Here is a 103,309-nt window from a genome sequence, read left to right on the forward strand (position 1 = left end):
TATCTTCAAGTGCAGTTGTAAGGGCCCGTTTAAGTGGTCTTACACCAAAGACATCTGAGTAGCCGATTTCAGCAATATGGTCGACAAATGCATCACTTACATCCACCTTGTATTTGTCGCTAACACGAGATTTGATATCTTCGATTTCCAAACGGGCAATTTTTTTAACATTGTCCTTTGAAATCCTATCAAAGACAACTATCTCATCAATTCTATTTAAAAATTCTGGCCTAAAGGTATCTTTTAAAGCCTTGTTAACCTTGCCCTTGATGGATTCAAATTCAGAAGATGACCCTTCCATAAAGCCGATTGAATTTTGTTTTTCAAGTTGGCTGGTGCCTGCATTTGAAGTCATAATTATAACTGTGTTTTTAAAGTTAACTTCCTTACCCTTGCTGTCTGAAAGCCTACCTTCTTCTAAAATTTGCAAGAGGGCGTTAAATACATCTGGGTGAGCCTTTTCAATTTCGTCAAACAAAATAACTTGATAAGGCTTTCTCCTAACATTTTCTGTTAATTGTCCGCCTTCTTCAAAGCCTACATAGCCCGGAGGCGATCCAATTAGCTTGGAAACCGAATGCCTTTCCATATATTCACTCATATCTATAACTGTCATGGCGTTTTCGTCACCAAAGAGTTCGTATGAAACCCTCTTTGCCAAATAAGTTTTACCAACTCCAGTTGGTCCAACAAAAAGCATGGACGCTATTGGACGGTTAGGATTTTTAAGTCCTGCCTTAGACCGTTTTATGGCCTTATCTATTACATCAATTGCTGGATCTTGGCCAATGACTTTTGCCTTTAGATTGTCTTTAAAGGTCCTGAGCTTTTCCAATTCAGTTGAAGTCATATCGCTTACAGGAACCTTTGACCACCTACTTACAATGGTTTCAATCATTGGTGTGTCCACTATATTTTTTGTATTTTCAACTGGCCTTGGACTGTCACCAATCCGCGCCTCGATTATTTTTTCTTCGTCTCTTAGCTTAGCGGCCTTGATAAAATCTTCATCGCCTATAGCCTTCATCTTTTCATCTTGGATCCTCAAGAGATTTTCCTTTAGGATGTCCATATCATCCTTGACCTTGACCTTAGTTCTAGCCTTACTCATGGCCTCGTCCATTACGTCGATGGCCTTGTCTGGCAAAAATCTTTCGCTAAGATATCTCTTGGACAAGGTTACAGATTTTACAAGGGCTTCATCGGTAATTTTTACATTGTGATAGCGTTCAAAATCTTCCTTAATTCCGCGAAGAATTTCAATTGACTCCTCAACGCTTGGCTCTTCAACAACAATTGTTTGCAGCCTGCGCTCAAGGGCTGAATCCTTTTCTATATATTTTTTGTATTCGTCAAAAGTGGTTGCACCTATAATTTGAATATCGCCACGAGCCAAATATGGCTTTAAAATATTTGACGCATCCAAAGAGCCTTCGCTGCCACCAGCGCCTACAATATTGTGAATTTCATCTATAAATAAAATCATGGACTTGTCCTTGGAGGCGCGTTCCAAAAGCTTCTTGATCCTGCTTTCAAAATCGCCTCTGTACTTGGTCCCTGCAACCAGTGAAGTCATATCCACCATGTAGATATTTTTGTCAGATAGATAATAAGGTACTTCACCCTTCTCTATGCGTTCAGCCAGCCCATAAACTATTGCCGTCTTACCAACGCCAGGCTCACCGATTAAAGTTGGATTGTTCTTGGTCCTACGAGATAGAATTTGAATCATCCGTTCGATTTCATCTTCCCTACCAATAACCGGGTCAATCTTGCCCGCCTTGTATCTGTCGTTTAAATTTATCGTATACTCTTCTATTGATTCATCATCCGAAAAATCTTCGTCATCTTCAGAAACAATGGACCTGATAAAGGCATTTTCATCAAAGCCCAAAGTATCAAGGACCATCTCCGTCATATCGTATTTGTCACTTATAGCACAAATGGCAAGGACTTCTGGACTTACATCGTCCAAGGCAAAATATTCTGCCCTTTTCTTGGCTTCAAACATCAAAATATTTCTGGCCCCTTGGGCATAGCCCTCCGGCTTGGTGTAGTCTCCTTGGCCCACCAAGTCATAGAGAGCCTGCCTAAAACGCCTGTAGGTCATCCCGTATTGGGCAAAGGCCTGCTTAACCTCTGAATTATATTTTAAAAGTGCAAGCACAATGTGCTCACTACCCAGGTTTTTTGCCCCCAGGCTCTCCGCTTCCTCGTGGGCAAGCTGGATTATACTTTTGGCATCTTGATCAAAATTTGTTAAATCAAACACTGTCTCACCTTCTTATAATAGTTCAAAAATCTTTTTGTAATAGTATTTTTCTAATTCTTCATTCATAATGCCCTTGGACTTTAAGTGCTCAGGCTGAGTGTTTACAAGGAGAGTATTAATTGTCTCTGCTTCAATTCTCTCGCCAATAGCTTCTTTGTAAATGGTTATGTCATCTACAACCCTCAAGAAGTCTACAAAGCTCACTGCCTCCATAGACTTGTATTTATCAATCCTATCTTTAATATAGGAAATAAATTCTTCATCTCCGGCTAGGTCTTCCCTTTCTGCAGCCTCCATAATGCAAAGTTCTTCTGCAATATTTTTCATAAAATTTAATTCTTTTTCAATATTGCCCTTAGAAATCATCCTCAAGACAAAAAATGCAGATGGCCTTGAACCACTGTTAAATGGGAGAAGCATGGCTCCTGGCATCTTCATTATTTTCTTTATTAGAGTCAAAATCCTGTTCTTGTTCATCATAGCCGGCAGGTGCAAGAGGACATCAAAAACCAAACCATTGCCACAAAGTGGAGTGGTTGCTGTCAGATATCCAAAGTTCCTGTCCTTTTGAAAGGTAAAATTATTTGATAAATCTCTTTCAATAGGCTTTAGCTTCTGATAAGCAGCATCCCAGGAACCTGCCTTGGCGCTCATCAGAATGTGGTCGACATCATTTATAATAATAAAAATATTTTCTTCTTCATTATAGAGAATCGACGGATCGGTTTCGTCTGTAATATTCATGGACAAGAGGTTCATCTCTTGGATAAAATTAATTTCATCCTGCATATTCCTATAAGAAGGAATATATTTTAGGGGAACTTCCACAGCTCCTGCAGCGCTTATAATCTTGTCCCTAAGGTCAGACCGTTCGTTCCAATTCATCTTCTCTACATATTTATAACCCGACACATTGCGAATCAGGTCTATATTGTAACCGCTAATAATCATTCTATATTCTCCATCATGGCCTTAATCTCTTGGGCCCTCTCATAGTCTTCAGTTCTAATCGCTATATCCAATTCCTTCCTCAAGTCATCCATATAAGATTTTTTTGAATTTTCCCTGGTGGTTGGCATTAGATTTTTGATCTTCAACAAGTTTTCAATTTCATTTTTAAAGCAGGAATAGCAAACTTCACAGCCAGCCATTTGCGTAATCTTTAATTCGCTCAGCTTGGTCCCACAATTTGGGCAAGTGATTTCGTTAATATCCTTCTCTTCCATGGAATTTTCCAATTCCTTGATCAGGTTCATAATCTGATTGTTAAAAATAACCTTGACATCAATATTGGAATCGTCACCTATATTAAACATTTCCTTTAACTCTTCAAGAGGAAGCTTTTTAAAATCATCGTATTCAAAATTATTAAAAGAAAAAAAATTATTCATCTTCACTCTCCTTCGCAAGCACCAGCAAGATATTTTTTAAAATCGAAGCCCGCAGCCTATTTTTCTCGCCCGGTCTAACATCCAAGCTCCTGTCGCTTAAGCTGCTAGCTATAAGAGCGGATTCTCTTTTCGTAATAATGCCCGAATCAAAAAGCGAATCCAAAATCAAGTCCACCTCGCTGGCCGTAACTGAATCACCAATTGTATCCACAAGCATGGATTCAAAATCACTTGTAGTCGTTAAATTTATCTTTTCAATTGATATATATCCGCCGCCGCCACGTCTACTTTCAATATAGTAGCCCATTTGCGGCTGAAATCTAGTCTCTAAAACATAATTAATTTGAGATGGCGAGCACTTAAATGAATCTGCCAGAGCATTTCTCCTGACCTCAACGTATCCGCCGCTCTCCTCAAGCATCTCTTTTAAAAATTCTTCTATAATATCGGTAAGCCTTGCCAATTAAATCACTCCTTTGACTTTGACTTTCTTTAACTATTAATACCCAGAGAAATTTTTGTTTAAACAAGGGCCTCTTGCTAAATATAATTTGCAATTTACAAGTCTTTTGGTCTTAAAAAATAAATTTTAATTTGCAATTTTTTTCAAAAGTAAAATACAAATCAGAGCAAAATCAAATCGCAAAAAAATTTCAAATGTAATTTCAAATTAAAATAAATTGCAAATCGCAAAAAAATTTCAAAAATGATTTCAAAGAAAATCAAAATTAAAAATCACAGACAAGTTTCATTACAAAAATCCTTCTTCGAGGCAAGATAATTTTACCAATAAAAAAGCCACCCTTGCGGGTGGCAAAATAAATTTCAATCTTATTTGTTTTCAAATTGGCTTGTAGCTAATTTAACTCCAGGTCCCATTGTTGAGCAAACTGTGAGTGATCTAAGGTACTTACCTTTTGCAGCAGCTGGTTTAGCCTTTACGATAGCTTCCATAATTGCATCTAAGTTTTCCTTAAGTTTTTCTTCACCAAAGCTCTTCTTACCAATAACGGTGTGGATGATGTTTGCCTTATCAAGTCTGTATTCAACTTTACCAGCCTTAACTTCGTTAACAGCCTTTGCAACATCCATTGTAACTGTACCACTCTTTGGGTTTGGCATTAAACCCTTAGGTCCTAGAACCTTACCAAGCCTACCTACAAGACCCATCATATCTGGTGTTGTGATAAGTGTATCGAAATCAAACCAGTTTTCATTTTGGATTTTTTCAATCATATCTTCAGCGCCAACAAAATCTGCTCCAGCTTCTTGAGCTTCTTTTTCCTTGTCGCCCTTTGCAATTACAAGTACGCGAACTTCTTGTCCTGTTCCGTGTGGCAGAACGATAGCACCACGAACTTGTTGGTCAGCGTGTCTGCCGTCAACACCAAGTCTTGCGTGTAATTCAATTGTTTCGTCAAATTTTGCTGTTGAACCCTTTAATACATTTTGTAGAGCTTCATTTGCATCATAAAGCTCAAATCTATCAAATTGCTTAACAGCTTCTTGATATTTTTTTCCTCTTCTCATTATATTAACCCCCTACTATTGTTCTACTTCTACGCCCATGCTTCTTGCAGTACCTGCAACAAGTCTCATAGCTGATTCGATTGATGCAGCATTTAAGTCTGGCATCTTGATTTCAGCGATTTCTTTTAATTGAGCCTTTGTTAGCTTACCAACTTTTTTCTTGTTTGGTTCACCTGATGCAGATTCAAGTTTAAGAGCCTTCTTAATTAGAACTGCTGCTGGTGGGGTCTTTGTAATAAATGTGAATGATCTGTCTTGGTAAACAGTGAGCACAACAGGGATAATTAAACCTGCTTGGTCAGCTGTCTTTGCGTTAAATTCCTTTGTAAATTGCACAATGTTAACACCGTGAGGTCCAAGAGCTGTACCTACTGGTGGTGCAGGAGTTGCCTTACCTGCTGGGATTTGCAATTTAACTAATGCTAAAACTTTCTTAGCCATAATTTCCTCCTTAGTATATTGTGGTCCGATAGGAGAGTATCTGCCACACTTTCAAATTAATTAGATTTTTTCAACTTGGTCATAGTCAATATCAACAATATTTGCTTGACCGAACATGTCTACTAATACTTTTAATATTCTCTCTTCTTTTTTAACTTCTTTAACTTCGACTACCTTATCCTTAAAAGGACCAGTCATAACTAAAACTCTGTCTCCAATTTCAACATCGACCGGCTTTTTAGGAATTTCATCAGTCATACCTAAACTCTTGAGCTCGCGATCAGTCAAAGGAACCGGGTCACCCGAAGGTCCAACAAAGCCGGTAACTCCTCTAGTGTTACGCACTAAAAACCAGCTCTCGGTGTCATTTATCATATTGACAAGCACGTAGCCTGGGAAAGACTTTCTGGTCTTTAATTTGCCAGGATTGTTTTTGTCTTGATAAGATTCCATCGGAACTATTACCTCAAAAATATTATCCTTATAACCTCTGCTTGCAACCATTTGTTCGATAGTCGCCTTAACTTTGTTTTCGTGACCGCTATATGTGTGAACCACATACCATTTAGCGTCTTTTCTTCTCTCTTCGTTATTGCCTAACAACTCAGTCATCCTACTTTAAAATCAAACTGTAGACGTAACCAATTCCAAGGTCAAGTAGATAAACTAAGATACTAAACAAAACGCTAAATACAAGCACTGTAACAGTATAGTTAAAGAGTTCTTTTTTTGTAGGCCATACAACTTTTTTAGTTTCAAGGCGAACGCCTCTTAAATAAGTTGATAACTTGCCCTTCTTGTTTGCATTTTCGTTTGCCATTTTAAAATTCCTTTCTACTTGGTTTCCTTGTGAACGGTGTGCTTTTGACAGAACTTGCAGTATTTCTTGAGCTCAACTCTATCTGTTGTGTGAGTCTTGTTCTTGGAAGTTCTGTAATTTCTTTGTTTGCATTCAGTGCATTCCAAAGTAATCATGTCTCTCATCTTTCCACCTCCCGTTTAATGCCCGCACACTTGGGGGCAAAACAATTACATCTAATTATACATTAAATAATTCCGATTGTCAACGCGGAAAGGCTGTTTTTCAAAAGTTTTTCTTCTTTTATGAAAAATATTTTATGCAATGAAAAATTAAATATAAAAATACAAGTAAAAAAATTTTTTTAAATTATGAACAATGAATAATTACACGTTAAATATTTTTTTGATCGCAGAAAATATATAGAGAGGCAAAGAAAAAACAGCGAGATTTCTCCCGCCGCTTTGTAATAATAAATATTTTTAAATTATCTTAAAGATGGATCGATCCATACTCTTGAGAATTCTCCTTCTGTTGTGTATGGTGTAGCTTCGTCTGCTGGTGATCCCTTTACATAGTTTTTGATTGGATATTCAACGCCTTTGTTTGAGAAGTAAACTACTGGAAGATCTTCGTATAGAATTTCTTGGATTCTTCTGTAGTGAACTGCCCTGTCTTCATATTCTGTTGCAATGTTTGCAAGTTCGAATTCCTTATCGAGTTCTGGGTTTGAATAGTTTCCATAGTTCATTGGGCCGCCTGTTACAAATCTGATTCCCATTGCTGAGATGTCTGGTCCCATGTAGCCGCCTAGAACTGTGAAGTCAAAATCTTTTCTTTCTAGAACTTTTTCATCATAAGTTGGGTCGTCCATTGAGTTGTGGTTTAATTTAATGCCCATTTCCTTGAATTGTTCTGTTAGAACAACTACGAAATCATCCCAACCAGGGAATGTATCGATTGTTGTTTCAAAATAATATCCATCTGCATCTTTTGTGTAACCTGCAGCTTCTATTAATTCTTGAGCTTTTGCAAGGTCTCTTTCAGGGCTCTTTACGTCTTTGTTAATTGCCCAAGCATATTCTGGAGCGATAAAGTATTCTGAAATTGTGCCTTGTTCTTTTAGAACTCTCTTGTAGATGTCTTCACGGTCAATACCATAAAGTACAGCTTCTCTTAAGTTCTTATCTGTGAAAATTCCGCTTTCCATGTTGAAGCAAAGGTATGATTTGTTTGGCCATGATTTTGGAACAAATCTAAATCTGTCGTCTTTTTTGAGATTTTCAATTTCTGTTGCTGGTACACCTGCTAGAGTTTGGTCAATTTCATCGTTTAACCAAGCTTGGTAAGCTGTGTTGTCGTCTGGAATAATCTTGAAGATTAGTTTATCTACATAAGGTCCTTCCCCAAAGAAATCTGGATTTTTTTCTAGAGTGATTGATTCACCTTCAACCATTTCAACAAATTTAAATGGACCAGTTCCAATTGGATTGTAGTTAGCATCATTGGTTAGCCAATCTGTGCCTTCGTAAATGTGCTTAGGCATAATGTATGTTCCCATCCATGCAATGTATCCAAGTAGACCTGAATCTGGTTGGCTTAGGTGGAAAACAACTGTGTCTTTATCTTTAACTTCTACACTTTCAACAGATGAGAGTGAGCTTGATGCGAAACCTTTTTTATCCATGATTTCATCAAAAGTCCACTTTACGTCTTCTGCTGAGAAATCTTCGCCGTCGTGCCACTTAACATCCTTGTGTAGGTGGAAGATCAAAGTCTTGCCTTCGTCTTCATATTCATAAGATTCTGCAAGGTCGTTGATGATTTCCCCATTACCATTAATCTTTAAAAGTTTGTTAAATGTGTTTTGAATAATTTGGTAAGCAGCGTTGTCAGCTGTTGCACATGGGTTGAATTGACTTGGTTCCTTGCCAAGGCTGACAATAAATGTGCCGCCTTCTACTGGACCATCAGTCTTTTCGACCTTGTCGTCTTTCTTGTCTTCCGTTGTTTCTGTCTTTTCTTCTGTCTTTGTTTCTGTTTCTGCTGGTTTTGTTTCATCAGTCTTTGGTGCATCGTTTTTGCAAGCAAATAATGATGTCAAAGTTAGCAGAGCAATAAGTAAAATAATTATTGCTTTTGATTGTCTTTTCATAATTCCTCCTAATTTTAAAAATTATTTATATAAACTGTTTATTGGATTAAAACAGCTAATATAATGATCTTCAGCGATTTTCTTGAGCTCTGGGCTTTGGCAATTGCAAACATCTGTGCGATTGTAGCAGCGTTTTTTAAAGCTGCAGCCTTGGTCAAGATTAATCGGTTTTGGGATTTCTCCCTTTATTTTTATTCTATTTATTTCTATCCGTGGATCTACTGTGCCCACGTGAGATATAAGTGCCTTTGTGTAAGGGTGCTTGGGATTGTTGATAATTTCATCCGTTGGTGCATACTCAACGATTTTGCCCAAGTACATTACAAATACTTTATCTGCAATAAACTGAGTAGTCGGTATGTCGTGACTAATATATAAAAATCCTGTACTATCATTTTTCTTTATGTCCATTAGCATATTTAAAATATCTGCCCTGATGGACGCGTCCAGCATACTGACAGGTTCGTCAGCAATAATTAGCCTAGGATTTAAAAAAAGTGACCTAAGGATCGATATTCTTTGGAGCTGTCCACCAGATAACTCTGCAGGATAGCGGTTTAAATATTCGTCTGCATTTGGAAAACCAATCCCCTTTAAACTCTCTACTATAAATTCATAACGCTCTTCCTTGGTATTTAAAATATTGTGTACATTCAAGGTATTCATTAGGGTTGCTTTTAATTTTTTCTTTGGATTAAAGACATCAAAGGGATTTTGGAAAATCATTTGAGCATTCCGCCTAAATGATAATTTATCCTTCTTTAAAAATTCCTTCTGGTCTCTGCCCAAAAATTTTACCGATCCATCCGTTGGCTCTTCCAGACCGATTACACATTTGGCAAGCGTGCTCTTGCCCGAGCCTGACTCACCGACAATGCCGATGACCTCGGACTCATCCAAGTCAAAGCTCACCCCATCAAGGGCCTTTAAAATCCCATCCTTGGTCTTATAATGTTTTTTTAAATCTCTTACTTCAAGTATGTTCATTCAAAATTCCTCTTGTTAAAGCAAGCCACTTGTCTTGACCCAAATACCTCTACCTTTGGAGTTTCCTTATCGCAAATTTCGCTCCTGTATGGACACCTATCTTTAAAGATGCAACCCATATATTCTTTGGATAAGTCTACAATGGTTCCTGGTATGCTCATTAGCTTCTCCTTGTCCTTATACATATCTGGATAAGAATTTAATAATAATTCCGTGTAAGGGTGCGTTGTCTTTTGATTGGGAACATAATTTATTATCCTCGTCATTCTTGTAGGAGCACAATTTATTAATGTCATTGTCTTTGGCATTTTTTCTTTTATCTTTAAAGTTATTAGAATCTTGACTATCTTGAACTCCTGTTTTGAAATAGAATGTTAAGTCATAAGGATGAACTGTTCCGTCTTTGTCAATTCTTCCCACCACGACTTTATCAACTATGCTTTCAAATACTGTTCTGTTAAATTCCTCTATAATTTCTTTATTCTCTAAGACCTTTTTAAATTGCTTTAATCTTTCTTTAATAGAGTCTTCATCTTTTATCGTTAGTTCCAATGTTTTCTTTTCATCGAGTAATTCTTCTTTTTGCTTTGTAAGTTTTTTATACTTTTTAGCATAAACTTCTTCGTCTATACTATCTTCTAAATGAAGATCAACTAACTTTCTTTCTTGACTAATGATTCTGTTTAATTGGTTTTCTAACTTTTTCAAATCTTTGACTAAAGTATTATCATTTATTTCTTCTTCAACAATTTTTAAAAAGTCATCTATTACTGTTGAATCTGCATGGCATAATTGCCTATAGCTTTCAACAAATGCTTTTTCTATTGCTGCTTCTTGTATTCCCTTTGAATGAGGGCAATATTTTTTACCTTTTTTTGTTGACTTTACACATTGCCAGTTAATTTTTTTATAAATTGAACTTGTATGCCATGTTCTTCTTGAAAGTATCTCTCCACAAAATCCACATTCTAACATACTTGAAAAAGCGTATTGCCTTGATAGTTTTTCTCTCTTCCTATCCTTATTAGCAATGGTGTTTCTATTTTGTGCTCTCCTGAGTCTAATCTCCTGTGCTTTTTCAAAATCTTCTTTTGATATAATTGGCTCGTGATGATTTTCAATGTGGTATTTATCAGATTCACCAAAGTTTGCTAGTCTTCTTTTTGTTATGGGATCAACTGTAAAAGTCTTTCCCATTAGTATGTCGCCAATATACTTTTCATTTTTAATTATTCCTAACACTGTAGTATCAGACCATTTTGTTTTACCTCTCGGGGTGAGATATCCTTGCTCTTCTAGTTCCCTGCCAATGACTGAGCCGCCATTGCCCTCTAAATATCTTTTAAAGATATATCTAACAATTTTAGCTTCTTCTTCATTTATAGAGATACTTTTTGTTATAGGGTCATAATCGTATCCAAGGCAACCTTGAAAGCCAATAAGTTCCCCTTTTTCCATTTTCATTTTCAGTCCTTTTTTTACATGGGCTGAGGTATTTTCTACTTCTTGTTGAGCTACTGAACTTAATATTGTTAATAGTAACTCTCCATCCATTGTCAAAGTATCTATATTTTCTTCTTCAAATACTACACCAACATTGTTTTCCTTTAATAGTCTTACATACTTTAAGGTATCTAATGTATTTCTGGCAAATCTTGATATAGATTTAGTAATTATCATGTCTATATCTCCATTTTGACAATCGCTTATTAGTCTCATGAAATCAGCTCTCTTACTAGCAGTTGTTCCTGTTGTCGCTTCATCTGCATATATGCCAGCTAAAGTCCAGTTTTTATTATTTTTTATTAGATTTGTGTAATAATCAACTTGCGATTTATATGATTCAAGTTGGTCTTTACTATCAGTGCTAACTCGACAATATGCTGCAACTCGTTTTAAATCTAAATGTAGTGCATTTCTATTTCTAGCTCCTGTATTTGAAGCTTTTATTAATTTTACTTTAGTATTCATTTTACCTCCTTCCCATTTTGTATCTTTCTACAGTGTTATTATATCACAAAATTAACTACTTTCTATCTCTCTTCTTATAATCATTTTCTATTCTATTTTTTATTTTTGTGTATTCCTTATCATTAATTAATTTAAGATCATAAAGTCTACATAACATAGCAACTCTCATGCTATAAACTTTTATTGCTTTCATAATAACCTCCTATGTAAATTTAAGTTTTTTGACATTGACAAGTGCCTTGGATTAGCAACATAGGAATCTCACCTCCGCCTCTGTTCAGGATGAGCCGGCTTCAACCTTAGAAGTATCATTATCCTCATTTTCTTCATAGCGAATAGGGTATCCCTCCCTATATTCAAACTCTTACTTATCGCTCCCTTTCTTCTTCCCTTGCTTTTAGCTTAGCAGTACTTGTTTTGCCGAATTATTCAGCAGAAAGATCTTGGCGGATAGGTTATTACGCTCCAAAAATGATTAACGTCTTGTCTTGGTCTATTCAGTTGTTAAGGTTCAAAATTTATCGAGAGTCATTAATCTTTTTTAAATTTGACCATCAGAAAATACTTATCTTGATGAAACAAAATTGTTTAAAATTACCCTCTTATACTTAACAGTGAAAAGAAGTCTTTCTTGGTAACCAATTTTCAAAAATAAATTTGGATAAATAAAAAGGTCCAATTCCCACTGTATAAGTAACAGTGAAAATTAGACCCTCTTAGCAACTGTCATCTAAAAGTTTTCCAACATTTCCTTTAGTTTTTCTAAGACTTTATTACGCCTTTTAATAACGGCTGGATGAGAAATATTCAGTTTAGCAGCTACTTCTCTAATTGTTTCTTCTTTATAAAAAAGACTTTCTACCAAATCCCTTTCAACAGGGTTGAGTTTAGAAATAGCTCTTCTTACTTCTTCAATCATTTCCTTTGTTTCGATAATTTTTTCAACATCAAATTCCAGATCTTCTAAATTTTCTTCAAAATTACCATCATGATCATAGGAACAAAAAAAGAAACAGTTATTTAATCTGTCTCTTCTTATTTGATATTTCTCTTTATTCAATTCACTATGATAGGCAAGATATACTTCCTTGCTAACAACTATTTTCTTTCCTTCTATAAATAAATAATATTCTTTGTCCATTAATTTTTCCTCCTTGTTGACATGAATTTTTTTAGTTTGAAAATAAAATTCACACAAGGAGGACTTCTAATTCTATGCATATATTCTCCTGGGCATAAAAAAAGACCGAAAGAAAATAAATTCTTTCAGCCAATAAATGCCAATATTAAATTTAGGTGCAAATCACCCATCATGGATATTATATATGCACTTAAGTACACATAAAATTCGTATATGGTACTTTTTTCATTCGGAAATAGTACGCAATAAGTTCGTCATAAATTAATTTCTTAGATATTCATTATTTCTTCAATGCTACGACCGTCTTCAAGTTGGCTAATAGCAGTTGGTAAAGTATATCCCCAAATTATTACACCTACCAATGCAATTGCTTCCTTTTTTCTTTGATAATAAACAGTTCTCTCTAAAGATACACTTCTCATACAAGCTTCATCAGTAATCTTTTTTTCAGAAATGTAGTAGTTATAAATAATCTTATGATAGATTTCTCCATATTCTGGATAAACTTTTAGCCTAACACAGGCATCATAAATTATTAAAAGCATAAGCTTACTATCCATTACATTGGAAACTCTATTATTAAACTTTTCTTCAACTCTTTCTGGAGCAAATGTAGAAAGATACAAGTAAGCAGATTCTGAAGTTGATCCATAGTTTTCTTTACTCTCAAACATCATAAAATTTGCCCTGCTATCTACTGCCCAGGTAACTTGTCTATATAAACTTAAAATAAGTTTTGCAGCCGAACTAATTTCTTCAAATTTCAAGTTGCTATCTACATACATGTTCATTATATTCTTTAAAGTTTTACTTATTCTCAATCTAATCACCCCAATACAACTTATTTGCAAACTTGAATGTTTGTGCTATAATATGAATATAAGTTCAGTTTGTATTATATCTTAAACCGAAAAATAATTCAAGCACTATTGTTCGTATTAAAAGTTATAAATGCACATTAGTACAGGAGGTTAAAGTTATGGCTTTTGCGGATAGATTAAAGGAATTTCGTGAAAAAGAAAAGTTAAGTCAAGCAGATTTTGCAAAAATGATAGGAATAAGTACAAGAACTCTTGTACATTATGAAGATGGAGAAAGATACCCAAGAGATGTCGAGGTTTACAAAAAAATAGCTGAAGTTATGAACTGTGATTACAATTATCTTTTAGAAGAAAGTGACGAGTTTTTAAATAGAGTTTATAACATGGGTGGTAAAAGAGAATTAGAAAAAGCTAGAGCATTAACAGAAGGTCTAAGCTCTTTATTTGCTGGTGGAGAAATTTCTGACGAAGATAAAGATGCTGCTTTTGAAGCTATTACTCGTGCTTATTGGGAGGCTAAAAGAGAAAACAAGAAATACGGTCGTAAGAAAAAAGATTAGGTGATTTTATGAGCATGAATCGCTATATATATGATAAGGTTAATCGACTTATAAAAAAATATAAGACACGAAATCCTGTTGAATTAATAGAAGCTTTGAATATTAACCTGGTATATCTATCTGAAACAAAAATACTTTTGGGAATGTACCATTATATTCAAAGGAACAGATTTATTTTTATCAGTAGCAACACAAATTTTAATAGAAAGACTATATTAGCACATGAATTAGGTCACGATCAACTTCACAGAGATTATTGTATGAGTGGCGGAGCTTTTCATGACCAAACAGTGCTAAACCCTACAAATAAATTTGAAACTGAAGCTAATATTTTTGCAGCTCATTTATTAATTAGTGATGAAGATGTCCTAGATAATATCAATGATCAAGTTTGTGATTATGAAATCGCTGGACAATTAGGTGTAGATATAAATTTACTAAATCTAAAAATTTCTGAGTTAGCAAAAATGGGCAAGTTTAATAAACCAATCAATGTTAATATACCTCAGGGAGATTTTCTTAAAAACTATCGCCCTGAACATGATGATTATTATTAGGAGATTCTATGGGAATTTTTATTGCAGGATATTTTTTATTAATCCTTTCTGGAATAGTTTTCTACTATCTCATCACTACCTACTCTGTAAAAATCTCAGCATTTTTGATTGATTTTATAGTTGTAGGTTTAGGATTTTATATATCCATAAAAGATAAACTAGATAACAAATTAGCTATTTCCCTTTCAATTACAGTCGTAATAATTTATGGAATATTGCTAGTCTTAATAAATCGAAAGCTACCAAAGGTTAGCAGGTTTTTAAACTATATAATTGCTTTTATAGGATCATCAGTCGCCCTATGGTTGGCACTTGATTTTATAACAAACACTCTAGTCGCTTTTAAGATAATCGGTCAAACTTATCATCAATTACCAATAACAAAAAATATGATGATAAATTCCTTTATACATTATCTAATTGTATTCTTGATTAGTATTCCAGTGTTTAAAGGTAGAATGAAATTTATACATGGAGGAAATTATGAGTAAAGAAATGGATAAAAATAAAGACGAAAATCATGATAATAAAGAACTTCAAATTAGATCATCCGCTGCTGAATACTTGACTTTTATTGCAGCTAATGGTGATGATCAAGAAGCTATAGAAATTAGATATGAAGATGAAAACATTTGGCTAACACAAAAGATGATGGCAGCTCTTTATGATGTTAGTGTCGCCACAATAAATGAACACCTTAAAAAAATCTATGCCGATAGTGAATTACAAGAAGAAGCAACTATTAGGAAATTCCTAATAGTTCAAAAAGAAGGTTCTAGAAATGTTTCAAGGGAAACAAAACACTATAACCTACAAGCAATTATTGCAGTAGGGTTTAAAGTAAATAATGAACGTGCCGTACAATTTAGAAAGTGGGCAAACCAAATTGTAAAAGATTTTACAATTAAAGGTTGGGCAATGGATGATGAAAGATTAAAAAATTCTGGCACAAAACTTACCAAGGATTATTTTGAAAAATTACTTGTAAAAATTCGTGAGATTAGATTATCTGAGAGAAGATTCTATCAAAAAATCACAGATATTTATGCCACATCTTTAGACTATGACCCATCTGCAAAAGCAACAAAAAGGTTTTTTGCAGCTATTCAAAACAAATTGCACTATGCAATTCATGGGAAAACTGCAGCCGAATTAATTGTAGATAGAGCCAATCACAAAACTAAAAATATGGGACTTACTACTTGGGAAGGATCTCCAGATTCAAAAATTCATAAATATGATGTAGTCGTTGCAAAAAATTATCTAAACGAAGAAGAATTAAATCAAATGCAAAGAATTGTTTCATCTTATTTGGACATGGCAGAACTGCAAGCAGAAAGACATATCCCTATGACTATGGAAGATTGGGAAAAAAGATTAAATGGATTTTTAGAGTTATGGGATAAAGAAATCTTAAACGATGCAGGAAAAGTGTCTGCAGCTCTTGCTAAAAAGCACGCAGAGAGTGAGTTTGAAAAATATAGAATAATACAAGATAGACTCTACAAAAGTGATTTTGATAAGTTCTTAGAACTAGAAGATGATACTAAAAAATTAGAAGAATAACTTAATATACGCTTAACGCTTATAACTTTAATAGCAAGCACAGTAAGTGTACGGACACTTACGAAAAAATTAATGGAGCAGACCTTTAGGGAATGCTCCATTTTTTTAATTTTTACCTTGTTAGGGAGCACCCTAAGACCCCGAAATATATTTTATAAAGGAGAATAAAATGGCAAATAGATTTAGAAATGAAAGGATAGAAATAAAACTAACCAAAGAAGAAAAGGACGTTTTTGAAAAGAAAATGAAACTCGCTAATTGCAAAACAATGTCCCACTTTCTTAGGAAATGTGTATTAGAAAAAGAAATTTATGTTGTAGATTTAGAACCATTTAGAAACTTACAATGGCTACTTTCAAATGCAACAAATAACATAAACCAGATTGCCAAGGCTACTAATACAACTGGTGTTATTTACAAAAATGAAATTGAAGCAATGAATAAAGAAATAGAAAAATTATCAAGAGAAATATGGCAGATCCATTCCCTACTTATAAATAAACCAAAAGAAAGTTCTGGTGATTAGTATGGCAATTACAAAAATACATCCTATAAAATCAACTCTAAACTTGGCAATAGATTATATTACTAAGAGTGAAAAAACTGATGAAAAAATCTTAGTATCTTCATTCAAATGTCATCCATCTACTGCCCATATTCAGTTTATAAAAACACGAGAAGACAATGATACTAAAGGAACAGTCTTAGCTAGACATTTAATTCAATCTTTTCTACCAGGAGAGGTCGATCCTACAAAAGCTCACGAAATTGGAATGGAATTATGTAAGAAAATTTTAAAAGAAGATTATGAATTTGTTCTTGCAACTCATATAGATAGAGGGCATATCCATAACCATATTATTTTTAATAATGTTAATTACAAGACTGGTAAATGCTACCAATCTAACAAAAAATCTTACCACAAAATCAGGTATCAAAGTGACGAATTATGTAAAGAAAATAAACTTTCAGTCATTGATGAATATTATGAAGCTTACAAAAGAAAATATAAAACTGCTGGTAAATCTTGGTACGAATGTGACCAAAACAAGAAAGGAAATTCTTGGAAGACTAAACTGCAATTTGATATAGATAGAATGATTAATAAGTCTAACTCGTGGGAAGAGTTTTTAGAAAATATGAAATCTCTTGATTATGAAATTAAGTTTGGTAAACACATTGCTTTTCGTCATAAAGATAAGCAAAGATTTACAAGAGCAAAGACTATCGGAGAAGATTATACTGAGGAAAAAATCAAAGAAAGAATAGATTTAGCTATTAGAAACAAAGCTAATCCTATTAAAAAACGTGTAGGAAATGTTATTGATATATCTACTAATGAAAAAGCACAATCCTCTAGAGGCTATGAAGTTTGGGTAAGAAAACACAATATCAAAACAATGGCTGATTCAATAATTAAACTTAGAGAGCGAGGAATTAATTCAATTACACAACTTGATGATTTAATCAAAAAATCTGCTGATGATAGACAAGACTTATTAGATGAAATAAAGGAAATTGAAAGTGAAATGAAAAGTTTATCTCAAGATATGGAAAATATAAATACTATAAATAAGTATCGTGAAATCTACAAATACCACAAGAAAAATCCTGAAGATAAACAATTTGCAGAAGAATATTATAGTGAACTTTCTGTCTATAAAATAGCAGCAAAAGAAATCTTAGAAAATTATAATAAGCTACCAAATACAAAAGAAATACTATCCAAGCTCGATAAATTGCAAGAAAAAAAGAGCACCCTTATGCAAGAGTATTCTTTAAATAAAGAACAATTTTCTTACCTAGTTCAATATAGGAAAAACTATGAAAATTATTATGGAAAGGAAGTAGAGAGGTAGGACTGCTTAACTACCTCTTTTACATTTATTACTTTTCCCACTCGAATAAAATATTTAGTTCATTATATTCTTCTGAATATTTTTCTTTGTCTATAATTACTCCTCAATATATTTTATCAATGATTTATTGTCTACAGTTTTAGCTATTACAATCTCAATAATTGCCGCTAATACATGAATTAATATTAGATAAGCCAACACATATATTAAGTTAAAATTATATTCGAACTTCAATACCATATCTCCGATTATATCTATCAATGTTTTCCCTATTATCCCCCCTAGTATAATTGAAATAATATTAGATATTACTATTATTATTTGTGTTTCAAATATTCTTGATAGTATAAAATGTGATTTTTTCATTCCTAGTGCCATCATAGTTCCTATTTGATTTTTTCTTTCAATAAATGTGGTTATGGATAAATTAATGACATTAAACAAAGCAAATATCAAAAAAACACACGTAAATATCAGTGATGCTAACAAAATTGTTTTGTATTGCTTGTTAAGCTCTTTTACATAATCATCAACTTTATTGAATTCAAGTAATTTATTTTCTGACAAGATGTTTCGAACTTTATCCTCTATAATATTCATTTTTTTCTTATTTATAGAGTCCTTTAATTTTAATGAAATAGAATTGTTAATGTTATAGTCGCATAATTCTTCTAATTTTTTTTCTGGAATACCAAATATATATTCTGAACTTGTATCGTTTACAATAGCGGATATAGTAAAATCTTTTTCATCAATATGTCCATCTTTCCCTCTAAATTTTAACCTAATAGTGTCCCCTAACTTTGGACTTAGTTTATACACATCTTCAAAAACATTGTTAGCATTATTAACTATCAAATCATTCTCATCTTTTATATCTCCCAATACTAATTTAGCCTTTAATTTATCAATATCAGTTTCTTTATATCCCACAATAGTTGTAACCTGATTGCGTATATCATTCTTTTCTATATCAAAATTTACCGTAGTAGCTTTTTCAATATTAATACGATCAATCTCATCTATTTCCTTAATTTTTGATATTAATTTTTCATCAATTGGATTGTTTTCGGCTTGTGTAAAAGCTTTTTTATAATTGCTTGCATTTATATCATCTGGTTTATACTCCATAAATTTAAATGTGATATTATATTCACCTAATTTGAATTTAGTATTTTTAGCTATATCTTCAGTCGAAATAGAAGAAAAAACACCTATCATAGCAATAAATATTACACTACATAACGCTAAAGATATTAACGTAAATATAGAACGCTTTTTATTCCTTTTAGCATTTAACATACCTAGATATAAAGGAGTAACTTTTTTAGAGCTATGCCTTGGAGCTATAACATCCGTATAAGAAGTATAACTCATTGCTTCAACTGGAGAAATTTTAGATGCGTAATTTGCAGGTCTTAATGTAGAAATACAAGCAATTGTGAATACAAAGATGACTGTTGCAATAAAAATCAAACCATGTATCTTGAAATCAAAAGTTCCTGGTCTAATCAATATATTTACCAAAATTCCCAATAATCCGCCCACTATTCCTGAAGGAATTGCAATAAACTGAGCCTGTCTTATTATTAATTTTTTTAAATCTTTACGCTTTAAACCTAGCGCTCTTAATTTACCAAGTTCATTGATGCTTCTATTTATAGATATATAATATATTGAATATAAAACTAATGAAGTTGTAATTGAAAGCAATAGCAAAATAAGCATAAGTTCTATACTAGCATCACTAATTTTTTGATTATTGGAATAAGTAAAAAACTCATTATAAATATTAATGTTTTCTTTAGGAATTTCAAACTTATCTCTTATTTCATTAGCTTTACTATAAGCAAACTTCTCTGACTTATCTTTCAAAAATATCATAGAGGAACTTACTTTTACTTTTGAATTCTTAAAATAATTTTCCGATACATATAAATTAGCCTGACTCACTTCCATATCCCTATATGCTATAGATGATATAGTAAATGTTTTTTCTCCAGAATTATCATCGACTTTTATTTCATCTCCGATTTTCAAACCATATTTGTCTGAAATAGATTTTTCTATCATAATTTCATGTGAATCTATTGGCAATTCACCTTTTATTGAATCGAAATAATTATTATTGTCTAAATAAATTACATTAGTTGGAGATCCTTGAAATTTTACTTGATCAATAATATTTAACGTAACAATTTTATCTATGCTTCTATCTGATTTTATATCATTAATTTTATCAGATTTATTTAATACTGTTATTTGAGGCATGTATTTTGTAGTCTTATGTATGCCAATTTGATTTGATGCAGAAAAAGAAAGTGTCAATGACAAAATAAATGCGGAAAAGATTATTGTTAAACCTATAAGGAAATTTTTATTTTCTCCTCTTATATACTTAGTTGCCAATCTACTAATATAATTCATTATTTTGATAACCTCCCATCTTCAAGACGCACTATACTTGCATATTTATTCTCCAATAAATACTCAACTATATTTTGATCATGGGTAATTAAAATAATTGTTTGGTTAAAATTTCTATTAGTTGAAACAAGTAAATCAATAACATTTTTACTATTTTTGCTGTCTAGATTCCCAGTAGGTTCATCTGCCAATAATATACTTGGATTTGTTATTAAAGCTCTTGCAATAGCAACTCTTTGTTGCTGTCCGCCCGAAAGTTCATTTGGCATTTTTTGTAATATATCTTCGATACCTAAAGTATCAACTATTTTATTTAGGTATTTCTCATCTTCTACAAGTCCACTAATATTAAGTGGAAAAAGTATATTTTCTTTTATATTCAATATATTTATCAAATTAAACCTTTGAAAAATAAACCCAATATTTTTACTTCTAAATTCAGTCAATTCATTATCGTCTAAATCCGCCAAATTTATACCATTAATTTTTATACTTCCGCTTGTCGCTCTATCCAGCCCTCCTATTATATTTAGGAGCGTAGATTTACCACTACCAGATGCTCCTTGGATTATTAAAAAATCGCCTTTCCCAACTTCTAAATCAACCCCATCCAAAGCCTTTACTTGATTATTTACTGTTCCATAATATTTTTTTATTGCTTTTATATTTAATATTTCCATATTTATCTCCTTGTATATCTAAATTTAAAGAAACTTTAAGTATGTTTTTTATATTATTAGTACTAATAAACTCACTGTGATATCTATCATGACTTATACTTAAATGTTTTAATCCGCCTTTCTTAAGCTGATAAAGTTTATCGTATGTTGCTTCTTCGTTTACAGCCCAAAATCCATTTGTCGCAATACTAGTATTCTTACCAACTTCTGTTGAAATTTCAACTAATTTTAATAATGTCGGATATTCTAAAAAAACTTCTCCTCCCGTAAAAGCTATTGTTTTTATTTCATTTATTTCTTCTGATTCTTTAATGTATTGTATCACTCTATTGATATCAAGTCTTTGTTGAGATTCAGGAGAACATGAAAAACAACAATATTTCCATTTTGCACTACATATATTAAATAGAGCAAATCCTAATTAATGTATCATGTGCCATAAAACTCTCCATTTCTAAATTAATAAATATCTCTTTTGCTAAGAATCATGGTATTCAATATTATCATAATAACCAAATAAATAATCGATAATAATATCACTCTTAAATAAATAGAATCACTGCTATCAATTGATAATAATACTATGTTTCCTGATATAAGATAATTCATAATTGAAAATGATAAGTTTCCAGATATTTGATGGAATATTGTATCAATTATTTGTAATATTCCAGCTGACTCAAGGAGACCAATAATAAGTGTAACGGCAGAATTTTTTATCAAATATGCTAAAAACATTATTACAATACTATATGTAATATATAATAAATATTCTGTGAGTATATATTTTATGAATATTCCTGTTTCTGTGAATTTCAAATATCCTTCCATAATATAAAATGATAATGACATAATAATAAAACTAGTAATAAATATAGCTAATGTGTATACACATATTATTGCTACTTTTCCTAAAGTTAGCTCTATTTTTTTTGGAAAAACTTGATTAATATTTTTTAGAAAACTAGATTTAAGTTCATCTCCTATATACATCACAATAAAAACTGTTTGGAACATCAATAAAATTTTACTTTGAATATTCCTCATAAATAATTCAGTTATAGGTATATAGCCTAAATCTAACCAATCTGGAATCACACTTCCAACATAAATCCCCCAATTTATCTGTGTGAAATTTATTTTCAAGTTTTCTAGTGCTGCTTTATCATTAATATAGTAATGATAATCAACTTTTGTCATATATACAGATCCAATTATCATAAGGCTACTAAGAATTAAAATTATCCATGGATATTTGTTTCTTCGTAGTCTATATAACTCTAATTTTATTGCTCTACTCATCTTAATATCTCCATATAATAATCTTCAAAGCTCATTTCTTTTACAGAAATTGAACTTATTTCTATACCACAATTTACTAACAAAGAGTTTATTAGACTTATTTTATCAAAGTAATCGTTTAATATAACTTTTCTACTATTTATAATCTCATTTTCATATCCATGTTTATTTAAAATTTTTGATACTTCATTCGCTTTGCTGGTTATTATCTCTATTCTTGATCTACATTTTTTATGCAAATCTTCTATCGTAAACTCAGCTAGTAACTTCCCTTTTGAAATTACTACAAAATCTGTTGCGATTTTAGATAACTCTTCCAATATATGGCTTGATATAATTATGGTAATGCCGTATTTTTTATTAATTTCTTTTAACATATTTCTAATATCGACTATTCCTTGAGGATCAAGTCCATTAATTGGCTCGTCTAAAATAATAATTTCAGGAAATCCTATAAGTGCCATTGCAATACCAAGTCTTTGTTTCATTCCTAAGGAAAAACTCTTAACTTGTTTATTATAGCAATTTTCCAACCCAACTATTTTAAGTATTTCTTTTATATACATTTCATCTTCTATATCATAAGATAAGCATTTTAATTTCAAATTGTCATAAGCTGTTAGTTGCATATATAATGCTGGTGTTTCTATTAAATTGCCTACTTTACTAAAATAACTAGAATTTTTTTTAACATTTTTACCAAATAGCTCTATATTCCCACTACTCTTATTAGATAATCCAGATATCATCCTCATAATAGTTGATTTTCCAGCTCCATTATCTCCTATTAAACCATAAATAGATTGTTTTTTAATTTTTAAATTAACATTATCTATTGCTGTAAAATTTCCAAAATTTTTTACTAAATTTCTAGTTTCTAATATATATTCGCTCATTTGATTATTCCTTTCTATAACTTTATGAGGAATTCTAAATAATGATATTATATCTCCTACTTTTAATATAATTATAAGAGCTTTTATAAGAAGTTTCAGCTAACTTTTGTGAATAAAAAAGCACTAGAATTATAAAATTCTAATGCTTGTCTCTAAAATGAATCTACATAGCCTAGTTCTCTCACCTTATCTATCATTTCTTGATAATTTCTAACGCCTAACTTTTGATATATTCTTGATAAAGATACTGCCAGGCTTCTAACATTTGTATTTAAAGCCTTAGCTAACTCTTACCTTGATAGTCCGTTTAAATATAGTTTAACTATATGAATTTCACTTTTCGTTAATGGATCTAACATATGATTTTCTTCTGGGAAGATTACTTAGCCTTTCAAAGCGATAGATTTTATATCTTCTATTAATTTAGATGTCTCTTCATAATAGATATGATAAAAATTATTGATATTGTTATAAAATAATATATTAAGTATTTTCTTGATAGAGCATATTCCATCAAGAAAATACTGTAATTCGATTTTTTATTTTTCCCCATACTATTTCCTCTTCGTAATCAATATGGTATCAACAATCCTCAAAACAATTCTTCCAATGAAATACATAATAATAGAATACAATATAAATTCTGCAATTGGGAATCTATATTGCAACCCACCAAGAATCGGATCATTATTTGTATAAACGTGAAGACCATACGAAATAATAACTCCACCTATTAAAGTAATTATAAGGATTCTATTCATATAGTAACGATTTTCGTTCATGAGCATACTAATACGTTGAGATTTACTCATACCTACAAGATTTAAGAAAGAAATCTCTTTCTTCCTACTAATAACATTTGTAAAGTAAGTATTTATTAAGTTTCCAACACCCATAATTAAAATTAATATAGTTATTGATAAAAGAAACTTTTTACTAGTTTTTAAAGACACTTTATATTCATCTACCGCATTTAGATAGGTTTCCATTTTTAATGGATGCATATTAATCAATTGTTTTACTTTATTTACAGTACTTTTTTGAGCCTTTAATGTCTTATCTTTTAATTCAAGTCTCAATTCATAATTAAAATTAGTATTAGCATCTCCAAAATAATTCAATGAATTATCTGGAATATAAAAGTATATCCCACTACTTAAAGTATCGGTTATACCAAATACTTTAGCCGTAAAATCTTTGCCATTTTTTTGAAATTTTACTTCGTCACCTATTTGAACATCCCATCCATAATATTTTTTTATTTCTTTTGGCTGATTAACAATAACTCCCTTTTCTTTGGTCAATTTCGAGTATGAGGTATTTCCCTCTATAAGTTTTTTATTAAGAAAGCTTTCTTGTTGATTAGTATATCCTACAATACTCAAAACTTCTGAGTTTCCATTTGGACTTACGAAAGTTGCATTTGTACCTTTTACCACTTCAATTTTTTCTACATTATCAACCTCTTCTAATGAACGAATTAAGTTATTATCTAATGGATTTCTTTTTTCCATATCACCATTAATTTCATCATTAGAACTGCCCAAAATAGAATCTTCATTTGACATAATACTTATTTCATAATTTGTATAACTTTTTCTTGCTAATTGTTCTGGATCAAAGGATTTTAAAAAAGCATAAGATGAAACAAGTAATACTCCTCCAATACTTAGTGATAGAATCATAGTTATTGTCTTTCTATGATCTCTTTTTATATTAAGCCATGCTATAAATTTAGGTGTAACAAAACTATTTTTCTTTCTCTTTACCAGATGGCTTGTAGATTGACCACTCGTAAAAAGTTCTTTAGCAGAAATTCTATTTATATCTTTTCTTATAGATATTGCCGAAGATTTAAGAACCATAAAAATATACAAACTGCTAAGTATTAAAGTGACTATTATATATAATGGATTATGTTCTAATAAAAATATTAGTCCATTTCTGTTATTGATAAAAAATATGCTAAAAGTCCCTAAAATTCCTAAGCAAATTCCTATTAAACCAATATATAATATCCTTTTATTTAGAATAATCATTGACTGTTTTCTACTTGCTCCTATCAATCGCAGAATCGCTATGTTTTTCCTATCTTCTAATGTAAAAACATACAAAATATTATGGATAATGAGATAAGAAACTACCCCTAACAAAACTGCCAATATTAAAAGCATAATATATTGATCTGTATTAACCAACTTCATATAACTAAAGTACATATCAAAAAAATGAACGTTAGATTCATCTACTTTATACTTATATGCTATTGAATTTATCTCATTTTTTAGCATATCTTCAGAGTATGAATTTGGTGATTTCATACTTAGTTGTACTAAGTAATTATCAACTTGACCAAATTTATCAACATAAGATTTAGATACAAATACGGGATAAGTTCCTTCTACACCTTCTTTATATAAAATTCCACTTATTATATATTTTTTTGAACCATTACCTAAATTTAGGTTTATACTTTCTCTAATACCAATTTTTTTGTTAATACGTTTTAAGTAGTTTTCAGACACTATTATCTCATTATCTTTTTGAGGATAAGATCCTTCTATATTATTTACATTCCCTAAGTCACGTAAATCTGAATCCATATATGCAACTCTTAGATTTATATCACCTATACTAACTTCTGGAAAAATATATCCTATTCCCGCTTTTTTTATGCTCTTCTCTGATTTTATCCCTTCAACTTGTTTAGGATTTACTTTAATTAATGATGCTTGATGTCCATTTTCTAGTTTTTCCTGAAACATTAATTTAGCACTTATAGAATACAAACTCATTATGCTAATAAAGACAAAAGATAAAATTATAGTCAGCAATATTGTAGAACTTTTAATTTTATTAACTTTCAAATCTCTTTTGACATATGTTTTCAGGATATTATTTTTCATTTTTTTTATCCTCCACAATTTGACCATCTAATATGCGTATAACTCTATCGCAATACTTTGTTAATTCTAAATTGTGTGTAATCATTATAATTGTCTGATTAAATTTTTTATTCATCTGAACAAATAGCTCCATTATATTTTGACTATTTCTTTGATCCAAATTTCCTGTTGGTTCGTCTGCTAAAATTACTTTTGGTTTAGAAATGAGAGCTCTGGCAATAGCTACTCTTTGTTGTTGTCCTCCTGACAATTGATTTGGGAAAGCAGATATTTTTTGTTTTATTTCTAACAAATCTAAAATTTCATCCAAATAGTCGTTATCGGCTTCTTTGCCATCTAAATTTAAAGGTAAAATTATATTTTCTCGAACATTTAAGATAGGAATTAGATTGTATTCTTGGAATATAAACCCTATATTCTTTCTACGATACTCTGTTAATTCTTCCTCATTTAAATTATTTAATTCCACATCATCAAACATAATTTTCCCCTCTGTTTGATGATCAATACCTCCTATAAGATTTAACAATGTTGTCTTCCCCGAACCACTGTCTCCAATAATAGATAAAAATTCTCCTTCCTTAACAGTAAAACTTACATCATTTACTGCTTTGACTTCTATTTCTCCTTGTTTGTATATTTTTTTCACTTTATCTATAGTTAAAGTCATTAAACATCCTCCTTAAATTTGAAAATCTATTTATCTGTTGATTCACAATTGTATCATCAAAATAATCATACATACTATAAATCGTTTACTATCAACAGCATTGACACAAACTTAACTTCATTAAAATCTAAAGTCTTAAGTTCTTATTCTTTAGTTATTCCTAACTATTTTTTCAGTTTACTAGAATAATTCATTGCTTTACCAACCTTAAATGTTATTCATTTCCACCTTTCCTTAATTTTATATTTTTTTGAATTCTATTTCAGCTAACTTTTGTGAATAAAAAAAGCACTAGAATTACAAAATTCTAATGCTTTTCTCTAAAATGAATCAACATATCCCAATTCACGCACTTTATCGATCATTTCTTGGTAATTTCTAACGCCTAACTTTTGATATATTCTTGATAAGGATACTGCCAGACTTCTTACATTTGTATTTAGTGCCTTAGCTAAGTCTTTCCTTGATAGTCCGTTTGAATATAGTTTAACTATATGAATTTCACTTTTCGTTAATGGCTCTAACATATGATTTTCTTCTGGGAAGATTACTTTACCTTTCAAAGCGATAGATTTTATATCTTCTATTAGTTTAAGTGTATCTTCTTCTTTGGAAATAAATCCTTTACATCCAATTCTTTTTGCTCTTTTAATATAAAAATCTAATTTATACGCTGTTAATATTACTATTTTAAGATCTACATACTTATTAATAAATTCTTCAGCCACATCTAAACCATTTATTGTTCCTTCTATACCTGTTAAATTAATATCTATTAGTAACAAGTCATAGTTAAGGACAGATTCATTTATACTTAGGTTTCTAACATTATTTACTATATCTACAGAAATAGATTCGTCCGTCTCTAAACTCATTTTTAAAGAAGTTGCGACCATTTTATGATCTTCTATTAATAAGATTTTCATTTACTACACCCCTCTCAACTGGAACTTCTATTTTAAATTCTACAAATGATTCATCTAGTTCATTTTGATTATTGGAAAAATTAAAATCAAATTTTCCACCATATTCTCTTAAGTTTAATCTTAAAATATTTAATCCTATATTTCCCTCTACTATTTTTTCTTCATCTTCTAAATAATCCCCATAATTTTTTATGGTAAGATGAATTTTATCTTCTAAAATTATAAGAACAATATCTGTACTATATCCTTTTGAATGTTTTAGTGCATTTATTAATAATTCATTGATACATTTGTAAATCAATTCAGCATAAGGACTGGGTAAATCTATATTTCTATCACATTCAAATTCTATAAGCATTTCATTATCTAAATACATATTTTCTATATCTATGATAAGTCTGTTGTATGCATCATATAGAGAGCTATAATCATTTAGCATTGGATTAAATGAATTTATTTCATGGCGAATCAAATCGTTTAACTTATCCAGGTTTTCTATAATGTATTTTTTTCCAGAGCCTGAAAGATTATCTTCTATCCACCTTCTTATAGCTATTATAATCTGTAGAATGTCATCATGTAAAAATGTCTGTATCTTTAAAGTATTCAGTTTTTCAATTTCTAAATTTCTGTGCTTTTCAGCATAATAGTTATCCAACATCTCCTCAAAAGTTATATAATTGAATTTTTTATGTTTTTCAAACAAGCTAAATTCTACTATAAACATGAAAAAGCTTAAAGAAAATAGTATCACTCCTGAAAAAGATAATAATATAAAATAGAGCATCAAAGACAAAATTATAAATTCAGGAAATATTTTTTTCAAAGAACGGGAGAAAAATAATAAACCGCTTTTGATTTTTGTCTTACTAATCCTATACAGCAATATAGATTCAATGAAGATACATGTAAACAGTTGATACTCACTTATAGAAACAAGACCCTCAGCTTCATACTTCTTGTATAGGAAAAAAGCTATTATAAATAAAGTTTGCAATATTATAATTGTCTTACTTTCATATTTTCGAATGTTTTTATCATTTGAATAAAATATGATTGGAGTCAATAATAAAATAATCACAACATAATTAAATATTGAAGATGCTAAATAAGTATTGAATTTCATCATTATGATTGATATGATAATCCCCATTGTTGTAATTAATGGAATGAACTTAATCCTACTCGATGAGTTTAAAAGATTGAAACTTGCAAATAGTATCAAGCTATAGATTAATAATTCGATATACTTTCCTATCGAAAGATTTCTTAATATTACATCTTGTAAAAAAATGAAAATAATAAATAATTCAACAACTAAGCTATGCATCAGTATATAATTTTTTTCAGTATTTAACACGCATATAATATAGGCTAAAAAGTTTATAACACTTAGTAAAAATAATATTACAATTCCCATATCTAATGAATACTGATATCTTATAAGTGGTGCTATGGGAATAAACAGAACAGCCTGCAGTAATATATGGATAATTAAAATTAAATTTTGTTTTTTCACCCTGCCCTCCTTTTAAAATTTAAACCAGATAATCTTTATCTATATACAGTTTCATTTTCTTAACTCCAAAAAAGATCTATTAAAATTATAAATGAGATTCTGGTATTAATTACAAATTTTAATATATTGTGATATTTTTGTTTTTCTATTTTAACTTCAGCTTTTAATACTATTATAGACGTATTAAGATATAATTACAGCTAACTTTTGTGTATCATACCTACCGTAATTTTATAACGTCATTATACAATCTGTTTCAACATGATAAAAAAATAAAGGCAGTCCGAAGACTGCCGATATTTACCTCTCTGCATCTTTCTTAGTTGACTTAGTTTTGTCATCTGTCTTAAAGCTTTTTATTTGCCCTAATATTGACTTTTTATCTTTATCTTGACTCTTTTACTTGTTCTTTTGCTTTTAAGAGCTTAGAAGACAAAATACGAACATTTTTATGTTCCTTTCCGTTGTTATCAATGCTTATTTTTACTTGACCAAATAATTTAACAAAATCTCCTTGTTTTAGGTTCTCTATATCTTTTGTCTTATCTCCATAGGCTGAACAATTGGTATAAACTTTATTCCCATCGTCATCTTTTGAAACAATTGAAAAGTTGCTTACCTTGAACTTTTCTCCATTTGCATTTTCTCTTTCAAGATTTTCTACTTTGCCAGCTATATTGCCCAATTTCCTCCTTGTACTAAATAAGGAGAGCTTTTCGCCCTCCTCTACCTCTCTTGTCCTTTTTCGTTTTTTTCTTGTTTTTTTTAGTTGCCTTAATCTTTCTACTGTGTCTTCTATTTTATCTTTATTTTCTTTTGACTCTTGTCTTATTTGTTCTAATTTTTTCATACTTATCTCCATTCTTGTATTAAAAAAGACGATGAAGATATCATCTCACCGTCTTTAGTTTTGTTTCTCGACATAAATATTAAATTTAAAATGTTTATATTACCATATCCTAAAATTAGACATAAAGATAGCACTTACTTTTTATTGAGTCACCACACTTTATAAAAGCTTTTCCATTTATTTTTTACTCATACCAACTTACCAATAAGTTTTAAATGTTGCACAATAGCAACCCAATGATCCTATCAATCCATACCAACTGCACAACCTAATCCACCAATTCTAGATAAAATTGCTTCTATTCCATATATCGCATAACATACAGCTCCTCCGCTAGCTCCACATAAAATAGCCATCGCAACTTCACATTCATTTCTAGTTTGAAGTGTACTTTGTTGCATTATATGTTCAACGAATTTTTTATCATTTGAATAAACTACATCATTTGATTCAATAGCTCCAGCTTCACTCACTACAACATCAATTAACATTTCATTATCTTGCTCATATCTTACTTCCTAACTATAAACAAAGTAATTTTACTGATGCGGCTAAATTCTTTACTTTAATTAGTCTCCACTTTTATAATTCAAAACTACAATTCCTTTAATGCTATTTAAGTATAATTTAAGCACCTTATTTTGACTTTATACTTATACATAATGAGTTATATGAAATATGAATGCATATAACTAAAAATATATTATTAGTATAAATATATGTCATCGATAAAATAAGTCCTCCAATAAATGATTCTATTACAGCCTTAGGTTTTAGATGAGATATAGCGAAAATTGTTGTTGATATGATTAATCTATTAAAAATCGACTCATCACTCAAAATATTTCCAATTATGAAAGCTCTAAAAAATAATTCCTCCAATACTGGAGCTAAAACAACATATACATAATATTTACCTATATCACTCTTACATACTTTTAAAATTGATTCAACAACGTCTACATCATTCTTCTCTTTTTCTAGATATATGGATATAACCATCGATATAACTAATAATAATATTGGTAATATTACAATTAATAAAGTATTTTTGCTTATTTTATCGTCGCCTAAAAAAAATAGTAAAGATAATGTAAATATAATATACTGAATAAATATAATATTCTTTTCATTACTGAATTTTCTTAATAAAAAAGCTTGTGTTAATAAGAACACCAATGTACATACTACTGTTATTGTTATAGAATGCAACAAACCTAATCTCATACCTAAATCCTTTTTAGAATATCTTATATATTAATATCCTTTTTTACTATAAATATAGAAACTGCAGTAGTAAAACTACCGCAGTTTATACGCTTAAATACTAACCCATTAACTTGCTAACAATAGCTCCAACAGCACCACCAACAGCTCCACTAATCGCAGCTGTAGCTAACATTGCTGGAATTACAAATTCTTCTGGAGCAATATTACTTACTGTTGGTTTTTCATAATCTTTTGTTTCAAAAAAATTCAAGTTTTCTGCTTCTTTTAATACTTCAGCCATATTTTATACCTCCTTAATTTATTTGATATAATATTAAATATTAATTATATCCTATTATCAATCCCATTGCTTCTAATTTTCTAAGACAGATAGTAACATCTTTTTTTAATTCTAAAACAGGGATACTTTTAAAATGTTCATGTAATAAATTAGCTAACTGATTTATATTTTTCTTTCCGTCACAACTATATAAGATAAAAGATGATGTCTCATTTAACGAAACCAAAACTCCTATATTTGATGGTAACACTATAAAATGATCTCCATCTCTTCTCATTTTATATTTTGCAGGTATCGGCATTCTATCATGAATTAATTCATAAAATTTATCAATCATAATATTCTCCCCTAATTATTTTAAATTCTTTCCAAAAGAATATCTTCATCTAAATTAACCCTAGATTCTATTGTTCTTAAATCTTCCGAAGACTTTATATTATTAATATATTCAACTACTTTAGGATGCTTCCACACATCTCTACCTATATTATCCCAAATAGAATATATATCTTCTTCCAATATATTTCCTATCTTAAAAGGTGCAATACAATCTATTTTCACGTCGCCATTTGGTCTAATTAACATCACTCCATTTACTTCTGTAGCTTTAATCCTTAATCCTAACGGCTCTTCAGCAGAAGCTATAACTTGCATTTGCCCCTTATATTGTTCTGACTTTTTAGCTATTAAATCATATGCCTTTATTTTTTCTTCTTTGCTTAATTCTAATTTTTCTCCATTTATTAATGCTCTTCCTGTATACGTGAAAGGACCTGTCACAATTCTCTTAGCTCCTAATAAATAAGCTAGATCAATCATCTCCTCTAAGTATTCATAGTTTTTACTTACTATAGCATGTGAAATTACTAGTGGAAGACCTGCTCTTTTAACTAAATTAGCTGCTTTTATTGCTTGATCCCAACATTCTATACCTCTTACATAATTATGTAATTCAGGTCTAGAACCATCAATGCTAACTTGAAACCAAGTATACTTAAATTTTGCCAATTTTTTTATTAAATCTTCGTCAATTAACAAACCATTTGTAATGAATATAAATTTGACATTATATCTATCAAGAACTTCCATTATTTCAATTAATCCATCTCCTAATGTAGTTGGTTCTCCGCCTGATATGACACATTGAAAAATTCCTAGTTCTCCTAATCTTTTAGCTATAGTTTTCCACTCCTCAATGGTGAGTTCTTTTTCTTCATGAAAACCTCCAGATTGATTGTAACAATGTATACACCTATGATTACACTTATATGTTAATTCAAGTTGCACACCAGTAGGGTACTTATAATTATCTGGAAATAATTTCTTTTTGATTTGATTTTTCATTCCATTTTCATAATTTTCGAAGTAGTCTTTAGCACAATACTCAATACCGTTCACGTCGCACAAATGATTGTTCAGTGCTTCAAAATTTGTTAAATCAAGTCCATTTCCCATACTTTACCTCCATTTTAATACTAAAATTTAGTTATATTCTAATTTAATAACTTTATTTTTGCCTATAATCCAAGAAATTATAAAAATAACCATACTCACTATTCCTAGTATTATCATAATAATCCCTATATTATCTTTAACAGATACAAAAAAATTAATTCCATACAATAACGCTACTAAAAATAAAGCAACAAAAGTATATGATGATATTTGTCCTATAATGGCACGTTCCTCACTCCATAAAAAATTTATAGGAATAGATATTCCTCCCGATAATAATGAAACTGAAATTGATAGTCCGATTGAAGCCAATAAATCAGATAAGTCAAATCCTCCCTTGATATAGTAACTTATAAAAGTTATAACAATTCCTATTACTATTCCAATAAAAACCATTGCTAAATATAATAAATATTTAGTATTCAATAGTGTATCTTTTGGCAATGGAGTTAAAGCTATAAATTTATCCCATTTAGTATTTTTTTCTTTTGGTATTGTAATAAGTATTACTGATCCTAAAGCGATTGGAAAAATAATAATAAACATTTCAGTATTTATTAAAAATGAAGTTCCTATACCTATAACTACCATAGCAACTATTAGCATTTTTAAACTATTTCCCAAAAAGTATAAATCCTTAGTTATTAGCCCCTTCATAATTACACCTCCTCCCTACTATAGTTAGAACAAATAAGCATTGTTTCATTTAATGTAGCATCATCAACTATTACATCATTAAGTTTTTCTCTAAAATATTCTTTGTCATTAATTAAAATATCATATCCATAAGAGCTTTTTTTATACGCTATTACATACTTTTTTTCTATATTCTCTAATATTTTTTCTTCATCTCTTATTACACCCCATTCATATATTATCTTATCTTTATTTTCTGATAATAAGACTTTTCCATCTTTAATAAATATTATATAATCTGCTATTTTTTCTAAATCATCCATTATATGGGATGAAAATAATATCGAATGAGAAGAATCTTGTACAAAATCTAAAAACATATCTAATATCTGTTCTCTAGCCACAGGATCAAGTCCTGTGGTTGGTTCATCTAAAACTAATAATTGTGGATTATGCGATAAAGCAACTATAAGAGATAATTTCATTTTCATACCTTTAGAATAATCTTTTATCTTTTTACCTCTATCTAAATTAAATTCACTTGCTAACTTATAAAATTTTTCTGTATCCCACTGTCTATATATTTTGCACATTATATTATTTACTTTTACAATATCTAAATTCTCTGGAATTACGTTATCATCAATAACAACTCCTATATTCTCTAAAATAAATCTATTGTCATTGATATTTTTTTCTCCTAAAATTTCAACTTCTCCTTCATCTTTTTCGATTAACCCTAATATAAGCTTTAAAAATGTGCTTTTACCTGCTCCATTTTCGCCTATTAATCCAACTATATTTCCTTCATATACATTAATAGAAACATTCAAATCAAATTCACCATATGTTTTTTTTAAACCCCTGCTTTTAATACTAGACGCCATGCTATTCATCCTCTCTATATATAACTTTTACCAACCTAATAAACTCTTCTTCTCCTAAATCTATTTTCTTTGCACTTTCTATTGCTTTTTTTAAAAGATCTTCTGTCTTTTTTCTTTTTTCTTCTAAAAGTATCTCTACATTTGCTTCCAAAACATAGCAACCCTTACCTGGAGATGTTTCTATGAATCCTTCACTCTGTAACTCATCATATGCTCTTTGAACGGTTATGATACTTACTTTCAATTGCTTCGCAAGCATTCTCATAGAAGTTATTTTGCTTCCAGGTTTTATTTTACCAGTAACTATCATAGTTTTTATCTGGTCATATATTTGTTCATATATAGGAATAGTTCTATTATTACTTATTATTATCTTCAATATTATAGCTCCTTACTCAAAACATTTTAGTTATGTAATGTGCGTACTGTCTATATATATACAGTTTATTACTTTTTTTAAAAAATGTCAATATTATTTTTAAATTATTTTGTCGGTTACACCTGTTATAGTTCCTACCACTGAATCTCACAGCTATGATTCGCTCTACTTGGAAGGCTCATATCATTGCCCACTTCCCCATAGATACATATCCTTAACAGACCGCTTATTTGGTTTTCAAATATCATCTGTAAATAAGATATTGTGTTTTTACCATTCTTCCCATATGTCCTTAATCTTGGAATTAAGCCTTATTTTTTTGCTTTTCCATTATTGTGGAATTGATATGATATAACATTTCTTAAGATATTTTATGTAAAGGAGGTTATCTATCATGAAGTGTAAAATAACCTTACAGGAACGCTTAAAAGATTTAAGATTTGCACATAATTTGAATTTAGAGGAATTAGCTAAGCTAATAGGCATTTCAAAATCTGCTTTAGATTAACTATGAAAACGATAAGTATATGGAAAATAATCATGCTAGTTTAATTAAACTTACTCATTTTTATAAAGTTTCTACTGATTATCTACGTTGTCTTACTTAAAATAAAAATCACTCAAATACAGAGCTTATAAATCTACATTTGAGTGATAATATAATTTATTTTTTAAAATGTGAACTATAAATGACTGATTACTAAATAAAATTACTACACACGACAAGTTTAAGTAACTTATGGCAGATACAGAAATTTTCTTGCTAGTATTAGTACTATACTTTTTTAGGGACTTCTTCTGACTTTATGTTTAGCCCCCATAATTCAATTATTTGAGGCAGAATTTTAAGACTCATTTAGAACTTTGTTAGAATCCGATTTTTCCATCAAAACATTAGTTCTAAAAGTTCTGGAATAAGAGCGATTTATAAGTCTCCGTCATATCCAATATTTTTCTCAGTTAAGACTGTTTCAATTTTACTGAGTGCAATCCTACTTTTATAATCTGTTATCTTATTATTTATACATCAATACTACAATCTCCACATATAACACCATTATACAATCTGTTTCAACATGACAAAAAAATAAAGGCAGTCCGAAGACTGCCGATATTTACCTCTCTGCGCCTTTGCTATGTTCTTTCTTAGTTGACTTAGTTTTGCCATCTGTCTTAAAGCTTTTTATTTGCCCTAATATGGACTTTTTGTCTTTATCTTGACTCTTTACCTGTTCTTTTGCTTTTAAGAGCTTAGAATACAAAATACGAACATTTTCATGTTCCTTTCCGTTGTTGTCAATGCTTGTTTTTACTTGACCAAATATTTTAACAAAATCTCCTTTTTTTAGATTCTCTAAATCTTTTGTCTTATCTCCATAGGCTGAACAATTGGTATATACTTTATTTCCATCGTCATCTTTTGAAACAATTGAAAAATTACTTACTTTAAACTTTTCTCCATTAGCATTTTCTCGTTCAAGATTTTCTACTTGACCTGCTATATTACCCACGAGATTTATAAAATCATCTTTTTCTTCAATTTCGCTGACATTTTCAACAATCTTACCTTGTTCTTTCATATCATCAATCATATAGTCAAAGTCATCACTTAGTAGACCCGTAGTGTCATTGTTCATATATAAAACATAGACTTCTTCAAGTGCTTTTTCATCATTAACACCCTTTTCTATGCTCACAAGTGCTTTTATAAAGTCCTTGTAATTATCATTCATCATTTCTTCTAAATTTTCTCTAATATCTTTGTATTCCATAATTTCCTCCTTTTACTAAATAAGGAGAGCTTTTCGCCCTCCTCTACCTTTCTTGTCCTTTTTCGTTTTTTTCTTGATTTTTATCTTTTTCTTCTTCAGATTTGAATTTTGATATTTGTCCCAATATCGATGGTTTCTCTTCCCTTGCGTGAAGATTATCCTCTACATCATAAGTCGATTCAAAGTAATCACTATCTTTAAAATCATTGTCATACCTATCTGGTATTCCGTCATTGTCAAGATCTTTTGCTAGTGAATCATAGAAGTTTCCGTCATCATCTATTTCTAAGCCTAAGGCTTGTTTTAAATCTTCTTCATCTACTGATACCAAATCATCAAAACTTGACATCTTTATGGCTTCAGTCATATATTTAAGAGCTTGTGAGTTAGATATATCTTCTTCTACAAAAGATTCTGTTCTAATAGCTACATCATCTACATACTGAGTCCATGTTTTTTCTTCCAAATTTACCTCATATTGAATAGAGTGCTTTCCATCTGGTGTTTCTGTATAGGCAAGTCCTATATGACTTAAATCAGGATATAGTTTGTCAAAGTCTTCATAGCTATTAGATTCTGAAAACTCATAGTTAGAATAATCAACTATCGCCCTCTTTAAATCTTCTAATAGTGGTGATTGGTTTTCTAGTTCTTCTACTTCTCCCATATCTAAAAGTTTATTAATTTCAGCTAGTCTTAGTGTCTTATCCCTTAACTCATCTGCTTTTTCAAATGGTTTAGTTAATTCTACTTTGGCATTTTCTAAAGATTTTTTATAATTTTCAAGATTTTGATTTAATCTTTCAAGTCTTGAAGGCATTTTTTCAATGGCATTATCAAGCCTTGTTATATTGCCATCAGTAGAGTTTGAAAACTCTCCAAAGTATTCTGCTTTTCCTAGAAGTTTAAAAGTGTGAGTATTAGTCATAAAGTTATATGAAACTTGTAAGTCTAAATTTCTATATTTACCAATGACCTTGCTATCATTTATCTTTACCTTTTTTATTTCTTCTAACAGCTTCTCTCCAGCCTCTTTCTTATCTAAAATTTTATTTTCACCAAAACTGATTGAAGTGAATTTACTATCTCCTTCTCCTAATTTCTCAACATTTGCAATATCTTCTTTAGCTGCTTTTATTTCCATTTCAGTTTTTAAAATACTTTGAGGATAAATTTTATTTACCTTATCTTCAAGCTTATATTTATTAGATTTATAGTTTGCTTCAAACATTTTTAATTTTGTAACTTCGTTATCTAAATCCATCTTTTCTTTAATTAAAGGATTGCCAGTAGCTAAAGCCTTAATTTCTGAATAAGATAGACTTGCTTCATCAACATCTTCTGCAACTCTTACTGGAGTTTTTGAAGTCATAATTTGAGAAATGAATTTTTGCTTATTTTCTATTGTCTGCCATAAATACGCATCGAAGGTGTTCTCTGTTACATATCTAAATATATTTACCTTATCATTTTCATTACCTTGGCGAACTATTCTACCACTTCTTTGCTCTAGGTCAGACGGTCTCCATGGGACGTCTAAATCGTGCAAGGCTATCAGTTTATTTTGTACATTTGTACCTGCTCCCATTTTTTGAGTAGAGCCTAATAAGACTCTTACTTCTCCTCTTCTTACCTTAGAGAACAATTCATCTTTTTGTTTGTCTGTATCTGCTTCGTGGATAAAGGCTATTTCTTCTTTTGGTATTCCCATATTCACTAGCTTGTTTCTAATATCATCATAGATATTAAATTCTCCATCTCCTTTTGGTGTGGACATATCCGAAAATACTAATTGTGTTGATGAATTTTCTTTTGTCTTATCCCAGATCGAAAAGATATTTTTTACACATACATTAACCTTTGAATTAGGATTATCGGGAAGTAGTGGATTTATTAATCTTTGGTCTAGGGCAAGTTTTTTACCATCATTTGTAATCTTTAACATATTATCTTCTGTTGGCTCTACTTGGTTATTTCTAACCGCATCAGCTCTTTCTGAAATAGCTTCTAATATTTCTTTTTGTTCCTCAGTAGGTTTTGTTTTAATAACTTCAAAATTTGCTTCTGGTACTGGCAAATTTAACATATCTGAAGTCTTTATATCTGCTACTTCTTTAAACATAGACATCAACTCTGGCAAGTTATAAAACTTTGAAAATCTTGTCTTTTGCCTATAACCAGTGCCTTCTGGAGATAATTCAAAGGTATTTTCTGTTTCTCCAAAAGTAGAAGCCCAGGCATCAAAATGTTCTAATCCTCTTGCCTTTAAATCATCATATTGAAGGTATCTTTGCATGGTATAAAGCTCTGTCATTGAATTTGATATTGGTGTACCAGTAGCAAATACAACTCCCTTTCCATCTGTCATTTCATCCATATACCTACATTTCATATACATATCTGAAGACTTAAAGGCTTCACTCTGACCTATCCCAGCAACATTTCTCATCTTGGTATGCAAGAATAAGTTTTTGTAATTATGAGCTTCGTCTATAAATAACTTATCTACTCCTAGTTCTTCAAAGGTTATTACATCATCTTTTTTAAAGTCATCGTTTAGCTTTTCCAGTCTTACCAAGAGTTTTTTCTTTGTCTTTTCTAGTTGTTTTACTGTGAAATTTTCTCCTCTATTTCTTTTGTTCTCGTCAATAAAGGAAACTATATCATCTATTTGGTCTTGTATATGCCTTACCTGGTATTCCTTAGACATTGGTATTTTTTCAAATTGAGAGTGTCCTATGATGACTGCGTCATATTCTCCCGTTGCAATCCTACCAATAAATCTTTTCCTATTTTTGGGTTGGAAGTCTTTTTTATCGGCCACCATAATATTTGCTGACGGATATAATTGCATGAACTCTCTACCAATTTGAGTAGTTAGATGGTTAGGAACTACAAATAATGATTTACTTGCAAGTCCCAACTTTTTAGATTCCATAGCAGAAGCTACCATTTCAAAAGTTTTTCCTGCTCCTACTACATGGGCAAGTAGTGTATTTCCACCATAAAGAGTCCTTGCTATGGCGTTTTTCTGATGTTCTCGAAGTCTGATTTCAGTATTCATTCCATCAAAAGTTAAGTTAGAACCATCAAACTCTCTATTTCTAATTGAATTAAATTTTTCATTATAAATCTTTTCTAGCCTATATCTTCTATCAGGATCTTCAAATATCCAATTCTTAAATTCCTCTTTAATCAATTCCTGCTTTTGACTTGCAAGCATAGTTTCTTTTTTATTCAATACAGAAGTCTTAGACCCATCATCATTTATTACTTGATCAAATACCTTTGTATCTTTTAGGTTAAGGGCATTTTCAATTAGCTTATAGGCATTTACCCTACTTGTACCATAAGTCATGTTAGCAAGGTCATTAGTTGAGTCAACACTTTTACCTTCAATGTTCCATTCACTTGTATGTGGTGAGAACCTAACATTTATATTCCACCTATCATAACCTGGTGTTTTTAAAAGATTAAAAGTAAAGTCTTCTATATCTTTTTGAGGTATCCAAGTTGCTCCTAACCTTACATTTATATCAGAAGCAGTGAGTTCTTCAGGCATAACTTCTTGTAATTTTTCTCTTTGATATTTGAGTTTGCCTAACTCATTTAATAATGTGTCTTTCTTTTCAGAAGGTGCTAAATCTATTACATTTTCAATTTCTCCAATATATGAATTGAGATATCCAATTTTTTCTCTAATATTGCCACTTAAATATTCATCAGCCGATACATATGAAAAATGAAATGGATCGTCATTATTAAAGTTTTCAAAGGGCATTCTATTATTAATTAGGTCTGTGTCCTTAATATCTAGAAATATCTCGCCCTCAAGTTCACCAATTAAGGTGTCCCTATCTTTACTTGTGATAGATTCCATATATTCAAAATCTACATATCCTTTTTGTGAAACAGATAAGACTAAAGCTTCAAGAGATGTATCTACATGGTCTACTACTTTTGCCTTTGTTATTGTTCTTTTTGAAAATATATCACTTTTAGCTTTGAAATTATCCTCATCATCAAGTATTTCTATTGATGATACCAAAGGAAAGTTTGAGTCTTCCTTTAAGGCTCTAGTATTTGATAAGGAGTTAATAAAGCCATGTTTCTTTGAAAAGTTGTCATAAACTTCATTTAACTTTGCTTGTGACTCTTTTATTTCTTCGTCTGAAAAATCATCCTTTTGCTTTTCTATTACATCTTTTAAAGCATTCATTACACCAAGATAATCTTTAATCTTTTCTTTGTTTTTATCTGATATATTCTGCTTAATTAAGACTGAGTTTTCTCTTAGATAGACTTCTTCGTCAATAATGGTGTAAGAAAAGTTCTTAACATCGTCTGTTGCTGGAAGACTTAATTCTTCATCTTCTAATAGTTCGACCTCTTCATATTTTGAATTTGAAGATATTTCCTTACTTGCAAGATCCATTAAATCTTTTAGATTTTCGTCTTCTTTTGCATCACAAGTAATAGTATTGCCAAATCTACCAGATACTTCTTTCATCTCTCCTAATACCATTTGAGGATTATCTACAAAGTATTTATTGTAAGCCAAACCCTTTTTATCAGTTGCTAGGTGTATCCAATCGTCATCTCTTTCTATAACTGAATCTCTCTTCTTTAAGAAAATAATATCTGAAGTAACTTCTGTACCAGCAAGTCCTTTAAATGTTGTATTAGGAAGCCTCATAGCTCCTAAAAACTCACATCTAGCATTAATATATTTTCTAACAGATTCATCTTTTTTATCCATAGTTCCAGATGAGGTTATAAAGGCAATAATTCCTCCATTTCTTACCTTATCTATTGACTTTGCAAAAAAATAATCGTGAATCAGAAAGTTATTTCTGTTATATTCACGATCGTTAACTTTAAAATCGCCAAAGGGAACATTTCCTATAACTAAATCGAAAAAGTTATTTGAGAAGTTTGTTTCTTCAAAACCTTTAATTTGAATATTAGCTTCAGGATAGAGTTCTCTTGCTATTCTTCCACTAAGGCTATCTTTTTCTACTCCATAAACTTTAGAGCTTCGTATTTCACTTGGCATATTACCAATGAAGTTACCAACTCCTGCAGACGGTTCAAGGATATTTCCAGTCTTAAATCCCATATCTGTTAAAGTCTTATATATTCCATCCATTACCTCTCTAGGTGTATAAAAGGATGTTAGAGTAGACTCTTTAGCATTCACATACTCTTCATTTGTTAGATTTTCTTTTAAAATGTTTCTTGCTTCGAGCCATTGACCTCCCTTTTCTTCATCAAAGACATCGGCAAGACCTCCCCAACCTAAATAGTCAGCAAGATAGGCTTGTTCATACTCTCTTGGACTCCTATTTTCATTTTCAAGTCTTTTGAGCATCTTAATAGCTTTGATATTTTTATCTAACTTTTCTGATGGTGTTAGGTATTCCGAGTAGATATGATTTTTCAAGTCATAATTTCTAGCAAAACTTAGCCTTTCCTTATTAGGTTCATAGCCTAGATTTTTTAAATCTTCTTTTCCCCTCAATAAGTTTTCGGCTGCTTGTCTTGGGACATTATACCTATCCATCATTTGGTCAATTTCAGGATTGTAGTTATCAATAAAACTTTCTTGCTCTACTTGTATTTCAATTTGTTTTTCATGCTCAGATAATTTGTATATCTCATAATTTCCACTATCTAAAAGGTCATCAATCTTTCTACTTTCTTCAAATGTTTCACCCTTATATAAAGGAAATTCTTCCCCATTAACTTCTGCTTTTGTTCCAGTTTCAATCAAGTTAATTCCATTAAAGGTATTCTCATCTTCTAAAATAAATTCTTTACCAACTTTTACTGCTAGTTTTTCTGATGTTTGACTTAGATTTTCAAAGATTTCTTCAAGGTATGAATCGTTTCTATATGGAATTACTTCCGAACCCCTAATCATACCTCCCATATACTCCATATTGTCTCTGATAGTGACAGTTTTAAGTCCTCCACTTAGTTCATCAAAATCTGTAATGGTAAATTCTTTATCTTTATATCTAACCTGATCGCCTATCTTAAATTTAGGCTCTATCTTTTCCTTAACTTCTTCATGTAAAGAATTTTCCTCACTTAGTGCAACTTGTTCTTCTAAATATGAAAATTCACGCTCATTTACTTCTTCACCATCACCAAGGTCAATCCTATAATGCTCAACCATTTCGCCATCTACATAATGGTCAAAATAGAATTTGAAATATCCGATATAATCATCAGTCATTTCTCCAAATTCATTTTCTCCAAGAGTTTGATTATGGTCTTTAACATCAATATCCTTTTGTCTTAGGATATTGATTAAGTCTTTAGTTACTATCTGCCCACTATAATCAGGAACTAATTCGTGGTTTTCATTAAATTCTACAATCCAATAATCTTTTCTATTTTCAGTATTTTTGTCATCAAAAAAAGAAGCTTCATCAGCTTCCTTTTCTTGGCTTATTTCATTTTCTAAGCTTCCACGTATTCCTTGATTGCCATTTTCTTCACTGTTGCCATCAAGTTGTTCATCTGTCCTTGGTATTGTTCTGAATCTTCTCTCATCATCTTCTCTGTCAATCCTTGGGCTTTCATCATCTTGACTTTCTCTCTCTTGATAAAGTCCACTGCTTGATTCTGGATTTCCTTCAGATGGTTCAAAAGTGTTTTCTCCTCGTACATTTCCTGAAGTTTCTTCCAGTTCTCCATGTCCTCGCTCCCTACCAGGTAAGACAGTCTTAGAACTGCGTAAGTCGGATTCAGAAATCTCTCCATAAATTCCAGATCTTTCTCCATCATATCCAGGGTTTTCTCTTCGATCTTCATCGCTATTTCTTCTGTCGCTTCCATCTGTGAAAACTCGTCCATCTCTACTTCTTGACCTATCATCTCGTCTATATAAATCATTTTGACCTCCTCTATCTTCGTTTGTATTTTCTATATCTCTATTATAGTCGCCACCGCCCCTTTCTGTCAGCAGCCTAGCACGATCTATTTTCTTAGATTTTTCTATTGTTCTATCTATAATATCTTCACTAACCCTTGATATTACAAGACCTATCTGCTCTAAAGAAATTGTATTAATCCTAGAAAAATTATTTTTTAAATTTTCCATATCCATAGGGTAGACTGTATTAAACCTATTAGCTACCGCATAAGATATTGAGTCTCTCATAAACTTTTCAAAACTCAGTCTGTCCTCTATATCTATTCTCAAATCAGCAAGAGCCAAATTAATGTATTCATCCCCATAAATTCGACTTAAAGAAAATATATTTTCATTAAGTGAATCACTAGCTTCAAATGAAGAATCTCTTATTATTTCTTTTAAAGCCTCTTTATGGTTTTCGTGATCAAACTGCCATAAGCTAACCTCATTAATATTCCTATCCATTGATGTGGTCTGACTAATATCAAAGATATATGAAACTTTTTTGTTTATATCACTTCCAACCAAAATTGGAATACCCTTTTGACCTCTCATAACAACTCTGCCAAAATATTTCTTCCACATATCAAAGGTTGCACAAGCTCTAGCTTCAGGTTCTTTGTTGTATATACTTAGTTGGCTAGAAAAATCATATTTTTGATTGTTACCTATAACTGTTAAGAGTTTTAAATATTCTTTTTCATCTTGCAAAACTTCATACTTTATTGCTTCTTGTATATTCTTAAAATCATTTACTTGCATTTCCTACCTCCATTCTATGAATTTCTTTTATAATAGCCATTAAAACATCAACCACAATAGAATTGCCGGCCTGCTTATATAGCTTGCTTGAAGTACAATTTTTTCTTCTTGGATGTGCTTCTTCTAGTTTGTTAATATCACTGTCATCAAAACCCATGAGTCTTAAACATTCTCTTTCTGTTAAATACCTATATTTACCATTTCCAATATCTATTATTCCAGAATTAGGTACTCTCATTTGTTTTGTAGAAATAGTATAAGAAAAATCTTTAATCACTTTTAGTCGCCCTCTAAAACTATTATCTATGCCTTTATTTAAGAATTTCAGCATATAAGGTTGAGTTATTGTGTAAAGTTCACTTACATCCTTTTCTAAAAATTCACTTAGTGTTCTTGTTTCTTTCCTCTCCAATTTATCAAAAGAAAAGTTATTTGCTCCAAGACATGAAACAACAAATATCCTCTCCCTTTTTTGAGGTATCCCAAAGTCCATTGCATTTAAGATTTCATACTTGCTTTCATATCCAAGGTCTTCTAGTTCTTTTAGATAAATAAAAAAAGAGTCCTTCATATTTCTATCAAGGACTCCCTTTACATTTTCCCAAATTATCCATTTAGGTTTATCTTTCATTTCTTTAATTATTCTAATTGTTTCAAATAGTAAGCTTGATCTAGTTCCTGAATTCTTTACTCCTCCCTGCTTTTTTCCTATTCTTGAAAAGTCTTGGCAAGGACTTCCATGCATAATTAAGTCTATATTTTCATTAGGTGCTTTATATCCTACTACTGATTTTGGCTTATAACTTTCTCCGAAAAGAGCGTTGTATGATTTAACACAAGCCTTATCTATTTCTACATAATCAACTATTTCATAAGGTATCTTTAAATTAATAAAAGCCTTTCTAATAGCACCTATGCCACCGAAAAGCTCTAATATTTTTACCTCATTCATTTAGATTATTCTTGTACCTATCTACAAGCTCCCTTATACTATTTTCTATTTCTCTTAAAAAGTCTTCTTTATCAACTTCGCCAGAGCTAATCTTTGCAAGTTTCATTTCCCATTCAGATGTTGTTTCTGCCGACTTAAACTTATCCTCTACAATTGATACAAGTCTATTGCCTTTTTCTGTTACAAGTAAGTTTTTCTTATCTCTTCTTATAAGGTCCTTATGGATAAGATTTTCAATAATTCCTGCTCTTGTAGCTGGTGTTCCTAAGCCTTTTCTTTCTACTTCTATGTCTTTATCCAAGGATTCTACTCCTGCATTTTCCATAGCCTTTAAAAGTGTATCCTCATTATAATGGCTTGGAGCTTTTGTAAATTTCTCCGATATGTTTTTAGAAGTTAACTTAATTTTATCTCCAGTCTTTACATCTGGTAATTCATTTTCTTGTCTTTCCTTTCCATAAGACTTTAGATACTTGGTATAACCTTCATCGATTATAGTCTTGCCACTTGCATTAAAGTTAAACTTGTCATATTCATATCTGATTTTTCTACTAGATTCCTTTAAGTTATCCGAACATGAAGCAAGTAATTTATTCTTAATTAGATTATAGATTTTGCTTTCTTTATCAGATATATCTTTAGCTTTTCCAATACCTGATATAGTAGGAATAATTGCATAGTGGTCTGTAACCTTAGATGAGTTAAAAATAGACTTAAAGTTTGATTCGTTGATTTTAAAATTTTCTTCAAGTCCTTCTAATAATTCTTTCATAGTATTAACCATGTCATCGGTTAGATACCTGCTATCTGTTCTTGGATATGTGATTAGCTTTTTTTCATACAAACCTTGTGCTAGATTTAAAGTATCATTTGCTGAATATCCAAAATATTTATTTACTTCTCTTTGTAAGGTAGTGAGATCATAAGGCTTATCTGGTTTTGTGCTTACTTCTTTGTCTTCTACCTCTGTAATAACTATTTCATCTTCTAGTAGATTTAATAGTTGTTCTGCAACTTCAATTTTATCAATCCTATCTGATACAAGTTTCAATCCTTTATAGGATAGGTCAACTGTATAATATTTTTGCTTCTTAAATAGGTTTATTTCGCTATCTCTTTTAGCTATTAAATATAGAGTTGGAGTTTGTACTCTACCAACTGAATATGTTTCCTTATAAATGCAGGAATAAAGCCTACTTAAATTCATTCCTACCAGCCAATCGGAGGTGGCTCTTGCACTTGCTGATCTATATAAGTCCTCAAAGTTTGCTCCGTCTCTAAGATTTCTAAATCCATCTTCAATAGCTTTGTTTTCCATTGAAGATATCCAAAGTCTTTTAATATTCTTCTTACATTTAGCTTGATTATATACAAGCCTAAAGATAAGTTCTCCCTCTCTTCCAGCATCACAAGCATTTATTACTGTGTCGATGTTCTTATCGTTTAAAATTTTCTTTAAAATTCCATATTGTTTTTTAGTGCTTTTAGATACTTCATAAATATAGTCCTCTGGGATTATAGGAAGAGTGTCTATTGTCCATTTCTTCCATTTTTCGTCTATCTTATCTGGACTTGCCATTTGAATTAAATGACCGACACACCAAGAAACAATGTATCCATTCCCCTCATAATATCCGTTTTTTCTTGCTCTTGCTCCAATTACTTTTGCAATTGTAACTGCTACACTTGGCTTTTCTGCTATTACTAACTTCATTAATACCTCCATAAATTAAAAAAAGAGCGAAAGATTTCTCTCTCGCTCAAAGTTTTTCTCCCGAATATTGTATTATTTTCGGGATAATTCTATTTACTTATTAATTTCTTTTTCCAGTTCTTGAAGAACTTTTATAATCTCTTCAAAGTTTGGATATTCTCCATAAATCATTTCTGACATAGCCTTATAATCTTTTTCTATTTCATAAAATCGGTACTCTCTTGGGACTAACCTTAATCTACCATGTAATGCTTCTTCATACCTTGCCCACTTCCTAGGATAAAATTTCATCTTAAATTCAATCACTTTCTTTAATAATTCCTTATCCTCTAAGGCTTTGTTTTTAAAATCTGAATTTGCTATTTTATATAAGTCATAAAAGTGTCTTGCATATCTGTGGGGCATAGGAGAAGCTTCTGGTCTATTTGCTTCATGATGAAGTATAGTTGCCTTTTCCCAAAAAGTTCTCTCTGCTGATACTGTTCTTATGCTTGTTTTTTCTTTAAATACATTTGGATAGGCTTCTCCAATTATCGGCAAGATTCCCACTTCAATTGCAGGTGTCCATGCTGCAAGACTTCCTATTTCAAGCCTTATATTTTGTGTCAAATAATTAGATTCAAAGATTTTAGGATATTTACATAGAATTGTTTGTGGATCAAGAGTATCAATCATAAATTCAAAGTCCATGTCCTTGAAATCTTGTTCTAAGACTTTTAATAATTCATCTCTTAAAAAGATTTCAGTCTTTTCATTGACTTCTTTGTTGAATTTATCCTGTTTAGTATTTGACCTTTCTAACCAAGGTTCTTTTTCTTCGTAACCTAATACTCGCCAGTCCAAAATTAAGTCTATATCTTCAGAAAATCTTTCTATAAGTCCAAAACACTTTGAAAGTGAAGTGCCACCCTTAAAGGTAAAATATTCTTTCCATTTATTTTCATTAAATAGATAGTCTAAGATAAAAGTAACCCAATAGTCTTTTTCAATAACTGCCTCAGATATATTTTTCTTTCTTGCAGTGTTTACTATTAAAACCCTTAGATCTTCTTTGTTTTCTACATAAAACTTATTCATTTTGACCCTCACAAATTTCCCTTATTACTTCATATATCCATGCAGGAACTGATTTTGATTCGTTCATTAAATCTATTCTTTCTTTTTCACTTAAGTTTTCTCTTATCTTTTGTATAACTTCGCTGGTTATATCTTCTTTACCTAAAGACTTAATTGCTTGAATAACTGTTGCAGTCTTTAGTGACATATTAGCAATTTCTCCTGGATTTACTTTTTTAAATTCTAAAACTGTATCCCCAAATTTATATTCCTTATATCTTCCACTAGATATATATTTATAGTGAGTTGGAACTTGTGTTGAAAGTCCTAATAAGTTTAAGGCTGTGCTATTATATGGTGCAATATTCCAATTGTATTTTCTTGCTATGGCAAGTGCTAATTCGTGAATTGATACTGCTTCGTACTCTCCAATTAATTCACTGTAACTTGGATTGTAATAAAAGCCATCAATTACACGCTTAATTTTTCTTTCATTAACCATTCTATTCAATGTCTTTCTAACAGTTTCATAAGAAGCAATATCTAAAAAGTCGTTGGCAAAAAATACTTTATTTGAGTCAAAATCATTTATTTTATCTGATATTTTTTCTGTATATGAACTCATTACAATCCTCCTTTGTCCCAAATATCATATCATATCTGGGACAAAAGTTCAATTGTGCTTAATTTTCATATCTTTATAATAGTTCATCGTCATCATCATCTAGTGATTCTTCATTACTTTCTTCATTGTCAGATTCATCTTCTGACTCACTAATATAATCCTCATCATCTTCTTCAAAGTCTTCCAACATTCTATCTTCCTTAGCTTTGACTACCTTAAAATAATATCCCGCTCCTATAACTCCTCCAATTACAAGTGCAACAATTAGAAATGAACCTATTCCGCTTTTCTTTTCTTCTTTTACTTGAACAACAGTGGGTTCTTCTTTTTTTACTTCTTCTTTCTTAGGCTCTTCAACCTTTATAGTGTTTTTATCTTCTGATTCAATCATATTAAGTAGGTCTTGCTCTCCTACTTCTGTTAATAATCTTACATTATCTTGATTTGATGAGTGATCCACTATTAGGTGCATAGTTTTTCCACTTTTAGTTTGAAATGTTAAAAATTGTCTTACATCTACTGGATTTTCTTTATCTTTTTCTATGTTTCCACTTGGTGTAATATCTTTTCCATTCCTATCTACATTTTCAATTACTGAACCTCGTGCCTTATTTTCCCCAGTCGCAAGATTATTTACTGCCTTTGTATTACCACCTTTTACAAGTGATGTTTTCTTAGGAGGGTTATTTGAAGGCTTATTTGCTTCACTTGTATTTCCTGGTATTCTTGGAACATCTTGATAAGGAATTTCTTCTTTTGATGGTGTAAAAACATCATCTTTCAACATTTTTTCAAATTCTTCTTTTTGTGGTTCATAGATTGATTCGTTTTGACTTTCAATCTGTCCTTCATTTGTCATCGCAAATGTAGTTGCTGGTACTGTAAATGTAAAAAGGAGTAACGCTATGGCTACTCCTCGTTTAATGCTCTTATTCATTTTTCTATCCTTTCTTATTTTACATTTTTAAATACATAGACTGCTTTTCTAGCATTGTCCCATTCTATTGTTTGGTTTTTGCCATCTTTAATATCTCCATGACTTGCTCCAAAAGCTTTAGCAATATTTGAAATTGAAGCATGAATTCTTCCATTTATAATTACTGGCTTAACATCTGAATTGTAGACTTTTCCATCTGAATCTTTCATAACACCAGTATCAATATTTAGTCTTAATGTCTTTTTAGCTAGGATATTATTCTCTTTATTTGAGAAAATAGCTTCACGAGTAGAGTTGTCATACTCAACATTAAAACCTAGAGTATAAGCGATATATCTTACTGGAATCATGGTTCTTCCTTGATCCACATAAGTTTTTACATCCATGTAGACCGTTGTCTTACCATCTTTATTGATAATGTTATAAAAGTTTTTGTCTACTTGAAAAACTGCAAATTCTTTTTCATCTTTAACTTGTTTTTTGTCATGTTGTTTCTCTTGCTCTTTCATCTTGTTAAGATCAAATTGATTTAGGATATTCTTGTCATCAGCTTTCAAAATTTCGTCCCACTTCTTATCTTGAGATTTCTTATCTTCTTTCTTCTCTTTATTTTCTTTTTGAAGTTTTAGAAGTTCATCTAATTTCTTAGATAAGTCTTGATTTAGATTTTTATCTTTTTCATCTTTAGCTTGTTTTTCAAGTTCTTCTTTCGATTTTTTATTTGCTTCCTCGATTAACTTCTTTGCTTCTTCGATTTTCTTATCTAAATCTTTTTTTAGCTTTTTAATTTCTTCTTCAGAAGTTTTTTGTTTTTCTTCTAGCTCTTTAATTTTCTCTTCTAATTCTTTTTTTGTATTTTCAGAAGATTCTTTTAAACTATCAATAGCCTTTTGAAGCTCTTCAATTTTCTTGCAACATTCTGACTTAGAATTTTCTGTTTCTTTCTTTTTAGACTCTAAGTCTTTTATCTTAGTATCTTTTTCATCAAGAGCTTTTTCTAAGTCCTTAATTTTATTATCTTTATCCTCAATTTCTTTAGTCTTCTTTGCAAGTTCCCCTTCTAAAGACTCAAGCTTTTCTTGTATTTCTTTGATTTTATTTTCGTTTTTATCAGTCTTTTCTTTCTCAGCTTCTAACTCCCATTTTGTAGATGAATAATCTTCTTTTAGTTTTGCATTTTCATCTTGTAATCTTTTTAATTCATCTTTAAGCTGAGTAATTTCTGCTATTAGTTCATCATTGTTAGAATTTTTAAGTTCCTCAATTTCTTTATTCAATTGAGCAATCTTATTATCTTTATCTCTAATTTCTTCTTCTAGCTTAGCTTTTTCTTGTTTTAGTTTCTCTCCATTATCTTTGCAAGATTCTAACTTTTCCTTTAATTCATTTATCTTTGATTGGTCTTCTTGTTTCTTATCATTTAAGTCTTTGATCTGATTTTCTAAATCACTAATTTTAATAATAGAACTCTCTATCACTTTTTTACTACCATCTGTATCATCAGCTTTAGCTAGTACATTAGTAGTTGAGGTTGATGTTAAAACTAATAAAAGAGCCATAAAAAAGGCTCTTAGTCTGTTCGTATTAAATTTCTTCATTATGAATGTTCTCCTTTTCTTTTAATTTTTCTTCTCTTTTTCTATCATTGATTTTCTCCATTAATTCTTCCAAGCTAATATTGTTCCTCCTAAGAGTTACAATTATTTCTTCATTTTCAACTTGTATTTCTTCATCGCAAATTTCTTTATATTTTGCATTTAAATCTTTCAATTTCTCTTCCATTTTTTTCTTTTTATTCCTAATACTTATAAGTTTTCTGTTCACATAATATCTCCCTTCTATCTTGGTCTTCCAAAACCATAAAAGTGTGATTTCCAATATTTTGAATTTATTGATGTGTATTGAATTGGATCTCCTGCGTGAATCATCATTCCGTTACCTGCGTATATTCCTACGTGAGATATTGGTGTTCCACTGTTATATGTTGAGTGGAAAAATATAATATCTCCAGGTTGAGCTTCACTTGGACTTACTGGATTACAATAGTCTTTATATATTCTCCATGCAGTTGTTCTTGGCATTCTCTTTACACCAGACTTTGTAAATGACCAACATACAAAACCTGAACAGTCAAAGTTAGATGGTCCACTTGCTCCAAACACATATCTTTTACCTATATGTTTTTCTGCTTCATTAAATAAGGCTTTTGCAGTAGCTGAATCAAAAGCAAGACCAGGATTTCCAAAGTTTGGATTGTCTACTATTTCTCCTAAGTCCCCATTACCTAATCCAAAAACATCTCCCATATTCCCCTTAGCTTCAAGAAGAGCTTCATAATGAACTACATTGTCTGGATAATCTTTAAATATTTCCCTAACAACTTCATCCATTTCTTTTTTCTTTAAAGTTACAATTAACCTTTTATATTCGTACTCTTCTTTTTCATAGCTAGTATAAGGATTGCCACGACTATCATATCTTGTTCTTGCTACTGTTCTTGTTCTAATTTCAATTTCTTCTTTAAAGTCAAGCTTATACATCTTGTCGAAAAGTTCTTTTAAAATTCCTTTTACTTCAGATGCTGATTTTACTTCTCCACATCTTGAAGTTATATAGGATAAAAGTTCATGGGTATTATGACCAATTTCTCCTTCTTTGTTTATGATATATTCGTCATATCCAGGATGACTTGTTTTTACACTTTCGATTTGTGATTGTAGGTCATACTCCATTGATGAAAATTCTTGATTTACTTCACTTAGAACTGTGTCTTGTGATAGGTATGTTGTTGTCATTACTGAGTTTACAGAGTTACTTAATCCACTCATACCAACACTTCCGCCACCAATCATAATTGATAGCATAAGACCTAGTCCTATTACTACAAATAAAACCATCTTACTTTTTCTAACAATCAGCTCTTTAGAAGCCTTACCTAAACTTAAAACAGCTTTTTTAACCCTATCTACAAGTCTTGTTTCGTGCTTTTTAGCTATCATGCTCTTCATTTGTTTTCTCTGGTAAAACTTCTTAAATCTATTTTTCTTTATATAGGCATCTGACTTTTTTAAATCTTCCAAGCCACTTTTAAACTCCAACTTGCTTTTTCTCTTTCTTATTTTCTTATCAAGCTTAGAAAGCTTTTTTAAGGACTTTTTCTTTTTATCTAGCTTATACTTCCTTATTCCATGCTGGAGCTTAGAGCTTACATTAGCAGCCTTTTCTCCAGATTCTACACCAGTATTGTCAGATCCTGAGCTTAAATAATCTCTCACTAACTCTGATGACTTAGCTCCAGATAATAAAACCCCAGAAGATAAACCTCCTTTAGTTTTATTCTTTAAGATATTATCCTTTAGCTTACTTTTAGACTTTTCAAGCTCTTCAATCTTTTTATCTGATATAAAGTCTTTAACATCTTGTGCCTTCTTAGAGTCTTTCGTTGCAGCCTTCTTAGATTCATTTTTTAAGTCATCGATTTTCTTTCGAGTGAATTTATCACTTTCATAATTTTTTCTCTTGTAGTAAGTCTTCTTCTTGTTGACTTTCTTTTGTTCTGAAGATTTAAGGCTTGTTTCCTTTTCATCTTTTACATATTCTTGATTATTGTCTTTAACCTTTGAGTTATCAAAAGTCTTATCTGTATCAACTACGCTTAGCTTATTTTCTTTATTTATTTCATTAGAAATTTTTTCCTTATCTCTAAACTTCTTTTCTTGATAAAGCTTCTGCTTTTGCTTTTTATCGATACTAGTATTACTCTCGTTCTTACTTACTTCATCTTTAACAAGCTTATCTTTTCTATATACTCTCTTGCTTTCCCTGGCTTCAATAGGTTTATCTTCACTTGTGTGGATTCGCTTAGACTCTTTCTCGTTGATTTTGTCTTGGAATTTATCCCTACTATGGATAAGTTTATCCTCATAATTTTTAAGAACTTGTCTTTTTCTTGATGCCTTCTTATTGCTTATTGACTGAGATTTAGCTGAAATATCATCTGTTGTTAGTTTATTAGAATTAATATTTCTACTGTTTTCACTATCAAAATTTACCTTTTTGATATCTACATCTAAATCTTCATCAAGTTTAAAGCTTTCATCTGCCCTTATTTCAAAATTAGCTTGTTTTATTTCTTCAGCCTTATCCTTATTATCTAAAACTTCTTTTCTGATTCTTTCCTTGTTTTTAGCCTTCTGAAAATCTTTTAGTTTATCTTGTTTTTGATCTTTAGCTGATACATTCTCATGAATAAGTTTAGATTCTTTTTCTGAAATTTTATCTCCGAACCTATCCTTAGTTTTAATAATCTTATTGGTATAATCATCTGAATGAACAAGTTTACTATCAATATTCTTTTCAGGAGCGTCCCTATTTCTTATAATTTTCTTTTGAAAATCTTTTTTTAGTTTTTTATCCATATCACACCTACTTAGCTTCTTCTGGTTTTGTTGTCATTAGCTTATATAACATGGTGTCTTTAGGAAACTTATCTATAAATGGAACAATAGTATTTCCAAAGAATAATAGTCCCTCACCTGCATTTGAATTAGTAATATAGTTTAACTGATAAGGCGATATTTTTAATTTCTTAGCAAGAATATCTCTATCTCCAGATGCTTGATTTAACATTAGAACAAAGTCTGTATTATCAAAGATATTTTCAATTTCCTGACTTGTTAAAAGGTCTTTTACGTTTTGAGTTATACCTGTTGGAATACCACCCCATTTTCTAAATCTTTTCCAGATTTCTACTGAATATGAAGCAGTTTGTGGGTCTTTTAATAAAAGGTGGAACTCATCTATATAGTATCTAGTAGACTTGCTTCCTCTATTTAGGGAAACCTTGTTCCAAACCTGGTCTTGAATTACAAGCATACCTATTTTTTTAAGTTGTGTTCCTAGCTCTTTTATATCAAAACAGAGTAGTTGTCTATTTAAGTCAACATTTGACCTATTATTAAATACATTAAGACTTCCCTTAACATAAATTTCCATTTCTGTTGCGAGTTTTCTACCGACTCCCTCTTCTTGAGATAGGAGCATATCGTATAAATCTCCTAATATTGGCATATTTTCTGGTTTTGGGTCTTCAAAATATTTTTGGTATATCTTTGGTAAGCACCTATCTATAACTGATTTTTCTGCAGCAGTAAGACCAGATCCTCCTACTACAAGTTCAAGCATAGACATTATGAAGTTTGCCTTATCCTTTAAAGGTGCGTCCCCATCTCCATAGTTCATATTAATATCTAGTGGATTAAGGTAGTCCTTTGATTTTGCTGAAACTTTAATAACTTCTCCATTAAATTGTTTTACAAGGTTTGAATACTCGCCTTCAGGATCACAAATAATTACATCATCGTCTGTTACAAGAATTGCATTTGCCATCTCTCTCTTTGCCGAGAAAGATTTACCAGAACCTGGTGTTCCTAATATTAATCCGTTAGGGTTCTTGAGTTTCTTCCTATCTGCCATAATTAAGTTTTGGCTAAGGGCATTTAAGCCATAGTACAAAGAATTTGCTGAATCAATAAATAGCTCTTCTGTTGTAAAAGGCATAAATACTGCCGTTGATGATGAAGTTAAAAATCTTTTTATCTCGACTTGGTTAACTCCTAGAGGTAAGACAGAAACAAGTCCTTGCTCTTGCTGATGAGATAATCTTTTCACCTGACAATTATGTCTGTTAGCAATTGATGAGATTTGAGCAATAGTATTTTCTAATTTTTGATTAGTCCTAGCAAAATTCATCATTACTATGGTAACTACAAAGAGCCTTTCATCTCTATTTTGTAAGTCAGATAACATGGACTTAACATCCGCACCAAAAGTATTTATATCTGATGGAATAATATCCATATCATATCCTGCTCGAACTGCTTTCTTTTGTTCTTCAATTTTCATTCTATCCAGGTCTGTATTTTTTCTCTTAATGAGTTTAATGGCTTCTGCTTGTTCAACTACATCTATATGAAAAGCTACATAAATATTGTCATCAATATCTAAAAACTCAGATAACATTCTGTCTGATAACTCACTTGCAAGTATTTGAAAATGGCTTACTGCTCCAATGAATTTCCCAAATTTAAAATTATTTGCTGGTGCAAAATTAAAGATATTGGGAGTTATATGTGACTTTGTAGACTCTTTCTTCTTCAAATCTTTATATGAAAAATAAAAGTTTTTGTCTGGATTTAACATATCGTGAACAAGTCTTAGCCTTTCTTCACCATCAAGGCTTTCTGCTCTTACTCCCATAGATTTAAAGTTAGATAAAATATCTACTTCAAGTCTATTTAACTTTGCTCTTGCTTGCTCTAGGTTATCGGCTTCTGTTGTAAAGGTTATATACTTCATCTTTTTAAGTCCGTTATTGCCCTTTGCAAGTTGAAGCTTTAACATCTCCCTAAACTCTTTTCTTACATCGTCATAGAAGTCTCCCTTATCAGCAATTTTAATTGCATCTTGTAGGTCTTTATTTCTTCCTAATTGATTTACATACGAAAGTTCAATGTGGACACTTGGATCAAAAGAATTTAAAAAGTTGGCAAATTGGTTAAAGATTAAATCTCTATCTTCTTCCAATGCCAACTGGTAATTTATATCTTGAAATGAAATTGTCCTTGAATAATTTTTTTCATCTAACTGGCAAATGCCCTCTGGTAACATTCTTATATAGGGAATTGTATCTTCAACAGTAAATCTCTTTTTCTCTTTCTTTAAAAGTACACTTAGAAGACTATTTGTTGGATCTTTCTTTGTTTTTAGCCTTCTTACTTCCTTTCGGTCTTTTTTTAATTGTTTTTCCCTTAGATTTAAGTCGCTGATTTGCTTTTTTCTTTGCTTCAATGTATGCCTCCTTTCTTATTCTCTTAGTTGGTTGATAAAACTTATGAAGATAGAAAAATTTAAAATATTTTTCAAAAGTTAAGGTATCTTTTTCATATAAGGTTATAAAAAAGATTGGCAGGGTTACTATTAGCATTACAATGATTGAAACATCATTAGGTAGATATTTCTTCATAAATAAATAGGTTGGTATGCCAATTAGTCCTGCCACAGAAAAACCTATAAGTTGTCTTTTAGTTAAGTTAAAGGCAACCTTTGTTTTAATCTTGTCCAAATCTTTTGGTATTGGTACATACGCCATTTTAATCTCCCTCTACTTCTTCTTTGGAAAGTTCAAGTATATGGTCATAATTAGATATTGTTTCTTCTTCCAGGTAGCTAATTCTTTCTTCTAATTCTTCTTGTTTTTCTTCATTTCTGTCATTGTATTCTCCTTGATACATAACAAATTCATTATGACATCTTCCGAGTCTGTTTATTCTCCTCTTTAAGTTTCTAATCTCTTCATTTCTTTTTTTCTCTTTTAAGATTTCATAAGTTCCTCCCAATAAAATTCCAAATCCCAATAAAGCATAATTTTTCTTTTTTAACATTTATTCCTCCTAGTGCGTATTCATAATACTTTTTGCAACTGTTCCACTCTTAAACATCATAAGTCCAAGTAGTAGAGCATATCCTAATATACTAAGCAAGCTTGCGTGAATATCTGTAATCTGTACCGTCCTTATTAAAACGGTGTAGATACCTAAACATATCATCAAAAACAAACCTTGTAGTCCCAAGGCAAAAAGTCCCTTGATATAATTTGTTCCAATCTGACCCCATTCTTTATTTCCCATAGTCGCAAATGGTATGGATGATACTGATGAGTAGACATATATTTCAAACATACGCCCATATACTATTAAAGTAATAGTTAAAGATATACATTGAATGGCAATCCTTACAAGGCTTGTTTCAACTAATATCATTATTAATGCACCAACGTCTTTTTCTTTTAATGTATCAACCATTGCAACTATCTGATCTCCTGAAACAGTGGCAGAAGTAGTGATTACCCCTGCCGCTTTGTTTACAAGATTTTGTGCCACATCAAAGACTGCCATTGAAAATTCAAATGCATGGCTTGCAAGGTAGACTGCTATAAACATCTTTATAATGTATTTGAAAAACTCAAAAGTGTCTGTATCATGCATATTATTCTTTTGCATAACCATATTTATGAGTTCAATACATAATACTGCTGTTATGATAAGACCTGCTATTGGAACAATCACATTATCATTAATGTTTTTTATGAAGTTATATACTTCTCCATTCCAACCCATTGGTGTTTTACCAACATCAGTTGCAATAACTCCTACCTTGTCATTTATATCTAAGAACATGGACTCAAGATTTGCTTTGATACCTCCGAGTAGCATATCCTTAAAAAATTCAGTTAGCTTGTCAAAGATACCAAACATAGACTTTCTCCTAATTTAAAGCATTTGCAAGTAGTGGAATTAATTTAATACCGATTAGTACAATTCCTCCACCAGCCATAAGCTGCTTAATACCTTGAGATTTAGCACCTGGGTTATCATTACCATAACCTTCCATTAAGTTAATAACTCCCCATGCTCCTAAACCTGCACCAATTGCAGTTACAAGTGTCTTTAAAACTCCAACTCCAGCTGTAAAAAATTCCATATTATTCCTCCTCGTTTTCTTTCTCTTTATTTTCTATTTTGTTTAGTGATTTAACTATAAAATTCTTGTAGACCTTATCTCCTTTTTTGTTTTCTTTGAAATATCCAAAGACATGGATTAGATCTCCTTTTTCAAATTCTTTTACAATTTCTACCTTTTCTCCATATACTGAGCAATTTGTATATTCTTTGCCCTTTCCATAATTTTTAACAAGAGCAAAATTAGCTACTTGAACATTTTCTCCATCTTTTTCAAATTCTGAAAATTCAGCTTCCTTAACTAAATTTGCATTAATATTTATCATTTCTCTATCCATTAATTTCTTCTCCTTGATTTATAAATTTCAATTAAAAAAGCGACTGAACTTATATTTCAATCGCTAAATGTCTTATATATTAAATTGTTTTAAGTGGGACTTCTTATCCTTACCATATTAACCTCCTAATTTTGAGTATAAAAAAAGACGATAGAGTTTTTAATTTCTATCGCCCAAATAATATTTTTCATTTAAATGTATTCCCATATTTAATTAGTTCATACTTCTCTATTATATCTACTCCGTTATAGAGTTCTGCTAAAATCCCTGGATAAATATATATATTATTATTTATTTCCTCAATTTTTATTTCATGGTTAGATATGTTTGGAAACACATCTTTTCCTTTTAATTCTATTAATTTAATTACTTTATGTTTATCTTTTTTTGAAGATTTACTTTCCTCTAATCGAATCAATCTTCTTATGTTCTCTATGTTTGACACGTATTTTAAATCAATAAAATAGTTGAGATTATCTTTACTCAAAATAAAGTCATGTCTATAATTTGTATTAAAGGAAGTAATTTTATAACCTAGTTTTTCAAACCCAACATGCAAAATTTTTTCTAAAGTAATACCAAAGTGATTAGATGGATCTATATAATTTAATGATTTATATAATTCTGTAGGATATAATTTTATTATTGTATTAATTTTATTATCCCATGGATTTTTGTCATAGCCAATGATCAAACCATTTACAATATTAAAATTTCCATGAGCTAAAATATTCCTCATATGACTTAAAAACTTTACTGGTTTAGAAAGGTTTTTAGTATCTGCTATATAAATTTTTTGACAATTTACACATATATCTTTAAATTTAGGGTTACCTCCCTCATAACTGTCAATATATTCAGAAATAATATCTATTGGTAATTTAGGTTGATCATAAAAAAATATATCATCTGAATTCATTTTTAAACCATTCTGTATAAATTCCATAACAATATCTTCATAAGTTTTATTAAATATTATTGGATTTGATAAACTCTGCCTAGAAGTTTTTACTTCTGGAGAATACCATAACAAGAATGATAACGATAAAAATAGTTCTTGAATATCTTTCATTGGTACAGGTTCGTGTTTAATGCTAATTGAAACCTTTTTAGGACTTTTACAACATCTCATATATTACCTCCTTAGTTATACACATAAAAACTATATCAAAAATTCTTTTGTCTATTATTAATTTATAATCTTGTAATCAAACTGTTGCTATTTAATTTTAGATTATTATTTTTAGTCTTCTAAAATCGATACTTCAAGGTCTATCGCTTTAAATTTAACATTTATTCCTACTTCTTCTTTTACTGTTTTTTCGAATAACTCAGCTATATCATATGGGGACATATCATATATATCTTCATACCATTCATTACTTTCATTGTACATTGTCCCACATATTGCTTCAATATAATTTTTCTTATCCATTGTGAGTTCTGTATCACTTTCTAGAATAAACTGCTCCCCATTTATATTTAATATAATTAAAGATAATTTTCTATTTTCACACATTTTGCTTTCTCCATAAAATCAAATGTTTAACCTATTTATTTTATAACTTGATTTTAACTTTACCTTATCTCTATTTGTTAGATACTCTTCCACATCAAACAAGTTCTTCTTATCATAATCTTCCAACAACTTGTAATTTTTATGCTTTGTAATATCAAACTTATCTGATAAGAAAGGTCTAACTCCTCTTAACTGATAAATACACTTACCACCATCCATTACAGTTATTTCATCTTGGCTCATAAGTTCCTTGCCAGTTTTTTGGTAATTTAGACCAAAAGATTTTTGATTTGATCTTGTTTCTGATGTGTTATATAGGTCTATGGTTTCTTTTCCTAAGGTTTCTGATAATTCTTTTACTGTTGTTTTTTCTTTTCCTCCTAAAAAGAGTGTAGAGTCGCAGTTACCAACTATTGTATCTGCATGGTCTTTATAGATTGCTTTTAACTGAGATTGTGCTTGCAGTATTATACTTGCTGATATTTCTCTTGAACGAATTGTCGCTATTAATTTTTCAAATTTAGGAATCAAACCTATATTTGCAAACTCATCAAGTAGACATCTTACATGAACTGGAAGTCTTCCACCATACACATCATCTGCCTTATCACATAGTAGATTAAATAATTGAGAATACATTATTGAAACTACAAAGTTAAAAGTATCGTCAGTATCTGATATTATTACGAACAAAGCTGTTTTCCTATCTCCAATTTTATCAAGCTCTAATTCATCTTCACTCATTAGCTCTCTAAGCTCTCTTATATCAAAAGGTGCAAGTCTTGCTCCACAAGATATTAGAATTGATTTGGCAGTTTTTCCTGCTGCCAGTTTATATTTCTTGTATTGCTTAACTGCAAAATGACTTGGGTCTTTCTTTTCTAGAGCTTCAAAGAGCCTATCAATTGGGTTCATATAGGTTTCGTCATCTTCTCTAACTTCACTTGCGTCAATCATATCTAAAAGCGTTTTAAAGTTCTTTTCTTCTTCTGGTGCTTCATAATAGATATAACCAATAAGGGCAGTGTAATATAGCTTCTCAGCCTTTACCCAAAAATCTTCTCCTGCCTTTTCTCCATCTCCCTTAGTATTAGCAATTATAGTTTGGACAAGTTTTAAAATATCTTTTTCACTTCTCAAATAGGCAAATGGATTGTATTTCATGGACTTTTTGAAGTTTATTGTATTTAATATTTTTATATCATATCCATTTTCATAGAGCATTTTCCCACACTCTAACACAAGCGTGCCTTTAGGGTCTGTTACTACATAGGAAGAGTGCATTTGCATTAGGTTTGGCTTTACATAAAATCTTGTTTTACCTGATCCAGAACCACCTATTACTAATACATTTTTATTTCTAGCATATTTGGGATTTTTAGGTCTTGAGTTCATTGTAAGTCTTTCAGTATTAGTTATGAGAACATTGTTTTCAAACTTAGGGTCTATATATGGAGCAATATCCTTACTTTCTCCCCATCTTGCAGATCCATATTCTTTGCCTTGCCTATATTTCTTTTTATTTTTTCCTTTGCTATAAACAATTAGCTTAACAAGACCAGCAACTGAAATACCTACTAACAAGTCCCTTGGATTAAGGCTCGGTATATAAGATAAAGTTCCTATATCAGAAATTCCCACCATTAATCTATCAATAATATCTCCTCCTACATAAGAATTGATGTGCTTAGAAAGGATATTTCCAATGTAGAAAAATGATAGATAAGGAATGTTTGATAATATAAATTTCTTTGGGTTGTCTATTTTAATTAAGTTTTTAATATCAGAAAGAATGGCTTCTAATATCTTATTCATCGTAGAAACCTTCGCTATCTAATAAAATTAGTAGGTAGTGTATTCCTTTTGGTGTTATAAATGTTTGTATTCCTACAAGTGTACCTAGTGGATCAACCCATTCCTTTACTTCAAAATATCCCTTGTTCTTATCTGAATATGGTAAGAGTTTCTTTTTCTTATCTCTATAAATTAATCCTTTATCCATTAAAAAACTTATAAATTGATTTTGTGGTATTCCTAACTCTTTGGCAGTATTTCTAAAGTTTGTAAGTAGGTTGTAATCTACTAATTTGTCATAATAATCTGCCTTTGGTTTTAATTCTTCAATCTCTTCTTCTCTTTCGGCAATAATTCTATTGGCTACCAGAATTGCATCTGCAAGTAACTCTTCATTAGTTTTCTTTTCTTGCCCTATTATATATCCTCCATTCTTTCTAATACTTGGTAAGACTTCTCTAGTTACCCAAGCTTTGAATATTTTTGCTTGTGGTAGTTTTGATGAGAGGATAAGTGAATACAATCCTGACTCATTAATTATTGAAATATTCTGTATTCCTCCAGGGGTGTTCCATTTCGTTACACCCTTATCTTCTTCATCTACATGGTCATAAATAGCTTTTCTTGGATTGACATAACCTAACATAGTTGCTACTTCATTTGCTATAAAGAAAAACTCACCGTCTTTTTCTATAACAGTGAGTTTCCCAAAATTCTTATTTTCAAATGTTTTTAAATTACTTATCATAAGCTTTGCTCCTTATGTTTATTTTTAACTTTATCTTTGCTGATGGTGTCCTTAGCCATATTTTTAAACTTATTTATAGACTTCGTTATTGAATCTTTTCTATCGGCCTTTCTTTCAGAAGCCTTAACTGCTTTTTTAAAGGCATGTTCCATTACCTTTATATCCTTAGATTGAAAAAACACAGAGTGGTTGCCAGTTTCCTTATCTTTCATAACAGAAAACTTCACTCCATGTTTATTTAAAATTTTCTTTAATTCTTTTAACTCAGGATCCTTTAGATTAATTTCTTCTAACTGTCCCTTTTTAACCATATCTTTTAGTTTTACTTCTTCTCCATTATTTTTTATTACATTTTTCAAGCCTCCTTGTTCTTCTATTTGCTTGTGTACTTTCTTTAAGGCATCAAGAATTGCTTTACTTGTTGCTTTTGCAAGTCTTACTTCAAGATTAAGACTTGACCTTGATACTTCTTCATTAATCATCTATTCCACCTCCATATAAAAGTAACTCTTTGTATTTTCTTAACTTCTCTTGATGGATTTTTCTTCTAAAATCTTCTCCTGTAACTTTAACTGGAATTGTCATTTCAAGTATTCTTGAATATATCCTCTGATACTCAAGGTCAATATTAGGATTTTGAATAATTTCCAATGATAAGTTTGTAGTAAAAATTGTCGGCTTACCCTTTAAGTATCTTGAGTTTATAATGTTATATACTTGCTCTCTTGCATAAGATGTATCCCTTTCAATTCCAAGGTCATCTAAGATTAACAAAGGAATATTAGAGAGGTTACTTATTATTTCATTTGAATCAACCTTAAATGCAGATTTTTGTATTTGATTTATAACCTGAGATAAATTCATAATCTTAACTTTAACTTGTTCTCTTTCAATTAATTCATTTGCAATAGAACAAGCAAGATAAGTCTTTCCACTGCCAACATCTCCATAAAATAAAAGTCCAACATTGTCTTCCTTCATTTGTTCAAAGCTTTTGGCATAATTATATGCAACCTTATAGGCTTGACCTTTTTCATTTAAGAATCTCTCAAAATTATATTGGTGTTGGATAGGCGATGAGAAGCAATCTCTTTTCAGCGATGATATTTTCATCAGTCTTTCTCTTTCTTCATTTTCCTTATCTCTTTTTATTTCACATTCACATTTAATTCTGGGAATAAACTTTGTAAATCCAAGGTCAAGTAATTCTCCATCGACTCTTTTACCACAGACCTTGCAATAAATATGTCCATTCCTTTCAACATCATTTTCTCTTAATACAAAATCTTTTAAGTTCTTCATAAACTCTCTCCTATATCGTAATTCATTTTCCTTGTTGTATTATCATTAATGTTTTTTGCCTGATCATTAAGATACCAATTGATTATCGTTGCCTTGTGATCTTGATAAACTCTGTTATTTGCTTTCATATATGACGAGAGCCTATCAATGTATTCACTAATTCTGCTCCCCAACTCATTTGTTAAGTCCTTGTATTCTTCATCAGTCAAAAATATATTTTTATATATTCCATAAGGCTTTTGTCCCTTACTAAAATCATTCTTTCTTAACTCATTATTACTAATATTGTTATAGTTACCTTCCGATTTTCGAAAATCTTGACTTTCGATATTCGAATCTCTTGAATTTCGATTATCGAACTTCTGGAATTTTGTTTTTCGAACTTCTTGATTTTTTATTTCCACATTATTAAATATGCTCATAAAGTCTTTAACATAAATTCTGTTAGGCTTTCCCAATCCTTGTCTTTTCTTTTCAATCAGTCCTATTCCTGATTTAATATCAAGTTCAGCTATTAATTTATTCGCTTTTTCACTCGCACAATTAAATTGATCTTTTATGCTTTCAATTGTGTAATAAATAAAGACTTTTCCGTCTTCATCTATCCAGCCATTTTTATATGAAAGACCCATTCGATTAAGCATATATGAATACAAAACTTTAGCTTCAATAGAAATGCTCTCAAAAATCTCATCTTCCATTAATACCATAGGTAACCTAATGAAGTTATACATCTCAGATTGCCTATTATAAAAATAATCAAAATTCATTCTCGCCTCCTTTCTTAGAAATAAAAAAAGAGCAGCCTTATTTAAGCTACTCTTGTAGAAAGTATAAAATGGGTTTTTTCTTATTATATTTTTCTTTGTGTCTCCTCATACCAGTTGCAAAACTACTCTTACGTCCATGTAGTTTTTTTGGGTCTTTTTGACGTATCCTTCTTCATCTTTATCGAAGACAAAATGCTTATAAAACTGCTTAAAATGCAGGATTTCTAAATTTATATCTTTTGTATCAACGCTATAGCTTCCACATGGAAAGGTTTTGTAAATACATCCATCACATCCCCCACTTCCACAATCCTGCCCCCGTACATAACCACAACTCTCTTAACAGAGCTAGCCACCAGGGAAACGTCATGAGTTATCATCAGGCGGGTTATATTTGTCTGAGCTTCCAATTCTAAAATCTCATCCATAATCTGCCTTTCGGTAACAATATCCAAAGCAGTTGTAGCCTCGTCCATAATTACCAGCTCAGGCTTAAGCAAAAATGCAGTGGCAATTGCCACCCTTTGCATCATACCGCCCGAAAGCTCATGCGGATATTTATCATAAATATAATCTGGCAAGTTCACCATATTTAAAGCATCCACGATTACTTTTTTTGCCTCAGACTTTTTGTATGATCCAAAGTTATTTAAAATAGATGTAAGTTGGACTCCAATTTTATGCACAGGACTTAAAAAATCCATAGAAGCTTGGAAGACCATAGCTATTTTTTGCCAACGATATTCTTTAAATTCCTTGGGAGATAATTTTAATAAGTCCACTCCCCTATAAAAAATATTTCCGTCAACTCTTGTACCTTCAGGTAAAATTTGCAAGATAGCGTGAGCCAAAGTCGATTTGCCCGATCCTGATTCGCCAACTATGCCCACAGATTCATTTTCATTTAAAGTCAAATTAGCATCTGTGACTGCGCGAACGATCTTGTCCTTGTTTTTGTAAACAATATTTAAATCTTTAATCTCAATCATCTTATACCTCCATCATGGTCTTGTTAATAGCTTCCGCAATCATGTGGAAGGCGTAGACAATTAGAATTAAAAACAAACCTGCAAAAAGTGAAATCCACCAGCCGGATATCAAAAAGTTTTTCCCGTTGTAAATAATCTTGCCCAGAGAAACTCTTGTTATATCTCCCAGTCCCAAAAATGAAAGACTGGCCTCATATAATATGGCTGATGAAATCGACAGAGTTGCATCTGCAATTATCGAGTTTATACCGTGAGGCAAAATATGATTTGTAATAATATAGGCGTCACTCTCTCCAATAACCTGAGCAGCCTTTACAAAATTTCTTTCCTTAAGGCTCATTGTAGCCCCGCGCATAACACGAGCTGTCCCCATCCATCCAGTCAGTGCGATTACCAAAATAATATTTGTAAAAGACGACCCATAGATAGAGGCAATAATTATAATTAGAAAAAATGTCGGAACCATAAGCATAACATTAATGATTTCCATAACAACCTTGTCCAAGGTTCCACCATAGTAGCCAATCATGGCGCCAATAAAAACACCGATGGTATTAGAAATAAAAGCTGCCAAAATTCCCACAATAAGAGATGTCTTAATCCCATTTGAAACGCTGGCAAAAACATCCCTGCCCAAGTCGTCTGTCCCAAAGATGTGGTCCTTGGATGGCGGCGTGAGCAAATTGTCTGTAAGGTCTGTCGGTGCATAAGAAGTTAGATGAGGACCAACGATTGAGAATATTATTAATAAAATCAAAAGTGTTAATCCAATTTTAAATTCGGTTTTTTCAAAAACTTCTCTCATACTCTAATCCTCGGATCTAAAATACCATAAACAATATCAGTCAATATTGAGAAAAATACAATTGAAACAGAAATTACCAAGTATACTGCATTTAAAACCATGTATTCCCTGGAGTTAATTGATTCGATTATAAGCCTACCCATGCCCGGCCAGCCAAAGACAATTTCTACCAGGGCCGCCCCGCTAATTGCAAAGGCAAAACTCATACCCACAACTGTAACCAGTGGGATCAAAGCATTTTTCAGAATATATTTGTTAAAAATTTCCCTCTCACTAAGGCCAACAGCCCTAAAGGTCTTTATAAAATTTTGATTCATAACATTTACAATTGATGAGCGCACAATTCTATAAAAAATAGGCGTTTGAATCAAAACGATTGTCAAAATCGGCAAAGCCATGTGGTGCATGAGGTCCAAAAACTTTTTAAAGCCAGTGTAAGATTCACGTAAATTGTAAAGTCCTGATGTCGGAAACCACCTCAGTTTGCCCGCAAAAACATATATAAGTATTAAACCCAGCCAGAAGCTCGGCATTGCGTCAAAAAAATAAGAAATATGATTAAACAATTTATCTACGAAACCATTTAAGTTCCGGCTGGCAATTATTCCAAAAAGAATTCCCAGGCCAATGGAAATAAAAGTTGCCATCAAAGTTAGTAATAGAGTTGGCCCAATTCTCCTCTTTATAACTTCAAAAACAGGTAAGTTGCTCTTGTATGAAAAACCAAAATCACCCTTTGCAGCATTTTTTACATAAGTAGTAAATTGAACAGCAACTGGTTTGTCTAAGTTATATTTTTCTTTTAAGTATTCAATTTGCTCAGGATTTGGATTTTCTTTGTTAGCAATGACCATCATAGGTGTGCCAGGTGCCAACCTGATTAAGAAAAATGTCATCACAAAAGAAAAGAAAATAGTCATCAAGCCCAATAATACTTTTTTAAAAACATACTTTCCCATTACAACTCCTCATAAGTAAGTGGCCTTTAATCCTACACCAATGCGCCTATGCATTAATTCGTGTGAGTTCTTATAAGCCCTATAAATTAACTCAATGACAATTATAACATATAAAATTAAAAATATGGCGAAATTTCTATTATTTCATTGTATTGTAACTAGATTTTAACCAGATAAATTATTTCTCAATAAACTCTTTGAAGAACTGCACTTGCCTCTACTTACATAGCATTTTTAAATTAAACTGCCTTTATAATATAAAATTTTCATTCTCAAATTTGAAAAATTATTTTAAAAATCCAATAAAAAAGTTGTGGCCTTTATGTACTGCCACCTTAAGTCCGGACACGGAAATAAGGGGGCAGTACACCTTTACCACAACTTTTTTACAAGCATTTTTATGGAGTTATATTTGTGAAACTTTTATATTTTTGCTTCTATTTTTATTTTAACTATGAGGCATAAATATAAATAAATTTACTTGCCTGCTGCAACTTTTTCCTTGGCTTCTTTCTTGGCCTTTTCCTTGGCCCATAGTTCATCAGCTGTATCCTTCCAATGTTCTGCATACATATCGCACTTGCCGCATAGGTGTTCGACATCTTCGGATTCAATCAAGTCTGTTGACTTGGCTCCGGTTTCCTTGACCATCTTGCGTAAGAGGTCAGGATTTTCTAGCATTGGGCATGGTCTAAAGTGGTTGTCATTGAATGGTTGATTTTCCTTGTAGGCCATAAAGAGTGGTTGAGCCAAAGCGTCTTTGATAGAAACGTCTCTGATATTTGCACTTGAGTAGTGGATAAATACACATGGTTCAACATCGCCGTTTGCGTTAATGTGCATATAATCCTTGCCGCCTGCTATGCATCCGTTGATCAGTCTGCCGTCGTTTTGGAAGTCAAAAGCCAAAATTGCAGGATCTGCATCCTTGCTTCTCAATTGGTCAATTCTTTCGACCATGTATTTTCTTTGTTCAGGATTTGGCATAAGTTCGACAACTGCGTCCTTGCCAACTGGCATATAGTGGAAATACCAAATGAGTTTTGATCCGTTGTCGATAAGTAATTTCAAAAATTCATCGCTTGTAACGGTATCAATGTTTTTGCTGGTATAGCAAACAGCATTTCCAAATAATAATCCTTCCTCTTTCATAATCTTCATGGCGTCGATAACTTTTTTATAAACGCCTTCGCCGCGTCTGAAGTCATTTTCATCTTCGTAACCTTCAAGGCTGACTGCGAAGTTCATATTACCGAGTCTCTTTACTTCCTTGCAAAATTCCCTATCAATCAAAGTTCCGTTGGTGAAAATGTGGAAGCAGCAATCATTGTGCTTTTCGGCAAGCTTGAGCATATCAGCTTTTCTTACCAAAGGTTCGCCGCCTGTTACCAGATAAAAATAAATTCCCAGTTCCTTACCTTGTGTAACAATGCTATCCATTTCTTCAAAAGTCAAGTTGAGCTTGTTACCGTATTCAGCTGCCCAGCAACCAATGCAGTGAAGATTGCAAGCACTGGTCGGGTCAAAGAGGATTGTCCAAGGCAAATTGGTGCCCAATTCTTGTCTGTTCTTTTCTCTGACCTTTGATCCGTAAAGTGAAGCCTCATAACCAAAGTTCATAATGGTCTTGTAGAGAATATTTCTGTCGATATTTTGTGAAATGTCGATTCCATATTTTGTCCAACCGTTGTTTGGATCGTCGGCAACCCTGATTGCCTTGTCAAAAGTTTCGTCTTCAAAAACCTTTAATTTTTTTGCATAGCCCATTAGATTTTTAAAAGTTTCTACTGGTTCCTTCTCTAATTTTTTTAATTGGTGATTTACAAAAGTTTCTACTGCCTTTTTTTCTGCTGCATCTTTTAAATTCATAAAATCCTCCCTTATAATAATTTACTAGTCAATCTATAATTTATGTAAGTGTATTTATAGATGGCTGTAGAGATATATATCTATCTTTGTTTATATGATATCACATTTCTGACCATTGGTCAACTTTTTTCAGTTGATTTTTATTAAATTAATGTTAAAATATTATTAGAGGTAAAAAATGAAAAACAAAATCGAAAGAATTGACAAGAGACAAGAGCTTTTAAAAGCAGGCTATGACTTGTTTACAACAATTGGAATTGAAAATACGACCATACAAAAAATAACCGACACCGCTTCAGTTGGCAAGGGAACTTTTTATTTATATTTTAAAAGCAAACAGGATATCAAAGAAGCCCTGATAGCCGAGAAATCCGCTGAGATTTTAACGCGTGCAGTCGAAAGCCTGGACACCCACATAGAATCAAGCCAGGTCAAGCTCGATTATTCCGAAAGAATTTTGTATATAGTCGATTATATAATTGAAATTTTTATAGAGGATACTGCCCTCTTAAAGTTTATTTCCAAATACTTAAGTTGGGGCTTTATTTCTTCCCATTACTTAGACCAAAACAACATAAACCCACTTAGCCAAATCATAAAACTGATTGAAAAGAAGGAAAACCTTGTTCTCAAGGACAGCCGCCTCCTCCTCTTCACCATATTTGAACTGGTAAATTCCACCTGCTACAATGTAATCCTGGACGGCCTACCGGTTACAATCGAAGAATACAAGCCATATTTATTTAAAAACATAAAGTTATTAGTAGAGAATTCCATAGATATAAAAAAATAAAAAGCTATCACCCAGCGGTCTCATGCGATCACGTGGGGATAGCTTTTTAAATTTGTTTTTATTCAACCAAACCTTTTAAATATCCATAGCCTTCCTTGTCCATATCTTCATAAGGAATAAACTTCAACGAGGCGCTGTTGATGCAATAGCGGAGGCCGCCCTTATCCTTGGGGCCGTCTTCGAAAACGTGACCCAGGTGGGAATCGCCTGACCTGCTTTTTACTTCTGTCCGCCTCATATTAAAAGAAGTATCGGTATTGTATTTTAAAACTTCTTCTGAAATTGGTTTTGAAAATGATGGCCAGCCGCAACCCGAATCAAACTTGTCTGTTGAAGAAAAAAGTGGCTCGCCAGTTACAATGTCGACATAAATTCCCTTTTGGTAATTATCCCAAAATTCATTATTAAATGCCGGCTCAGTTGCACTCTCCTGGGTGACCTTGTACTCCTCATCAGTCAGATTCTTTTTTATTTCATCACTTGACGGCTTCTTGTAATCCTCCTCGTCAATTAAAACTTGGTCAGCCTTTGACAAGTCTATGTGGCAGTAGCCGCCAGGATTTTTGGCCAGATAATCTTGGTGGTAGTCCTCGGCTTCATAAAAATTGTCCAATCTTTCCACCTCGACCACAATCTCCTTATCGTATTTGACTTGTTCTTTCTTTAGTCTGTCTTCAATAATCTGCCTGTCATTATCATCTACATAATAAATCCCAGTCCTATATTGGCTACCAATGTCGTTGCCCTGCTTATCCACAGAGGTCGGATCAATTACCATGAAGAGATAACGAATAAGCTTGTCTAGGGAAATTTTATTGGAATCATAGGAAACTTTTACAGTCTCCGCATGGCCAGTTTCGCCAGTGCACACTTCCTTGTAAGTTGGGTTTGCTGTCTTGCCATTTGCATAGCCGCTCACAGCATCGTAAACGCCATATATCTTTTCCATATAGGCCTCAATCCCCCAGAAACATCCGCCAGCAAAATAAATTGTAGATAGGTCATCTGGACTAATATCCTCTTTTGTATCATTCGATTCTGTTTTTGTATCAGCAATCTTTTCTTGCCTTTCTGTCGGACCTCCCGCACATGAAATAAATAAACTCGCCAGGGCTAAAATTAATATAATAAATTTATTTTTCATAATATTAAATCTCCTTTGCTAATTTATACCCGCAAAACAATATGACCTAATAAAAAATCCCAAATAAAAATGAGGCCGCAGCCCCATAAAAATTTTTATTTAATCAAAGCCTGAGCCTCTTTAAACTTTGGATTTTTTGCATCATGCAATATGTCAAATATAACCAGCTCCAAGTTCACCATCCTGGCCCCCATATATCTTAAAGTCCTCAGGCCACTTTCCTTATTAAAAAGATCTCTGGAAGTAATGGCGTCCTCCATCAAAAATACATTGTAGCCTGCCTCAAGCAAATCACGAGCAGTTTGAAAAACGCAAACGTGAGTCTCTTGACCCAGGATAATAATATTCTTTTTGTTTTTCCCATCAATTGCATTTTTAATATCAGCGTTTGCATAACAAGAAAATTCAGTCTTATCCATTGCCTCATCTGAATAAGCCTTGAAGCCATCAATGAGATCACCCAGCCCCCTCTTGTACTGAGTAGTAAATAAATAATCTATATCCATAAGCTTGCAAAAATCCATAGCCTTGATGGAATTTGAAATCACACGATCACTCTCTGCCATAGCTGGCATTAAACGCTCTTGAAAATCTACAAATAAAAACAAAGAATCCACTGCATTTAAATGAAACATAAAACCCTCCTATCAAAATTACATAAATAAGAACCACAGTCGCTTACTTTAAAAATATTATACCATATAAAAAATAAATATAATAATTGAATCCAGTCCTTTTGAGCCCAATACTTTGTTAAATGATTTTAATTAAAGACGCAAGTTCTAAATGATATATCCAAAATCTATATAATAGTATAGCTTGTAAGAAATATTTCTTACAAGCTATACTATTATATATTTAAATTATATTAGAATGAATTTATTAATTCTAGTTTTTTTAAAGGAGTCATGACTACATCTATAGTATCTCCGTCTTTATCAAAAAATTCAACTTCACAATTTTTTTCATCATAAAGTAAAACAATTGTTCCTTTCGTTCCTTTACTTATTTCTTTGTAATTCTCTTTCAATCTTACAACATCTAATTCTTTCATTATAAGTTTTTAACCCTCTCAGTTTCTCTATCATCAATTTCAAAAGACCCGTCATTTACTTCATTAAGTCTCTTTATAAGTTTACCAAGCAAATCAAGCATTTTGTATTTATCTTTTCTCTCTTGTTCCTTATCAAAATAAACAGGTTCATCATTATAATTTATTTTATAATAGGATGAATATAAATCTTGAATTTCATTATTTATTTTTTGTATATATTCGTCATTGTCAACAACATCTATTCCTGTGAGCAAGCGATCCGATTTTTCGTCGTAATACTTGGTCACTACTGGTCCATCGCCTAGATCTAATATTATTTCTATTTTTTTCATAATTAACTCCTATCTTGGATAAACAGTTACTATAAAACCATTTGTTCCAACCGCACAAAGAACATAATGCTTCCCACCATAGTCATAAATTTTTGTTATTTTCATTCCATTTTTCCTACTTGAAACTAATCTTCCATTATCAATAACTGATTTTATAAAACTAGGTATTTGTTCCTTATCAATACCAAAAGCCTCTTTAAAATTGTTAGAATGTCTCTTTATGATATGTTTTAATCCTACAATTTCATCTCCCTTTTCAAGCCATACAAGCTCGTTCTTCTTTGTTTTTGTAATCATAACTACATCTTCTTCATTGAATTTAACACCACTTCTTCTAAGTTCATCCATTAAATGCTCCGGCTTCAATACTCCCTTAGTGTTTTTATATAAGCCGCTATTACCTGCTCCCATTAGATTACACCTCTATGGATTTTTGAAGTATAGGGTTCAATGGAAATAAGATTAGTTTCATTCCTATAATTACCGAATATTGAATCTGGCATTGAACCATAAACATATATATTTTCTGGATTTAATCTTTTAAAAAATTCTTCTAGCCCTTTTTCGAAATAGTATCTATTGGAGTTTCTTTTTATCTGACCATATGAGCCTATTGCATAAGTCCCTTCCTTTTCTAATCCCTCAAAACAAAATTCATAACTCCTTGAGTCACCCCATCTTACATTTGGTATTACTTTTATACCATTATTTTGATAGTATGCACCCATAACTCTATTCATATAAGTGCTATACATTTGTCTAGTAATAGGCATATCATAGCAAATCGAAAAGTCAGGACTTATAACAGCACCAAACGTTTTCAATTCATCCCTATATTTTTGAGGATTGTTTAATATTTGTTTGAATGCCCCATCATAAATATAAAAATGAACCCCTACATTCTTTCCAATATACAAATTCCTTTTTTCAAAAGGGATAAATTTTTTAATTCCATTTATTTCTTCCTTTTTAATTAAAGGCATATCATATTTACCAACCAAACTTACATTTTCTATTAACTTAGGATTAAATCCACTATTTGCGTATTTATAATTACTCATTATTTACCTCCAGTTTAAAATTCTTGATTTTTAAAACTGGATTTGATATAATTAATTTGGAATTATTAAACAATATCCAGTTTAAAAAACATGCTTTAGATTGCGCCAACAATCTATTAAGTGTGTTTTTTTCTTTTCTACTCATCCTTACCATCCTTCCTCTTTATACTTTTCTAATTGATAGTATGCCATAGAGGGTGTCACTCCACATTTTTCTACAATCTCATCAACCATCATTCCTTCTACTAAATTCTTAGAAACAAATAGTTCGCCCGAAAAACAATTTGCTTGCCACTCTGGATCTTCGTATGCTCTTCTCTTCATTAAGTCTTCTTCTTTTCTACAAAATGATACCGTTTCTTCGCTATGACCTATAAGCCAATGTCCCAGCTCATGAGCACAAGTCGACCTTGAAAACCCGTCACCTTCACATGCCTTATCATAAACATCTTCTCGTAATTTTATTAAATTTTCTGACGGGATAGTTTCCCCATATTTTGTCCCCATTTCATCAATAGTACATATTTCTAAGTTGAACATCCCAATATTTGATAATAACTCCATTACTTTAACTATTGGAAAGTCCAGCTCATTTTCAAGACCAAATATTTCCCGAAATCTAAAGGCCATTCCTCTTATATCCTTTCTAGATAAAGGATCTGCTATATATCCGCCTATATTACTCACTATCCTTATTTAAAAATATTTTCATTTTATCCACCTCTTCTTTATTCAAATTTTCTAATTCTCTTGCAAAAGAAAATGCCAATCTTTTCTTTTCTCTACTCAAATCATTAAGATTGATTTCTACAGATTTTTGAGATTCCTCAATTGCTGTCATCAATTCATCTTGTTTTTCTTTATTCAGATTATATAAATCAATAATCATTTCATACCAAGAATCAGGCATTTTCTTTTTTCCATTTTCAACTGCTGATAAAAAAGATGAGCTGACATCTAGTTTTTCTGCCATTTCTTTCATTATTTCACCAGAGTCTAATCTTAACTTTCTTAAAAAAATTCCAAGTTGTGTAAGCATAATATCCTCCTTTTGAAATTATTATATACCATTTTAAAAAATTTGTCAACCTATTTAAGTTTATTAATTTTTTATTTTTAAATTTATATTCCTTCAAAGCATAACTATTTTTTATACAAGTTAAAAAGTATAAGCAATTGATTTCTAAGTGTGTATAAACTTAATTTAAAAAAATGGTAATAAAAAAAGACCTATCATTTATGGTCTATCCTAAAAAAATTTTATAAAGACTTGAAATATCCATTCTCTTATCTGGCGAAATATATTCTTTACGATAATGTATTTTAATAAACTTTATTTACCTTGATTTTATTGTCCATAGCTGGCATCAAACGTTCTTGAAAATCTACAAATAAAAACAAAGAATCCTCTGCATTTAAATGAAACATAAAAGCCTCCTTTTCACAATCATACAACAAATTTATCCATCCTTCAAGAGCAAATAAAAAAGGCATCATTCGACGCCCTTTCTCCATCTAACTATTCCTATTATGTTGGCTGCTATTAGCAAAATTGCCAAGACAATGCCGGTAGTTTTTATCGAAACATCTCTGCCCAAAACTTCCCGCATGTCATAAATGTAACGAACAAACTTGCCTGCAATCAAGGCAAACATTAAAGCCAGCAACTCACTTATAAAAAATATCCGAGTCGGCTTTAACTTAAAAATATACAAGGCCGCCATGACCACCAGCATTGTAATTATTACCGTCAAATTAGCGTGGATTCTCATATCCAACCAAGTGCTTAAACTACCAATAGCAGAAAGCAACAGGCCTGCTAAGAGGCCTGTCGTTAAATTTAAATATAAATTTGATAACCTATTCAACAATTTCATAAGTTATAACTACAGGTTCACCATCAAGTGGGAAGTTTTCCATATTGCCGTTGAATTCAACTGTCTTAGCCTTTTCAACTGAGCCATATGGATATGAAGCATTACTTGTAATACCAACTAAACATGAGTCTAAGCATGTAATGCAACCTGTTTGTTTTTCGTTAGCGTTGTCAAGGTTACCTGAGAATCTAATTTGAATTGGATTACCATTTGAATCCTTGATAACATCGTTAATATCCTTACCAGATTCTTGGTCCTTCCATGTAAAGGTCAATTTCAAATCTGAACCTTCTGTAAGAGTAGTTTCAGCATTGTCCTTGTTCATATTGTTACCAGCAACAGCACCGATATCAAGCAAAGCTTGGTGGAAATCAGCTGGTTTAACAAATGATCTAAATACAGCCTTGTCAGCGAACTTGCCGCCATCTGAAACAACACCGTGTCTTGTGCTTTCTGTCAAATACTTACCATTTGCTAAAGCAAAAATTTTAATAGTCTTTGCTTCCTTGTCAACAACCATATTGTTGGTCTTTGAAAGACCAAATAATTCAACGTCGTCTTTAACTTCTGTCTTCTTGTTGCAACCTACAAAGGCAAAAGCCATTATAAGGGCAACGATGATTATAAATTTCTTATTCATAATACCTCCTTAAACAAATTTATTTTAGCACTTTGGGTTAATAAATTCAAATGAAAAACGACCTTTTAGAGGCATTATAGAAAAGTTTCATAAGGAAAGAAAAGCTATAGATTAATTTTATAACAAAAAATGAGGCCCAAGCCCCATTTTTTATTTTTTATTAATCCAACTGTTTATTAAAAGATTGTTTTACTAATTCCATTATATAATCCAGATCACTTTCCTCTGTATAATCCAGCTGTACATCGCCATTGCCCCACTTACCAAGGCCAGTTATATCTCTGCAAATATGTCTAGGATCGACGATTTCATCAAATTTCATATTGAGGCTTAAGTTTAATTTTGTTTTATAAACAACTATATCCACAAAATTAGTATCTAACTTATAGGCTATATAATATTTATTATAAACCTTAAATACATCTGGAGATAAATTTAAAATCCTCCTATCTATAAGATCGTACAAGTACTTATCCCTTTCGCTTAAATTATAATTTTCAAGTGAGTATTCTTTTTTATCAGTTTCTTCTTTAACATAAGCCCTCAATTCCTCATCAGTAAGCTCCGGATATGGCCAAACTTTAACTGCTAATTGTGCAAGATTATTGGCACGATTTTTTATAGCCTCTTCATCCCACCTATTCAAAGAAAGTATATCTCTATTAAGCCTAAAGGCACTTTCCTTAAAGCCACCCTTCATTTCCATCTTCCTCTTAAAAGGCAGATCACTCATTTCTGAATTGTAAGCCGTAAGAGTCAAATTGCCAAGAGTATGCAAATAATTTTCTTGAATTATCTTCCAGTTAGGTCCCAGGTCTTCTTTCCATTCTGGAGACAGGTTTTTATTTTGCGGCATAATGTGTTCGATAGTACAATTTTCTATAATAACAGGAGATTTGTTATCATAGTTTTCCAAGCTCCTTAAAATATAATTCCTGTTTCTTGTATTATACAGGTCTTTTGTGGCCAGAGCCTTGGTAAATTCAAGATTTTTTGGAAATTCCTTGTAACTTTCTTGAAGGATAAAAAAGGCTTTAACTGAGTTTAAATAATCATCATGATTAATATAATTGTACATTGTTGCAAAAGTTTTATTTAATGAGTTAGTTGGTATTCCCACAACGCTTCTTCTAAGTACATATGAAATACACAGTCTCAAAATTTCTTTAAATTCATCCTTGCTTATTTTTTGATCTTCCAAATCTTGGTTTATATGCAGTAAAAACGGATAAGAAACTTCCATCCTAAGGTCAACAATGTCCTTATAAAGCCTCTTAATTTCTATATCCTCATGATTTGCAAAAATTATATTCGTATAAAAGCTTGCATGGGTTAAAAGATTTTCAGCTAGCCCTCTAATATCATAAGTTGAGCTCCTATAATAATTTTTAAATTCCTCATAAACATTTCTCTTGCTTGGAATCCTGGATAACTTCATAGTCAGATAATCTCTAAAAAATGAATCCATTAAAGACTCATCAAAATTATCTGCAAACAAATTTTCCAGTGGCCTCCAATAATTTTCGTAAATATAAGTCTGCTCTCTTGTATCTAGGCCCATTAAAATAAAGTTTCTAATGAGGTCTGACTCCGAAAGCTCCTTACCAGTCGAATTAAGACTTTCAAAAATAGCCTGTGCATCGTCATCAATCCTGTCCAAAGTAACATTTACAATCTGCAACTTACCAATGGATTCATAAACCTTATCAAGAGCGAGCTCTTTGGAAGCAATTTTCTTCATAAAGAAATTATAACTGTCTCTAAGCCTGGATCTTTTATTCTTTGATGTTGGTCTAGACTCAATCAAATCTATCAAAATATCCCTATCATTTTCAGTCAAAAGCAATTTATAACGATCAAGCTCCTATTCATATTGATTTTTCAAAAGCATATTTTCAATCTTTATCGGATTTATTGACTCATCATTGTTTTGTATTGCCACATCCCTTAGGGCGATTAACATCAAAATAAGAGTAGTAATCCTCTGCTGGCCATCGATAATCATAAACTTTTGAACGCCAGTAGGCATAGCTTTCTCTGCAATATTAACAATAGAACCAACAAAGTGCCCCTGTTTATTTAGCTTCTCCATGGTCACAATGTCATCCCATAGCCTCTCACATTGAGGCATTCCCCAACTATAAAGCCTTTGATAAACCGGGATAATAAATTGCCTGGTGCCATTTAAAATCTCAAAAATATTACCCTTTTGCGCATCCATAGTCTCCTCCTGTTTTATACACTTATATTATTAGTTATATTATACCATATAAAAAATAAATATTCCCCTCCAATAATCTATGTTGTTATAACAACATAGAAAGAAATTTTACCCATGATTAAAAAATTTCATAGAAAGTCAAAGGCTATAGATTTATTTTTCAACAAAAAATGAGGCCCAAGCCCCATTTTTATAATCTTAATTTACTTATAGTCCCACAAATACATCCACCAGTTCTTGGATTTTCATTAGGACTTCTTCCTTTTTCTTTTCTCGAGCACCCCTTCGCCTAGAAGTTGGAGGTATAATGCCGTCTAATTCTTCTCCTGTACTTTCAGCAAAGCCCCTGGCTATAGATTTACTTATAAATCTTTCTGCATTTTCATTTAAATTTTCTTCTTCGATTAGCTTTGCAATGCTTCTCGATTTTTCCGCCTTGGCGAATGAATAAAAAGCTTCCAAAATATCGTTATTAGTTTGCAAGGAATTTAATTCAGTTGAATTAATAAATCTAATTACGATTTCTTCCTTGCTCCTAGTATCAATACTTGACCTAATGACACGTCTGACTTCAGCCTTGATGCTTTCGATATTTTCATTCTCCTTGGTCTTTTCTAAAATAAGAGCCAAGATATATTCCAGATTTATCTCATCAGTCTTGATTAAATCAATATGGAACTCAACATTTGAAAAATCAACACCTTCATCATCTGAGCCGCCGCCATCTCTTCCACCTCGCCTGCCTTCTCTAATACTCAGGTAGACACTCTTCATATCCTGAACTTCTCTTTCAGTAAAAATCTTGTCAAAGTCTTCGTACTCATCAAAATTTTTCAAAATATTATCAGCGGCCAGGTATTCATTAAAGAGCCTTACAAATTCCTTCTTATCAGCATCAAAAATAATTTCGCTAGGATCTGGGAACTTCTCCTTGATTTCATTACAAATTTCTATATAACCCTTCTTGACTTCGCCAGTTTCTTCGTCTTCAAAACCATGGACATACTCATCAAAACTTTTTTCCAAAATCATATTGACAGAATTTTTGTCGCCAAAAACCCTGATGGCATCCTTAGTCGCTTCTTCCAAATCTCTAAAGCAGACAATATTACCAAAGCTCTTGACCTTGTTTAAAATCCTGTTGGTCCTTGAATAAGCTTGGATAAGTCCATGGTATCTCAAATTTTTATCCACAAACAAAGTATTAAGCCTTGGAGCGTCAAAACCAGTCAAAAACATACCAACTACAATCAGTAAATCAATTTCTCCGTCCTTAACCTTCTTGGATAAATCTCGGTAGTAATCTTCAAACTGTTTGTCATCGGTTGAAAAATTTGAATTAAAAGTTTTGTTGTAATCATCAATTACATAATTCAAAAACTCCTTGGCACTCGACCCCAGAGCAGAAACATTAAACTCTTCATCGGGAATATCACCTAAAGTCGAAGGAGCCTCATTAGGTGAAAAGCTAAAAATAGTTGCCACCCTCAGTCTCTTTTCTTCTGGCAAGTCCTTTTGCTGGCTCTTAAACTCATTATAATAAAGTTTCGCTGCATCTATACTATCCACAGCAAACATGGCGTTAAAACCATTTACTCTTTGCGATGCCAAAGTATTATGTTCATTTCTGTGAGTTTTTTTGTTAAATACCCTCAAAATATACTTGGTGATCTCTGCAATCCTATCATGGTGGAGGAGCATTTTGTTTTTCATCTGGTCAATTTCTTTTTCGTACAAATCTTTTTCTGCATCCTTAAATTCAGGAGAAATATTATTGTAGTCGACCTTGAATTTTAAAACCTTCTCATCCCTAATAGCATCTGTAATTACATAGCTGTGGAGTTGAGCTCCAAAAACATCAGCCGTTGTATCTCCTTTGATAGTATTTTCTGCAAAAATCGGCGTGCCCGTAAAACCAAATTGGTAATATTTTTTAAAACGCCTCCTAATATTCTTTTGAGCGTCACCAAACTGCGACCGGTGGCACTCGTCATAGATCAAAACGCACTGCTTGTCATAAACTGGACTATTTGGATTTCTCTTAACAAACTCATTCATCTTTTGAATAGTCGTAACTATAATCCTCTTGTTATCATTAGCTATGCAATCAGCAAGAGCCTTTGTGTTTTTGCTACCGGAAACACTGTCTGGATCAAAACGCTGGTACTCCTTCATAGTTTGATAGTCCAAGTCCCGTCTGTCGACTATAAAAAACACCTTGTCTATAAATGGAAGATCTGTAGCCAAACGCGCCGCCTTAAAACTTGTCAGAGTTTTCCCAGACCCAGTCGTGTGCCATACAAAACCGCCTGCTTCAGCACGCCCATATTTTTTTGACTCGTAGCTAGATTTTATCTTCCACAAAATTCTCTCAGTCGCTGCAATCTGATAAGGCCTCATTACAAGTAAGGTGTTATTGGTATCAAAGACACAATACTTGGTCAAAATTTCTAATATAACCCGCTTTTCAAAAAAAGTTTTGGTAAAATCTTCCAAGTCCCTGATGGCATTGTTCCTTGCATCCGCCCACTCACAAGTAAACTCATAATTATTCTTGTCCTTGGCAGTTGTATTTGCAAAATACCTGGTAAAGGTTCCGTTTGAAATTACAAAAATCTGCACATACTTGTAGAGGGAATTGTCCGCATTAAAACTATCCGCCACATACCTGTGAATCTGCTCAAAAGCAGTGTACATACTAGTCCCACGTTTTTTTAATTCAACATGGATCAGAGGCAGACCATTTACAAAAATCGTAACATCATAACGATTATTGTGTGGACCAACACCATGGACCTGGTTACCGACCTGGACAATATTGTTGTGGATATTATTCTTGTCTATAATATAAATATTTTTTCTTTCGCCAGAATCAAACAAAAAATCATAAACATGGTCCACCTGAACCTTGCGAGTTTTTTCAATCATTCCATCATTTGGCGAATCAATATATTCCACCAAAAACCTTGCCCATTCATCATCAGTAAAAGTGACCCTATTTAGCCTTTCTATTTGCTTTTTTAAATTTACATACAAGGCCTCATTAGTCCTTGCCTCCAGCCTTTCATAACCTTGATTCATAAGATTTTCAATCAAATTTTCTTCAAGGTCAGATTCAGTTTGGTATGATTGGTCTTTGACGACAGAATTTTTTTCAAACTTAGATAGGATAATCCCATTATTTAATTCAGCAATGGGTGCAACATCATAAGAACTCATGTAGTCGCGAGTATAGTCAGCCATATAAACTCCTTTCATTTATAATAATTAACTAATCTTTATATTAAGAAAATTAATCCTCTTCCCTCTTAAAATCCAGCAAACGCTCACGATAATACTCATATTGCTTTTGCCTTAATTCAATCTCCTTGGGCAAACCCTCGTTAATGTCACTAACAATCTTATTAAAATTATCAAGAATAGAAACAATATACTCTTGGACAGCAATGGGTGGAACTAGTATTTTAATTTTATTTATATCTCTATTATATATTCTTGATATTGTTCCACCTTTTGATACTGGCCACTTTACGATCTGATAAAAATAATATAAATACTTATCTAGAGCCTGACTTTCATCATTATCAATCCATACAATATTAGAATCTTGATAGTATGAGTCTTTACCATCAAAAATAACTGTTCTTCCTATTGTGCCAGAAGCAGAAAATAATATATTGCCTTCTCTGGGATATGAAAATTTATCTTTGTATTCCAAAAATAATTCTTTGCTAATAAATGAATCTGGTGTTTTGCCAAATGTACCAATTTTATAAAATGGTACTTCCCCAATATTTGATGTCTGATTTTTTAATATTCTCTTACACATAGATATTTTTCCAATATCACCTAAGTTTTTCCATTCAACTTTTCCACCAAATTTTTCTGAGAGTTTATTTAAATATTCTTCGCTCAACAATTTATCACGATAATGCTCATATTGTCTATTTCGAGCTTGTAGCTCAGCTTGTAGCTGAGTAAAGTGGTCCACCATTGTATCGAGAATTTTTACAATCCTCTCCTGAGTCTCCAGTGATGGAATTGGAATTTGAAAATTTTTAATAATTCCTAAGTTTAAACTTGTTAGAGCTCCTTGCCCCATATTTTTAATGTTTTCATAGTTATTTGAAATATAATAATATAAAAATTTATAATTTAATAATTCCTCATTATTTTCAATGGCTGCAACTGATTGATTAGATGCAGTTGCAAACTCAACAACTGCACTCCTTCCAACTGTTGCACCGGTCATTGCTAAAACAACACTATTTGGTCTTATCATCTTAGCAGATGACTTATCTAAGCCCTCTTTTGTAATATTTCTTTCCGAAGATCTAATTACGTTAAAATTTATTTCACCAGATCTAATCCATGGAATGTCCCCATCATAATATGAACGTATATTTGTTTTAGGTGTGCCTCCTGCAAAGCATCTTGCTACATCACCCAGTTTCTTCCACTCGACTTTTTCGTTTTTAATCATTTCCAGGATATTATTCATCGCCAAGTTCCTCAACTATTTTATCGATGCTTGCCCTAAGCTGATCAATTTTTTCGACGGTTTCTTTTATTTCTTGGTTCAAGACTTTGATGTCAATCTTTTCCCTTGTGTCTTCCTTTTCAACATAGGTCGATACAGATAAATTGTAATCGTTTTCTACAATCTCTGCCCTATCTACATAGCGGGAAAAATATTCTGTATCAGATCTCTTGTCAAATTCGTCAACAATCTTGTCTATGTTTTCATCTGTGAGGACATTGTTGTTGGTGACCTTTTGAAATTCCTGTGATGCATCTATAAATAAAACCTTGTTTTCAGTTTTATTTTTCGCCATCACAAGTATACAAGTAGCAATAGACGTGCCAAAGAATAAATTTTCTGGCAGTTGGATAATAGCGTCCACAAAGTTGTTGTCAACCAAATATTGCCTAATAGTTTTTTCTGCACCCCTTCTGTAAAAAATTCCTGGGAAGCAAACGATAGCTGCCCTTCCCTTACTGGACAAATGGTTGAGGGCGTGCATAATAAAGGCAAAGTCTGAGTATGACTTTGGTGCCAGCTTGCCAGCAGGTGCAAAACGCTCATCATTTATCAAAGTTACATCTCCGTCGCCTATCCATTTTTTTGAATAAGGTGGATTTGAAACAATAATATCAAAAGGTTTTTCATCCAAGTGCTTAGGATTTAAAAGCGTGTCCCCATATTTTATAGAAAAATTGTTGTAGTTTACATCGTGGAGGAACATATTCATCCTGGACAAGTTAAAATTGGTCAGATTTATCTCCTGACCGTAAAAACCCTCCTCGATAATGTGATCGTCAAATTGCTTTTTCATTTGAAGAACTAAACTTCCGCTCCCGATTGTGGGGTCGTAGACTTTGTTTACCTTGGTTTTATTGTGCATAGCCAGTTTTGCAAGCAGTTTAGAAACTGATTGAGGAGTAAAATATTCTCCACCTGATTTACCTGCATTACTAGCGTAATTTGAAATTAAGTATTCGTAAGCATCTCCAAAGGCGTCGATTTCATTTTCTTGAAAGTTACCAAAGTTGATAGAGTTGATACCCTTTAATATATCTGCTAATCTTTGATTTCTCTCCTTGACCGTTCCGCCAAGTTGATTGCTCCTAGTGTCTATGTTTGAAAAGAGGCCTTTTATTTTTTCTTCTGATGGAAAGCCGACTGCGCTTGCCTCTATGGCATTAAAAATATTGGCCAAGTCTGTATTTAAGTTTTCATTGCTATCAGCTGTCTTTACAACATTTTCAAAGAGTTGGCTGGGCAGGATAAAAAATCCCTTGTCCTCAACAGTTCCAGGTTTAAAATCTTCTTCAGCCTCTTGGTCAGAAATTCTTGCGTAATCAAAATCAGGATCGCCCGCCTCGTGCTCAGCTTTGTTGAAAAATTCTGTCATATTTTCAGAAATAAATCTGTAGAATAAAACTCCCAAAACGTATTGCTTGAAGTCCCATCCATCAACAGCTCCGCGAACATCATCCGCAATCGCCCAAATTCTCCTGTGTAATTCAGCCCTTTGCGCTGATGCATTTAAAATATCAGACATAAAATCCCTCCAAATTGTTTTTGTTTTTCATTTTAATACAATAAAATATCTATAGATTTAATTATATCATAACTGAATAATTTTTTCACATTTATTAAGATTTATTATGCCTTTTTATTACCATGTATAAAAACACCGGACTAGCAAAACATCTCCTCCAAAACTTACGACCTTATGAAACACGAAATCCTCTGCGAAACAGACAAGGAAACTGTCTACGCAGACGCGCTAGAATTCTTGGAAAAATAATATAGTATTAATAAAATTATGTATGAAAAAACTGGACTTATATAAGTCCAGTTTTTTGTTGGATAAAAATTACTTTAAACTAAAATTACTCTTAGCCTCTTCCATTTCCTTGGAAGCTTTTTCTTGAGCGTTCTTTAGAGCTTCTTCAATGCTCATTCCGCCTGTTGTAATTTGTTCAAAAGCTTCTTGCATAGCTGCGTGGATTGAATATCCTCCAAGTCCCTTTGGATCTTGGAAAGCAATTGGGAATTGATTGATAGCCACTTGTTTTGCTTTTCCTTCTCCCTTTAAATATTCTTGGAATTCTTCAGAATTTGCTGCAGCATTTGTTAGTGGTAGGTAGCCTGAGCCCTTGCCCCACATAATTTGTGTTTCTGGTTCATACCAGTATTTGATAAATTCAAAAGCAGCTTTTCTAACTTCTTCACTAACTGTGTTAAAGATTGTAATGTCTGTACCTGAGAAGCTAACAGCTTTTTTCTTGCCTTCAGGTAATTCTGCTACATTCCAGTTAACACCTGTGTCTTTGCAAGCTTCTGCCATATATGGTAGGTTAGATGAAGATGCAAAACCAATGAAAGCTTCTCCCCTTGACATAGGTCCTGTAATGTGTTTATCTTCAACTGCAACTTGTGCAAGTCCATCTTTTACTAAGCCAGTTACAAATTCATATGCTTCTTTATTTTCTGGTGTATCAATTGTAGGAACTTCTTTTTCTTCGTCATAGATGTGTCCACCAGCTTGTTCTGTCCAGAAGCTGAATTCAACACCGACTTCTTTATTAAATACGATACCTGTTTTACCATCTTTGGTGAGTTTTTCAGCAGCAGCTCTCAATTCATCCCATGTTGTAGGAACTTCAATGCCATTTTCTTTAAGAGCGTCTTCATTATAATACATCAAGAAGGCTGATTTGTTAAATGGTAGAGCATATCTTTTTCCATCCCATGTACCAAAATCTCTTAAACCTTGAGGAATGTCATCCCAAATTTCCTTTTTGAATCCAATATTTTCATCAGTAATATAATCATCTAATGGTTGTACCAAGTCATTTTTTACATATGCAGAGAGTCTATTGCCATAAATCATTGTTAGGGCTGGCAATTGATTAGCTTGTGCAGCTGCATTTAATTTTTCAAACAAGTCTTTATATCCGCCTTGGAATGTTGCATTGATAACTATATCATCTCTGCTTTCGTTGAATTTATTGATGATTTTTTCTAATGTTTCACCATTAGGGCCACTCATTGCGTGCCAAAATTCAACTTCAATTTTGTCTTTCTTTTCTTCTTTAGGTTGTTCTTCCTCTTTCTTTTCGACAGTATCTGCTTTTTCACTATCTGTCTTTGGTGCTTGTGCTTGGTCTTTTTTTGTGCAAGCTGATAGACTAAAAATCATTGCTAGAACAAACACGATTGATAAAAATTTAATTTTATTCATCTTTTCCTCCTTTATATATTTAATGACAATGTCATTAAAGCAAATTTAACCCTTTAGTCCCCCTCGACTAAAGCCCTGTATAATATAATTGTGACATAAAATATAAATCAAAATTATTGGTATAACAACAATAGAAGCATAGGCCATCAGTAAGTTATATTTGGTTCCGGCTTCTGTGACAAATGTTGTGAGTCCAACTGGCAAAGTCCTCTTGGTAGTTTCATTGACCATAAGGAGTGGCCACAAGAATTCGTTCCAGCTATTTATTATTCTCAAAAGCCCTATGGTTATAAGGGCTGGCTTTGAATATGGAACAAGGATTCTAAATAGGTAATCCATCTCAGAAGCTCCATCAATTTTCGAAGCCTTGTATAGCTCCTCGGGGACTTGCAAAAAGTATTGTCTTAATAAAAATATTGAAAAGGCACTTGCAATCCAAGGTAAATATAAAGCTGTCATTGTGTTTAGTAGCCCCAATTTTGATATGGTTACAAAATTAGGAGCGATAAGCACTTCACCAGGAACCATCATAGTGGCTACTATTATGGTAAATATAATGTCTTTGCCCTTAAATTCATATCTTGCAAATGCATAACTCGCAAATATTGTGGTGATTAGAGTACCCAATGTTACAAGCAAACTGATTAGAGCACTGTTTATAAAGTATCTAAAAATCGGAACCATTTTGACGACGTCGCTATAGTTTTCAAATCTAGGATTTTTTACAAAAAACTCTGGTGGCATTTGATATATATTTCCTGAACTTTTTACAGAAGTTATTAGCATCCAAACAAATGGAAGTAGGGTGAATATAGCCACCACTATTAAGATAATCCATATAAAAGCATTTAATATTTTTTTACTCATTATGCACTCCTTTAACTATAGTGGACATATTTTTTGGAAACTAAAAATTGAATCAAGGTCACCAACAAAACTATAGCAAACAACACCAGTGAAGCTGCTGCCGCTATTCCATAAGAAAACTTGTTCATCAAATTATCGTATATATAATAAACAATTGTCAAAGATGAATTTAAAGGTCCAGGTGATCTGCCAAATAAGGTGTATACTTCTTGGAAAACTTTAAATGTTCCTATAAGCGATGTTATAGATATAAATAAAACTGTGGGTGAAAGTAGGGGTAAGATTATTCTCTTGAATCTAACGAAAGCATTTGCCCCATCAACCTTAGCAGCTTTTAAATAAACATCGTCAATTTTCCTAAGGCCAGTCACAAAAATTAAAATGTTATAGCCTAGGGTCTTCCATATGCAAAATATTATAGTGGCATAGATAGAGTAATTAGGATCTAAGAGCCAAGCAATGGGCTCAATTCCAATTAATCCCAAAAAATAATTTAAAAGGCCAAACTTAGAATTAAATATCCATCTAAAAACTACAGCTACTGCAGCAGTACTGGTTATAAAAGGAATAAAATATACACCTCTTATAAAGTTTTTTATTTTTGTGTTTTCGTACAATAATGTTGATATAAAAATTGAAATTATAATTGATATTGGAACGACCCAGACAACTATCCTAGCTGTATTTTTTAATGATAATAAAAACAACTCATCATTAAACAAATTTACGAAATTATCAGTGCCCGTTTCAAAAACTATATGCTTAAAATAATTGTACTTAGTGTAAAAAGCCATCAATAAAACTTTTACAGTTGGATAAATACTAAACATAAAAATTATAGCCAAGGCTGGTAGCAGTAGGATATATGGTTTTATTTTCCTAATTAATTTCTTCATAAATCCTCTCACCTGTTTGATCAAATAACATTATTTTAGACGCAGGAACGTTTATATCAAAAAGTTTCCCTTCTATTTCCATGTCTCCTTTATCTAGATAAAACTCTACATCTAAGTCTTCATAACTTGCATATACTAAAATACTTCTACCAGTTATCTGATAGCTTTTTGCCCTAACGGAAATTAATGGATTATCTGTGTTAATCAATACATCTTCTGGTCTAAAGGCCAATGAACACTTTTGATCATTAATCTTTACTCTATAATTAGTTTTTTTCTGATCAATATAAATTATATTGTCTTTAACTTCGGCATCAAAAACATTTAAATTACCATCTCCAAAAAATTTAGCACTAATTAAATTCTTGGGATCATTGTATATTTGTAATGGCTCGCCAGTTTGAATAATATTTCCATCCGACATCAGTACAATCTCATCTGAGATTGACATAGCTTCCTCTTGGTCATGGGTGACAAATATAGTTGTTATATTTAATTGTTTTTGCAAATTTCTAATTTCCATTCTAGTTTCGGTCCGGAGCTTTTTGTCCAAGTTAGAAAACGGCTCGTCCATAAGTAACAAATCTGGCTTTTTTACAATAGCCCTTGCAATTGCAACCCTTTGTTGTTCACCGCCTGATAATTCAGATGGCTTGTTATTTATAAGATGCTTTATCTTTACAAGGTCTGCTGCTTCTTCAACCAAATCTTTTATTTCATTCTTTTTATACTTTTTCATTTTTAGTGGGAAAGCAATATTATCATAGACGCTCATGTGAGGATAGAGGGCATAATTTTGAAATATCATTCCGATGTTTCTTTTTTCAGTTTCTAAATTACTTACATCAATATCATCATAAAAAATTTTACCTGAACTTAAATCTTCAAGGCCAGCAATTAAATTAAGGGTTGTACTTTTACCACAACCACTTGAACCCAATATAGAAATAAGCTTACCATCTTCAAAGTCAACGCTGATGTTATTTACCGCTGTCTTTTCTCCAAATTTTTTTGTCACATTTTTTAAACTTACTTTCAAAATTCCCTCCTAAAAACCATTTGTAAAAAAATCTTAAAGTAAATTTTAGCACATCATTTTTTTAAAATCAAACGTAATTTTTTTCTGGTTTTATGCCTTAAAGCCAGTAATTTCAATGTATATAAGCACTCTATAAATTTTATCTATATCACAGCTCTTGTTATTAAATTTTTTAATAGTAAAAATTTTACCTTATCAAAGTGATATAATATATGTATAAATAAAAGGAGGTCTCATTATGAGCAATAGTAAAAAATTAACCTTTGCCGGTATTTCTATAGGTATCAACATCGTGCTTGGAACAATTGTAGGTTGGATGTCTATTCCTTTATTATTCCTTGATACTGTCGGCACAATCTTATCCGCTGTAGTCCTTGGCCCAGTTTATGGTATGGCTGTTGGCGGTATTACAAACGTTGTGCTTGGATTTATTTACAATCCAAAAGACATTCCATTCGCTTTAGTAAATATTGCTATAGGTTTGGTAGTTGGACTTATTGCCAAAAAATATAAATTTGATATTAAGACTGCAATTATAACTGGATTGATTTTGGCAGTTGTAGCTCCAGCAATAGGTACTCCAATTGCAATTTATGTTTATGGCGGTATTACAGGAGATTTTAACGACGTCTTCTTTACAGCTTTAAAAAATGCAGGCAAGGATATTTTTTCTTCAGCATTTATTCCTAGAATCACAAGCAATATAATTGATAAAGTAATATCATGTGTATTGGTTGCAATTTCTTACAAGAGATTAGAAGGGGTTATCAATGGACGCTAGATCAAAAAGAGTTGTCCTAGTCTCTCATTGTATCTTAAATCAAAACTCAGTTGTAGATAGCTTGGCCCGTGCTGAGGGAGCTTATAGGGGTGTTGTAGAAACAATTATGGATAATAATATTGGTATCCACCAACTTCCATGTCCTGAAATGATTCATCTAGGAATGGAAAGGCCATCAATGACCAGAGACCAATACGACACAGAAGATTATCACAGGCTTTGCCAAAAACTTGCCGATCAAACGATTGCAATAATTAATAACTATTTAAAAAATGATTATGAAATTGTAGGTTTAATTGGAATCAACCATAGCCCCACCTGCTCTATTAGATGTGGCGAAGGCGTTTTTATGGAAGAGCTGCTAAAAAAAATAAGAGATCTAGATTTAGATATACCAACCACTGATATATCAACATCCTATGTTGAAGGCAAAAATAACACAGAAGAAATCAATAAACTAAAAGAGTTTTTAAACAAATAATTTTAAATCTCTCCTGAAAAATTGCAGGAGAGATTTTTTAATTCAAAATTTTCCCAAACAAAAAACTGGATTTATTGAAATCCAGTTTTTTTTATATTTTTATGCAAATTTTGTAATGTCTGCGACATCGAGTCTGACTGATTCGTGGTGGTCGTAGTCGGATTCGCCTATGGCGAGGATCATGACTGGGACGTATCTTTCTGGGTCCAGGTCAAAGGCTGCAGCGAGTTTGTCTTCTTCAAAGCCTCCGATGGCGTTTGTGTCATAGCCGTGGGCGCGGGCGACCAGCATTAGTTGCATGGCCATTAGGCTAGAGTCAATCTTTACTACATCATTCATTTTTTGTTTTGAAAATGACTTGTAGGCTGGAACAAAAAAGTCCAGGGCTTGCTTTTTAATTTCTTCTGGCATGTAACCTTTTTCAACAGCCATGCTATAAATTTCATCTGCCTTTTCATAGCATTTCATATCTCCAAAGATCAAAATCATGGCAGCCGATGTGTCGTTTTGCCTTACGTTAAACTTGATTAGCGGGCGAAGTTTGTCCTTGCCTTCGTCTGATTCAACTATTACAAATCTCCATGGTTGTAAGTTTACTGATGATGGGGCCAGTGTTGCCTCTCTTAAAATTTCCATCATCTCTTCTCTATCAATCTTGGTGTCTTTAAATTCCTTTACCGAGTGCCTGTTAAATACTACGTCTTCAAAATTATTATTTTTCATATACACTTCCCTCCTGCCATCCTTATACCCCAAAGGGATGAAAATATATTTTTTCACAAAATAAATAATCAACTCTTAAGAATTCCTTAATAGTTCAAGAGAAAGCAAGTCTTAGGAAATTCCTAATAGTTGAAAAATCTTGTATTAAATATTTGTTCTTTAAATCAAAAAACAAAATTTCATTTAAGACAAAAAAGCCTAAAAAAAACAGTTATTAAGAAATACTTAATAAGTGAGATGCTGAAAAATTATGCAATTACAGATATAATAAATGCCCCCTTATTTCATCTTCGGATTTAAGGGGGCATTTACATTTCATTCGAAAAAAGAGGGAGAATGAATTTTTTTATATTTAAGGTGAATTATGCTTCTTTAATTACTACTTTATCCTCTTTTAAGGCCTTTGAGAAGGAGACCATTGCAAATACCATTACTATTGCAAATGGGAAGGCGGCAGCTATTGATGCTGTTTGTAATACTTTTAGTCCGCCTGCCAGCATTAATGCAAAAGCAAGTGCTGATTGGATTATGCCCCAGATAATTTTGGTTTGTACGTCTGGGTTTAGGTTTCCTTGTCTACTCATCATAGCCAAAACAAATGTTGCTGAGTCTGCTGATGTAACAAAGAATGTGCATAGGAGCACAACTGCTACACCAGATAAGATTTGTCCAAACATCAACTGACTATTCATAACGAATAGTGCGGTCTCTGTTGTCTTAACAGCTTCCATAGCAACTTCTGGTTCTAGGTTAATTGCTGTTGTACCGAAGATTGCGAACCAAATAAAGGATCCGAGTGCTGGAACTAGTGTTACGCCAGCTACAAATTCTCTGATGGTCCTGCCCTTGGAAATTCTAGCAATAAATACTCCTGTAAATGGTGCCCATGCTATCCACCATGCCCAGTAGAAGATTCTCCATCCACTTAGCCAGCCATTGTCCCCAAAGGCTGAGATTCTAAATGATTCTCCTACTAGGTTTTGAATGTATTGGCCGAGTCCATTTGTAAAAGCGTTTACAATCTTAAGTGATGGTCCAACTATAAAGGTTAATAGCATAAGTATCATAGCTATGGCAACATTTGTGTTGGATAGAATTTTAATTCCCTTATCAAGTCCAGATATTGCAGATGCCATAAACATACATGTTACTGATATAACTATAATCAGTGCGACTGTGTTGTTGATTGGAATTCCAAAGAGGTAATTCAAACCTGAATTGATTTGCAGGGTTCCAAGTCCTAGTGATGTGGCAACGCCGGCTACTGTTGCAAATATTGCAAGTATATCGATTGTTTTTCCAATAGGACCTCTTACTCTTTCTTCTCCAAGTAGTGGTATAAAGATTGAGGAGATAAGGCCTGGTTTGTTTCTCCTAAATTGCATGTAAGCGAGTGGGAGGGCGATAATTGTGTAGTTGGCCCATGGGTGTAGACCCCAATGTATAAACGAACTTAGTATTGCAAATTCCCCTGCTTCTATTGTCATGCCTGGCATGCCCATTGGATTTATATAGTGGTTGAGTGGCTCTGCTACTCCCCAGAACACAAGGCCTATGCCCATGCCTGCTGAGAATAACATAGCAAACCAAGATATATTTGAATATTCTGGTCTATCTGTGTCTTTACCTAGTCTAATATTTCCATATTTTCCTAGTCCTAAATAGGCTACATAAACTACAAATGAAAACATTATAATTAGATAAAGCCATCCAAAGTTGGTAGTTAAGAAATTAAATACATTGTCTGCAACAACACCAAAGGACTCGGGGCTTAATATGCCCCAGCCCGCTAGTAGTGCTACAACAATCAATGATATAATAAACACTTGATTGTCTTTTTTCATAATTATCCTCCTGTTTTGTTATTAAATCCTATTTTTATACGCTATAGACTGTTTGTTCTTGTGCGTCATCTGTAAGTGCATCTAGAGCAACTTCTACACGATGTTTTCTAAGTGCATGTTGAACTTCTATTGGCGTACTTGGATCTCCAAGAGGATAAGGGATTGAAATTGTAGGAACAATTTTGTTGGTGCCCACTGTCACAGCAACTGGAATCAAGTTGCACATTTGGACAATTGGCATACCCTTCTTTTCTATCTCTTTTACTATCGTTGCACCGCAACGTGTACAGGTGCCTCAGGTTGAAGTCATTATAACGCCGTCAACGCCATCTTCGATAAGTTTTTCGTACATTTCTCTGCCCATACGTGCAGCTTCTTTTTGTGTTGTACCTGTTCCTACTGTTGAGTAGAAATATTTATGAAGTGATCCGATTTTGCCTTCTTTTACAAATTCTTGCATTACGTCCCAAGGAACGATTAAGTTTGGATCATTGTCTGCAGCTTCTGGGTCAAAACCAGCGTGAATTGTTTTGTAAACTCCGCCTTCAAGTCTATCTAGATTGCCGCAGTCATATCTTCCCCAGCGAGTTGCTGATGCAGATTGAATTCTGTCTGGGTTGTCAACTGGAACAATACCGCCTGTAGTTAAGATTGCAATCTTAGCCTTTGATAGGTCTTTGATTGGTGGCGCTATTGGAACTGTATCTTTCTTTGGAATAATAAGTTCAGTTTGAAATTCTTCGCCATTTAATTTTTTGATTAGCATTTCAACGCCTCTGTCTGCAGCCATTTTTTCACCCTTAGGCCATACTTGGTGGCGGACTCCTCTTTCAAAGTAGCCTTCTTCTTCAGCTGATAAGAGTTCTTCGCCTGCAAAAATTTTGTTAGCATAGTCTGCCATTTTCTTTACATCTGCTGCCATTGATGCTGCTGAATGTCCACCTTTAAATACTGGCATGCTTGCCTTAAACATTTCAACTCCTGGGTTTTCAACATTCATCGAAGTTAAAACAGGAACATCATATTTTTCTTTAATTTTTTCTGAAATTGTACCGCAAGCTACACCATAACGACCTGCTTGAAAGGCTGGACCAGCAATAAACAAATCAAAATCGATTCCTTCAAGGCTATCCATAATTCTCTTTACAGCTTCGTCAGTGTTTGAACCCATAAAGTTGTCTCCGCAGATAATTGTGTGTGTAACTTCAGCGTCCTTCAAGAAATTGTTGAGGGCCATACCAGGTCCAACTACACCTTCTCTTAATTCCGGCTCAAAATCTGCCTTGTCTTCTCCGCCTACACCAGCGAAAAATTGGTTTATATAATGGATTACTTTTTTCATAATAACCTCCTAAAATTCCTTCATGGTCTTTGTTGACCATCCAGCAATTTGATCTCCGCAGAACATGGCGTTATTTTCCATAATGATTGATCCATCTTCTCTAACTGAAGGTCCAAGAATTTCATCTCCTGCCCAACCACCTGATAGGCCATCACGTGCAAGTGATTGTAATTCTCCGATAACTTCATCTGCTGGTTCTAACTCGATCAGCTCACTTACGTTACCTGTTGATACAAGTGCGTTTGCCTTTTCATCAAGGGTAACAAGTGGCTGGCTGGCACCGTCTCTGCCTGTACATTCGTTTGAAATACCAACTGTCTTTACTCCAACATCCTCAAGGGCTGCTAGGCATAAAATATAGTCAGCGTCTGGATTTCCGTAACCTTCTTCAGTTACAATTGCTCCATCAGCACCCAGGCTCTTTGCCATTTGAGCTACAAAGATTGATGAGCGAACTTTTTGCTCTAAGCTTACGTTTAAGTTACTCATAATTACGCCCAAGAAATTAATTGTCTTTCCATGTTCTCTGTAAAGTGATTTTATAATTGGGAAATTTTGGAAGTCGTATGTTGCCCATTTTGATGATGATGGCATAAAGCTTCCTGAAATCAAAGCTCCATCCAAAACTTCATTTGGATTCATAAAACTTGGAACGAAGTGGTTCATATCCCATCCATAAACTCTGTCATTATATCCCATTTCCTCCATTTGTGATTGGGGTTGCATGACTAGTACAACTGATGGAAGTTTTTGAGTTTTTTCATCTCTCTTAGTAATAGGATCTAATTCATAAACTTCTGTGTCTTCTGGTTGTAAATCTTTAACAGCTTGACCTAAATATTCTGCAAATTTATGAACTGCATCTCTAATTGCGCGATTTTTCTTTTGTTGTTCATATCTTTCAAATTCTTCATCTGTGTCGATGACCAAGCAAACGTTAATCAAGTTACCAAAGTAAGTATACTTTTGTCCTTCGCCCCACATATCGACAAGGCCATCACCAAATGAGCCCCAGTGTTTACCAACACCCATTACACTCATGTTTTTTAGGGCGTGCAATTCACCATCGCCACACATTCTCAGGTCTCCGGTTACACCTGGGAATACTGGCTTGCCATCTAGCCTTACCCTAGCCTCTGCTGCTTCCTTTATAGGAACGATTCTTTTTTTCTCTCCTGGCCTTGCGATTACAATGTCGCAATCTGTGATGTGTTCATCTTGACGGATGAAATCCAAGGCCTCTTTTTTGTTAAGAGTTAAAACGCCGTCTTTAAATACAAGTTCATCTCCAAAAACTACGTCCTTAACATAAAAGTTACCAATTTTTAGTTTCATATACAACCTCCTTGTTTTATAATTCCACTGCATTGTTTAAATAAACTTCAAACATGTTTGGTAATTTAAATATAGCATAAACGCGTTTGAAGTTCAAGGTATTTTAATGTATTAAATCATTTAATTATTTTATAATATTCATAGAATTTATTTATAACTTAAGATACAGATAATTTTTCAATTGATTCATCAGGATATATTTGTTATAATATTATTTAATAGTAACGAGGGGACAGATATGGCTAAAGAATATATTTCAAGAAAAGAACAGAGAATAATAACCATTAAAAAATGTATACTCGCCTGCGAAGAGGCTATGGTCGAAAAAGGATATTCACAAGCTAGTATTAGAGATGTGTCAAAGCTTGCTGGAATTAATCAAGCGACTTTTTATAATTATTTTGAAAATTTCGACCACCTTCGCTTTTTTGCGTCCATGCGCATGATCAAGGATTATTCACACGATCTTAAAATTTATTTAAATAAAGCCGAGACCAGTCTCGACTATTTTTTATTTATATGGGATTGCTTTTGCGACCACGCTTTTGAAAAACCAGAATTGTATTATTTTATTTTTTTAGCCAATAAGAAAAAATCCACTGAGTCATTAATTGAACAGTATTATAGATTATTTCCCGAAGAATTGGACTTAAATATGAACCAAAGAATATCCACAATGCTTATCCGCACTAACTTAACTGATAGGGCTATCATAAGCACAGACGGACTAGTCAAAGACGGACTTATAACCAAAGGCCAAGCGGTCGAACTAAATGACATGACCCTAGTAATATTTGAAGGCATGCTCTATCGGGCCTTAAACAATCTAATCGACTATGATAATGCTCGCAATTTAACCATGTCCTACATCTGCCGGGCAACCAAATCATTTTTACAAAAAGATGTAAAACACCCATTTTTTGATACTTATATATAAATTAAAATCTATTTTTAGACTTAATGAAAATTTTCCAGGCTTATGCCTGGTTTTTTTATTTTCATAAATATTTTTACAGAAAACTTTGAATATGTAAAATAAAAAAATAACTGGGCATCGTCTGCTCAGTCGCTTGTGTTTGAATATGGCTATTACTTTGTGAACATTAATAATAAGCTTAATCACATTTATATTTCATAAATTTTGTCGAATAGCTCTTTGCTTTTCTCATCTAGATTGTGGCTGACCATAATAATGGTTAGATTTTTATCTTTGAGTAAATTTTCTTCAATTAGCCTTCGGTTTTCCCTGTCTAGAGAACTTGTCCCCTCGTCTATTAAAATTATTTCCTTGCCATTTATCAGGCTTCTTGCAAGGGCAATCCTTTGTTTTTCTCCACCAGAAATGTTAGCACCGTTTTCTCCAACAAAGGTGTTTATGCCGTCAGTAAAGTTCTTAATGTCATTATACAAAGAGCTTTTTATAATAGCCTCATTAATTGCCTTGTCTGAAAAATCTCCGCCCATACAAATGTTTTCTTTTATAGTCGCATTAAAAAGATATACATCCTGGGAAATATAAGACATATTTGTGTCGAGTGCTCTTTGACGAATTATTCCATCATAAAGGACATCTCCGTCATAGTCTTTGATTATTCCCATAATAATCTTTAAAATAGTCGATTTCCCTCGTCCCGACTTGCCAACAATCGCATACTTGCCGTTCTTTTTAAAGTCCATATTTAAATTTTTTAAAATTTCTCTATCATCATAGGCGTAGGAAATATTTTTAAGCGCCAGTCTTTCATCAAATGTTTCTCTACAAGTTTTTTCAGCCTCACTTGATTCAAAAATATTAAAATAGGGTTTGGACTGCATGATGAGCATCTTTGCATTAGCAAGATTTGATAGGCCATTTGTCACTCCGCCTATAAGATTTGCCGCGCCTGCAAGGACTGCGACTCCAATTCTGCCGTATAGGGCCAGAATAACGACCAAGACTTCAGCCAAAATCTGCATGGAAACGCTCACAATTCCCATGGCACACTCCAAAATCTCCGTCATATAAGATTTTCTACACCTGGCTTCTTCGCTTATAGCACTTGCTTCCTTGCCTTTTTTAAAATACCATTTATCTGCCGATAGAATTTTTAAAATGTGTACACCATAAATAAGGTCTTTGAATTTCTTCATGGCCTCAGCTTGAGCCTGAAGATTTTCTTCTCCAATTTTTTCTATACGTTTTTCAAAAAATTTCGGTATAAACCACATTAAAAGACTTGAAAAAATAGCGAATAAGAACAAATAGAAGTCCAAATATAAAAGTGCCGCCAAGCTCCAAATAATCTGTGCTCCTCTACCAACTAAGTTAAATACACTTTGCCAGGCTAAATCTGAAATCTCATCAATGTTTTTTGTTATATAGGAAATGTATTCGGATCTTTTTTCTCCTTCGAAGTTTCTTGTATCTCCCTGGTATATAGCCTGGTAAAAATCATCTCTAAGGTCAGTATTCATTGCCTTTATCGCCCTTGCACGAAAGTATGACTCAAGCATGCAAATTAAAAAATATCCAAGCCATCCAGCAAAGGAAATTGTAATCCACTTCAAAAAGAGATGCAGGTCTAGCTTTATAGCTCCATCAAATGTTTTTATCGCAAAAAACTGGACTATGACCTGCATGCCCCACATCAAAATTTGCAGCAAAAAGACAATTAGTGTTTTTGTCTTGTTTTTATAAAGATACTTTCTAATACTATCCATAATCTCCCTTGTTATAACAAAATTCTCCTTAACCTACATAAAAACACTTTTTGTGAAGTAATTTTCGCTAATGTTTTTATGGTCGATGCTAATAACTGTCTTTGCTTCTAGGTAGTTCATGAGGTCATCAAAGATCTCGTAGAAGAGGCTTTCATCAAGGCCTGTACTTATTTCATCGAAGATATATAGCTGGCAATCCTTGTAAAGAGCTCTTGCTAAGAGCACTCTTGTTCGTTCACCACCCGATAAGGTGCTGGAATCAAAGCCGATCTTGTTTTCGGAATATTTTTCAAGGACTTCTTCTAGCCTACAGATTTTAATTATCTGATTTAGCTTGCCCTCGTCCACCTTGGATTTAAAAGTTATGTTGTCAATGATAGACATATTAAACAATTTATTTTCTTGAAAAACTGCTGACAAGGATATGGTCTGATTTTCCTTGCCGTCAACATATATCTTACCAGAGGTCGGCTTGTACATATTGGTAATTAGTTTTGCCAGACTAGATTTACCTGACCCAGTTCTTCCATTTATTTTTAATTTGTCGCCCTTATTTATGACCAAGTTAAAATCTTTTAAAATCTGATTGTGTCCGTAGTTTAAAGAAACATCTTTAAATTCAATGGTCTTAAAATCCTCGATTAAATTTACATCTTCCTTTTCTATTCTTTTGAAGGTCTCATCAATCCTCTTGACCGAATTTTTGAAGGCGGATATTTCCTTTTGATTTTCTATTATATTAAAAATTGGATCGGTAATCATCGATGCATACAAGATAATTGCGATCAATGCACCAACCGACAGACTGCCTTGACTAACGCGGAGGCCGCCAATCAAAATCAAAGTTGCCATAATTAAATTAAAGATCAAACTGACCAGGGCTTGAGAAATATTTTTTATATTTACGATTTTTTTATCCAAGGTATTTAACTCGTGATTTTCTTGGTGGAAGTCACTGGTAAAAACCTCTTCTTTGTTAAATAATTTAATGTCCCTAGCACCTATAATTATGTCAAAAAACTTATTTATAACATTTAGCCTTTGAATTTGGCTCCTCTCAGACGCCCTTTCGGATTTATTTAAAATCTTTTGAATAACAAGGGTTGAGATAGCAGAAATGGCAATCATTGCAAAGAGCATAATGTAGTCATATTTTATTATTATGATTGACCCGATGACAAAGCTTGATATTGAAAAGCCCAAATCAAAAACCAAGGGGATAAGCTTGTCATCAAGGGCTTTTAAATCGTCAATTATAACATTAAAAACATTTGAGTGGCCAGCTTTTTCCAAGAGACCAATCTTTGTGCTCAGGATATTTCCAACAATCTCGTCTCTTATTTCTCTATTAAGATTCAGTTCAAATTTTGAGCCAAAATTAACCAGTGCAATCTTAAAAATATTGACCAAAATATAGACCAGTGAATACAGGATTATGTATTTAATAAATTCACTTTGGTTGCCTATGGTTAAGTAGTCGATTACCTTTTGAATAAAGACCATGGGGAAAATGCTGAGGCTACCTACTATTATCCCTGTTATAAACAATAGCAAAATTTTAGAAAAATTCTTTTTATATTTTTCTCTAATCATAATTCGCTCCTATCGATTAGTGATCTGGCTCAAATATTTTATATCACTAATACTCATTTTATTATACCACAAAAAGCTTATCCTGTATAAGCTTTCAACTTGTACATTTCATCACAAAAAAAGACGATAGAGTTTAATTATCTATCATCTCTTGAGTTCCTATTTAATTATTTGGCTCGACAAACTGGATTTATCTTTTAACACTCTGTTCTATTTTTATAGAAGAGATAATTACATATATCAAAAGTCCAATTATGAATAAAATATTCAAATATTTTATTTTGTCGTTATTAAAAATAATGGATATTCCGAATAATATATATATAATACTAAGCAAACAAAAAGCAATCGCTGACTGCCTATAATGTGGCTTTTTATCCATTTTTTCTCGTCCTAATTTAGAATTCCAAATATATGCATTATTAAATAAAAATCCTTTCTCCTTAAATTGTCGTACAGAAATAACCGCACAAAGAGTTGCTAAAATAAAAAAAACTATCATAGTAATGTATTCTTCTTTATTCATTTAATCCCCCTCAAATTCTAATTTATCTAGTTATATTATATTACATTACATAGTCCCTCGCATGTGTAGACTCTTACAGTAAATATTACAATCTTGTTATCACTGTATTACTATTTATCTTAGCTTTACCCTTTTCGTGTAACATACTTTTCAATATCAAAAACATTTCTCTCATCATAATATTCAAATAACTTGTAATTCTTATGCTTTGTAATATCAAATTTATCAGACAAGAAATGTCTAACTACTCTTAGATAAAAATATACCAATTTTAATAATCTCCGTCTAAATAATCCTCAAGTTGATATTCTTTCCCATCAACTTCTATAAACCATGTGCTATAAGCATCTATATTTAAAGGATTATCATCAAAAACATGAGTTTTATAATACTTTGTATATATACTATACACGAGATTCTTTCTTGTGTCATTCTTATCTATTTTCCCATTATAAAAAGATATATATACAGTAGATACTTTTGTATCTTTTTCCCAATATTTGCTTGCAATTTCATCCATGTGATTGGTATTTATGAATGGTTTTAATTTATCTATTACTTTTTTTACATCATTAATTTTAAAATTTTCAGATGTAACAAAATTAATATATAAGGATGGTCTTAAAAATTTTATTTGAATCTCACCTATTTTTTTATTTGATGACATCTCTTCTTTAAACAAATGAAACTCTTCACTTTTAACATTTTTTTCTTTAGAACAAGAAGTTATAAATATCAACCCTATCATTAAAGTCACTATTATTAAGTTTTTCCTGTTTTTATTTTTCATTTAACCTAACTCCATCATTTACCATATAGATGACCTCCTTTCCGGGAAAAATAAAAAAGCGACCCAGACTTTTACATCTGAACAGTTAAAATTTTAATTCTATAGTTTTTTATTATTTTTAATTTTATTACTGTTGTGACGTACTTTATAAATTATGTGTCGCAAACTATTGTTTGCTTTTTAATGCCTTATTGATGGTTTCTTGAATAAAAGGACTACAGCATTTTCCCAAAGGATTGTTAATTTCGCACTTTGCATTTTTCATTGCCCCTGTAAGTCTAATAATATCTTTAATATTCTTTGCACCATCATCTAAAACAGCGTTTATAATTTGTTGCTCTGTAACTTGGTTGCAATAGCATATATATTTGGGATTTGCATCCTTTTTAAACCATATAGGAACTTTTACATCTTCCTTATAAAAAACTCTTTCATTGTTTAAGTTATAATACACGACATCACAATCTTCATTCATACATAAATAGTAAGTTTCTTCATCTACAACCTTTCCCATAAGGTTTTCTGATACCATATGCTTTACAGTTATATTCTTAACCTTTTCTCCTATTTTGTGACATTTGGGGCAATTTGCTTTTTCTTCCACTGTACCAGTGGTTTTTTGTATTGAACCTCAGCAAGATTGATTTATCTTATTTTCTTGACTCACTTTATTTCCTCCTTTCTGAATAAATATTATTACTATAGTTAATCAGGATATCTAATACCTCTTCCAATGTATCTACAATATATTCTCCCTGTCGGTATCTCCTTTTCTCTACTATAATTCGAACTTGATCCTTAGATTCAACCACATCTATTATTCTTTTAGGATATTGAACCCATTTCCCTATCTCCTGATATTCTTGATTCATAATAATAAATGTTGGTGTAATAATTTTTTCATTAGGCATAAACTTACTGTAACTATCTATATCTATTACTTTAAGTTTTATATTTTCATTGTTTTTTTCTAACCAATGAACTACAGGAATATTAATTATAGAATCAATACACCAGTTTTCTCCAATCGCAAGTATATTAAATTTGCTTGTTATACTATTAACCTTTTCAGTTCCATTTTGTATACCTCAATAATTCTGGCATTTTTTATAGCTCAGGCAAACTGATCATGGTAGGTTCACCTTTAGGGACTGAGATTCCTTGCGGAATGTCGTCGTTGACCATCAATTCTTTGCGAAATGGACGATGAGGTACATCAATCTTTTGGGCTTCTGTCGTATATGTGCAATCGTCACACTACATCCGAACAAGCGGTGTATTATTCCTAATTTAGAGTAAGTATATCACAGAACTCACTATATTAGAAGTGCCGAAAAAGTATCATCCATTTGAATCATCTGTAAAAGGCATAGAAATTCCCCATTTCCTCAGCCTAATTTTAACCGATATTTATTTCAAAATAGGTAGCAAAAACTTCAAAAGTACCAAACCTAAAAATACAGTTATTAACGCAATCACTGGGGAAATTATCTTATTTGGAAAATTCATTTTATTCAACAAGTGAATATCCAAAGAAAACACAAGCAAAAACAATATAAATGTAACTATATATAATGGATTGTGGAGAATAAGGAATTTATATGTAACATATTCAATACAGAAAAAAACAAATATTGAAATTAAGCATAAAAAAAGTAAATGTATGATTTTTTTCATGTTTCCTCCTCGATGATTTTTAAAAATTAGGGCAACAACATTTTTGCTCTTGCCCCATTTTTTTACTTTATGATTTTAAAGTTTAGTAGATATAAAGAATTAGATTTTTCTTGTCTGTACTTATGACATCTTGTTTAATAACAAAAAATTCTACATTATATTTATGAGCTGCTTCCTCTACTTGAGCTGCTTCCTCTTTCATCTTTTCATGATTCATTTCAGGCTGATAAAAAATTGTAATATTGGTAAATTATTGGCAAAATTATTAAGATTGGTTTAAAGTATAAAATGTTTTCCTTCTCTAATAATTATAACATAAATAGGTTTATTATAAAAATTAAACTGGGATTCATAACAAACCCCAGTTTCATAATTAGCGTGTTCTTTAATA

General features: G+C 31.9%; 100 protein-coding genes and 3 pseudogenes (1 of these 103 cut by a window edge). 10 read left to right on the forward strand and 93 right to left on the reverse strand.

The window, feature by feature from the left end:
- From CUU59_RS06310 to CUU59_RS06380, 16 genes are all read right to left on the reverse strand, one after another.
- Window positions 1–2,272, reverse strand: the 5' portion of a protein-coding gene (locus tag CUU59_RS06310; RefSeq protein WP_099951124.1) for an ATP-dependent Clp protease ATP-binding subunit. Its footprint begins 125 nt before the window's first position; only the first 2,272 of its 2,397 coding nucleotides appear in the window; its start codon is at window positions 2,270–2,272; its stop codon lies off the left edge, out of view.
- Between the two features lie 12 nt (window positions 2,273–2,284).
- Window positions 2,285–3,223: a hypothetical protein gene (locus CUU59_RS06315; protein WP_099951125.1), complete on the reverse strand. Its 939-nt coding sequence runs from the start codon at window positions 3,221–3,223 to the stop codon at window positions 2,285–2,287.
- Window positions 3,220–3,663, reverse strand: a complete 444-nt coding sequence (locus tag CUU59_RS06320) for a UvrB/UvrC motif-containing protein (RefSeq protein WP_099951126.1) — start codon at window positions 3,661–3,663, stop codon at window positions 3,220–3,222. The genes CUU59_RS06315 and CUU59_RS06320 overlap by 4 nt, the downstream gene beginning before the upstream one ends.
- Window positions 3,656–4,126 (reverse strand): CtsR family transcriptional regulator, encoded by a 471-nt coding sequence (locus tag CUU59_RS06325; protein WP_099951127.1) that lies wholly within the window; start codon window positions 4,124–4,126, stop codon window positions 3,656–3,658. Before CUU59_RS06325 ends, CUU59_RS06320 begins: the two co-directional genes overlap by 8 nt.
- A 368-nt stretch (window positions 4,127–4,494) precedes the next feature.
- A complete protein-coding gene (rplA, locus tag CUU59_RS06330; protein ID WP_099951128.1) occupies window positions 4,495–5,193 on the reverse strand; it encodes a 50S ribosomal protein L1 in 699 nt (232 codons plus the stop codon).
- Between the two features lie 15 nt (window positions 5,194–5,208).
- A complete protein-coding gene (rplK, locus tag CUU59_RS06335; protein ID WP_075574763.1) occupies window positions 5,209–5,634 on the reverse strand; it encodes a 50S ribosomal protein L11 in 426 nt (141 codons plus the stop codon).
- 60 nt (window positions 5,635–5,694) lie between these two features.
- Window positions 5,695–6,246, reverse strand: coding sequence for a transcription termination/antitermination protein NusG (gene nusG / locus CUU59_RS06340; protein WP_075574762.1), 552 nt, complete (start codon window positions 6,244–6,246; stop codon window positions 5,695–5,697).
- Between the two features lies 1 nt (window position 6,247).
- Complete coding sequence (gene secE / locus CUU59_RS06345; protein ID WP_075574761.1) at window positions 6,248–6,454, reverse strand: preprotein translocase subunit SecE; 207 nt, start codon at window positions 6,452–6,454, stop codon at window positions 6,248–6,250.
- A gap of 14 nt (window positions 6,455–6,468) precedes the next feature.
- Window positions 6,469–6,618 (reverse strand): 50S ribosomal protein L33, encoded by a 150-nt coding sequence (gene rpmG / locus CUU59_RS06350; RefSeq protein ID WP_075574760.1) that lies wholly within the window; start codon window positions 6,616–6,618, stop codon window positions 6,469–6,471.
- Between the two features lie 302 nt (window positions 6,619–6,920).
- Entirely contained in the window at window positions 6,921–8,588 is a 1,668-nt protein-coding gene (locus tag CUU59_RS06355; protein ID WP_099951129.1) for an ABC transporter substrate-binding protein, read from the reverse strand.
- A gap of 21 nt (window positions 8,589–8,609) precedes the next feature.
- Entirely contained in the window at window positions 8,610–9,575 is a 966-nt protein-coding gene (locus tag CUU59_RS06360) for an ABC transporter ATP-binding protein (protein ID WP_099951130.1), read from the reverse strand.
- On the reverse strand, window positions 9,572–9,871 hold the full coding sequence (locus CUU59_RS08325; protein WP_342747451.1) for an oligopeptide/dipeptide ABC transporter ATP-binding protein: 300 nt from the start codon (window positions 9,869–9,871) through the stop codon (window positions 9,572–9,574). Before CUU59_RS08325 ends, CUU59_RS06360 begins: the two co-directional genes overlap by 4 nt.
- A complete protein-coding gene (locus tag CUU59_RS06370) occupies window positions 9,753–11,546 on the reverse strand; it encodes a recombinase family protein (RefSeq protein WP_245870568.1) in 1,794 nt (597 codons plus the stop codon). The genes CUU59_RS08325 and CUU59_RS06370 overlap by 119 nt, the downstream gene beginning before the upstream one ends.
- 55 nt (window positions 11,547–11,601) lie before the next feature.
- Entirely contained in the window at window positions 11,602–11,739 is a 138-nt protein-coding gene (locus CUU59_RS08175) for a hypothetical protein (RefSeq protein ID WP_162832783.1), read from the reverse strand.
- A 537-nt stretch (window positions 11,740–12,276) separates the two neighbouring features.
- Window positions 12,277–12,687: a sigma factor-like helix-turn-helix DNA-binding protein gene (locus CUU59_RS06375; protein ID WP_099951132.1), complete on the reverse strand. Its 411-nt coding sequence runs from the start codon at window positions 12,685–12,687 to the stop codon at window positions 12,277–12,279.
- 269 nt (window positions 12,688–12,956) lie between these two features.
- Window positions 12,957–13,472: a hypothetical protein gene (locus CUU59_RS06380; protein WP_211286990.1), complete on the reverse strand. Its 516-nt coding sequence runs from the start codon at window positions 13,470–13,472 to the stop codon at window positions 12,957–12,959.
- 194 nt (window positions 13,473–13,666) lie between these two features.
- Between CUU59_RS06380 and CUU59_RS06385 the strand changes: the two genes are divergently transcribed.
- The 6 genes from CUU59_RS06385 (at window position 13,667) to CUU59_RS06410 (ending at window position 18,050) form a co-directional block, all read left to right on the forward strand.
- Window positions 13,667–14,068, forward strand: a complete 402-nt coding sequence (locus CUU59_RS06385; protein ID WP_000852885.1) for a helix-turn-helix domain-containing protein — start codon at window positions 13,667–13,669, stop codon at window positions 14,066–14,068.
- Window positions 14,069–14,076: 8 nt separating this feature from the next.
- On the forward strand, window positions 14,077–14,625 hold the full coding sequence (locus CUU59_RS06390) for an ImmA/IrrE family metallo-endopeptidase (RefSeq protein ID WP_099951133.1): 549 nt from the start codon (window positions 14,077–14,079) through the stop codon (window positions 14,623–14,625).
- A gap of 8 nt (window positions 14,626–14,633) precedes the next feature.
- Window positions 14,634–15,116 (forward strand): ligand-gated ion channel, encoded by a 483-nt coding sequence (locus tag CUU59_RS06395; protein ID WP_099951134.1) that lies wholly within the window; start codon window positions 14,634–14,636, stop codon window positions 15,114–15,116.
- Window positions 15,109–16,191, forward strand: coding sequence for a virulence RhuM family protein (locus CUU59_RS06400; protein ID WP_099951135.1), 1,083 nt, complete (start codon window positions 15,109–15,111; stop codon window positions 16,189–16,191). The genes CUU59_RS06395 and CUU59_RS06400 overlap by 8 nt, the downstream gene beginning before the upstream one ends.
- A 169-nt stretch (window positions 16,192–16,360) precedes the next feature.
- A complete protein-coding gene (locus CUU59_RS06405; RefSeq protein WP_099951136.1) occupies window positions 16,361–16,717 on the forward strand; it encodes a plasmid mobilization protein in 357 nt (118 codons plus the stop codon).
- Between the two features lies 1 nt (window position 16,718).
- Window positions 16,719–18,050, forward strand: a complete 1,332-nt coding sequence (locus CUU59_RS06410; protein WP_099951137.1) for a relaxase/mobilization nuclease domain-containing protein — start codon at window positions 16,719–16,721, stop codon at window positions 18,048–18,050.
- A 96-nt stretch (window positions 18,051–18,146) separates the two neighbouring features.
- On the opposite strand, the gene CUU59_RS06415 is transcribed toward CUU59_RS06410, so the two are convergent.
- The 46 genes and pseudogenes from CUU59_RS06415 to CUU59_RS06645 form a co-directional block, all read right to left on the reverse strand.
- Window positions 18,147–20,477, reverse strand: coding sequence for an FtsX-like permease family protein (locus CUU59_RS06415; RefSeq protein WP_099951138.1), 2,331 nt, complete (start codon window positions 20,475–20,477; stop codon window positions 18,147–18,149).
- Window positions 20,477–21,157 (reverse strand): ABC transporter ATP-binding protein, encoded by a 681-nt coding sequence (locus CUU59_RS06420; protein ID WP_099951139.1) that lies wholly within the window; start codon window positions 21,155–21,157, stop codon window positions 20,477–20,479. Before CUU59_RS06420 ends, CUU59_RS06415 begins: the two co-directional genes overlap by 1 nt.
- Entirely contained in the window at window positions 21,105–21,557 is a 453-nt protein-coding gene (locus tag CUU59_RS06425) for a radical SAM protein (protein ID WP_099951140.1), read from the reverse strand. The genes CUU59_RS06420 and CUU59_RS06425 overlap by 53 nt, the downstream gene beginning before the upstream one ends.
- A gap of 59 nt (window positions 21,558–21,616) precedes the next feature.
- Window positions 21,617–22,459: an ABC transporter permease gene (locus CUU59_RS06430; protein WP_099951141.1), complete on the reverse strand. Its 843-nt coding sequence runs from the start codon at window positions 22,457–22,459 to the stop codon at window positions 21,617–21,619.
- On the reverse strand, window positions 22,456–23,355 hold the full coding sequence (locus tag CUU59_RS06435; RefSeq protein ID WP_099951142.1) for an ABC transporter ATP-binding protein: 900 nt from the start codon (window positions 23,353–23,355) through the stop codon (window positions 22,456–22,458). Before CUU59_RS06435 ends, CUU59_RS06430 begins: the two co-directional genes overlap by 4 nt.
- 152 nt (window positions 23,356–23,507) lie before the next feature.
- Window positions 23,508–23,792, reverse strand: a pseudogene (locus CUU59_RS08250) (helix-turn-helix transcriptional regulator); the annotation flags it as partial.
- 117 nt (window positions 23,793–23,909) lie between these two features.
- Entirely contained in the window at window positions 23,910–26,261 is a 2,352-nt protein-coding gene (locus tag CUU59_RS06445) for an ABC transporter permease (RefSeq protein ID WP_245870569.1), read from the reverse strand.
- On the reverse strand, window positions 26,251–26,931 hold the full coding sequence (locus tag CUU59_RS06450) for an ABC transporter ATP-binding protein (RefSeq protein ID WP_099951144.1): 681 nt from the start codon (window positions 26,929–26,931) through the stop codon (window positions 26,251–26,253). The genes CUU59_RS06445 and CUU59_RS06450 overlap by 11 nt, the downstream gene beginning before the upstream one ends.
- 320 nt (window positions 26,932–27,251) lie before the next feature.
- Window positions 27,252–27,857, reverse strand: coding sequence for a response regulator transcription factor (locus tag CUU59_RS06455; RefSeq protein WP_099951145.1), 606 nt, complete (start codon window positions 27,855–27,857; stop codon window positions 27,252–27,254).
- Window positions 27,829–29,376 (reverse strand): sensor histidine kinase, encoded by a 1,548-nt coding sequence (locus tag CUU59_RS06460; protein ID WP_099951146.1) that lies wholly within the window; start codon window positions 29,374–29,376, stop codon window positions 27,829–27,831. The genes CUU59_RS06455 and CUU59_RS06460 overlap by 29 nt, the downstream gene beginning before the upstream one ends.
- 300 nt (window positions 29,377–29,676) lie before the next feature.
- Window positions 29,677–30,061, reverse strand: a pseudogene (locus CUU59_RS08330) (DNA-binding protein); the annotation flags it as partial.
- 410 nt (window positions 30,062–30,471) lie between these two features.
- Window positions 30,472–30,717 carry a hypothetical protein gene (locus CUU59_RS06470; protein WP_099951147.1) on the reverse strand — a complete coding sequence of 82 codons (246 nt, stop codon included), beginning with the start codon at window positions 30,715–30,717 and terminating at the stop codon, window positions 30,472–30,474.
- A gap of 145 nt (window positions 30,718–30,862) precedes the next feature.
- Window positions 30,863–31,453: a CPBP family intramembrane glutamic endopeptidase gene (locus CUU59_RS06475; RefSeq protein WP_099951148.1), complete on the reverse strand. Its 591-nt coding sequence runs from the start codon at window positions 31,451–31,453 to the stop codon at window positions 30,863–30,865.
- A gap of 100 nt (window positions 31,454–31,553) precedes the next feature.
- On the reverse strand, window positions 31,554–31,736 hold the full coding sequence (locus CUU59_RS06480) for a hypothetical protein (RefSeq protein ID WP_099951149.1): 183 nt from the start codon (window positions 31,734–31,736) through the stop codon (window positions 31,554–31,556).
- A gap of 40 nt (window positions 31,737–31,776) precedes the next feature.
- Complete coding sequence (locus tag CUU59_RS06485) at window positions 31,777–32,073, reverse strand: PqqD family protein (RefSeq protein ID WP_099951150.1); 297 nt, start codon at window positions 32,071–32,073, stop codon at window positions 31,777–31,779.
- Between the two features lie 20 nt (window positions 32,074–32,093).
- Window positions 32,094–33,191, reverse strand: a complete 1,098-nt coding sequence (locus CUU59_RS06490) for a radical SAM protein (RefSeq protein WP_099951151.1) — start codon at window positions 33,189–33,191, stop codon at window positions 32,094–32,096.
- Window positions 33,192–33,218: 27 nt separating this feature from the next.
- Complete coding sequence (locus tag CUU59_RS06495; RefSeq protein ID WP_099951152.1) at window positions 33,219–33,848, reverse strand: ABC-2 transporter permease; 630 nt, start codon at window positions 33,846–33,848, stop codon at window positions 33,219–33,221.
- Window positions 33,849–33,850: 2 nt separating this feature from the next.
- Entirely contained in the window at window positions 33,851–34,714 is an 864-nt protein-coding gene (locus CUU59_RS06500) for an ABC transporter ATP-binding protein (RefSeq protein ID WP_169922883.1), read from the reverse strand.
- Window position 34,715: 1 nt separating this feature from the next.
- Window positions 34,716–35,093 carry a GntR family transcriptional regulator gene (locus CUU59_RS06505; RefSeq protein WP_099951154.1) on the reverse strand — a complete coding sequence of 126 codons (378 nt, stop codon included), beginning with the start codon at window positions 35,091–35,093 and terminating at the stop codon, window positions 34,716–34,718.
- A 1,115-nt stretch (window positions 35,094–36,208) separates the two neighbouring features.
- The gene (locus CUU59_RS06515; protein ID WP_099951155.1) at window positions 36,209–36,865 is read right to left on the reverse strand and encodes a DNA-binding protein; all 657 of its coding nucleotides are present in this window, start codon (window positions 36,863–36,865) and stop codon (window positions 36,209–36,211) included.
- A gap of 43 nt (window positions 36,866–36,908) precedes the next feature.
- A complete protein-coding gene (locus tag CUU59_RS06520) occupies window positions 36,909–44,552 on the reverse strand; it encodes a helicase-related protein (protein ID WP_099951156.1) in 7,644 nt (2,547 codons plus the stop codon).
- Complete coding sequence (locus CUU59_RS06525; RefSeq protein ID WP_099951157.1) at window positions 44,539–45,504, reverse strand: DNA cytosine methyltransferase; 966 nt, start codon at window positions 45,502–45,504, stop codon at window positions 44,539–44,541. The genes CUU59_RS06520 and CUU59_RS06525 overlap by 14 nt, the downstream gene beginning before the upstream one ends.
- The gene (locus CUU59_RS06530) at window positions 45,497–47,218 is read right to left on the reverse strand and encodes a DNA topoisomerase 3 (RefSeq protein WP_099951158.1); all 1,722 of its coding nucleotides are present in this window, start codon (window positions 47,216–47,218) and stop codon (window positions 45,497–45,499) included. Before CUU59_RS06530 ends, CUU59_RS06525 begins: the two co-directional genes overlap by 8 nt.
- Before the next feature lie 93 nt (window positions 47,219–47,311).
- Window positions 47,312–48,295, reverse strand: coding sequence for a nucleotidyl transferase AbiEii/AbiGii toxin family protein (locus CUU59_RS06535; protein ID WP_099951159.1), 984 nt, complete (start codon window positions 48,293–48,295; stop codon window positions 47,312–47,314).
- The gene (locus CUU59_RS06540) at window positions 48,288–48,899 is read right to left on the reverse strand and encodes a DUF6088 family protein (protein WP_099951160.1); all 612 of its coding nucleotides are present in this window, start codon (window positions 48,897–48,899) and stop codon (window positions 48,288–48,290) included. Before CUU59_RS06540 ends, CUU59_RS06535 begins: the two co-directional genes overlap by 8 nt.
- A gap of 73 nt (window positions 48,900–48,972) precedes the next feature.
- On the reverse strand, window positions 48,973–49,836 hold the full coding sequence (locus CUU59_RS06545; protein ID WP_099951161.1) for a CD1107 family mobile element protein: 864 nt from the start codon (window positions 49,834–49,836) through the stop codon (window positions 48,973–48,975).
- Window positions 49,837–49,850: 14 nt separating this feature from the next.
- Window positions 49,851–51,434 (reverse strand): stalk domain-containing protein, encoded by a 1,584-nt coding sequence (locus CUU59_RS06550; protein WP_099951162.1) that lies wholly within the window; start codon window positions 51,432–51,434, stop codon window positions 49,851–49,853.
- Window positions 51,421–51,660: a hypothetical protein gene (locus tag CUU59_RS06555; protein WP_047211607.1), complete on the reverse strand. Its 240-nt coding sequence runs from the start codon at window positions 51,658–51,660 to the stop codon at window positions 51,421–51,423. The genes CUU59_RS06550 and CUU59_RS06555 overlap by 14 nt, the downstream gene beginning before the upstream one ends.
- 14 nt (window positions 51,661–51,674) lie before the next feature.
- Window positions 51,675–54,254 carry a CD1108 family mobile element protein gene (locus tag CUU59_RS06560; protein ID WP_099951163.1) on the reverse strand — a complete coding sequence of 860 codons (2,580 nt, stop codon included), beginning with the start codon at window positions 54,252–54,254 and terminating at the stop codon, window positions 51,675–51,677.
- A 7-nt stretch (window positions 54,255–54,261) separates the two neighbouring features.
- On the reverse strand, window positions 54,262–56,685 hold the full coding sequence (locus CUU59_RS06565) for a VirB4-like conjugal transfer ATPase, CD1110 family (protein ID WP_099951164.1): 2,424 nt from the start codon (window positions 56,683–56,685) through the stop codon (window positions 54,262–54,264).
- Entirely contained in the window at window positions 56,576–56,986 is a 411-nt protein-coding gene (locus CUU59_RS06570; protein WP_008902108.1) for a PrgI family protein, read from the reverse strand. Before CUU59_RS06570 ends, CUU59_RS06565 begins: the two co-directional genes overlap by 110 nt.
- 1 nt (window position 56,987) lies before the next feature.
- Window positions 56,988–57,278, reverse strand: coding sequence for a hypothetical protein (locus tag CUU59_RS06575; RefSeq protein ID WP_099951165.1), 291 nt, complete (start codon window positions 57,276–57,278; stop codon window positions 56,988–56,990).
- A 9-nt stretch (window positions 57,279–57,287) separates the two neighbouring features.
- A complete protein-coding gene (locus tag CUU59_RS06580; RefSeq protein WP_099951166.1) occupies window positions 57,288–58,151 on the reverse strand; it encodes a VirB6/TrbL-like conjugal transfer protein, CD1112 family in 864 nt (287 codons plus the stop codon).
- A 10-nt stretch (window positions 58,152–58,161) separates the two neighbouring features.
- Window positions 58,162–58,377, reverse strand: coding sequence for a Maff2 family mobile element protein (locus CUU59_RS06585; protein ID WP_000394204.1), 216 nt, complete (start codon window positions 58,375–58,377; stop codon window positions 58,162–58,164).
- Window position 58,378: 1 nt separating this feature from the next.
- Window positions 58,379–58,693 (reverse strand): single-stranded DNA-binding protein, encoded by a 315-nt coding sequence (locus CUU59_RS06590; protein WP_099951167.1) that lies wholly within the window; start codon window positions 58,691–58,693, stop codon window positions 58,379–58,381.
- A gap of 187 nt (window positions 58,694–58,880) precedes the next feature.
- Window positions 58,881–59,825, reverse strand: coding sequence for a hypothetical protein (locus CUU59_RS06595; RefSeq protein ID WP_099951168.1), 945 nt, complete (start codon window positions 59,823–59,825; stop codon window positions 58,881–58,883).
- A gap of 111 nt (window positions 59,826–59,936) precedes the next feature.
- Window positions 59,937–60,212, reverse strand: a complete 276-nt coding sequence (locus CUU59_RS06600) for a hypothetical protein (RefSeq protein WP_099951169.1) — start codon at window positions 60,210–60,212, stop codon at window positions 59,937–59,939.
- An 18-nt stretch (window positions 60,213–60,230) separates the two neighbouring features.
- On the reverse strand, window positions 60,231–62,027 hold the full coding sequence (locus CUU59_RS06605) for a VirD4-like conjugal transfer protein, CD1115 family (protein WP_099951170.1): 1,797 nt from the start codon (window positions 62,025–62,027) through the stop codon (window positions 60,231–60,233).
- Window positions 62,020–62,754: a BRO family protein gene (locus tag CUU59_RS06610; protein ID WP_099951171.1), complete on the reverse strand. Its 735-nt coding sequence runs from the start codon at window positions 62,752–62,754 to the stop codon at window positions 62,020–62,022. Before CUU59_RS06610 ends, CUU59_RS06605 begins: the two co-directional genes overlap by 8 nt.
- A complete protein-coding gene (locus tag CUU59_RS06615; protein WP_099951172.1) occupies window positions 62,751–63,236 on the reverse strand; it encodes a PcfB family protein in 486 nt (161 codons plus the stop codon). Before CUU59_RS06615 ends, CUU59_RS06610 begins: the two co-directional genes overlap by 4 nt.
- A complete protein-coding gene (locus tag CUU59_RS06620; protein WP_099951173.1) occupies window positions 63,229–64,056 on the reverse strand; it encodes an ATP-binding protein in 828 nt (275 codons plus the stop codon). Before CUU59_RS06620 ends, CUU59_RS06615 begins: the two co-directional genes overlap by 8 nt.
- On the reverse strand, window positions 64,053–64,826 hold the full coding sequence (locus CUU59_RS06625; protein ID WP_099951174.1) for a replication initiator protein A: 774 nt from the start codon (window positions 64,824–64,826) through the stop codon (window positions 64,053–64,055). Before CUU59_RS06625 ends, CUU59_RS06620 begins: the two co-directional genes overlap by 4 nt.
- 230 nt (window positions 64,827–65,056) lie before the next feature.
- Window positions 65,057–65,815, reverse strand: a complete 759-nt coding sequence (locus tag CUU59_RS06630) for an ABC transporter ATP-binding protein (RefSeq protein ID WP_099951175.1) — start codon at window positions 65,813–65,815, stop codon at window positions 65,057–65,059.
- A 1-nt stretch (window position 65,816) separates the two neighbouring features.
- Window positions 65,817–66,620, reverse strand: a complete 804-nt coding sequence (locus CUU59_RS06635) for an ABC transporter permease (RefSeq protein ID WP_075574756.1) — start codon at window positions 66,618–66,620, stop codon at window positions 65,817–65,819.
- Entirely contained in the window at window positions 66,617–67,579 is a 963-nt protein-coding gene (locus CUU59_RS06640; RefSeq protein WP_099951176.1) for an ABC transporter permease, read from the reverse strand. The genes CUU59_RS06635 and CUU59_RS06640 overlap by 4 nt, the downstream gene beginning before the upstream one ends.
- A gap of 477 nt (window positions 67,580–68,056) precedes the next feature.
- Window positions 68,057–69,448 carry a radical SAM/SPASM domain-containing protein gene (locus tag CUU59_RS06645; protein WP_099951177.1) on the reverse strand — a complete coding sequence of 464 codons (1,392 nt, stop codon included), beginning with the start codon at window positions 69,446–69,448 and terminating at the stop codon, window positions 68,057–68,059.
- 178 nt (window positions 69,449–69,626) lie between these two features.
- On the opposite strand from CUU59_RS06645, the gene CUU59_RS06650 reads away from it, so the two are divergent.
- Window positions 69,627–70,241: a TetR/AcrR family transcriptional regulator gene (locus CUU59_RS06650; RefSeq protein WP_099951178.1), complete on the forward strand. Its 615-nt coding sequence runs from the start codon at window positions 69,627–69,629 to the stop codon at window positions 70,239–70,241.
- Window positions 70,242–70,299: 58 nt separating this feature from the next.
- Here the strand turns inward: CUU59_RS06650 and msrB are convergent, their stop codons facing one another.
- The 20 genes and pseudogenes from msrB to CUU59_RS06740 all read right to left on the reverse strand — a co-directional run bounded on the left by msrB (window position 70,300) and on the right by CUU59_RS06740 (window position 89,126).
- The gene (msrB, locus tag CUU59_RS06655; protein ID WP_099951179.1) at window positions 70,300–71,385 is read right to left on the reverse strand and encodes a peptide-methionine (R)-S-oxide reductase MsrB; all 1,086 of its coding nucleotides are present in this window, start codon (window positions 71,383–71,385) and stop codon (window positions 70,300–70,302) included.
- A 95-nt stretch (window positions 71,386–71,480) separates the two neighbouring features.
- Entirely contained in the window at window positions 71,481–72,020 is a 540-nt protein-coding gene (locus CUU59_RS06660) for an isochorismatase family protein (RefSeq protein WP_099951180.1), read from the reverse strand.
- A gap of 233 nt (window positions 72,021–72,253) precedes the next feature.
- The gene (locus CUU59_RS06665) at window positions 72,254–72,439 is read right to left on the reverse strand and encodes a DUF4926 domain-containing protein (RefSeq protein ID WP_099951181.1); all 186 of its coding nucleotides are present in this window, start codon (window positions 72,437–72,439) and stop codon (window positions 72,254–72,256) included.
- Window positions 72,439–72,771: an RNA helicase gene (locus tag CUU59_RS06670; RefSeq protein WP_099951182.1), complete on the reverse strand. Its 333-nt coding sequence runs from the start codon at window positions 72,769–72,771 to the stop codon at window positions 72,439–72,441. Before CUU59_RS06670 ends, CUU59_RS06665 begins: the two co-directional genes overlap by 1 nt.
- 9 nt (window positions 72,772–72,780) lie before the next feature.
- Entirely contained in the window at window positions 72,781–73,182 is a 402-nt protein-coding gene (locus CUU59_RS06675) for a toxin (protein WP_099951183.1), read from the reverse strand.
- On the reverse strand, window positions 73,182–73,832 hold the full coding sequence (locus CUU59_RS06680; RefSeq protein ID WP_099951184.1) for a DUF4417 domain-containing protein: 651 nt from the start codon (window positions 73,830–73,832) through the stop codon (window positions 73,182–73,184). The genes CUU59_RS06675 and CUU59_RS06680 overlap by 1 nt, the downstream gene beginning before the upstream one ends.
- Window positions 73,825–73,977: a hypothetical protein gene (locus tag CUU59_RS08180; protein WP_169922884.1), complete on the reverse strand. Its 153-nt coding sequence runs from the start codon at window positions 73,975–73,977 to the stop codon at window positions 73,825–73,827. The genes CUU59_RS06680 and CUU59_RS08180 overlap by 8 nt, the downstream gene beginning before the upstream one ends.
- A gap of 2 nt (window positions 73,978–73,979) precedes the next feature.
- Window positions 73,980–74,519, reverse strand: coding sequence for an ImmA/IrrE family metallo-endopeptidase (locus CUU59_RS06685; protein ID WP_245870570.1), 540 nt, complete (start codon window positions 74,517–74,519; stop codon window positions 73,980–73,982).
- On the reverse strand, window positions 74,512–74,871 hold the full coding sequence (locus CUU59_RS06690) for a helix-turn-helix domain-containing protein (RefSeq protein ID WP_099951185.1): 360 nt from the start codon (window positions 74,869–74,871) through the stop codon (window positions 74,512–74,514). Before CUU59_RS06690 ends, CUU59_RS06685 begins: the two co-directional genes overlap by 8 nt.
- Before the next feature lie 454 nt (window positions 74,872–75,325).
- On the reverse strand, window positions 75,326–75,709 hold the full coding sequence (locus CUU59_RS06695; protein WP_099951186.1) for a hypothetical protein: 384 nt from the start codon (window positions 75,707–75,709) through the stop codon (window positions 75,326–75,328).
- Window positions 75,693–76,349, reverse strand: a complete 657-nt coding sequence (locus CUU59_RS06700) for a YdjY domain-containing protein (RefSeq protein ID WP_099951187.1) — start codon at window positions 76,347–76,349, stop codon at window positions 75,693–75,695. Before CUU59_RS06700 ends, CUU59_RS06695 begins: the two co-directional genes overlap by 17 nt.
- Before the next feature lie 160 nt (window positions 76,350–76,509).
- Complete coding sequence (locus CUU59_RS06705) at window positions 76,510–77,910, reverse strand: GmrSD restriction endonuclease domain-containing protein (RefSeq protein WP_342747454.1); 1,401 nt, start codon at window positions 77,908–77,910, stop codon at window positions 76,510–76,512.
- A gap of 15 nt (window positions 77,911–77,925) precedes the next feature.
- Window positions 77,926–78,570 (reverse strand): annotated as a pseudogene (locus tag CUU59_RS08335) (DUF262 domain-containing protein); the annotation flags it as partial.
- Between the two features lie 207 nt (window positions 78,571–78,777).
- A complete protein-coding gene (locus tag CUU59_RS06710; RefSeq protein ID WP_245870571.1) occupies window positions 78,778–81,813 on the reverse strand; it encodes a type I restriction endonuclease subunit R in 3,036 nt (1,011 codons plus the stop codon).
- Between the two features lie 49 nt (window positions 81,814–81,862).
- The gene (locus CUU59_RS06715) at window positions 81,863–83,071 is read right to left on the reverse strand and encodes a restriction endonuclease subunit S (RefSeq protein ID WP_099951188.1); all 1,209 of its coding nucleotides are present in this window, start codon (window positions 83,069–83,071) and stop codon (window positions 81,863–81,865) included.
- Complete coding sequence (locus CUU59_RS06720; RefSeq protein WP_099951189.1) at window positions 83,064–84,635, reverse strand: type I restriction-modification system subunit M; 1,572 nt, start codon at window positions 84,633–84,635, stop codon at window positions 83,064–83,066. Before CUU59_RS06720 ends, CUU59_RS06715 begins: the two co-directional genes overlap by 8 nt.
- Window positions 84,636–84,953: 318 nt before the next feature.
- Window positions 84,954–86,324 (reverse strand): ABC transporter substrate-binding protein, encoded by a 1,371-nt coding sequence (locus tag CUU59_RS06725; RefSeq protein WP_245870572.1) that lies wholly within the window; start codon window positions 86,322–86,324, stop codon window positions 84,954–84,956.
- Between the two features lie 45 nt (window positions 86,325–86,369).
- Window positions 86,370–87,191: a carbohydrate ABC transporter permease gene (locus CUU59_RS06730; RefSeq protein WP_099951190.1), complete on the reverse strand. Its 822-nt coding sequence runs from the start codon at window positions 87,189–87,191 to the stop codon at window positions 86,370–86,372.
- 11 nt (window positions 87,192–87,202) lie between these two features.
- A complete protein-coding gene (locus CUU59_RS06735) occupies window positions 87,203–88,087 on the reverse strand; it encodes a carbohydrate ABC transporter permease (protein ID WP_099951191.1) in 885 nt (294 codons plus the stop codon).
- Window positions 88,071–89,126 carry an ABC transporter ATP-binding protein gene (locus tag CUU59_RS06740; RefSeq protein WP_169922885.1) on the reverse strand — a complete coding sequence of 352 codons (1,056 nt, stop codon included), beginning with the start codon at window positions 89,124–89,126 and terminating at the stop codon, window positions 88,071–88,073. Before CUU59_RS06740 ends, CUU59_RS06735 begins: the two co-directional genes overlap by 17 nt.
- Window positions 89,127–89,364: 238 nt before the next feature.
- On the opposite strand from CUU59_RS06740, the gene CUU59_RS06745 reads away from it, so the two are divergent.
- A complete protein-coding gene (locus tag CUU59_RS06745) occupies window positions 89,365–89,907 on the forward strand; it encodes a CD3073 family putative ECF transporter S component (protein WP_099951193.1) in 543 nt (180 codons plus the stop codon).
- Complete coding sequence (locus CUU59_RS06750; protein ID WP_099951194.1) at window positions 89,897–90,388, forward strand: CD3072 family TudS-related putative desulfidase; 492 nt, start codon at window positions 89,897–89,899, stop codon at window positions 90,386–90,388. The genes CUU59_RS06745 and CUU59_RS06750 overlap by 11 nt, the downstream gene beginning before the upstream one ends.
- Before the next feature lie 99 nt (window positions 90,389–90,487).
- Here the strand turns inward: CUU59_RS06750 and CUU59_RS06755 are convergent, their stop codons facing one another.
- From CUU59_RS06755 to CUU59_RS06770, 4 genes are all read right to left on the reverse strand, one after another.
- Window positions 90,488–91,150, reverse strand: coding sequence for a nitroreductase family protein (locus CUU59_RS06755; protein ID WP_099951219.1), 663 nt, complete (start codon window positions 91,148–91,150; stop codon window positions 90,488–90,490).
- A 323-nt stretch (window positions 91,151–91,473) separates the two neighbouring features.
- The gene (locus CUU59_RS06760; RefSeq protein ID WP_099951195.1) at window positions 91,474–92,955 is read right to left on the reverse strand and encodes a glycine betaine uptake BCCT transporter; all 1,482 of its coding nucleotides are present in this window, start codon (window positions 92,953–92,955) and stop codon (window positions 91,474–91,476) included.
- Between the two features lie 34 nt (window positions 92,956–92,989).
- Window positions 92,990–94,297, reverse strand: coding sequence for a betaine reductase selenoprotein B (gene grdH / locus CUU59_RS06765; protein WP_099951196.1), 1,308 nt, complete (start codon window positions 94,295–94,297; stop codon window positions 92,990–92,992).
- A gap of 9 nt (window positions 94,298–94,306) precedes the next feature.
- Entirely contained in the window at window positions 94,307–95,632 is a 1,326-nt protein-coding gene (locus CUU59_RS06770) for a glycine/sarcosine/betaine reductase component B subunit (RefSeq protein ID WP_099951197.1), read from the reverse strand.
- Window positions 95,633–95,870: 238 nt separating this feature from the next.
- On the opposite strand from CUU59_RS06770, the gene CUU59_RS06775 reads away from it, so the two are divergent.
- Window positions 95,871–96,569 (forward strand): TetR/AcrR family transcriptional regulator, encoded by a 699-nt coding sequence (locus tag CUU59_RS06775; protein ID WP_099951198.1) that lies wholly within the window; start codon window positions 95,871–95,873, stop codon window positions 96,567–96,569.
- Between the two features lie 188 nt (window positions 96,570–96,757).
- On the opposite strand, the gene CUU59_RS06780 is transcribed toward CUU59_RS06775, so the two are convergent.
- From CUU59_RS06780 to CUU59_RS08315, 7 genes are all read right to left on the reverse strand, one after another.
- The gene (locus CUU59_RS06780; RefSeq protein WP_099951199.1) at window positions 96,758–98,332 is read right to left on the reverse strand and encodes an ATP-binding cassette domain-containing protein; all 1,575 of its coding nucleotides are present in this window, start codon (window positions 98,330–98,332) and stop codon (window positions 96,758–96,760) included.
- 33 nt (window positions 98,333–98,365) lie between these two features.
- Window positions 98,366–99,925 (reverse strand): ABC transporter transmembrane domain-containing protein, encoded by a 1,560-nt coding sequence (locus tag CUU59_RS06785; RefSeq protein ID WP_099951200.1) that lies wholly within the window; start codon window positions 99,923–99,925, stop codon window positions 98,366–98,368.
- 190 nt (window positions 99,926–100,115) lie between these two features.
- On the reverse strand, window positions 100,116–100,451 hold the full coding sequence (locus CUU59_RS06790) for a DUF3784 domain-containing protein (RefSeq protein WP_099951201.1): 336 nt from the start codon (window positions 100,449–100,451) through the stop codon (window positions 100,116–100,118).
- A gap of 271 nt (window positions 100,452–100,722) precedes the next feature.
- Complete coding sequence (locus CUU59_RS06800; protein WP_099951202.1) at window positions 100,723–101,241, reverse strand: hypothetical protein; 519 nt, start codon at window positions 101,239–101,241, stop codon at window positions 100,723–100,725.
- 166 nt (window positions 101,242–101,407) lie between these two features.
- A complete protein-coding gene (locus tag CUU59_RS06805) occupies window positions 101,408–101,890 on the reverse strand; it encodes a Csac_0668 family 2Fe-2S cluster-binding (seleno)protein (RefSeq protein WP_169922887.1) in 483 nt (160 codons plus the stop codon).
- 19 nt (window positions 101,891–101,909) lie between these two features.
- Window positions 101,910–102,326, reverse strand: coding sequence for a thioredoxin family protein (locus tag CUU59_RS06810; RefSeq protein WP_281254439.1), 417 nt, complete (start codon window positions 102,324–102,326; stop codon window positions 101,910–101,912).
- 674 nt (window positions 102,327–103,000) lie between these two features.
- The gene (locus CUU59_RS08315) at window positions 103,001–103,135 is read right to left on the reverse strand and encodes a hypothetical protein (RefSeq protein ID WP_281254438.1); all 135 of its coding nucleotides are present in this window, start codon (window positions 103,133–103,135) and stop codon (window positions 103,001–103,003) included.
- Between the last annotated feature and the right edge of the window lie 174 nt (window positions 103,136–103,309).

Source organism: Ezakiella peruensis (assembly GCF_900215725.1).
In the GTDB taxonomy this organism is placed as follows: Bacteria; Bacillota; Clostridia; order Tissierellales; family Peptoniphilaceae; genus Ezakiella; species Ezakiella peruensis.

Coding starts and splice junctions, on each gene's coding strand:
- CUU59_RS06315 (WP_099951125.1), bottom strand. CDS start 3,223: ATGATTATTAGCGGTTACAATATAGACCTGATTCGCAATGTGTCGGGT.
- CUU59_RS06320 (WP_099951126.1), bottom strand. CDS start 3,663: ATGAATAATTTTTTTTCTTTTAATAATTTTGAATACGATGATTTTAAA.
- rplA (WP_099951128.1), bottom strand. CDS start 5,193: ATGAGAAGAGGAAAAAAATATCAAGAAGCTGTTAAGCAATTTGATAGA.
- rplK (WP_075574763.1), bottom strand. CDS start 5,634: ATGGCTAAGAAAGTTTTAGCATTAGTTAAATTGCAAATCCCAGCAGGT.
- nusG (WP_075574762.1), bottom strand. CDS start 6,246: ATGACTGAGTTGTTAGGCAATAACGAAGAGAGAAGAAAAGACGCTAAA.
- secE (WP_075574761.1), bottom strand. CDS start 6,454: ATGGCAAACGAAAATGCAAACAAGAAGGGCAAGTTATCAACTTATTTA.
- rpmG (WP_075574760.1), bottom strand. CDS start 6,618: ATGAGAGACATGATTACTTTGGAATGCACTGAATGCAAACAAAGAAAT.
- CUU59_RS06355 (WP_099951129.1), bottom strand. CDS start 8,588: ATGAAAAGACAATCAAAAGCAATAATTATTTTACTTATTGCTCTGCTA.
- CUU59_RS06360 (WP_099951130.1), bottom strand. CDS start 9,575: ATGAACATACTTGAAGTAAGAGATTTAAAAAAACATTATAAGACCAAG.
- CUU59_RS08325 (WP_342747451.1), bottom strand. CDS start 9,871: ATGACATTAATAAATTGTGCTCCTACAAGAATGACGAGGATAATAAAT.
- CUU59_RS06370 (WP_245870568.1), bottom strand. CDS start 11,546: ATGAATACTAAAGTAAAATTAATAAAAGCTTCAAATACAGGAGCTAGA.
- CUU59_RS08175 (WP_162832783.1), bottom strand. CDS start 11,739: ATGAAAGCAATAAAAGTTTATAGCATGAGAGTTGCTATGTTATGTAGA.
- CUU59_RS06375 (WP_099951132.1), bottom strand. CDS start 12,687: ATGGACAAAGAATATTATTTATTTATAGAAGGAAAGAAAATAGTTGTT.
- CUU59_RS06380 (WP_211286990.1), bottom strand. CDS start 13,472: ATGTATGTAGATAGCAACTTGAAATTTGAAGAAATTAGTTCGGCTGCA.
- CUU59_RS06385 (WP_000852885.1), top strand. CDS start 13,667: ATGGCTTTTGCGGATAGATTAAAGGAATTTCGTGAAAAAGAAAAGTTA.
- CUU59_RS06390 (WP_099951133.1), top strand. CDS start 14,077: ATGAGCATGAATCGCTATATATATGATAAGGTTAATCGACTTATAAAA.
- CUU59_RS06395 (WP_099951134.1), top strand. CDS start 14,634: ATGGGAATTTTTATTGCAGGATATTTTTTATTAATCCTTTCTGGAATA.
- CUU59_RS06400 (WP_099951135.1), top strand. CDS start 15,109: ATGAGTAAAGAAATGGATAAAAATAAAGACGAAAATCATGATAATAAA.
- CUU59_RS06405 (WP_099951136.1), top strand. CDS start 16,361: ATGGCAAATAGATTTAGAAATGAAAGGATAGAAATAAAACTAACCAAA.
- CUU59_RS06410 (WP_099951137.1), top strand. CDS start 16,719: ATGGCAATTACAAAAATACATCCTATAAAATCAACTCTAAACTTGGCA.
- CUU59_RS06415 (WP_099951138.1), bottom strand. CDS start 20,477: ATGAATTATATTAGTAGATTGGCAACTAAGTATATAAGAGGAGAAAAT.
- CUU59_RS06420 (WP_099951139.1), bottom strand. CDS start 21,157: ATGGAAATATTAAATATAAAAGCAATAAAAAAATATTATGGAACAGTA.
- CUU59_RS06430 (WP_099951141.1), bottom strand. CDS start 22,459: ATGAGTAGAGCAATAAAATTAGAGTTATATAGACTACGAAGAAACAAA.
- CUU59_RS06435 (WP_099951142.1), bottom strand. CDS start 23,355: ATGAGCGAATATATATTAGAAACTAGAAATTTAGTAAAAAATTTTGGA.
- CUU59_RS06445 (WP_245870569.1), bottom strand. CDS start 26,261: ATGAAAAATAATATCCTGAAAACATATGTCAAAAGAGATTTGAAAGTT.
- CUU59_RS06450 (WP_099951144.1), bottom strand. CDS start 26,931: ATGACTTTAACTATAGATAAAGTGAAAAAAATATACAAACAAGGAGAA.
- CUU59_RS06455 (WP_099951145.1), bottom strand. CDS start 27,857: ATGAAAATCTTATTAATAGAAGATCATAAAATGGTCGCAACTTCTTTA.
- CUU59_RS06470 (WP_099951147.1), bottom strand. CDS start 30,717: ATGTTAATTGATGTTGTAGTGAGTGAAGCTGGAGCTATTGAATCAAAT.
- CUU59_RS06475 (WP_099951148.1), bottom strand. CDS start 31,453: ATGAGATTAGGTTTGTTGCATTCTATAACAATAACAGTAGTATGTACA.
- CUU59_RS06480 (WP_099951149.1), bottom strand. CDS start 31,736: ATGGCTGAAGTATTAAAAGAAGCAGAAAACTTGAATTTTTTTGAAACA.
- CUU59_RS06485 (WP_099951150.1), bottom strand. CDS start 32,073: ATGATTGATAAATTTTATGAATTAATTCATGATAGAATGCCGATACCT.
- CUU59_RS06490 (WP_099951151.1), bottom strand. CDS start 33,191: ATGGGAAATGGACTTGATTTAACAAATTTTGAAGCACTGAACAATCAT.
- CUU59_RS06495 (WP_099951152.1), bottom strand. CDS start 33,848: ATGAAGGGGCTAATAACTAAGGATTTATACTTTTTGGGAAATAGTTTA.
- CUU59_RS06500 (WP_169922883.1), bottom strand. CDS start 34,714: ATGGCGTCTAGTATTAAAAGCAGGGGTTTAAAAAAAACATATGGTGAA.
- CUU59_RS06515 (WP_099951155.1), bottom strand. CDS start 36,865: ATGGAATACAAAGATATTAGAGAAAATTTAGAAGAAATGATGAATGAT.
- CUU59_RS06520 (WP_099951156.1), bottom strand. CDS start 44,552: ATGCAAGTAAATGATTTTAAGAATATACAAGAAGCAATAAAGTATGAA.
- CUU59_RS06525 (WP_099951157.1), bottom strand. CDS start 45,504: ATGAATGAGGTAAAAATATTAGAGCTTTTCGGTGGCATAGGTGCTATT.
- CUU59_RS06530 (WP_099951158.1), bottom strand. CDS start 47,218: ATGAAGTTAGTAATAGCAGAAAAGCCAAGTGTAGCAGTTACAATTGCA.
- CUU59_RS06535 (WP_099951159.1), bottom strand. CDS start 48,295: ATGAATAAGTTTTATGTAGAAAACAAAGAAGATCTAAGGGTTTTAATA.
- CUU59_RS06540 (WP_099951160.1), bottom strand. CDS start 48,899: ATGAGTTCATATACAGAAAAAATATCAGATAAAATAAATGATTTTGAC.
- CUU59_RS06545 (WP_099951161.1), bottom strand. CDS start 49,836: ATGAATAAGAGCATTAAACGAGGAGTAGCCATAGCGTTACTCCTTTTT.
- CUU59_RS06550 (WP_099951162.1), bottom strand. CDS start 51,434: ATGAAGAAATTTAATACGAACAGACTAAGAGCCTTTTTTATGGCTCTT.
- CUU59_RS06560 (WP_099951163.1), bottom strand. CDS start 54,254: ATGGATAAAAAACTAAAAAAAGATTTTCAAAAGAAAATTATAAGAAAT.
- CUU59_RS06570 (WP_008902108.1), bottom strand. CDS start 56,986: ATGGCGTATGTACCAATACCAAAAGATTTGGACAAGATTAAAACAAAG.
- CUU59_RS06575 (WP_099951165.1), bottom strand. CDS start 57,278: ATGTTAAAAAAGAAAAATTATGCTTTATTGGGATTTGGAATTTTATTG.
- CUU59_RS06580 (WP_099951166.1), bottom strand. CDS start 58,151: ATGTTTGGTATCTTTGACAAGCTAACTGAATTTTTTAAGGATATGCTA.
- CUU59_RS06585 (WP_000394204.1), bottom strand. CDS start 58,377: ATGGAATTTTTTACAGCTGGAGTTGGAGTTTTAAAGACACTTGTAACT.
- CUU59_RS06590 (WP_099951167.1), bottom strand. CDS start 58,693: ATGGATAGAGAAATGATAAATATTAATGCAAATTTAGTTAAGGAAGCT.
- CUU59_RS06595 (WP_099951168.1), bottom strand. CDS start 59,825: ATGAGATGTTGTAAAAGTCCTAAAAAGGTTTCAATTAGCATTAAACAC.
- CUU59_RS06600 (WP_099951169.1), bottom strand. CDS start 60,212: ATGTGTGAAAATAGAAAATTATCTTTAATTATATTAAATATAAATGGG.
- CUU59_RS06605 (WP_099951170.1), bottom strand. CDS start 62,027: ATGAATAAGATATTAGAAGCCATTCTTTCTGATATTAAAAACTTAATT.
- CUU59_RS06610 (WP_099951171.1), bottom strand. CDS start 62,754: ATGATAAGTAATTTAAAAACATTTGAAAATAAGAATTTTGGGAAACTC.
- CUU59_RS06615 (WP_099951172.1), bottom strand. CDS start 63,236: ATGATTAATGAAGAAGTATCAAGGTCAAGTCTTAATCTTGAAGTAAGA.
- CUU59_RS06620 (WP_099951173.1), bottom strand. CDS start 64,056: ATGAAGAACTTAAAAGATTTTGTATTAAGAGAAAATGATGTTGAAAGG.
- CUU59_RS06625 (WP_099951174.1), bottom strand. CDS start 64,826: ATGAATTTTGATTATTTTTATAATAGGCAATCTGAGATGTATAACTTC.
- CUU59_RS06630 (WP_099951175.1), bottom strand. CDS start 65,815: ATGATTGAGATTAAAGATTTAAATATTGTTTACAAAAACAAGGACAAG.
- CUU59_RS06635 (WP_075574756.1), bottom strand. CDS start 66,620: ATGAGAGAAGTTTTTGAAAAAACCGAATTTAAAATTGGATTAACACTT.
- CUU59_RS06640 (WP_099951176.1), bottom strand. CDS start 67,579: ATGGGAAAGTATGTTTTTAAAAAAGTATTATTGGGCTTGATGACTATT.
- CUU59_RS06645 (WP_099951177.1), bottom strand. CDS start 69,448: ATGAATTTAAAAGATGCAGCAGAAAAAAAGGCAGTAGAAACTTTTGTA.
- CUU59_RS06650 (WP_099951178.1), top strand. CDS start 69,627: ATGAAAAACAAAATCGAAAGAATTGACAAGAGACAAGAGCTTTTAAAA.
- msrB (WP_099951179.1), bottom strand. CDS start 71,385: ATGAAAAATAAATTTATTATATTAATTTTAGCCCTGGCGAGTTTATTT.
- CUU59_RS06660 (WP_099951180.1), bottom strand. CDS start 72,020: ATGTTTCATTTAAATGCAGTGGATTCTTTGTTTTTATTTGTAGATTTT.
- CUU59_RS06665 (WP_099951181.1), bottom strand. CDS start 72,439: ATGAAAGAATTAGATGTTGTAAGATTGAAAGAGAATTACAAAGAAATA.
- CUU59_RS06670 (WP_099951182.1), bottom strand. CDS start 72,771: ATGAAAAAAATAGAAATAATATTAGATCTAGGCGATGGACCAGTAGTG.
- CUU59_RS06675 (WP_099951183.1), bottom strand. CDS start 73,182: ATGGGAGCAGGTAATAGCGGCTTATATAAAAACACTAAGGGAGTATTG.
- CUU59_RS06680 (WP_099951184.1), bottom strand. CDS start 73,832: ATGAGTAATTATAAATACGCAAATAGTGGATTTAATCCTAAGTTAATA.
- CUU59_RS08180 (WP_169922884.1), bottom strand. CDS start 73,977: ATGAGTAGAAAAGAAAAAAACACACTTAATAGATTGTTGGCGCAATCT.
- CUU59_RS06690 (WP_099951185.1), bottom strand. CDS start 74,871: ATGCTTACACAACTTGGAATTTTTTTAAGAAAGTTAAGATTAGACTCT.
- CUU59_RS06695 (WP_099951186.1), bottom strand. CDS start 75,709: ATGAAATTGTTGAATAGGTTATCAAATTTATATTTAAATTTAACGACA.
- CUU59_RS06700 (WP_099951187.1), bottom strand. CDS start 76,349: ATGAATAAGAAATTTATAATCATCGTTGCCCTTATAATGGCTTTTGCC.
- CUU59_RS06705 (WP_342747454.1), bottom strand. CDS start 77,910: ATGGGCCTAGATACAAGAGAGCAGACTTATATTTACGAAAATTATTGG.
- CUU59_RS06710 (WP_245870571.1), bottom strand. CDS start 81,813: ATGGCTGACTATACTCGCGACTACATGAGTTCTTATGATGTTGCACCC.
- CUU59_RS06715 (WP_099951188.1), bottom strand. CDS start 83,071: ATGAATAATATCCTGGAAATGATTAAAAACGAAAAAGTCGAGTGGAAG.
- CUU59_RS06720 (WP_099951189.1), bottom strand. CDS start 84,635: ATGTCTGATATTTTAAATGCATCAGCGCAAAGGGCTGAATTACACAGG.
- CUU59_RS06725 (WP_245870572.1), bottom strand. CDS start 86,324: ATGAATAAAATTAAATTTTTATCAATCGTGTTTGTTCTAGCAATGATT.
- CUU59_RS06730 (WP_099951190.1), bottom strand. CDS start 87,191: ATGAGTAAAAAAATATTAAATGCTTTTATATGGATTATCTTAATAGTG.
- CUU59_RS06735 (WP_099951191.1), bottom strand. CDS start 88,087: ATGAAGAAATTAATTAGGAAAATAAAACCATATATCCTACTGCTACCA.
- CUU59_RS06745 (WP_099951193.1), top strand. CDS start 89,365: ATGAGCAATAGTAAAAAATTAACCTTTGCCGGTATTTCTATAGGTATC.
- CUU59_RS06750 (WP_099951194.1), top strand. CDS start 89,897: ATGGACGCTAGATCAAAAAGAGTTGTCCTAGTCTCTCATTGTATCTTA.
- CUU59_RS06760 (WP_099951195.1), bottom strand. CDS start 92,955: ATGAAAAAAGACAATCAAGTGTTTATTATATCATTGATTGTTGTAGCA.
- CUU59_RS06770 (WP_099951197.1), bottom strand. CDS start 95,632: ATGAAACTAAAAATTGGTAACTTTTATGTTAAGGACGTAGTTTTTGGA.
- CUU59_RS06775 (WP_099951198.1), top strand. CDS start 95,871: ATGGCTAAAGAATATATTTCAAGAAAAGAACAGAGAATAATAACCATT.
- CUU59_RS06780 (WP_099951199.1), bottom strand. CDS start 98,332: ATGGATAGTATTAGAAAGTATCTTTATAAAAACAAGACAAAAACACTA.
- CUU59_RS06785 (WP_099951200.1), bottom strand. CDS start 99,925: ATGATTAGAGAAAAATATAAAAAGAATTTTTCTAAAATTTTGCTATTG.
- CUU59_RS06790 (WP_099951201.1), bottom strand. CDS start 100,451: ATGAATAAAGAAGAATACATTACTATGATAGTTTTTTTTATTTTAGCA.
- CUU59_RS06800 (WP_099951202.1), bottom strand. CDS start 101,241: ATGAAAAATAAAAACAGGAAAAACTTAATAATAGTGACTTTAATGATA.
- CUU59_RS08315 (WP_281254438.1), bottom strand. CDS start 103,135: ATGAATCATGAAAAGATGAAAGAGGAAGCAGCTCAAGTAGAGGAAGCA.